The following is a 114228-nucleotide window of genomic DNA, read 5'->3' as shown; positions in this document are numbered from 1 at the left end:
CCCTGCTCTCACTGCCCGAGGCCGCCGAGGCGTACTGGCGGCTCGCCGTCGACCCGAAGGCGCTGGGCGGCGCCGATCCGGCCCGGCTGCGGCAGGCGGTCGCCTCGGTGGAGCGGGGGCCCGCGCAGAGCGCGCTGCGCCGGGCCGTCTCGCCGGAGCTGGAGGTGGAGTCCGGCCTGGACGATCTGCTCCGCCGCCACGAGGACACGCTGTCCGTGATCGGACCGGTGGTGGCGGTGGGCGCGTTCGGCGTCGGATCCGTCGCGGCGGTCGTGCTGGTGATGGCCGGCGGGCTGGCGGCGGCGCGCCGCCGGAGCGAGCTGACCCTGCTGCGGTCGCGCGGCGCCTCGCTGGGCGGCCTGGCCGGGCGGCTGCTGGCGGAGGTCGCCGTCCCGGTGCTCCCCGCCGCTGCGGCCGGCTGCGCCCTCGCCGTCGTCCTGCTGCCCGGCGGCCGGCTGGCGCCCACCCTGCTCGCCTCGGCCGCGGTGGCGGTCGTGGCCTCGGCGACCCTGCCGCTGCGGGCCGTCCTGCTTCACCGCGGACACCGGCCGCACGGCGAGCGGGAGGACGCCGTACGCCCCAGGACCTCGCGCCGCCGCGCGGTCGCCGAACTGACCCTGGCGGCGCTGGCGGTGGCGGCGGCCGTCGCCCTGCGGCGGCGCGGTACGGCGGAGGGCGAGGTGGACTGGCTGGTCAGCGCCGCGCCGGTGCTGGTGGGCGTGGTGGCCGCGCTGGTGCTCGTACGGCTGTATCCGCTGCCGCTGCGGCTGCTGGCGCTGCCCATGGCGCGGCGGCGCGGCGCGATCGGCTTTCTGTCGCTGGCCCGCGCGGGCCGGGCCCCCGCCACCACGGCGCTGCCGCTGCTGGCGCTGCTGGTGGCGCTGACGACGGCCGCGTTCGGCGGTTCGGTGCTCGCCGGGGTGGCCGACGCCCGGGACCGGGCCGCGCTGTTCGCGGTGGGCGCGGACGCCCGGATCGAGGCGGCCGGCGACGAGCTGCCCGAGGGGCTCGCCGCCAGGGTCGGCGAGGTGTCCGGGGTGCGGGAGGTGACCGCCGTACGCCGGGAGTTCGACCTCGACATGCTGGACTCCGAGCATGACATCGTCACCCTGCTCGCGGTCGACCCCGGCTCCTACGCGCGGCTGTCCGCCGCCACCGGGCACGATTCGTTCGGCGCGGGCGAGCTGCGGAAGTCCTCCGGCCCGCTGCCCGCGATCGCGTCGCCCTCGGTCGCCGCGCGGCTCGGGGAGGGGACGGCCACCGTCGCCGTGCCGGACGGGTCGTTCTCGGTCCGGGTGACGGGGGTGCGGCCGACCACGCCCGCCATGGCCGACGGGGACTTCCTGATCGTCGACGCGGCGGGGCTGCCGGTCGACCGGGAGCCCACCACGCTGCTGGTCTCGGGTCCGTCCGTGTCCGGGCCGGATCTCACCGCGGCGGCTCCGCGCTCCGCCGCCGTGCTGCTGCGCGCCGACGAGCGGGCGGGCCTCGCCGACGAGCCGGTGCAGCGCGGCGCGGGCCGGCTCTACGCGGTGGCCGCGGCGGCGGGCGCGGGATACGCGGTGCTCGCGCTGCTGCTGTCGCTGACGCGGGCCGCGCCGGAGCGGGCCGCGCTGCTGGCCCGGCTGCGGACGATGGGGCTGACCCGCCGTCAGGGCAGACGGCTGCTGATTCTGGAGAATCTGCCGCAGACGCTGCTCGCCGGGGCGGGCGGGGCGCTGGTGGGATGGGCGGCGATCGAGCTGCTCTCCCCCGGCATCGATCTGGCCCGGCTGGCGCTGGCCGGTCAGGGGCGGTTCGACGCGCTGGGGCCGGTGCGGCTGCGGGCCGACCCGTGGAGTCTGCTGCTGCCCGCGCTGGCCGTGGTGACGATCGCGGCGGGGGTGGCCGCGGCGCAGGCGTATCTGACCACCCGGCGCAGGACGACGACCGAGCTGAGGGTGGGAGACCCACGATGACCGATTCCCCGGATCTTCGGGAGCTGGAGCGGCGGGCGGCGGCCGGACGGGCCGCTCCCGAGTACGGCCACGACGCGCTGATCAGCTGCGACCGGCTGGTACGCGTCTTCTCGGCGGACGGTGTGGAGGTGCAGGCGCTCCAGGGGCTCGATCTGCTGGTCCGTCAGGGCGAGCTGATGGCGCTGGTGGGGGCCTCGGGGAGCGGCAAGTCGACGCTGATGAACATTCTCGCCGGGCTCGACGAGCCGACGGCGGGGGCGGCGTCGGTCGCGGGGTGCGATCTGCTGGCGATGGGCGCGAAGGAGCGGCTGCGCTATCGGCGCGAGGTGGTCGGGTTCGTCTGGCAGCAGACGGCCCGCAATCTGCTGCCGTTTCTGACGGCGGCGCAGAATGTGGCGCTGCCGATGCAGTTGCGGGGCCGGGCGGCCGGCCGGGGCCGGGCGCGCGCCGAGCGGGCCGAGTCGCTGCTCTCGCTGCTGGACGTCGCCGACTGCCGGGACCGCAGACCGGAGCAGATGTCCGGCGGGCAGCAGCAGCGGGTGGCGATCGCGGTGGCGCTGGCGAACGAGCCGTCGGTGCTGCTGGCGGACGAGCCGACGGGCGAGCTGGACTCGCACACGGCGGAGCAGATCTTCGCGGCCTTCCGCACGGCCAACGAGGAGCTGGGCACCACGATCGTGATCGTCACCCATGACCAGGCGGTGGCCGCCGAGGTCCGCCGTACGGTCGCGATCCGGGACGGCCGCACCTCGACGGAGATCCTGCGGCGTACGGAGGTCGACATGGCGACGGGTCAGGAGTCGCTGGTGGCGCGGGAGTACGCGATGCTCGACCGCGCGGGACGGCTCCAGCTCCCGGCGGAGTACACCGAGGCGCTGGGGATGCGGGACCGGGTGCTGCTGGAGCTGGAGCCGGACCATATCGAGATCCGGCCGGACACTCCGGAGGAGGGGTAGGGGGCGCCCGGGTGCGCGCCGGGGGGCGCGGGGCACGGGGGCGCGGGGTCAGGCTCCGGGCTCCGGCGGACGGGCGCGCGGGCCGGAACGCCTGCTTCCGAGGCCCGGGGGCGTGGGGCACGGGGGCGCGCGCCCTCGCCGAACTCCCCCGGCCCCCGTGCCCCCGGCTCCCGGCTCCCGCCACGCCCCGCCCGGCTACAGCTCCCGGCGCACCGAGAGCAGTTCCTCCAGCTGCTCCTCGCGGGCCTGCGCCGCGACGAAGAGGAGTTCGTCGCCCGCCTCCAGCGTCTCCTCGGTGCTGGGCGCCAGCACCCGCGAACCGCGGATGATCGTCACCAGCGAGGTGTCCTCCGGCCAGTCCACCGCCCCCACCGGCGTACCGGCGAGCGCCGACTCCGGGGGCAGCGTCAGCTCGACGAGATTGGCGTCGCCATGGCTGAAACGGAACAGCCGTACGAGATCGCCGACGCTCACCGCCTCCTCGACCAGCGCCGACATCAGACGCGGGGTGGAGACCGCGACGTCGACGCCCCAGGACTCGTTGAAGAGCCACTCGTTCTTGGGGTTGTTGACCCGGGCCACCACCCGGGGCACCCCGTACTCCGTCTTCGCCAGCAGCGACACGACCAGATTGACCTTGTCGTCACCGGTCGCGGCGATCACCACATGGCAGCGCTGGAGCGCCGCCTCGTCGAGCGAGGTGATCTCGCACGCGTCGGCGAGCAGCCATTCGGCCCTCGGCACCCGCTCCACCGAGATGGCGGTGGGCGCCTTGTCGACGAGCAGAACCTCGTGCCCGTTCTCCAGCAGTTCCCCGGCGATGGAACGGCCCACCGCGCCGGCGCCCGCGATAGCGACCCGCATCAGTTCCCGTCCTCCTCGGGGCCTTCGGCGAAGGCCGCCTCGACCTTCTCGATGTCGTCCGTCCGCATCATCACATGCACCAGGTCGCCCTCCTGGAAGACGGTCTGCGAGGTCGGCAGCACCGCCTCGCCCAGCCGGGTCAGGAACGCGACCCGTACGCCCGTCTCGTCCTGGAGGTCGCTGACCTTGTGCCCGACCCAGCTCGGGGAGGTGTACACCTCGGCGAGCTGGACCGCGCCGCTCGGGTCGCGCCACAGCGGCTCGGCGCCGGAGGGCAGCAGCCGGCGCAGCATCTGGTCCGCCGTCCAGCGGACCGTGGCGACGGTCGGGATGCCGAGGCGCTGATAGACCTCGGCGCGGCGCGGGTCGTAGATCCGGGCCGCGACGTTCTCGATGTTGAACATCTCGCGGGCGACCCGCGCGGCGATGATGTTGGAGTTGTCGCCGCTGCTGACGGCGGCGAAGGCGCCGGCGTCCTCGATGCCGGCCTCGCGCAGGGTGTCCTGGTCGAATCCCACCCCGGTGACCCGGCGGCCCCCGAAGGAGGAGCCCAGCCGGCGGAAGGCCGTGGGGTCCTGGTCGACCACCGCGACCGTGTGCCCCTGCTGCTCCAGGGTCTGCGCGAGAGCGGCTCCCACTCGCCCGCATCCCATGATGACGATGTGCACGACCGTCCTTCCGGCTGCCACTGCCCTCGGCATGCGGCATTTCTTTGCTCAGTATTTAACGGTGCTCTGGCTTAAAGGGTCTCAGACCTTGGCCCAAGCTACACATACGCGGTACGGGCCGGACACCGGGCAGTGAGAGGAGCGGGAGATTCCGCCCGGGCGCGGGGGTGGTGGGTGTGCTCCGACCCATATCGAACCCTTACGATCCTCACCGTGTCCAAACTGACCGACCTGCCCAAACGGATTCTCATCGGCAGGGCTCTGCGCAGTGACCGGCTGGGGGAGACACTCCTCCCGAAGCGCATCGCGCTGCCGGTCTTCGCCTCCGACCCGCTGTCCTCCGTGGCGTACGCGCCGGGCGAGGTCCTCCTGGTGCTCTCGGTCGCCGGAGTGTCGGCGTACCAGTACAGCCCCTGGATCGCGCTCGCCGTCGTCGTCCTGATGTTCACGGTGGTCGCCTCCTACCGGCAGAACGTGCACGCCTATCCGAGCGGCGGCGGGGACTACGAGGTCGCCAACACCAATCTCGGGCCGAAGGCGGGGCTGACGGTCGCGAGCGCTCTGCTGGTGGACTATGTACTGACCGTGGCCGTCTCCATCTCCTCCGGGGTGGAGAATCTCGGTTCGGCGATTCCGTTCGTGGTGGAGAACAAGGTGCTGTGCGCGGTGGCGATCATCGCGCTGCTGACGGTGATGAATCTGCGCGGTGTCAGGGAGTCGGGCAAGCTCTTCGCGATTCCCACTTATGTGTTCGTCACCGGTGTCGTCCTCATGATCTGCTGGGGTGCTTACCAGGGTCTTGTTCTCGGCGAAACGATGAAGGCGCCCACCGCGGATTTCGAAATCAAGGCGGAGCATCAGGGTCTCGCGGGATTCGCACTGGTCTTTCTGCTGCTGCGGGCCTTCTCCTCGGGCTGTGCCGCGCTCACCGGCGTGGAGGCGATCAGCAATGGCGTGCCGGCCTTCCGCAAGCCGAAATCGAAGAACGCGGCGAGCACCCTGGCGCTGATGGGGCTGCTGGCGGTCGTCATGTTCTGCGGAATCATCGGGCTGGCGATGGCCACCGATGTGAAGATGGCCGAACAGCCCGCCAAGGATCTGCTCAGCGACGGGGTCCCGGTCGGCGACGGCTATATCCAGGATCCGGTGATCTCGCAGGTGGCGGCGGCCGTTTTCGGCGACGGCACCTTCTTCTTCGTACTCCTCGCCGCGGCCACCGCACTGGTCCTCTTCCTGGCCGCCAACACCGCGTACAACGGATTCCCACTGCTCGGCTCGATACTGGCTCAGGACCGCTATCTGCCGCGTCAGCTGCACACCCGCGGCGACCGGCTCGCCTTCTCCAATGGGATCGTGCTGCTCGCCGGGGCGGCCGCGCTGCTGGTGTGGGTGTACGGCGCGGATTCGACCAAGCTGATCCAGCTCTACATCGTCGGCGTGTTCGTATCGTTCACTCTCAGCCAGACCGGCATGGTGCGGCACTGGAACCGTCATCTGCGCACGGAGAAGAATCCGGCCAAGCGCCGGCACATGATCCGTTCACGGGCCATCAACGCCTTCGGGGCCCTCTTCACCGGCCTGGTGCTGGTGATCGTGCTGGCCACCAAATTCACCCATGGGGCCTGGGTGGCTCTGCTGGGCATGGTGATCTTCTACGGGACGATGAGCGCGATCCGCCGGCACTACGACCGGGTCGCCGACGAGATCGCGGCGACCGACGAGCCGAGCGACGACAGCGTACGGCCGTCCCGGGTGCACGCCATCGTGCTGGTCTCCCGGATCCACCGGCCGACCCTGCGGGCCCTCGCGTACGCCCGGCTGATGCGCGTCGACAAGCTGGAGGCGCTCAGCATCAACGTGGACCCGGAGGAGACCAGGGCGCTGCGGGCCGAGTGGGAGCGGCGGCGCATCAACGTACCGCTGAAGATCCTGGACTCGCCGTACCGGGAGATCACCCGGCCGGTGATCGAATACGTCCGGGGGCTGCGCCGGGAGAGCCCGCGCGACGTGGTCAGCGTGGTGATCCCCGAGTACGTGGTGGGGCACTGGTACGAGCATCTGCTCCACAACCAGAGCGCGCTGCGGCTCAAGGGCCGGCTGCTCTTCACCCCGGGGGTGATGGTGACCTCGGTGCCGTATCAGCTGGTCTCCTCGGAGGCGGCCCGGAAACGGGCGCGCCGCCGCCAGAACTGGAGCGCGCCCGGGGCGGTGCGCCGGGGTCCGGTCGACCGCGCCCCGGACTCCGTCCATCGGGAGTGACGTCGGCCGGCCGCCTCCGGCCGACGTAGACTGGTGGGCTGCCCCTCCTTCCGGGCCCCGGGCCCGCGCGGTCACCCACGGCGACCGCCCCGTACACCGAAACTCTGGAGTCACCCCGCCATGCAGAACGCCTCCGATTCTTCGCTTGCCTCCCTGGTCGGGGAGGAGTACGAGGTCGAGGTGGGCCCCGTCGCGCACGGCGGGCACTGCATCGCCCGCACCGAGGGCGGCCGGGTGCTCTTCGTCCGGCACACACTGCCCGGCGAGAAGATCGTCGCCCGGGTCACCGAGGGCGACACCGACTCCCGCTTTCTGCGCGCGGACGCGGTACGGATCATCGAGCCGGCCAAGGACCGGATCGAGGCCCCCTGCCCGTTCTCCGGCCCGGGCCGCTGCGGCGGCTGCGACTGGCAGCATGTGAAGCCCGGCGCGCAGCGCCGCTTCAAGGGCGAGGTGATCATCGAGCAGCTCCAGCGGCTCGCCGGTCTCACCCCCGAGGAGGCCGGCTGGGACGGCACGGTCATGCCGGCCCCCGGCGACAAGGCGCCCGCGGGCGAGGTGCCTGCCTGGCGGACTCGGGTGCAGTACGCGATCGACGCGGACGGCAACGCGGGGCTGCGCAAGCACCGCTCCCACGATGTCGAGCCGGTCGACCACTGTCTGATCGCGGCGCCGGGCGTCAGCGAGCTGGGCGTCGAGAAGCGGGAGTGGCCGCAGATGGCGTCGGTGGAGGCGATCGCGGCGACCGGGTCCAGCGACCGGCAGGTCATCCTCACCCCGGCCCCCGGCGGTCGGCTGCCCCTGGTGGAGCTGGACAAGCCGGTCTCGGTGATGCGGGTCGACGAGCGCGACGGCGGCGTGCACCGGGTGCACGGCCGCGCCTTCGTCCGCGAGCGCGCCGACGGCCGGACCTACCGCGTCGGCGCGGGCGGCTTCTGGCAGGTGCATCCGCAGGCGGCGGATGTGCTGGTGAAGGCCGTGATGCAGGGTCTGATGCCGCGCAAGGGCGAGACCGCGCTCGATCTCTACTGCGGCGTCGGCCTGTTCGCGGGCGCGATCGCCGAGCGGGTCGGCGACGAGGGCGCCGTCCTCGGCATCGAGTCCTCCAAGCGCGCGGTGGAGGATGCCCGCCACAACCTGCGCGACCTGGAGCGCGTCCGCGTCGAACAGGGCAAGGTCGACCAGGTCCTCCCCCGTACCAAGATCACCGAGACCGACCTCATCGTCCTCGACCCGCCCCGCGCCGGCGCCGGCAAGCAGACCGTCCGCCACCTCGCCTCCCTCGGCGCCCGCCGCATCGCCTACGTCGCCTGCGACCCGGCGGCCCTCGCGCGCGACCTGGCGTACTTCCGCGAGGCGGGTTACCGCTCGCGGACGCTGCGGGCGTTCGACCTCTTTCCGATGACGCACCACGTGGAGTGCGTGGCGATTCTGGAGCCGGTGAAGAAGGACGACTGACCTGCGGTTTCGTCGATGTGCATTCAGTTTGTCGTGGCGGCCCCCGAATGCTGAGAGCGGAACGGGCAGCGGTTCGGGGTCGTGGGCAGGAGCCCAGGCGTCCAAGAGCGTGAAGTCCTTGCGGAACACCCGGGGCGAACTGGTGCCAGACAGCCTCATTATCGAGGAGCTGCGGCGTGCTGCCGCCGACGTTCCGCAGCCGGCCGCGCAGCTCGTCGTCGGACATCAGGTGAGGGCGTCCGTCGGTGGGCCTCGCCTTGTGCGGTGCCGTAGGCGGACACCCAGCCAGGCCGGGAGCGGGTCCCCATCATGGTGCAGTCGGCGGGTGAGCTGGTAGGCGATGGCGGTGCCCATGCCGTGGCCGAAGAACCCGAAGGGCCGGCCGAACAGCGGCTCGATCGCGGTGTGGAAGTAGTCGACCAGCCGGTCGCAGTCGTCGATCAGCGGCACTGCCTGCAGCTGCCCTCGGCCGGGGGCCTCCAGGAGACAGAGCTCCCAGTCCTGGGGGAAGTGCTCCGCCCAGCCCCGGTAGAGCAGGTGTGAGCCGCCGGCGTGATGTCGGACTGGTACGTACGCCGCCGTCGGAGCCGGGTGAACGCGGTGAAGGACCTGGACATATTGATCGACAGCGCAGTCGGCGAGGATCCGCACATCTCCATTCGGGACATCCCGTTGAGTTTCAATCCGAGGCATCGTTTGTATGGGCTGCGCGGCGTCCGTACCGGCCACGTCACCACCCCACCCCTCCCGGCCTCCCCCACACCCGCGGCACCACCCCACGAACCGACGACCGGTCTCAAGCCCGTGAGGACCGCTCCCCCGAGGACCAGCTGATGTACCTGACACAATTCCGCGTCAACACTGGTCGGTTTGAGGCCCGTCGGCTGCTTGGCTCACCGCACCTCATGCACGGAGCCGTGAACATGGCATTCCCTGAGCTACCGTCCCGAGAGGGCCAGGGACCACGCGTCCTGTGGCGTGTCGATCACGATCCCCAGGACAGGCCGAAGCTCTTCATCGTCAGTCCGGGCCTCCCCGATCTGACCCATCTGGTCGAGCAGGCCGGCTGGCCCGCGCTGGAGACACCGGGCTGGAGCACCTTCCGTTACGGCGAGTTCCTCGATGCCCTCCGCGAGGGAGATACCTGGAATTTCAGGCTCACGGCAAACCCGGTCCACAACATCCGCAGACCAGGAGACAAGGCAGGCGCTCCCACCAAGCGGGCCGCGCACGTCGGACCACGCCACCAGTTGGGGTGGCTGCTCAAGCGGCAGGAGCAAGCGGGCTTCGAAGTCGTCCGGAAGCCGGCTGACCGTCAGCTGACCGAGTACGGCGACGAGCACGAGTTGATCGTTCGGGACCATCACCCACTCCAGTTTCGTCGTAGTCCCGCGAATCAGCCCATGCAGGATGTTCGCTTCACCCGGGTCACCTTCGACGGCCGGCTGAGGATCACCGATCCCGCTCTGCTCCGTCGTACCCTCGCCCAGGGTCTGGGCAAGGCAAAGGCCTACGGCTGCGGCCTGATGACCCTGGCCCCCGTGGGGGGAAAGTGAGCACCGTCAGCCGCCGGGGCGCCCTGTCTCCACGTGAACTCACACGGGTCGGTGACCGCGTGTCATTCGTCTACCTGGAACGGTGCACCGTGCACCGTGAGGACAACGCCATCACCGCGACGGACGCGGACGGAGTGAGGCACATCCCGTCCGCGACCATCGGAACCCTTCTCCTTGGCCCTGGCACACGCGTCACCCATCAGGCGATGCTCGTCCTCGGAGAGTGCGGTGCCGCAGTGGTATGGGTGGGCGAGCACGGAGTACGCTTCTACGTCGGCGACGCCCCCAACCAGGGCATCACAGCTGCCGGGCAGTGCATGTACGGAATCGCCCACATCTCCGCACTGGGCTGCTCACCCGCTCTGGGTTTTGTCCACTCCGGGAACGAGCGCTCCTTCGTCATGGACGTGGCCGACCTGTACAAGACAGACGTCGCGATTCCGGCGGCGTTCGACGCCGCAGCCGAGGGCGAGGAAGACATCGCATCCCGCACCCGCCGGGCTCTGCGAGACCGCATCAACGAGACGGGACTGCTCGACCGGTGCGTGCGTGACATCAAGCACCTTCTTTCTTAAGACGGTACTCGCGAAACGGCAGACGGACAGGACCGGATGACCTTGCAGTCGGACAGCGACACGCACGTCCCAAGCGGCCGCAACTACGGGGACGAGTCGCTCTGGTGACCGTCATCATCCTCGCCAACTGCCCCTCCGGACTGCGTGGCTTTCTCACCCGCTGGCTCCTGGAGATCTCCGCCGGCGTTTTCGTGGGCGCCCCATCGGCTCGCGTACGCGACGCTCTCTGGGCAGAAGTTCGCCAATACGCGGACCAAGGCCGTGCCCTTCTGGTCCACCAGACCAACAACGAGCAAGGCTTCACCTTTTACACACACGACCATGCCTGGCGTCCCATTGACCACGAAGGCCTCACCTTGCTCCGACGCCCAAATCCCGCAACCTCACAAGAAGAAACCCGAACGCCTCAGAACCCGCGTCCGGGGTGGAGTAACGCCGCCAAACGACGGAGATTCGGTGGACGGTAGAGATGAGCCTGCGGCAATCCACACAGAAAGAGGCGAAATAGTTGTTATGTCGAGATCTGTAGAAGTAAGTAAAAGCAGCCCCTGCGCGCCATAAAGCCGCAGGTGGGTAAGGGTGGTCCCCGCGCAGGCGGGGGTGTTCCGTGAAACCCCAGCCGCTCACCGTCTGACCTGTTGTGGTCCCCGCGCAGGCGGGGGTGTTCCCTCGCTCAGGCCGCTGCCGACGTTGCAGGTGTCGTGGTCCCCGCGCAGGCGGGGGTGTTCCCATCTCGCCCGCCTCAGCCTCGCTGACGTGCCCGTGGTCCCCGCGCAGGCGGGGGTGTTCCCGGCTTGCGCTGGCCGGGCGACGGCAAGGGCGAGTGGTCGGGTCATCTTGGGCTTGACGCTCATATGACGCTCGGGACCCCGAATTCGCCACAATCGCGCCCATCAAATAGCTTCTGACCTGCACCTTTCTTCGGCCACGCCCAGGTCGGCACCTTCCCGATGACGCACCATGTGGAGTGCGTGGCGATTCTGGAGCCGGTGAAGAAGGACGACTGATCCGGGGTTTCGCCGCGGACTGCGGACCGGCCCCTTCTTCCCGTCCCCGGACGGGAAGGGGCAGGTTCACGTGCTCGCCAGGGCCAGGGCCAGCGGGCAGGGCCTGGAGCCGCCTCCCCGCTCGGGCGGCGCGGCGCTGCGGGTCCGTGACGTCGGTCAGGACGGCTCGTTGTCCCGGCGAGACTTCCTCGACTCCCACTCCGGCCGCAGGGCCGGGGGCCGGGGCAGGTGAATCCTTCGACTCCCTGAAAGGGAGGACGTCATGACGACCATCACGACCGGCGGTACGCAGTGGGCCGACGCCAGTGGCCCCGGCGCCGGCTTCACGGTCAGCAGTGTCTCGACGGCCCCTGAGCCCCCGGTCCGCGGGGGATCCGTCACCGTGACCGTGAGCGGAACCCTGACCGAGGGCGTCTCCGGAGGCCGGACCCGCACGGCGGTCAGTTACGGAATCATCGCCATGGCCGACCGCACCGCCGCGCTGCCGGCCGCCGAGGCCGGCCCCTACTCGGCGACCGTCGCCTTCGACCTCCCCGCCGACGGTCCCACCGGAAGCTACGTGGCGACCGTGTGGTTCATCGACCAGAACGACGCCGAGATCGCCGCCATCAACATCACTTTCACGATCTGACCGCTCCGCCCCCGCCCTCCGGGCACGGCCGTGGGACCGGGGGAACAAGCCCCGGGTCTTCCTGACCGCGCCCCCGGGACCGCGGTCACGGCGCGGGCAGGGGCGGGAACGGCCGTGCCCCGAGTCGATCCACGAGTAGGCGTACGTCCCGAGTGCTCGCAGCCGGGCCTCGGTGCTCTCGGTCGCACTCGAAGGACGCATGGCGCACACCCACCGGGCCCGGCTCGCCCTGCAGGCGGGCGTGGCGCTCCGGCCCGGGAAAGCCGGCTCCTCGGGTGACCGGTCTCCGGGCGGTCCGTCACGAGGCCCATGACTCCGGGCTGGAGACCTGTGCCTCAGCCGTTCATCCGGGGACGGGCATCACGACTGCCGGCGCTGGTAGTCGCCGCCGTTGCAGCCCAGCGTGTAGGCGCGCCCGGCGCCGTTGCTGTCGAGACACTCGCCCGTGGCCACGTTCTTGATCAGTCCGCCGCCGATGTCGTTGAACTCCACCGTCCAGCGCTGACCTGAACCTCCTGCTCGAAAGCGGATGAGTCGAGGTCTCGCCGTGGCGTGCGGGGCGGAACGTGCGAACCCGTAGGAGAGCGGGCACTCCCGGAAAGCCCGAGCACAGCCGGAATCACGGTGCGATGGACCCGCCGCATCCGTCCCGGGTCGAACGTCCGCTCCGTCACCGCCGCACCACCCGTCACTTCACGGGCGGAGCCGTCCGGTTCGCAGCCCGTTCGCGGTGCCGCCAAGAGCGGCAATCCCGCGGGCAACCGTCGCGAACCGCAGGTTCCGGGACCCGCCATGGCCCCGGCGTACCCCGGGCCCTGCGGCCCGGACCGCGAGCGCCGGCCGACGCTCCTTGGACACAGCGCGGATGGGGACGTTTCCCAGGCCGGCGGTCGGCGGCCGAGGCCGGCGCCTCGCGCACCGCCGTGCGGTGGCCGGCGTGTTCAGGGTTGCGGGCTCGGCTCCAGCCAGGTCGTGTCGGCCAGGAGGGCCTGCACCTCGTTGACCAGGCGCATCGAGTGGAACCCGTCGGCGGTGGCGTGGTGCGCCTGAACCGCCAGTGGGAGCAGTACTCGGCTGTCCCGCTCGGTGTACCGGCCGAGGGTGAAGATGGGCGCGAGGTGGTCCCAGTCGTCACGGATGTTGAGGTTGAACCCGGTGAACGATCCCCACGGCAGGCTCGACACGTCGAACGTGTTGGCCGGCGGTTCGCCCTGCGGGAAGAACTCCGTGGCTCGACCGTGCTCCGCGAGCAGGGGGGCCGCGACGTCGTGGAACGCGCCGAAATCGGGATCGTAGGGCGCCCACACGCACGCGAACGTCTCGCGTTCCGGGTTGAAGACCGTGAAGGCCGGGTGCACGACGGGCCAGACGGCCGGCTCACCCGACGCGGTGAGACACATCATGAACTCGTCATGCCGGTTGACGACCGTCGCGAGTGCCCAGATCTGCGCGATGTAGGTCTTGCGCCGCGACTGGCGCAGCGCTGCGGTGAACGCGGTGACGTCGAGTTCCACCGTCATCGAGTAGGTGCACGGGACCCGTCGGCGGTAGTGCTCGAAGTGCTGTCGGCGCGGCCATGTGTCCAGGTCGATCGGGGTGGGAGCATCCATCCGCCCATCCTTCCAGCCGCCGGGACTCGGCCCTGGAACGGTCGCCGGGTCGCCGGAGCAGGCCAGTCGGCCGGCAATCCGATCAGCGCCCCGGAACGGGAGCGGGGCCACTGCCCGGACCGGAAGGTGCGCTGCTCCGTCCAGTTCGTGGAGCACTTCCAGGAAGGACGTCCTGGAACAGGTCTGTGCGGGTGTACGCCTGACCCGGCGCGGGGTTCCTGGCCGGGGCAGGGCGCCGCTGTCATGCGGCGGGCAAGCCTGTCTCGTAGCTCGGCGGCGATGTGGGCGACGTACACATTGGCGCCGGTGCCGGCCTGGGCGAGAAGGCTGAGGAGAAGCACCACTCGCTCCCCCGGGGCCGGGTGGTTCCGGAGGGTGGAACGGACCTGCGGCCGACGCCGAACTGCCGCCCGCGACCACGAACCGCCGTTCCGGCCCGCTCCGAAGCCATGACCGACCTGACGGTCTCTCGGCTCGCCGCCGAAGCCGCCGTCCCCTGGCGCGACCCGCCATCACGGGATCACCTCCGCATGACGGCACGAAACAGCAGGAGAGAACGACCCTCTAACGGTCGGCCCTGGCGTCGAGACCGCCCAGGATCAGGTCGGTCAACGCGGTGACCGCTTCACCGTCGGTCGCCCGCTCCCGGTTCAGCTCGGCGGCGATCGCCTCGGCCGCGCCCAGCAAGCCGACGCACCGCAGCCGAAGGGCCTGGGGCGCGAGGCTGGAGTACGGCAGCAGCGCGGTGGCCATCAGCTCCGCGTACCCCTCGGTCAACTCGTGCTGGACCGCCTCCATTTCCGGGCTCCCCTTCAGCGCGGCGGAAACGGCGCTCAGCTCCGGCATGTCGGCGGCGCAGGCGAAGTAGGCGGCGCTGATGACCCGGGCGACCGCGCCGGCACTGGGCGCGGCGTCCCGCAACGCCCGCGTGATCCCCGCCCGGTGGCGTTCGTCGAGCCGCCGGTGGAGCGCGAGCAGCAGGCCGGGGCGAGTGGCGAAGTGGTCGTACGCGATCGGCCTGCTCACCCCCGCCTCCTCCGCGAGGGTGACCAGTGTCAGGCCGTCGGCGCCCCGAGTGCGCACGATCGTCCCGGCGGTGTCGAGCAGCTGCTCCCGCCTGGCCTGCCTGGACAGGCGGGTCGGTGTGGTGGCCATGGCCCTCCCTTGCGTTCCTCCTCCAATTTAAGCTACAAAACGTAGGCTACAAAATGTAGCTTCATGGATGTGAGGGGAAACCGTGGCGGAACACCTGGAATCGGTACTCATCTTGGGCGGTACGGGCCAGGCGGGCACGGCCGCCGCCGCCCTCCTGCGCCAATGGCACCCGAAACTGCCGCTGACCATCGCGGGGCGTGACATCGACCGCGCACAGCGCGTGGCCGACGAACTCGGCGCCGCGACGGCCGCGACCATCGATCTGCGGCGCGGCGATCTCGGCCTCCCGCCCGGCCGCCGCCACTCGGCGGTGGTCGCCGCGCTCTGGGACGACCGCCTGCACGGGCTGCGCTACGCACAGCATCACGGGCTGCCGTACCTCAGCATCTCCAGCGGCCTGGTGGACATCGCGCCGGAGGTCGTCGCGGGCGCCCGGCGGGAGAACACCGCGCCGATCCTGGTGGCCAGCCACTACTGCGCCGGCACCGTCGTCCTCGCGGCACTGCACTCGGCCCGGCACTTCGACCGGATCGACACCATCCGGATCAGCGCCATACTGGACGAACTGGACACCGGCGGGCCCGCCGGAGCAGCGGATCTCCAGCGGTGGTCCACCGCCACCACGGCGGGGCTCCTACGCCGGGACGGCGTCCTCACCTGGGTCAACGGCCCTGACGCACAGGTGGATGTACGCAGTATCGACGGCGTCGATCTGCCCGGCCAGAGCATCGCCATCCTCGACGTGCCAAGCCTCGCCCTCGCGACGGACGCGCCCAACGTCCGCTTCGACTTCGCCGTCGGCGAATCCGCGGGCCGCCGCCGCGGCGAACCCGCTTCCTTCGAGGTCCGGATCGACCTCGAAGGAACAGACCGAGGGGGCGCACCGACCAGCACGACCCGCCACCTGGTCCACCCGGCGGGGCAGCGCCCCTTGACCGCGACCGGCATCGCCCTCGGCGTCGAGCGACTGCTCGGGCTGCGCGGCGACGCCGTCACCCCGGGCATCCACACCCCCGAGTCACTGCTCGACCCGGCCTACGCGGTCAAGCGGATGCGAGAGGCCGGCGCCGCCTTCATCGACGCGCCCGGCGACAGCTGAGCCCCCACTGCTGCGGATGAAGCCGACCGCCGGCGGTCAGCACGGCCCGCCGGTCGGGCAGCAGGACGCTCGCGATCCCGCCGGTGTGGGCGGCGAGCACTCGGCGGGATCCGCGCTGGTGGACCTGTCACGCCGGTACGCGCCAGTGGTCGTCGTCACGGCCCATCGCACCCACGAAGGAGACGGCCACCCGGGCCCGCCGGGCCCCACGACCAGGCTCCCCACCACGCCGGGCAGCCGCCCGGTGCGCAACGGCATGCCGTCGGAGGCGGGTGACCACCCACGGCTCCTCGCCCGCAAACGAGATCCTGATCGCTTAGGCCACCTCGGAGCCCGCCTGCGGCTGGAAGGCTGGTCTCTGCTACTCCGTGGCATGAGGCTGAGGCGGGCAGGCTGGGGCCACGGAACTCGGCATTGAGGTATCCCACAGGCGCGGGGACCACATGTCGATCTGCACGACCTCGGAGAACTGCCGGGGACCAACCCCGCAGGCGCGGGGACCACTATGCCCCGCTCGGCGCGCGACCGGGACCGGCGGGACCAACCCCGCAGGCGCGGGGACCACGACGCTGCCGCTGGTGCGCTATCTGCCCGCCGGGGACCAACCCCGCAGGCGCGGGGACCACTGGCACCCTGGCAGCAACAACCGTCAGGAGCGGGGACCAACCCCGCAGGCGCGGGGACCACAGCGAGTTCACCGCCGAGACGCCCTACTCGAAGGGACCAACCCCGCAGGCGCGGGGACCACGCCGTCTGCAGGCCGGCGGCCACGGGCTCGTGGGGATCAACCCCGCAGGCGCGGGGACCACTGGCCCATCTCGGGGAGCAGGGTCCTGAGGTCGGGATCAACCCCGCAGGCGCGGGGACCACCCGCTGATGGCCTACTCGCAGGCGTAGCACCTGGGACCAACCCCGCAGGCGCGGGGACCACCCGCCCCTGTCCTACCGGCAGGCCCTCGCGGAGGGACCAACCCCGCAGGCGCGGGGACCACGTCTCCGAGGTCTGGGGCGGGACGAGGGCGTAGGGACCAACCCCGCAGGCGCGGGGACCACAGGTGGTGGAGCATGAGCAGCGCGGCGACGGCGGGACCAACCCCGCAGGCGCGGGGACCACAGGCCGTGACCTGCGGTGTCATCGCCGCAGGGCGGTGTTTTTACTTACTTCCGCAGATTCCGACATTCCCGTCTTTTCAGTCGCGCGAGGTGGTGAGTTGAGGTTTCACGCTATCGGTTCAGAGCCGGTCGGCCCAGAGCGATGTGCGACCGCCTGCCTCAGCCGCCACCGCATCCCGCGGAATCTCAACAGGTCAAGGCGCGGTGGGCCTCGTTCGCGGAGCTGGATCGCGAGCACCGGCTCGATGTGCTGGGGCCTGTGATCGTGTGGTGGTGCACGGTCAGCGGTTTGCCGTGCGTCGCTCTGTCGGGGACGTGCGGGTCGCGCTGTCCGAGAGGTTGCGCGGCCGCGCGGGCATGGCGGCGGGAAGGGGATGACGGCCTGCGGTATCCGCTGGGTCCCCGACAGCGACTCCGCGCACTGGCGCTCGACCCTGCCGGGTCGCCCGTCCGTCGAACCGCCCACCAGCACGCCAAAGGCAGCTCAGACGGACCTCCCCCGCCAGGACCTGATCACGCGCCGACGCGACCACGAAAACGGGACCCATCGTTCGAGAATGACCGGCGCTCAGAGAATCAGAGGCCCGCTGTCTCCGGCTTCGTCTCCTGGGCGGACGGGGGCTCGGGGGAGGTGCGGTTCCCGGGCGGCGCTTGGTCGGTCTGTTGGGATGGGTGTGCCGGGGAGAAGAGGTGCCGGACTCCGGTGGTGTTCAGGATGCGTTCCAGGAACGGGGGCGGGCCGTCCAGGTGGAGTCGTATGTTCCGGGCGGTGGTCTTGCGGTGGATCATCAGGAGGGCGGAGATGCCCATGGTGTCGCAGAACCGGAGTGCGGTGCAGTCGAGACGCAGGTCGCGCAGGTCGGGGTGCGTGGTGAGGCACTGGTCGGCGAGCTGGACCAGTTCGTCGCTGGCGGCGTAGTCGAGGTCGCCGGCGAGATGGAGGGATGCGGTGCCCGGGCCGGCTTCAACGGTGAGGGTGAAGGGGGAAGAGGGCAGGGCGGTCATACGGTGGCTCCGGGGTGTGTTCCGGCCGGCAGGGGCGCGCCGTCCAGGGCGCGGCGCGCCCGGGCGAGCAGCCGGGTGGACCGGGGGAAGTCCTTGAGTTCGTCGGCCAAAATGTTCAGGGCGGGGTGCAGGGACCGCGCGGCGGGGACGTGGCGTGCGGTGAGGATGCCGGCGGTCCAGGTGATGAACGTGGTGAACAGGTCGTCGTCATCGGTGTAGAGGGCCGCGGCGAGGAAGTCGACGATGTGTCCGATGTCTTCGGCGGTGCGCTCGCGCTGGGCGGTGGTGTAGGCGGCCGTCGCGGGGAACCGCTCTTCGAGCTGGTTGAGGACGCTTTTGACGAGCTGTCCCTGGGAGCGGGCGACGAGCGTGTACTCCTGGTCGGCGAGGTGGGGCAGGTCGTCGATCTGCTGCCGCCCGGCGGCGAGGCTGGGCAGGGGGATGCCGTCGGCGAGCTGCCGGGCGGCGGCGCGCGCGTCGGGGGCCCAGGCGTTGGCTCCGAGCTGCCGGGCGTAGCGGCCGTCGGGTCCGAAGGCCGCTCCGCCGGCGAGGACGGGGATTCCGATGGCCTGGCAGGCGGTGATCGCGGCGTGGGCGGTGGGCAGCCGGGTGGGGATGGAGGAGGAGAGCGCGACGGCGTCCGCGCCGTGGTGGTGGAGGTGGGAGATGAGGTGGGGCGTGGGTACTTGGGCGCCCAGGAAGTCGACCCGCCAGCCGCGCAGGGTGAGGACTTCGGCGAGGAGGCGGGCCGGCAGGACGTGCCATTCCTGGTCCACGCACGCCACGGTGACACGGCCCAGGGCGGGCGGGGTGCGGAGGGCGGGGTGGTGGGCGAGGGCGGCGATGACGCGCTCGGTGATCGCGCTGGCGGCGTGTTCCTGCGCGACGCTCAGGCGGTTGGCCGCCCACTGCGCGCCGATCTTCGCCTGCACCGGGGCGATGAGGTCCAGCAGGATCGTCTCCGCGTCCACGCCGTCGGTGAGGGCGGTGAGGACGATGTCGGCGGCCCGGTGTTCGTCGCGGCCGGTCACCGCCTTCCACAGCCGGTCCCGGAGGGTCTGGACGTCGTCGGCGCGGATGCTGTCGAGCGGGTTCATGCGGTGTACCTGCCCCGAGTGTGGCCGTTCACCGCGCTCAGGTGGGTCGTGAGGGGGGCGCTGATCGCGATGACGGCCATGTCGTCGCGGCGGCCGTCGCGCAGCCACTGCGAGGCGAGCATCTGGATTCGCTCGACGACGGCTTCCCCGGGCATGCCGGCGCACTCCGACAGCGCTTGTTTCAGGCGGTCGTCGCCGAACAGCTCGTCGCCGAGCGGGCCGCCGCGGGCCTCGGTGAATCCGTCGGTGTAGAGCAGGCAGATCTCGCCCGGCTGCAGAACGGTCTCGACCGAGCGGACCTCGATGGACGGGAGGGCTCCGATCAGGGTGCCGCGGGTGGGGACCTCCTCGACGCTGCCGTCCATGCGGATCACCAGGGGGGCGGGGTGGCCGGCCGAGGTGAGGCGCAGCCGTACCTGGTTCTCCGTGCGCCGCGCCGACGCCATGACCAGGGTCGCGAAGCGGGTGTGGTGTGAGGTCAGGAGGGCTCCGTTGAGGAGTTGCAGCATGCGCTCGTGGTCGTCCGCCATCGGCATCAGCGCCTGGAGGGTGTTGCGGATCTTGCCGGTGAGGACGGCAGCGTCCAGGCCCTTGCCGCACACGTCGCCCAGGACCACCAGTGACGCGTCGTCCGGGGTGTTGCCGGGGTGGGCGTCGTAGAAGTCGCCGCCCACCCGTTCGCCGGCCCCGGCGGCTCGGTAGCCGCCGGCGATCTCCACGCCGTTGAGCCGCTGGAGCCGGGGCGGGAGCAGGTCGCGCATGAGGGTCTGGGTGATGGCGCTCTGTTCGCTGTAGAGGCGGGACGCGGACAGGGCGGCGCCGGCCCGGGCGGCGAACAGCCGGGCGAAGATCTCCTCGTTCTCGCTGAACCGCGCGTGGTCGGTGGTGCGCAGCAGGATGAGGGCTCCGGCGGGCACGCCGTGGCCGGGCAGTGGGGTCACGACGACCGACCGGATCGTTTCGGCGAAGTCCTGCGGGACGGTCCAGTCGGGCAGGGTCGCGGGGTCGATCCAGCGCGAGGGCACGGGCGGGAACCCCTGCAGCGCCTCGCTGAGGCCCGGGAGCTGGGACGGATCGGCGGCGACTCTGGTGCGGACGACGTCCTGGCCCGTGATGCCGAGGGCGACGGGCAGCTTCCCGCCGGACGGCGGGGCGACGACGACCGCCACATCCGCGAGGTACTCGGCGGCCAGCTGCGCGGTGGCCGCCATGCACCTGTCAGTGTTCAGCGAGGCCAGCAGGACGTTGGAGGCCTCCGCGAGGAATCTGGTGCGTTCGCGCTCGGTGGCGAGCGCCTCTTCGGCGCTCCGCCGGCCGGTGTCGTCGACCAGCCACCACACCACGCTCCCGTCCCGCCGCGGAGTGGGGTGCGCCTCGAAGCTGTGCGCCCCGATCCGGCCGGAGACCGGGGGGAGAGCCTCGTCGTACGAGGGGTTCCGCGCGAGGGTTCGTCCGTGCGCGACCGCTTCCCGGTGGGCGCGGGCCAGCCAGTCCGGGACCGCGTCCCGCAGGCTCGCCCCGGGCGCCGCGCCCTTCAGGAGAAGGGCGGCCGCGGGGTTCGCCTCCAGGACGGCGCCGGTCTCGTCGGCCATGATCGCGGGACAGGGGGCCAGAGCCCACAGGTCGCTCGAGCGTTGCCCGGATCCGGTGACGGAGACCACCTCGGTAGAGGCCATAGAGAGGGCCCGCCCGAGGCGAACCACACCACCCTTCCCACTGGAGGAAAATACTTAACCGGCGGCAAGCATCACTCAGGCGCGTCCCCGATGGCAACCCACCTCCCGCGCGCCGCCTTTCGGGGAGGCGCGCCTCGTACACCCCGCACGGCGAAGGTCCACAACCTTCACAGAAAGGTCATGTGGCCGGTGTCGGAGGGCCGGCGTCCCGGTCCGGGCCCGGACGTCCGTGCCAGTCCAGGCACATCACCAGGGAGTCGTCCACCGCCGGGCCGGAGCCGCGGTGTCCGAGCAGCTCCCGCAGCACCGCTCGGGGCACCTGCGAGGCGGGCAGCAGACGGGTGGCGCTGATCGAGGCGGCCAGCGCGCGGAGGCTGTACCGCTCGCCGCCGGGCGACAGCGCGTCATAGACCCCGTCGCTGACGAAGAGCAGGCGGTCCCCCGGCTCGACCCGGAAACGCTGGGGAACGTAGGCGGTGTCCTCGAACATGCCCAGGGGCATCTGCGCCTCCAGTTCGATCGCCTCGACCACCCCCCTGCGCAGCCGCCAGATCCGCGGCGAACCGGCGTCGATGATCTCCACCTCCCCGGTCGGGAGGTGGAACCGGAGCAGCAGCGTCGACAGATACAGCCTGCCCTGGTGCTGCCCGTGAACGGCCTGATCGGCCAGATACGCCTGATCGACCAGGCCCAGACCGGCCCGGCGGGCGTTGCGCAGGGCATTGATCGCGAGATTGGTCAGCAGCGCGGCGTCGATGCCTTCGCCCATACCGTTGCTGACGGTCACGTACAGGTCGTCGGCCGACGCCGACCAGTCGAAGCTGTCGCCGAAAATGGCGTACGCGGGCTCCAGCTGGGCGCCGAGGCTGTACTCCGGGCGGGCGCAGGAACGTCCGGGCAGCAACTGCCACTGCATCTCGGCGGCCAGCGTCAGCCGTTCCGCGCGGCGCGCCTGCAGGAAGAGATCGGTGTCCCGCTCCGCGACCACCACCTCGTGCGCCAGCGCGTTCGCGCACTCCTGCAGATCCTCCAGCACTTCCGCCGCCGGCCCGCAATCCCCCTCCCCGGCCTCCAGAGTGACGCTCAGGACCCCCAGCCGGTCCCCCCGGACGCTGACCGGCAGGTGCGCCGTCACCGTGGACCCCGAACCGTCGGACACGCAGTGCGCCTCCTGGGCGCCGAACGCGCGGCCCGGGGCGCTGTCGTGCACCGACAGCGGGGGCCGGGTGTGCGGGAGGACCCCGACCGGCTGCAGCCTGGTCATGGCATAGTCGGCCATCAGCAGTTCCACCGCACGGGCACGGTGACGGCGCTCGATCAGGGAGCGGAGCACGTCGAAGATCTCATGGGGCGCGGCCTCGCGCAGAGAGCGCTCGACCGCGCTGGGTCTGTCCACCGGTACCGGTCTCTCTTTCCTTCACATATCTTCATCTGTGCGACTGTCCACATCGACCAGCCGGAACGGGCGCCAGGCCCACTCGGGAGTGTCACATGCGCGAGACCCCCGCCCCCCCGCACCAGCACGGCCCCTCGGCCGCGCCCGACATCGGCCAGGTCCTGGAGCTGCTCGAAATCGCCTGGGAGCGCGGCCGCGGCACCCTCAGCACCGCGCCGCTCTCCGCCGCCCAGACCCGTGTGATGTACATCATCGAACGCGAACCCGGCATCAACGCGAGCACCCTGGGCCGCCGTCTCTCCGCGGCCGCGCCCTCCGTCACCCGCCTCTGCGACCGCCTCCAGGCCGCCGGTTTCCTGCGCCGGACCCCGCGCCCCGAGGACCGCCGCGAAATGCGGCTGGAACTCACGGACACCGGCGCCGCCCATCTGCACGGCATCAGACACCGCCGGGAACAGGCCCTCCACCAGGCCATGAGCCGTATGACCCCCGGCGCGCAGCACGCTCTCGCCACCGGACTCAGCGCACTGTGCGACGCGGTCAGCGAACCGGCCCAGCCCCTCGGCCACCGGGAAACCGCCTGAGCGGCACGCGTCGTCCACAGGCCCCGGCCGCCCGGGACATCGGCTGTCGAATCCGTCCGGGCGACCGAGACGCGGTCCGCCGGAGGTCTGCGGCAGCGTCCTCACGGCCCCGCGGGTCGGCGATCGAACGACGAAGCCGAAGCGGTACGCGGCGAACTGGCCGGTCAGCGACCCAGGCGGGCCGCGAGTCCGTCGAGTACGCACTCCAGGCCGAAGGCGAACTCGGCGTCGGGGTCGGGTTCCTCCGCTTCGAGGACGCGGCGGGCGAGCGTCGGGTGGTCGCCCGCCGCGAGGATCTCGGTGATGTAGGGGCCGACGCTGCGCTGCCACTGTTCCTCGGTGAGGCCGGTGCGCTGTTCGGCGTGGCGGACGGCCTGCTGGGCGGCGACTGAGCCCAGCACGTACGCGTGCACGGCGCTGAGCGCGTGCGAGGCCAGGGTGATGTCGGGGGTGAGCGCGACGGCGGCGCGCAGGGCGGCTTCGGACCGCCGCAGCGAGTTGGGGCCGAGTGAGGGCCTGCCCGCGAGTTCGCCCGCGAGCCAGGGGTGCCGCAGCAGGGTCGCGCGCAGGGTGTGCGCGACCGAGGTCAGGCCGGAGCGCCAGTCCCGCGCGGGCTCGGGGAGGGGATCCTCGCCCTGTGCCGCGTCGACCATGAGGTCCACGAGCTCGTCGCGGTTGGTGATGTAGCGGTAGAGGGTGGCCGTCCCGGAGCCGAGGTCGCCCGCGACGCGGCGCATCGACACCGCTGCCAGGCCTTCCGCGTCGGCGACGGCCAGCGCGGCGGCCACGTACTGGTCCACCCCCGGCGCGCGTCGGCGCGGTTCGGGGCGCGGTCTGGTCCACACCGACGAGGGAGCGGGGTCGGTCATCGGGCGATTCCTTTCCTCGTTGACCGGCATTCTAGCTTCTGGCTACGGTGTATCCATGACAGAGACGGCGTATCCAGAAGTTCCGGTGCTCGTGGTCGGAGGCGGCAGCGTCGGGCTGCTCACCGCGGCGCTGCTCGCGCACCACAACGTCCCCGCGGTGCTGGTCGAACGCCGGCCCGGGCCGTCGGTCCACCCGCGCGCCACGGGCATCGGGCCGCGCACCGTCGAGATCCTCCGCGAACTCGGGCTCGACACCGCCGTCGACGCCGTCGCGGTCGACCTCCGGGACGGCGCGGGCAAGGCGGTGGCGCGGACCGTCGTGGAGATGGGCGCGGGCGACGTGGTGACCGCGCCCATGCCGGTCCCGTCCCCCGCCGGGCCCGACGCGACGCCGTTCAGGCTGCGCGGCGTCTGCGCGCAGGACCGCCTCGACGCCGTGGTGGCGGCGGACCTGGCGCGCCGGGGAGCGGATGTGCGCTGGTCGACCCGCCTGGTCGGCATCGCGCAGGACGCCGACGGGGTCGACGCCGAACTGGCGGGGCCCGACGGCCGCCAGTCGCTGCGCTGCGCGCGCGTGGTGGCCGCGGACGGCACGCACAGCACCGTGCGGACCGCGCTGGGCGTGACCACCTCCGGGGCGGGCGACCTGGGCGAGCCGATGATCAACATTCTGTTCCGCGCGGACCTCCGACCCCATCTGCGGGGGATGACCTTCGCCACCTGCACGATCACCACGCCGGACGCGCCCGGTCTGCTGGCGACCGTGGACGGCGAGACGGACTGGGTCTTCCACACCGCCTGCGACGTCGACGGGGGGCGAGCGCCCGGAGGACTTCACGCACGAGCGATGCGTCGCGGTCGTCCGCGCGGCGGTCGGCGATCCCGGCCTCGACGTCGAAGTGCGCGGCGTGCTCCCGTGGCGGCCCCGGAGCCGCCTGGCCGACCGCTTCGCCGTCGGCCGCGTGTTCCTCGTCGGCGACGCCGCGCACACCGTGTCCCCCCTGGGCGCGTTCGGCCTCAACACCGGCGTCGCCGACGCCCACAACCTGGCGTGGAAACTGGCCGCCGTCCACCACGGCGAGGCGGGCGCGGCCCTGCTCGACACCTACGCGCAGGAGCGCGAGCCGGTGGCCGCCGCGACGCTGGACCAGGCGATGCTCAGGTTCGCCGACCCGGAGCTGCACTGGGGGCGCGGCCCCGAGGCCGACGCCGCCAGGGCGGTGGCGGGGGTGTGGGCCGCGCCGGTCGTGCACGCCGGCCAGCGGTACGACTCGGCCGCCGTCGTCGACCCGCGGCCGGAACCCCCGTCCAGGGTGGACCTGGCGGCGGCACTGGACGGGTCGCCGGGTTCGCGGGTGCCCCACGCGTGGGTCGCCGGAGTCTCCACGCTCGACCTGGTCGCGTCCCGGTGGACCCTGCTGGCGGGTGCCGCGGGCGACCGGTGGCTCGCCGCCGCGACGGGCGCCGGCCTCAGCGCGCACCGGGTCTCCGCACCATGGCTGCCCGACGACGGCACCCTGCTCGTGCGACCGGACGCGATCGTCGCGATGCGGGCCACGGCACCGGTCCCGGACCCGGCGCGGTTCCTCACCGGCGTCCTGGACCAGCTGCTGGCAAGACCGAACACGGCGCCGGGCGGGTGAACCCAGCCGCTGCCCTCGCGGACACCCGGTGGACACCCCATGGGTCCTCATCGGCGGCCGGCTGCGGCAGACGTCACGTGCGCAGACGGCGGCGGTAGCCCTCGGCAGCCGTGTGATGACGCCGGCGGGACCCTGGGCCGGAGTGTCGTGGATCTCGCCGGCCAATCGCTGCCGCTCGTCCTGCGCCCCGGATTCACGGGCCTGGGCGACCAGTCGCGCGTGGAGCCCGGCGTTCTCGTGCGGTGCGGCCCCCAGTCGCTCGACGGGTTCCTGCCGCTTGCGCTCCTCCGGTTCGCCGCGCGCCGTCAGCGGGATTCCCACGCCGATCGCCGCGCTCTGCACGGCGACGATCAGGATGAACTCCGCGAGCACGTCCGGGGCCGGGTTCGCCCACACCCGCGTCGCCGAGCCGTTGAGGCCACGGAGGTGGCCAGGACTCCGAGCAACCCCCACCGGCCACGGCCTGAGCGAGTACGCGTGAAAGAAGCCCGCGACGGTGAAGACGAGGAAGATGTCGGAGTACGACATGAGGGTGGCGCACAGCGCCAGCAGCCCGACGAGGAAGACGCCCGCCGGCACGGGCCGGAGGCGGCGTCTCGCGGTGCGCCCGATGCCGCGCGGTCCGACCCGCCCCCACGCGGCTGACCTGGGGGAAGTCGAACCGGCAAGCCCGGCCTCCCACGCCGGATCCAGTGCCCGGATCGGCTCGCCTTCGGACAGACCGCGAGCACAGTGCCATCGGGCCGCGCTGGGTGCACGGCGGGCAGTCCGGCGGGATCCTCCCGGCGGCCCCGGCGCCGACGCGGCCGCGCGCCGAGCGCTGGACCTCGGTCCGGTGGCCCGTCAGCCGGGCGGAACAGGCCCCGGTGGATCACCCCGGCAGCCCGCCCGGCGTCCGTGACATGTCCGCCGTCCTCGCCGTCCGCGCGCAGGGCGCGGATCTCCCGGCCGCCCATCAGGAATGGGCCGCCGGGGACGCGGACCGTGTTCTCACCGCTCAGGACTGCCCGCCGCAGCTGCCCTCGGCCTTCTGTCCGGTGCGGAAGAAGGAGATCGCCTTCTCGGCGCAGGGCGATGAGGGCAGGGAGGCGTGGCCGTCGTCCACAATGGTGAGCAGGGCGCCTCCGGTGGCGTCCCTGGCCTGTTCGGCCCAGACGTACGGCGTGACGTACTCGTAGAGGTGGCCGGACAGCTGGAGCGCGCTGCCGCCGTGCGCGGGCCTGGCGGCCGGGGCGTTCAGCGGCCACTTCGCGCACCAGGCGCTGAACTCCGTGCCTCCCGACAGGGGATCGGCCTTGCGGCGGGCCTCGCGGGCCGCCCACAGCTCCCCGAAACCGCGGCCGGCGGGGGCGGTGTTGCAGAACATCGCGTGGTACTGGGGTGTGTTGAAGCCGCTGCGCGGGCCGCCCAGCCCGGCGGAACGTATCGGCGCCGCCGGTTCGGACGCGGCCCCGCCCGCCCGGGGCGGCGTCGCGGACTTCGACGGCTTCGCGGACTTCGACGGCTCCGGGGACTTCGAGGGCGTCGGAGCCGCCGGGGGCGTACCGCCGCCGCGCACCGCGGCCAGGGCCTTCGCCGCGTGGTCCCACTCCTCCTGGGGGCGGTTGATCTGCTCGACCACCCAGTCCCCGTCCAGGCGCACCCCGCCGCCGGTGCGCGGCTTCCTCTCCAGATCACCGCGCAGCTCGCCCAGCCGCCCGCGGACCGTGGACTCGTCGCCCCCCAAGCCGTGTTCGGCGTCGCGCCCGGCCAGCCAGGCGACGAACGGCGGGGTGCTCTCCCCGCCGACCGCCTCCGTCTCGCGGTCCATCGTGGGCCAGTGGCGCGTGGGAGGCATCACCGAGTCCAGCCACATGCGTTCCGTGCGGCGGTCGAACAGGGCGCGGTAGGCCATGCCGATGGCGGTGCCGAAGGAGGCGCCGTAGAAGTTGATCTTCTCCGCCCCGAGCGCGACCCGGAGCCGGTCGATGTCGCGGGCCGCGTTCTCCGGGGTGATCTGCCGTACGAATGCCGGATCGATGGCCGCGCAGCGGTTGTTGAACTCGGCCTGCGTGTCGAAATCGGCCTTCTTGAAGTGCTTCTCCGGCGCCGTCGGCAGCGGTTCGACGCCCGGCCTGTCGTCGCAGACGAGGTGGTCGCTGTAGCCGGATCCCCGCAGGTCCAGCCCGATGAAGTCGTGTTCGGCGTTGAGGGCCGCGAGTCCGCGCCGCGTCATCGACATCGCGTCGCTGATGTTGGAGAACCCCGGCCCGCCCAGCACGGACACGACGGGCGACGCGCGGGTCGTCCCCTGTGCGGCCCTGACGCGGCTCACCGCGATCGTGATCGTCCGGCCCCGGGGCTTCGCGTAGTCCATCGGCACGGTCAGCTCGGCGCACTCGCTGCGGGTGTCGTTCTTGATCGGCCAGTCCGCCGCCGCGGTCGAGCAGAGCCGCCAGTCGAGCGCCGGCGCGGCGGAAGACCCGCCGTCCCGCGCCGTGGAAGGCCCGCCGTCCCGCGCGGCGGCGAGGCCGGTGCTCGCCTGCAGCCCGGCCAGCAGCATCGCGGATACGGTCAGGGCGCGCCGGCGCGCGAGCTTGGCCGGGGCGGACTGCCCAGTGCGGTGATCGGTCATCGGTGACACGAGAAGAAGCCTCCGTGCGAAGGGGGACGGCGGGACGGTCCACGGCGTCCGCGGACTTCCCCACCATGGCCGGGGCGCGCATCCGCCGCGCGCGGATACGGCGGCGTACGCCCATCCGTTGTGTATCGCCGCCGTAGCCGCGGCCGCCGTACGGTCAACCGGACCGCGACCGTCACCGCCTCACCGCCTCACCGCCTCACGGGCCGGAGGGCCCCGTCGCGCCCGGTCCCGCGCCGGGGATCCGGCGGTGGACGTCGTCCACCAGATTGCGCACGCCCCTGCGGAAGATCTCGGCCTGGTGCTCACCGAGAAAGGCGGTGTGTCCGAACACCTCCAGGACGACGAGGCCGTGCAGATGCCCCCAGGCGCTCAGCAGAAGCGTGGTCGCCGGGGGCGGCAGCGCTCCCAGGCCGTGGGCCGGCAGTTGTTCCAGATGCGCCCGCAGCGCGGGTGACAGCTCCGGTGCGTCGGCCGCCTCCAGCTGGGCGCGGGTGAACCCGCCGAACATCTCGCGCTGGAAGACGGCGCTGATCCGGATCATCGCCTGGGTGGTCGGCCCGCCGGCGGGCGCCGCGTACTGCCGCAGCGGTGTGCCGTAGAGGAGTTGGAACCGCTCGGGGTGGGTGACGGCCCATCGGCGGTACTCCTCGGCCGCGACCAGGACCCTCGGCGGGGCCGGTTCCGTCCGCGCCGCCGGGTCAGCCCGCACCGCCGGGTCTGCCCGCGTCAGGTCCGCCCGCGCCGCCGCGTCGACGGCGGCCTCCATGGCGTCGGCCGTGTCGTCGTACGCCTTGGCGATGAGCGCGGTGACGAGATCGGACCAGCTCGGAAAGTAGTGGTAGAGCCCCTGGACGGTCATCCCCAGGTCCCGGGCGACCGCGCGCATGGACAGGGCCGCCGGGCCGTTCTCGACGATGTGGCGCTCGGCGGCGTCCAGGATCTCCTGGGTCGCGGCCGCCCGGCGTCGCTCGCGCAGGGTGGGCCGGGTCTTCACATGTTCTTCCGCAGGCATACGACGACCTCACGACGGCGACCTCCGCCGCATCGGGCGGAAGTTATGGGCATGTCAGGAAAATCTAACACTGCCAAATTCTTCATCAGCCCGCTAGCTTCGGATCCGGCGGCGAGGACGGCGACAGCGGTCCGCCTCCGGCGCGGTGCGGGGCTCCCCCGGAGCCGCCGCCGGAGCAGTCCCCGCGCCCGCCGCCGCCCCGGCCGTTGCCCCCGACCACCGTCCCGCCCTGCTCCGGCCGATGCCCCCGTACCCCCGTACCACCCGTCCCCACCTCCGCCCGATGCCGCTCGCCGGGCTCTCACGACCAGTGCGCACAAGGGAGATCACGCGTGTTTGAACGCATAGCCGAACTGGTGATTCACCGGGCCCGGTCGATACTCGTCATCGCCGTCGTGGCCGTGGCCCTCATGGGCGTCGCGGGCGCCGGCGCGTTCGGCAAGCTGCTGGACGGCGGCTACGAGGACCCGGCCTCGGAGTCCACCCGGACGGGCGAGGTCATCGGCGAGAAGTTCGGCGGGGAGACCGACCTCGTCCTGCTGGTGCGCGCCGCCGGCGGCCGGATCGACGCCCCCGCCGCCGAGCGGGACGGCCGGGCCCTGGTGGCCGAGCTGAGAAAGGAGCGGCGGCTGGAGAACGTGGTCTCGTACTGGGACGCGGACAACCCCGGCCTCCGCTCCGAGGACGGCCGCGAAGCCCTCGTCCTCGCCCATGTGACGGGCGACGAGACGGAGCAGGGCGAGAACGCCAAGGCCGTCATCGAGACCTACACCGGAGCGTACGAGGACGGCCTGACGGTCCTGGCGGGCGGCGGCGCGGCGGTGGGCGACGAGATGGGCACGCAGGTGGGCGACGATCTCATCCTGGCCGAGGCCATCGCGGTGCCCCTGACCCTCGTACTCCTCCTGCTGGTCTTCGGCAGCGTGGTCGCGGCCCTGCTGCCGCTGGTGATCGGGCTGATCGCCGTCATGGGCACATTCGCCGAACTGTTCGTGCTCGGCAGCGTCACCGACGTCTCCGTCTTCGCGATCAATCTGACCACCGCGCTGGGCCTCGGCCTGGGCATCGACTACGCCCTGCTGATGGTCAGCCGGTTCCGCGAGCAGCTCGCGGCCGGGGAGACCGTGGAGGACGCCGTCCGGCGGACGGTGCACACCGCGGGCCGTACGGTCGCCTTCTCCGCCGCGACCGTGGCCGCCGCGCTCGCGGCGCTCCTGGTGTTCCCGCAGTACTTCCTGCGCTCCTTCGGATACGCCGGGATCGGCGTCGTCGCCATCGCCGCCGTCAGCACCCTGTTCGTCATGCCGGCCCTGTTCCTCGTCCTGGGGCACCGGGTCAACAGCGGCCGGCTGCCGTGGGCGAACCGGGGGCGCTCCGAGACCCGGGGGCGCGGGTGGGGGCGGCTGGCCCGCACCGTCATGCGGCGGCCGGCCCTCACCGCGCTGCCCGTGCTCGCGGTGCTGCTCCTCGCGGCGAGCCCGCTGCTGGGCGTCTCCTTCGGCACACCGGACGAACGCGTGCTGCCCGAGAACGCCCAGAGCCGCCAGGTCGCGACGGCGCTGGAGAAGAACTTCGACGGCAGCGACGACGCGGCCCTCCACATCGTCGTCGACACGCCCGTGGGCCCGGCCCCTCTGCGGTCCTACGCGGCCGCGCTGTCCGGGCTCCCCGGCGTCGCCCGCGTCGAGACCAGCGCCGGAACCCACACCGGCGGACGGTCCGCCGCGACCGGGCCCGTCAACGCCGCCCTGGGCCGCCCCGACGCCCAGCGGATCAATGTGGTGAGCGCCCTGCCGCCGAAGTCGGACGACGCCCAGCGCCTGGTCGAGAGGGTGCGGGCGGTCACTCCGCCCGACGGGGCGCGCGCCCTGGTGGGCGGAGTCGACGCCGTACTGGTCGACTCCAAGGACTCCATCGGCGACCGGCTCCCCCTCGCGGCCGGCCTGGTCGCCCTGACCACCTTCGTACTGCTCTTCCTCTTCACCGGAAGCGTCGTCCAGCCGCTGCGCGCGCTGCTGCTCAACCTGATCAGCCTGGGGGCCGCCCTCGGCGTCATGACCTGGATCTTCCAGGACGGGAACCTGTCCTCCCTGCTCGGATTCACCGCGCAGCCGATGAATGTGTCCATGACCGTGCTGTTGTTCTGCGTCGGCTTCGGCCTCTCGATGGACTACGAGGTGTTCGTCACCAGCCGGATCAAGGAACTCCACGATCTGGGCGCGGACGACGAGTCCGCCGTGGCCGACGGCCTCGGGCACACGGGACGCATCGTCAGCGCGGCGGCTCTGCTGCTCGCCGTCTCCTTCTTCGCCTTCGGCACGGCCGAACTCAGCTTCCTGCAGATGTTCGGGCTGGGCAGCGGGCTGGCCGTCCTCATCGACGCCGTCGCCGTACGCGGCGTCCTGGTCCCCGCCGCGATGCGTCTGCTCGGCCGCTCGGCCTGGTACGCGCCCCGGTTCCTGCGCGGGCTCCATGAGCGGTACGGGCTCAGCGAGTCCGGCCCCGCGCCCCGCCCCGCGACCGCGCCGGAGGCCGTCACCGGGGCGCCGTACGCGAAGGACTCGACCAGGGTCTGACCGTACGAGCACCGGTTCGGGCCGTGCCCGGCGCCGCCGAGACCGCCCGTCGCCGCCCGCCTCCGCCCGGGCGGAGGCGGGCTCGCGGCCGTTCCGCGCGCGACACCGCCCCGCCGCGCAACGGCCGCTAGGAGACCGTGAGGGTCCTGCGGGAGTCGTCCGCCGAGGCCGGCGAAGGCACTGCCACCTGGTGGTACGCCTCCCAGATCAGGGGCGGGAAGGCGCTGCCGCGCTCGGAGTCGGGGCCGCCGACGCCCTGCATGGGCAGCAGATGCGGCACATCGGGCTTGGTGCGGAACATCGTGACCGAGGTGCTCAGTTCCTCGGTCGCGCCGATGAACCAGGCCGATTTCATCCGGTCGTTCGGGCCCGTCGTGCCCGCCCAGGCCGGGAGACGGCCGCTCTGGCCCTTCTGCGGTCCGACGGTGCTCCAGCTCACCTGCCGGAGGGCCGCGCCGACGATCGAGGCGGTCTCGGAGCTCATCGCCCGCCGCTTCTCGGGCAGGTCGAAGCCCTCCACCGCGACGCCGTCCCGCTCGACCTTGGTCACCGAATAGGGCTCGGTGGCCCGGCCGTCGTTGACGAAGGTCGTGTAGGCGCTGGCCAGCCGGACGGCGCTGGGGGTGGAGGTGCCGATCGAGAAGGTCGGCTCCAGCTTGGCCATGCTCTCCTCGCGCAGTCCCGACGCGACGGCCAGATCCTTGACCTTCCTCAGCCCGAGCTTCTTGCCGGTCTCCACGAACGGGGTGTGGTCGGAGTCGACGAGGGACGAGTAGAGGTTCAGGGACGGGATCGGGGGCGTCTCGGCCGTCGGACTGGGCCGCAGCGGGTCCGATCCGGCCTCCTCGACGGAGCGTTCCCGGTCCTGGAGCCCCTCCTCCAGGGCGGCGGCGAACACGAAGGGCTTGAACGCCGAGGCCGCGGGCACGCCCGAGGTGTCCGCGTTGTTGCTGAAGTGCTCGATCGCGTCGGAGCCTCCGTAGACCGCGACGATCGCCCCGTCCCCGGGGCGCACCGAGGCGGCGCCGACCTGCACATGGCGGTCGCCCGGCCGCTTCTTCGGGTCCAGTCGGTCCGAGCGCACCTTCTCGACGGCCTTGGTCAGGGCGAGGACCTTGCCCTTCTCGAAGGTGGTGTGGACCCGGTAGCCGCCGCCGGCGAGATCCATGTCGGTCAGCCCGCTGCGGCTCTTGAGGTACTTGTTGGCGATGTCGACGAGATAGCCGATCTGCCCGGCCTGGCTGGTCGGCTTGACGGGGGGCTTGGGCTCGGGGAACTTCGTGTACTTCGCGCGCTCCCCGGTGCTCATCAGCCCCACCTGGACCTGCCGGTCCAGGATCCAGCTCCAGCGCTCCTCGGCCCGCCGGTGATTGGCGGCGCTGAGGGACGGGTCGTAGCTCTCCGCGCCCTTGAGCGTGGCGGCCAGCAGCGCGCCCTGGCTGGGGTCCAGTTCCTGGGCGGGGATGCCGAAGTACGCGTACGAGGCGGCCTGGACGCCGTACGCGTCCCGGCCGAACCACGAGGTGTTGAGATATCCCTCGAGGATCTCCGTCTTGGACTGCTGATTGCTGACCTTGAGCGCGAGGAACAGCTCCTTGACCTTGCGGTGGATGGTCTGGTCCTGGCTCAGATAGGTGTTCTTCACATACTGCTGGGTGATCGTGGAACCGCCCTGGGTCTCCTTGCCCTTGACGATGTTCATGGCCGCGCGGCCGATGCCGGTCAACGAGACGCCCGAGTCGTCGTAGAAGTCCGCGTTCTCCGCCGCGATCACGGCGCGCTGGACGGATTCGGGCACCTGGGCGAGTTTGACGTCCTGGCGGTTCACATCGCCCACGCTCACCATCCGGCTTCCGTCCGCCCAGTAGTAGACGGTGGCCTGGCGGCGTGCGGAGTCATGGGCGTTCGGGATGTCCACGTGGATGTAGACGGCCGTGAAGAGGCCGACGACGGTGGCGACGAAGAGCAGGAACGCACCGGAGACGAGCTTCCAGGAGGGCGTCCAGCGCCGCCAGCCCCGCAGGCCCCTTCTGGGGTAGTCGATACGGAGCCGGCGGATCTTCCGGGCGGCCCTCCTGCGGCTCTTCCTCGCTCTGCCCGGGGGACGGCGCGCGTGCTTCGAGCCCTCCGTCGGCTTCGGGCTTCCAGTGCGGTTCGCGCGGCGATGGCGGGGCAGCCTCATGCGGTATACGGACCTCCTCGATCACGAGCCGTCACTTCGACGCGGTGAAGGGCTCCGGCCGGGATGATGTTCAGACCACATGCACGGTTGGGTCGTTCACGAAATCTCCATATATGACGCGAGGCTCACTCCATCGCGCTCCCGCCCACCGGAAACCGGCCGACTCGCCCCGCCCACCGCGCCGTTCACGACCTCGACGCGCCGCACCGCCGCCCCTTCGGGATCGCCCCGGTCAGGGCTTGCGCGCCGTCAGGGCTTGCCCTCCGTTGGGGCTTTCGCTCCGTCAGGGCTTTCGCTCCGACGCCGGCGCGGGCAGCCCGTCGTACCACCCCTCGGCGATCAGCCAGAACCCGACCAGCGCGGCCACGAGCAGCGTCCCCCGCACCGCGGCGCCCGCCGGGGAGAGCCGCAGACCGCCCAGCCGCGGCGCCAGCCAGACGACGAGCGCGCTGACGGCCCCGGCCAGGACCGTCAGCGGCAGCTCCGTGTGGAGCACACTCCATTCCGGCCCGCTCTCGAACCCGGCCCGCGCCCGCGTCTCCGCGCCCGCCGCCCAGGCGAAGAGGCCGGCGAATCCGCCCGCCAAGGCGACCAGGCATCCGGTCACCGCTTCAGCTGATTGCCTCATGATCCGATTGTGGCACCAGGCGGCCCCGGGGCTCCAGCCGCGTCTCCCCGCCCGGTTCGCGGGGGACGGGGAGAAGGCGTGGCGGGGGCGGCCGGGCAGTCGGAGGTGGTCGCGGCGGCGACGGAGGCCGTGCCGGAGAACCGCTTCCCGTCCGTGCGTTCACTGGCCCGGGCCCGGTACGCGTCGGGGTGAGCGGGAGGACGGCGTACGGGCCGGTGGGGAGCGGCCCGGGCGGCACCGGGTGGTCGTTCGGCGGCGCGGGGGTCAGGCGGGCGCCGGCTCCTCGTCGGGGCGGCCGGGGGCGGGGGCGTCGGCGGGTTCGGGGCGGGTTTCGGGGAGGGCGGCGAAGCAGGCGGTGCTGAGGAGGGCGACGCCGCTGAGCCAGGCGGCCACGCCCCACGGCGGTCCGGTGCTGTCGGAGAGGGCGGTCGCCACGATGGGGGTGAGCGCCCCGCCGACCACACCGGCCAGGTTGTAGCCGACCGCGGCTCCCGTGCAGCGCACCCTGGGCTCGTACAGCTCGGGCAGATAGGCGGCGAGCACCGCGAACATGGCGACGAGCGCGATCAGCGCCACGATCGCGCCCAGGAACATCAGCAGCGGCTCCCCGGTGTCCAGCAGCGCGACGAAGGGGAACATCCACAGGCCCGCGAGGGCGCTGCCCGCCAGACACATCGGTCGGCGGCCGAAGCGGTCGCCGAGGAGCGCGGCGGGCGGGGTCAGTACGCCCATGACCGCCACCGCCGCGATCACCAGCACCAGCATGGTGGTCGGGCCGACGCCCAGCCGCTCCGTCCCGTACACCAGCGACCAGGTGGTCACCGCGTAGAAGACGGCGTAGCTGACCGAGAGGGCGCCCGCGGTCAGCAGCAGCAGACGCCAGTGGTCGCGGAGCACCTCGGTGACGGGGGCGCTCGCGCGGCCGCCGGTCTCGGCCAGTTCGCGGAACTGCGGGGTCTCGGCCAGCGAGGCGCGCAGCAGCAGGCCGCCCACGGTGAGGACGCCCGCGGCCCAGAAGGGCACCCGCCAGCCCCAGCTGAGGAACTGGGCGTCGCTGAGCACGGCGGTCAGCGTCAGCATCGTGCCGTTGGCCATCAGAAAGCCGAGCGGCGGCCCCATCTGGGGAAAGCTGCCCCACAGGGCGCGCCGCCCGGCCGGGGCGTGCTCTGCGGTGAGGAGCACGGCTCCGCCCCACTCGCCGCCGAGTCCGAGGCCCTGGAGGAACCTGAGCAGCAGGAGCAGTACAGGCGCGGCCGTGCCGATGGAGGAGTACACCGGCAGACAGCCCACGGCGGCGGTGGCGAGTCCGGTCGTCAGCAGGGAGGCGACCAGCACCGGACGCCGTCCGTGGCGGTCGCCGATATGGCCGAAGAGCACGGATCCGAGCGGGCGGGCGATGAATCCGATCGCGAAGGTGCCGAAGGCGGCCAGCGTTCCGGTGAGCGGGGAGAGGGTGGGGAAGAACAGCGGCCCCAGGACGAGCGCGGCGGCGGTGCCGTAGACGAAGAAGTCGTAGAACTCGATGGCGGTCCCGGCGAGCGAGGCCGACGCGATCCGCAGCATCGACGGACCGCCGCTTCCGCCGGGCCCGGGTGACGCGGCGCTGTGTGCAGACATACCGGCTCAACCAGCCTTGTGGAGAAGGGGTTACGCCCGCGGCCGCGGCTCCGGGCATATGCGCGGCCGAGCGGCGACCGTCGAGCGCCGACCGTCGGCTGACGGTCCCGACTCCCCCGGCGCCGGCGATCGGCGCTCGCGCGGCTCGGTGCGCGGGAGGCCCGCCGCGCGGCACCGCCTCCCGGCGCCGCCGCGCGCCCGGCGCGATCCGGGAAGCCCTCCGGGCGGCCGGGCCCGATCGGCGTCCCCGGACCCGGCGGCCCGCGTGACGCGGCGACTCGGCGGCGTCCCGGCCCCGGTGTGACGAGGGCGAGGTGTCCGAGACGGCTCGTGGCTGTTTCCATCGTCGGGGTCGGCCCACCGCCGCCCTCCGATCCATCGACCCGACCCGACCTGCCTCGATCCGATCCGACCCGACCCGACCCGACCCGCAAGGAGCAACGCACCGTGGCGACTTCACCCGCCCCCACCGCCTCCGCCGACTCTTCCCCGCCCGGCCGTTCCGTGCTGCGCGACACGGCCTTTCTGCGTCTGTGGGCCGGTACGACGGCCTCCGGACTGGCCACCTGGTCGCTGCCCTTCGTCCTGGGCCTCGCCGTGCTGCACCAGGACCTCTCGGCGAGCGGTCTCGGCCTGGTCCTCGCCGGGCGGACGGTGGGCTTCCTGGCGGCGGTGGCGGTCGGCGGGGTGCTCGCCGACCGCCATTCCCGCAGGACCGTGGTCCTGCTGTCCGCCCTGATCGCGGCGGCCGCCTCCCCGCTGCTGGCCGCCGGCCTCGGCCGCTCGCTCACCCTGATGACCGTCGGCGCGGTGCTCGCGGGGGCCGGCCAGGGCGCCTGCCGGCCCGCCTTCCAGGCGCTCACCGCCGATGTGGTCGCGCCGGAGAACAGACAGCGGGCCAACGCCGCCATGACCCTGGCGGTACGGGTCACGACGCTGGCCGGGCCCGCGCTGACCGCGCTGCTCGCCGCCTTCACCGACGTCCGGACGCTGCTGTGGGGCATCGGTCTGCTCTGGGCGGTCGCCGCGTTCGTGCCCGGGAAGTCGGAACGGGCGGCGGGCGCGGCGTCCGCGAGCGGACAACGGGCCTCGTTCCGGCGCGAGTTCATGGAGGGGATAGCGGAGGCCCGCCGCCACCCCTGGTTCGTCGCCGGACTCGCCGCGCTCACCACGGTCGTCGCCCTCGGATACTCCGCGACCAGCGTCGCCCTGCCCCTGATCAGCCGGGATCGCTACGGTACGGAATGGGTGCTGGCCGCGGCGGTGACCGCGTACACGCTGGGCGCGCTCGGAGGCGCGCTCGTGATCGCCGGGTGGCGGCCCCGGGCGCAGGGGTGGGTCGCGCTCGCCGGGCTCGCCGCGTACGGCTTCGCCCCGCTCAGCCTCATGCTGCCCGTGCATCCCGCCGTGGTGATCGCCGCGTATGTGGTGGCGGGCGTCGGGATCGAGCTGTTCAACGTGCCCTGGTTCACGGCGACCCAGCGCGAGGTCGCGCCGGACCGGCTGGCCCGGGTCTCCTCGCTCGACTTCCTCCTGTCGTACGGCCTCGCGCCCCTCGGGCTCGCGCTCATCGCCCCGGCCATGGACGCTTTCGGCGTCACCGCCGTCCTCGCGACCTGCGCGCTCGCCTGCTTCCTCGCCCCGGCCGCCGCCGCCCTGACGCCCAGCTCACGGCGGTTCGCCCGCGCGCCCTCCGAGACCGGCTGAACCGCGTACCGGGTACCTGGTACGGGTACGGGTACGCGCCGACGGGCTTCGCCGGGCGGGTCGTGCCCGCGCCCGGCCGCCGTACCGGCCACCGCCCCGGCCCGGTGCTCAGCCTCGGCGGAACGCCCCCGCGAGCCCGCACAGCGCACGCGTCGCCGCCGCGAGGTCGTCGGCGGTTGCGGCCAGCGCCTCCCGCAGCGGGCGCGGGCGGCGGCCCACCGCGACGACGGCCGCGGCGTGGTGCGCGTACAGCTCACCGGCCTCGGCGGTGACCGTGCCGCCGAGCAGGGCGCACGGGACGCCGGCCCGCCGGGCGGCGGTCAGCACCGCGTGGGGCGTCTTGCCCTCCGCCGTGCTCCGGTCGATGCGCCCTTCCCCGGAGAGACAGAGATCGGCGTCGGCCAGCCGGGCGGCGAAGCCGGTCAGTTCGAGGATCAGCTCCGCCCCGGAGACCGGCGCCCGGGTCCCGAGCGCGGAGAGCGCGGCCCCGAGACCGCCCGCCGCGCCCGCGCCCCGGACCTGCGCCGCGTCGCCGAGGAACGGTGCGAAACGGCGCAGCCCCTCGTCCAGCCGGGCCGCCGCCGCCGCGTCGGCCCCCTTCTGGGGGCCGTAGAGGAACGCGGCCCCGTCGGGCCCGTACAGCGGGCTGCGGACGTCGGCCGCGACGACCAGTTCGACGCCTCGCAGCGCCCGGCGGGCGGGTTCGAGGTCGGCCCGGACGACGCGCGGGAGGTCCGCGCCGCCGCCCGCGAGCGGGTTCCCGGCCCCGTCGAGGAGTTCCGCGCCGAGCCCGGTGAGCAGTCCGGCGCCCGCGTCCACCGTGGCGGTGCCGCCGAGGAAGACCACGATCCGGCGGGCGCCTCCGGCGACGGCGGCCAGGACGGGCGCGGCGAGTCCCGCGCTGGAGGCACGCAGCGGGTCGCGGTCGGGCTCGGGGAGCGCGGCCAGGCCGATGACGTCGGCGGCCTCGACGAGCGCGGTCCGGTCGGGCAGCCGGCCGATCCGGGTACGCAGCGGGCGGCCCAGCGGATCGATCGCGTCCACCGGTTCCACGGTGCCTCGGCCGTCGGCGACGACCGCGTCCAGGGAGCCTTCGCCGCCGTCGGCGAGGGGGTGTACGAGGGCGTCCCAGCCCGCCTGCCCGGCTCCGGCGGCCATGGCCTCGGCCGCCCGGCGCGCCGTGAGGGCGTCACGGAACTTGTCCGGGGCGCACAGCACGCGGGGCGGGGTGTTCGTGTTCACGGGTCCGATTCTTCCACCGGGCGGGCGGCGGAGGGCGGTCCCGCCGACCCCGGGGGCGGCCCTGCCGACCCAGTTGGCAATGGTTTTCATGTTCGCCTATAGTCCACTGTCACACCCACCACCCCAGGAGCCCCCATGGCCGTCCCCAAACGGAAGATGTCCCGCAGCAACACCCGCCACCGCCGCGCGCGGTGGAAGGCGACCGCGCCCCAGCTCGTCCCCGTCACCGTGGACGGGTCCTCCTATCTGGTCCCGCGCCGGCTGGCCAAGGCGTACGAGCGCGGGCTTCTGCGCCCCGAGTGACCCCGCCCGGCGGCCCTCCTGGCGGGGTCACCCGGTGAAGGGGCGGATCCGGCCGCCGTCCAGCGTCACGATCCGGTCGGCGGCGGCGAGGCCCGCCCGCTCATGGGTGATCAGGAGCGTGGTGCGCCCGCGGGTGGCGTCCAGGACGTCGGCGAGGACGGCCGCCGCGGTGTCCGGATCGAGGCCCTCGGTCGGTTCGTCCAGGACGAGGACCGGCGGGTCGGCGAGCAGCGCGCGGGCCAGGAGGAGCCGTTGCCGCTGACCGCCCGAGATCGCGGAGCCGCCGTCGCCGAGAAGGGTGTCCCAGCGGTGGGGCAGCGACTCGATCCACTCCAGGAGCCGGGCCCGGCCGGCCGCGGCCCGCAGCTCGGCGTCCGTGGCGTCGGGCCGGGCCAGCAGCAGGTTGGCGCGGATCGTGGCGTGGAAGACATGGGCGTCCTCGGTCATCCCGGTGATGGCCCGGCGGACGTCGGCGCCCGCGCAGTCGCGCAGCTCGCGTCCGCCGACGCGGATGCTTCCGGCCTCGTACGGCACGAATCGCATGAGCGCCGCGATCAGGGTCGACTTCCCGGAGCCGCTCGCTCCGAGGAGGGCGACGCGCCCGCCGGGCGGCAGCCGCAGCGTCACCCCGTCGAGTGCCGCGGGGCCGTCGGGACGATGGCGGACCCGCAGGCCGGTGATCTCCACGCCGAGCGGCCCGTCGGTGCGGAGCGGGGCCGGGGCCGCCGGTTCGGCGACCGGGCGCGGTGTGTCGAGGAGGTCGGCGAGCCGCCGGGCGGAGGCGCGCACCTCGGCGAGGCGGCGGGCGGCCGCGGGCAGCGGCGCGAGGGCCTCGAACGAGACCAGCGCCAGGATCGCGAGCACGGTGAGGTGTACGGCGGGGAGCGCGCCGGCGGCGTGCGAGCGCAGCGCGAGCCAGGTGACGCCGACGGTCGCGGCGCACTGGAGCAGCAGCACCGCCGCGGAGGCGAGCGAGGCGGTCAGGGCCGCCCGGCGCTCCAGCGCGGCGATCCGGGCGGAGGCGCGGCGGGCCCGCTCCTCGACGCGGCCCCGGGCTCCGTACGCGGCGAGGTCCGCCGCCCCCTCGGTCATGTCCAGCGCGAGCGCGGCGAGTTCGGCGCGCGCCGTCCGTCCCGCGCGGGCCGTACGGCGGGAGAGCGCGAGCACCAGCGCGGGTACGAGGAGTCCCGCCACGGCGAGGAGCGGCCCGAGCAGCAGACCCGCCTGCGGCAGCAGCGCGGTGGCCGTGCCCACGGCGGCGGCGGAGACCGCGCAGGCGGCCGTCGCCGGGATCAGCACCCGTAGCAGCAGGTCCTGGGCGGCGTCGACGTCGTCGACGAGACGGGTCAGCAGATCGCCGCCGCGAAAGGCCGGGACGCCCGCCGGGGCGAGCGGCACCAGCGCCTCGTACACCTGGCCGCGGAAGCCCGCGACGGCCCGCAGCGCGCTGTCGTGGCCGAGCAGCCGGTCGGTGTAGCGCAGGACTCCGCGCCCGAGGGCGAGGGCGCGTACGGCGACGATCGCGAGGCTCACCGAGGCGAGCGGGGGCTGTTCGGCGGCGCGGGCGATCAGCCAGGCGGCGGTCGTCATCAGCGCGGCGGCGGCCAGTTCGCTCCCCGCCGAGGCGAGCGCGGCGGGCAGGAGCCGCCGCCAGTACGGAAGGAGCCGGCGCAGCAGCCGGAGGGTGGGGCGGGGGCCGGGGGCGCTCATGAGGCCGTCCGCCCCTGGCCGGACGCCGGTTCGAGGAGGGCGAGGCGGCCCGCTCGTACCGTGACGATCCGGTCGGCGTACGGCAGCAGTCCGGTGCGGTGGGCGACCACGACCGAGGTGCGGCCGCGCATGAGACGGACGGTGGCGCGGGTGACGGCGGCCTCGCTCTCGGGGTCGAGGTGGGCGGTCGGTTCGTCGAGCAGCAGCACGGGCGCGTCCAGGAGGAACGCGCGGGCCAGCGCGATCCGCTGGCGCTGGCCGGCGGAGAGCCCCGCGCCGTGCTCGCCGAGCGGGGTGTCGTACGCCCGGGGCAGCGCCCGGACGAAGTCGTCGGCGAAGGCGGCGCGGGCCGCCCGGCGCACCTCGGCCTCGCTCGCGCCGGGGCGGCCGAGGCGGATGTTGTCCGCGACGGACGCGGCGAACAGGTGCGGGCGCTGGGGCACCCACGCGACCTGGGCGCGCCAGGCCTCGGCGTCGACGCCCCCGAGGTCGCACCCGCCGGCCCGGACGCGGCCCGACGTGGGCGCCACCAGGCCGAGAAGCAGCGCCAGCAGGGTGGATTTGCCCGCGCCGCTCGGGCCGACCAGGGCGAGGTGTTCGCCGGGGCGGACGGAGAGCGAGACGTCGCGGAGCGCGGGCACCGCCCGGCCCGGATACCGGACCGTGACGGCGTGCAGCCGCAGATGGGCGGTACGGGCGTCGGGCACGGGGGCGCGTACGGAGGTGGAGGTGGGTACGGAGGTGGAGGTGGATGCGGGGGTGCGGGCGGTGGGGCGGTCGGCGGGCGGGGGCGCGTCGGCGGCGGGGGCGCGGTGACCGGGGCGGTCGGGGCCGACCGCTCGGCCGGGGCGGTCGGCGCTCGCCGGGCCGTCGGCGTCCGTGGCGGGGTCGGGGCGGTCGGCGTCACCGGCCCGGCCGGGACGGACAGGGCGGTCCGCGTCTCCCAGGCGCTCGGGGCGCTCGGGACGGTCGGTGCTCAGGCGCGCGATGCGGTCGCCGCGCTCGGCGGGTGCCGGTCCGTCCGGGCGGTCCAGGATCGCGAAGACCCGTTCGGCCACCGTGATGCCCTCGGCGCTGTCGTGGAAGGCCGCGCCCAGCGCCCGCAGCGGCAGATACGCCTCGGGGGCCAGGAACAGCACGATCAGGGCCGTCCGCAGATCCGTCCCGCCGCCGAGCAGCCGCAGCCCCATGGGGACGGCCACCAGCGCGACGGAGAAGGTGGCGACCGTCTCCAGGACGAGAGAGGAGAGGAACGCCACCCGCAGCGTCCGCACGGTGGCCCGGCGATGGGCCTCGGCCATCTCGCGCACCACGCGGGTCTGGTGCCGCTCGCGGCCGAACGCGCGCAGCGTCGGCAGCCCGGCGACCACGTCCAGGAAGTGGCCGCCCAGCCGCGCCAGCGACCGCCATTGGCGGGCGGTGCGCCGGGCCGTGTGCATGCCCACCAGCGCGCCGAAGACCGGGATCAGCGGGAGGGTGACGACGACGATCAGCGCGGAGGTCCAGTCGGTCCACCACAGCCAGACGACGACCGTGAGGGGCGCCGTCGCGGCGGCGGCCTTCGCGGGCAGATGGCCGACGACATACGGGTCCAGTGCGTCGAGACCCCGGGTGAGCAGCGTGGCCGTCTCGCCGTGGCGGCCGCCCGCGAGGCGCAGCGGGTCGGCGTGCCGCAGCCGGCCGGTGAGCCGGTCGCGCAGCGCGCGCTTGGCGTCGGCTGCGGCGCGCTGGGCGAGCGCGCCCCGCGCCCAGGTGAGCAGCGCGCGCAGGGCCATGACGGCCCCGAGCGCGACCAGGGGCGCGATCGGGAACGTACGCCCCGCGAAGCCGTCCGCGAGGACCGTCGCCAGCAGGCCGGCCTGGATCACGACGAGCACCGCGCCCAGCAACGCCAGCGTGGCGGAGTACGTCATATGCCTTCGCAGCAGGGGCAGTTCGCGGATCAGACGGCGTTCGACCGGTTTCATTCCGGGCCTCTCGTGGCTTCGCCGGCTCAGAAGTAGCCGGGGTGGCGGCGGCCCGTGCGCCCTCGGAAGGTCCACCAGCTCCAGATCTGGTACGCGAGGATCACCGGGATCACCACGACCCCGAACGCGGCCAGGATCTTCAGCGTGACCTCGTCGGCGGCGGCCTGATGGATCGTCATTCCAGCTCCGGCCGAGGTGATCAGGACGTACGGGTAGTGCCCGGCGCCCACCAGGAGGACGGGCAGCGCGGTCGCACAGCAGGTGGCCGCGAACGCGCGGGCGTGGTGCCCCCGGCCGAGGAGGCTCCGGGCCCCGGCGAGCGCAGCCGCGAGCAGGGCGGCGAGGATCGCCGAGGTCAGGGGGTTGGTCATCGAGGCTCCGGCGCCGAAGAGCGTCAGCAGCAGGGCGAGGGAGCCCGTGGCCGCGACCGCGCGCAGCAGGGCCGTACCGGCTCGCCGGGCGCGGGCGGCGGCGCCGGGGGCGGAGCGCAGCGCGACGAAGGCCGCCCCGTGCGCGGCGAAGAGCAGTGCGGTGGTCGCGCCGCAGGCCAGGACGAACGGTGTGAGCAGATCGCCGGCCCCGACGCGGAAGACGCCGTCGGGCCTCCGAGGGACGCCGTGGAGCAGCAGCCCGAGGACGAGCCCCCAGCACAGGGCGGGCAGCGCGCCGCCGAGGACGATCAGGGCGTCCCAGCGCCGGCGGGCGCGGGCGGTGTGGGCGCGGCCGCGCAGCTGGACCGCCGCGCTGCCGAGGACCAGGCCGACGAGGATGGCCACGAAGAGCGGATACAGCCCGGACAGGAGGGAGCCCTCCAGGTAGGGGAAGGCTCCGAACAGCACTCCGGTGAAGGCGACCAGCCAGACCTCGTTGCCGAGGAAGAAGGGCGCGATGGCGTCCAGGGCGGCGTTCCGGCCGGGCTCCCCGGACCCCGCCCCGGAGCCGGGTCCGACCCCGGCTCCGGCCTCGGACCCGGCCTCGGCTCTCTTTCGGCCGCCGAGGACGGGGTGCAGCATCTGTACGCCCAGGTCGTAGCCGCCGAGCACGAAGTACCCGGCGAGCAGCAGACCGAGGACGGCCAGCCAGAAGATCTCCAGGCTCATGTCTCGTTCAACTCTCCATCGTGGTGGGGCGTCCGGGGCGGACGCTCAGGGGGACCTGCCGGTCGGGTCGGGCGGAGTCGGGGCGCGGGCAGCCAACGGAATGACCCAGCAGCCCCGGTGGACCCAAAGGCCCCACAGACCCCACAGACCACGGAGACCACGGAGACCACGGAGACCACGGAGGCTATGGAGACCACGCAGGCCAGAGCAGGCCACAGCAGGCACGCACGCTCAGCCGGTTCAGAGCACCGGGACGACGACCCGCCTCCCGCCGCCCGGACCACCCCCCGGATCGCCCGGACCACCCCCCGGACCACCGCCCGAGCCCTCAGCCGACTCGCCGTCCGCCTCATCGGCGAGCGGCTCCGTCGACCCCAGCTGTGTGGCGGACGGCCCCCGCCGGGCGAACCGGGCGATCAGGGTCCAGTTCGTCACCGCCAGCGCGAGGAAGATCGCGACGAACACGGCGCAGGAGACCGCCAGCGAGGTTCTGCCGACGGGCGAGAGCGCGTCCTCGACGGTCAGCTCGCCGTAGACGATCCAGGGCTGGCGGCCCATCTCGCGGACCACCCAGCCGGCCGCCGAGGCGATGAAGGGGAAGGGGATCATCGCGGTCATCAGCAGGGCGACCGGCCGCCGGCGCACCAGCCAGTCCTTCCGCAGCAGGAAGACGGCGATCAGGGTGACGGTGGAGACGGTGTTGCCGATGATCGTCATGACGTCCATCGAGAGCCGCAGCCAGTCGTGCGCGAACACATAGTCGCCGGGCCCGTGCTCCTGGACGAGCCGCGCCTCCACCCGCTCGACGTCGCCGCCCTCCAGGGCCGCCGTCTTCATGGGCTGGGTCCGCCGCAGCAGCGGCAGTTGCAGATCGCCCGCGATGACGACGAAGAACGAGGCGACCGCGCCCACCACGACGCCGAGCCGCAGGGAGCCCCGGAACTGGTCGGCGTCCTCGGAGCCCCGGGCGAAGTGATAGGCGCTGATCCCGGCGACGAGCACACCGCCCACCGTCAGCGCGGCGAGCGTGATGTGGAGGAGGGCCAGCAGCGCGTTGGGGTTGGCGAGCAGCGCCCCGAAGTCGGTGAGATGGGCGACGCCGTCCCGGATCTCATAGCCGACGGGGTGCTGCATAAAGCCGTTGGCGATCATGATCCAGTACGCCGACGCGTACGCGGTCAGGGCGACCAGCCAGATCAGCGCGATGTGCGCGCCCCGGCTCAGCCGGCCCCAGCCGAAGATCCACATGCCGAGGAAGGTGGACTCGGCGAAGAAGGCGATGAGGGTTTCGAGGGCCAGGGGCGCGCCGAAGACATTGCCCGCGAATTTGCTGAGGCCGCTCCAGCTGAGCCCGAACTGGAACTCCATGACGAGGCCGGTGACGATGCCGACGGCGTAGTTGATGACGTAGAGCTGGCCCCAGAAGCGGGTCATGCGCTCCCGGACGGCTCTTCGGGCGGGATCGCGGGTGTACGCGGCCCTGGTGTGCAGGAACGCCACGATGGGGACGAGCCCCATGGTGAGGATCACGAACAGCCAGTGGATGCCGGTCGTGGCCGCGAACTGGAGTCGGGCCAGATCCGCAGCGCTCATGGTGCGGCCTTCCTGAAGGTGCGGCGGACGGCGGGTTCGTGCGCGGGGGTTGGGTTCGGTGTCGATGTCCGTGCCGGTTCGGTACGGGGCCACCGCATCGCGTGTGCAGACGCCGGGCGTCGCCGCCCGTCACCTGTGCGGTGACCCCGGTGACGACCGTAGGGACAATCGCTTATGCAGTTCCAAGACCGATTTCGCCATGTGATGATGACGCTGAAGGCATGAGTGAAGGTGGACCGTGGATCTGCTCCAGTTGCGCTACTTCCGGACCGTCGCCCGTTACGAGCACATGAGCCGCGCCGCCGAGGAACTGCGCGTCGCCCAGCCCTCGCTGAGCCGGGTCATCGCCCGTCTGGAGGCCGAACTCGGCTGCCCGCTCTTCGACCGGCGCGGCCGCCGTATCCGGCTGAACCAGTACGGCGCGATCTTCCTGCGCCACGCCGAACGCGCGCTGAGCGAGCTGGAGGACGGCCGCAGGGCCCTGCGCGACGCCCGTGACACCGGGCTCGGCCGGGTCAGCGTCGCGTCCGAGACGCTGTTGACGATCACCCATCTGCTCGGCAGCTTCCGGGCCGCCCACCCTCGCGCCGAGGTACGGCTCTTCCAGTCGACGGCGGCCGAGATGGAACGCCAACTGCGTTCCCGGGAGGTCGACTTCTGCGTCGCCTCACAACCGCTGACCGGCCCGAACCTCGACGCGATCGAGCTGACCCGCGAGGAGGTGCTGCTCGCGGTGCCGCGCGGGCACTGGCTCGACGGCCGGGAGAGCGTGACGATCCCCGAGATCGCCGACGAGCCGTTCGTCACCACCCGCGCCGGTCACTGGCAGCGCGCCCTCCTCGACCGGCTGTTCGCGTCCGAGGGGCTCGCCCCGCTGGTGTCCTGCGAGGGCGACGAACCGGGGGCCAGCCAGGACATGATCAGCGCGGGCCTCGGCATCGGTCTCATCCCGGCGATCTCCCGCCGGGTGGGCACGGATGCGCATGTCCCGGTCGCCTGGGTGCATCTGGACGTGCCCGACTGCCACCGGGTGCTCACGCTGGTGTGGAACCGCGACACCTATCTGTCCGAAGCGGCCCACGGCTTCAGGGAGTTCGCCACCAGCCGGCCCTTCATGACCCACCGTCTGACCGCGCCGCGCCGCGAGCGCGCCCCCGACCCGGCCTCCTGACGCCCGGACTCCGAACGCCCGGACTCCGGACGCCCGGCCCCGACCGGGCGTCCGGATCGCGCGCTCCGCTCTGGCGCGCCCGGCGGACCTTTGGTACGGTCCGACGCGCCGCCGTATTCCCGGCCGGGGACGTCGTGTGTCCCACCGGCCGGACGCCATACGCGAGTTGGCAGGGGTGTCGCGTCCCTCACCAGCCGCCGGCGGCGCCTTCCGCACCTTCCGCATCCCCTGTGACCGGCGTCCGCGTCACAGCGCGCCCTCGCGCGCGGCCGGACGCCATCGAGGAGTTCCGCCATGCCCAGAATCACCTACGCGGCCGTCGACGGGACCGCGCGCTCGGTCGAGGTCCCCCTCGGTACGAGCGTCATGCGCGGCGCCGTCTTCAACGACATCGACGGCATCGTCGCCCAGTGCGGCGGCAACGCGCAGTGCGCCACCTGCCACGTCTATGTGGAGGAGTCCTACCTCGGCCGGCTGGAGCCGGTGGGGCCGGACGAGGAGCACATGCTCGACTTCACCGCCGCCGAACGCCGCTCCAACAGCAGGCTGGGGTGCCGGCTTCCCGTCACGGAGGCCCTCGACGGCCTGACGGTCGGCCTCCCCGATCGGCAGTACTGATGACGGCGGACCGCACACGGCCCGAGTCCGTCGTCGTCGTGGGGGCCGGCCAGGGCGGGTTCCAGACGGCGGCGTCCCTGCGCGAGCGCGGCTACCGGGGACGTATCACGCTCATCGGCGCCGAGGACGCCCTCCCGTACGAGCGCCCCCCGCTGTCCAAGGCGTTCCTCACGGGCGACGCGGACGAGTCACAGCTGTGGCTGCGGCCGCTGACGTACTATCCGCGTCACTCGATCGACCTGGTCACCGGCACGGTGACGGGCATCGACCCGGTCGCCCGCACGGTCCGTCTCGACGACGGATCCGGGTACGCGTACGGACATCTCGTCCTCGCCACCGGGGCCCGGCCGCGTCGGCTCGGGGCGCCGGGAGCCGGGCTGCGCGGGGTGCTCACACTGCGCACCGCGCGGGACGCCGCCGCGCTGCGGGCGTCGCTCGGGCCGGGCCGGCGCGCGGTGGTGGTGGGCGCCGGATTCCTCGGGCTCGAATGCGCGGCCGCGGCCCGGAAGGCCGGCTGCGAGGTGACGGTGGTCGAGACGCTCGACCGCCCGCTGGCCCGGTCCGTGTCGGCCCGGACCGCCGAACACCTCTCGCGGCTGCATCGGGGCGAGGGCGTCCGGCTGCTGCTCGGCCGGGGCGTCGCGGCCCTGCACGGCGACCGTCGCGGGGCGGTGCGGTCGGTGGAGCTGACCGACGGCGGCCGGCTGCCGGCCGATCTGGTGCTGATCGCCGTCGGCGTCGTGCCGCGCACGGAGCTGGCCGCCGGGGCCGGACTCCCGGTGGGCGACGGCGTGCTCGTGGACGCCCGGCTACTGACCGGCGATCCGCACATCTCGGCCGTCGGCGACTGCGCCGCCTTCCCGCGGGCTCGCTCCGGGCGGCGGCTGCGGCTCGAATCGGTGCAGAACGCCGTCGGGCACGCCCGGCTGGTCGCCGAACGGCTGACCGGAGCGCCGCGCGCCTACGACGAGCCGCCCTGGTTCTGGAGCCGTCAGTTCTCGACGACGCTGCAGATCGCGGGGGCCGCCGGAGGGCATGACACCGAGGTGGTGCTCGGCGACGGCCCCGGCGCGTTCTCCGTCCTGCTCTTCGGCGGGGCGGCGCTGCGGGCGGTCGAGTCCGTCAACCGGCCCGGTGACCATCTGGCCGCGCGACGGCTGTTCGCCGCCGGGGTCAGGGTGAGCCCGGCGGAGGCCGCCTCGGAGGGCTTCTCCCTCCGGGCCCGTTCCCTGGACCGGGGAGCTGGCGTGCCGGCGGGGCCGTCCGGCGGCTGAGCAGGGTGTACGGGCCTTCTCGGCCGCCCTCCGTGACGACCGCCGGGGTCCGGGGCCGGGTCGGGTCCCGGTCCCGGCGGGTGGTCGGGGGCGGTCCGGGTCAGGTCAGGTCGAGGTCGGCGTGGACCAGATGGTGGTCCGAGTACGCGCTGGGGCGCACGCCGTGTTCGAGCCGGTCGATGCCGCGCAGGAAGATGTAGTCGAACTTGCTGTGCCAGTCGGTGGTCGTCTCGCAGGCGTCGCCTGCGGACGAGGAACGGCACCGGTGGTCGGTGTCCTTGGCCAGCGCCCAGATCCTGTTGAGTTCGGGGGCGTACGGCACGGCGTTGAAGTCGCCGAGCACGACCGCGCGGTCGTGCCGGGCGACCTCCTTGGCGAGCACGCCGACCTGGGCGGCCCGGACCGCCTCCTGGCGACGGTGGGCGAGGTGGGTGTTGAAGACCCGGACGGACTGGCCGCCCACCTCGGTGGTGACCGCCATGTACCCGCGGTCCTCGGATCCCCCGTCGGGGTACTCGACGCGCACGCGGTCGGTCATCGGCGCGGCCGAGAGGACCGCCTGCCCGAAGGCCCCGGGGCTCCACGGCGTTCCCCCGCAGCGGCTCCGGCTCCGGAGGACCATCCCGTACTCGACGTGGTAGACCAGCTTGTGACGGCTCCGCAGCCGGTCCCGGATCCGCTCGACGTCACGTACGCACGCCTCCTGCAATCCGATGACCTGGGGCGCGTACGAGGCGATCTCCGCCGCCTGGTCGACGTCGCTCTCCTTGCACGGGTTGCAGATGTTCCAGGTCATGACCCGGTTCGGCACGGCGTCCCGGCCGGCCTCGACCGGCGACGACCTGACGAACTGGGGATCGCTCGGCGCGTTGGGGCCGATGAGCACCACGCAGGCCACGACCACGGCGCCCGCGAGCAGCCACCACGTACCCCTTCCGAACACCGTCGCCTCCTCGCCGTGGACGCGGACGGCCTCCGCCGCCCGCACGCAGCAGATTATGGGACGGGGGCGGCGGCGACACACGCGGTGTGCCGGATGTCTCGGCGCTCGGACGCGGCGGGGGCCTCGGCCCTCCCGGGCGACCGGGGCGGTCGGTCAGACGGCCCGGGATCCGGCGGTCCCGGCGCCGGCGGGAAGGAAGTCCTCGACCATCTGCCAGATCTCCTTGGGGAGGACCCGGGTGAGCCGCAGCGGGGTGGTGGGACCGGTGGCGTCCTCCATCACCGGCTCCGCCGGGAGGTCGCGGCGCCAGTAGCCGAGGGGGCCGCAGTCCCAGACGGCGAAGCCCCGGGCGGTGACGCCCGGCTGCTCGCCGTCGTGACCGGGCCAGGCGGCCGTCATGCGCCAGCTGCACCGCAGCTGGACGATCAGCTCGGCGAGACGGGACAGCTCCGGCTCCCGCACCCCGCCCGTGTTCGCCAGCGCCGCGCGGACGGCGACGGGCTCGTCGGCGGGCGTGGCCGCGTACCCCATCGCGGCCAGCGCCGCGTCCAGCGCGCCCAGGGTGGCGTCGACCGTGGCGAGCCCGGTGAGCGGGGCCTCGGGGTGCTGGAGATTCACCATCCGGGCGAGTTCCCAGACCACCATATTGCGGTCGACCCGGACGTACTCCGACTCGGTCGCGCCCGGCCAGGACTCGTGCGAGAAGACGTCGTCCGCGCCGATCAGCACTCCGTGCGCCAGCTCGCCCTGGCGGCCGTTCGTCTCCACGCCCACGATGGCCGACGGGCTGAGCAGCGCGTTCATCAACGGCAGCAGCGCCTCGGCCAGCCTCCCGTCCGGCCAGATCAGCCCGGCCTCCCGCAGCGCCGGAAGCGCCCCCGTCAGCTGATCGGGCACCGGCTCCCCCGTCGCCAGCAGCGCGAGGACGGCCAGGTCGTCGTCGCCGAGGCGGAAGCGGTACCGGGAGAGGTCGAAGGAGGGCATGGGGTTCGCTCGTTTCGGTGTGGGGCGGGTGTGGGTGGTGCGGCGGCCGGTCAGAGCCCGGTGCCGATCTCCAGTACTTGGTCGCGGCCCCGGGCGAACATCGCCCGCACGGAACCCCCTGGGGTGAGGTTGGAACGGTCGACCCCGGAGAACATGGCCGCCAGGGCGATGTCGGCGGGCTCGGCGACCCCCTCAATGGCGAAGGCGAGGTGCAGCCGGCCGTCGCGCATGGCCCGGATGCCGAACTTGCCCGAATGCTCGACCCGGACGGTCACCCCGGGCCTCCCCCCGGCCGGCTGCCGGGCCAGGGCGTAGTGCAGCCCGGTGATCGCCCACAGCCGGTACTCGTCCTCTCCACGGGTGAGATGCAGCGCACGACTCTGCTCGGTCACCCCGAGCCGGTTACGGCTCATGGCGACCTCCTCGTCACCCACCCGAAGAGTCCCCCGGTTCAGCGTCGGCATCCCCAGACCGGCCGACACATGGAGACCCTTGGTGTCGTAGCGGACCGTCGGAATCCCCTCGCCCTCGACCAGCGAGTACATCCGCTCCTCGCCGGGCCTGAAGGGATAGGTCACCGAGATCTCCCCCAGCTCCGGGGACGTCCCACGCCAGCCCTCGTAGCCGTCCGTGTACGAGGGGTGCTTGTCCCGGAAGGAGGTCAACCGGAAGGGTGTGGTGGCGGTCTGCATCTTTACTCCTTGCTCGGACGCGGCATCGGCGGCGGGGCGGGACTGATCAGTCGAAGGGGTTGTTGAAGATCTTCTTCGCTCCGCTCGCGATACCGTCGCCGACCTTGTCGAGCCCCTTGGAAACGCCGTCCCCAATCTTGTCAGCGGTCTTCCCGGTCCAGTCCGCCGCGGCGCCGGCTGCATCCATGATCTCCTTGCGGTTCTCCCAGCCCGTGGCACCGAGGTAGGCGATGCCCGTGCCGACGGCAAGGCCGGCGGTGACCGGGTTCGGTGCCACCGCCAACGCCGTCAGAGACGCGTTGAACGCCGTACTGGTGACATCGGTGGCGAACTTGGAAGGGTTGGCCTTGATCATGTCGGTGTTGTACGTGGTCAAATTCGCCACGCCGTAGATCGTGGCCGCGGCACCGCCGACGACGCCCGCGCCGCGTACCCAGCCGGCCGCCTTGGCCGCCTGCCCCAAACCGCCGTTCTTGGCGACCGTAGCCAGATTCGCCTGGTGTGACGGAGGGATGAAGTAGTTGCCCTGCCGCATGTGAGCACCGAACTCGGCCGCAAAGTCGGAGCCGTACATGAACCGTGCCGCGTTCGGCGGGACCTTGCTCAGCAGGCTTCCCGGCTGCGCCGCCGCCAGCCGGGTCTTGACGAACTTCCCGGTCATGGTGCCCGGCGCGTTCATCGGGTTCGGCCGGAAGGCGTACTTGCCGAGCTTGCCGGACCACATCACGACGGTGGAGAGCGCCTTGAGGACCATGCCCACCTTGGCCGTACCCGCCAGGTAGGCCGTGATGGCCTTGCCCACCTGCTCACTGCCGGTGAGCCGGGTGATCCCCTCGCGCTGAAGCCGCTTCAGGTAGTCGTCGAGAGTCTCGTCGCCCTTCATCTCCATGACCGAGGCGAGTTCAGTCCGGACCTTCTTCGCCTGGTCGTCGGCCGCGGCCACCTTCCCCGCGTCGCCGTTGAAGCCGCCCGCCGTGGCGTCCTTCTTGTTGCCGCCGGCGTCCTTGACCACCGCCTCCAGGTCCTTCTTGAGGTCCTTGTCGGCGTCGTCGACGAATTTGACCCGGTCCTTGAGGTGGTCCTGCCAGCTCTGGACGGCGGTCTGGATCTCCTGGGCGTGGCCGGGGTGGTTCATCGCGGTCCCGCGCTCCTGGGCGCTGAGCCGGTCGTAGTCGTAGGTGACGTTGCCCTGTTCGGAGACCTTCATCCCGGCCTTGACGGCCTCGGCCCGGCTGGACTCCAGCTGCTTCTTCAGCTCGGTCAGCTCGCTGTGGGCGTTGCGCAGCAGGGTCGCCGTGGCCTTGGCCTGGGTCTGGGCCGCCTCGTACTCGTAGCGGGTGGCGGCGAAGTTGGCGCGGGCCGCGTTGGCGCTGTCGCCCAGCCAGGCGCGGTCCATGGTGATCTTCTCGACGCTGTCCCGGTAGCGCTTCTCCACCTTGCCGAACTCTTCCGCCGCCTCCTGCCATTTGTCCGCGGCGGCGGTGAGGCCGCCGAAATCGGCCGTCATGACGTCGTGATAGGTCAGCATGGTGTTCCCCCTGGGAGCGTTCGGGCGCCCGGAACGGCCGACGACGGTCCGGGGGCGCGGCGGTTCAGTACTTGTCGAGGTTCGACTGGACGGCGCCGATGCGGGTCTTGCGCTCGACGTCGGTGCCCTGGAGGGTGCCCGCGGTCGCGCGCAGCGCCCCCTTCTCCCCGGCGAGCCGCCCCAGCAGCGTCTTGACCTGCCCGTCCCAGGTCTCCTGAACCGTCTTCATCCCCGCGGCGGTGGCCCAGCCGCTGAGGCCGCTGATGACCTTGCCGTTGGCCTCGTCGGGCCGGTCGCCGGCCTTCTTGGTGCGGGGTTCCAGCTCCGACTCGATGGTGGAGGCGGCGGACCGCTTGGCGGCCGGGGTCGACGCAAGGTCGCCCTGGCCCGGGCCGAATCCGCCGGGTCCGCCCGGGCCTCCCGGCTCCGGCGGCAGTCCGTTCAGCCGCGTCGACTGCTCCCCGGCCGGGCCGGGCCCGACGCCTTCGCTCCACACCATGCGCTCTGTCCCCGTGGTCGTCTTCTTCGCCGCCCGTCCTGCGGGCGGTCCCGGGCGTCGCGTTCCGCCGCACCCGGATGGGCCGTCCTCACGGCCGTACCGGACCGATCATATGAAGTCATTCGGGGGGCATGCCATGGCCATCACGCGGAGGTTGGGTGACGATGCGAGGTCGGGGCGCCGGGCTGCGGCCGGTGCGCCGGGGCGGTACGGCGGGGTTCGATGGCCTATTTTCGGCCAGGCCCCCTCGCGGGTGGCCGGATTCCATGTATCGCGGTAGGTGGCTGGCCCCGTACCTTCCGTTAGGTGCGCAGCTCAGAACTGTCCCCGGACGGGCTTGTGCGGCACTGAATGGGCGCCTCGTGGACACCGGCCTGACGGCAGGACATGCGGCCGACGACTTCGCGCGGCGCGCACTCCCCCCGGGGTGTGCCCGGCGCACCGAGCAGGAGACAGCACATGGCAACTGGCACCGTGAAGTGGTTCAACGCGGAAAAGGGTTTCGGCTTCATCCAGCAGGACGGCGGCGGTCCCGACGTCTTCGCCCACTACAGCAACATCGCCACCCAGGGCTACCGTGAGCTGACGGAGGGCCAGAAGGTCTCCTTCGACGTCACGCAGGGCCAGAAGGGCCCGCAGGCGGAGAACATCGTTCCCGCCTGACCCGGTCGGCACGGCGCGGCGTCCCGCACGGTGTGCGGGACGCCGCGCCGTCGGCTTTCCGACCGGTACGGGCGGGTCACGGGGCACGGGCGAGGCGGGAGGACGGGACTGTGCGGTTCGCGGTCATCGATCAGGGCCGGCTCCGGGGCGGGGAGTTCGGCCTCTGGGAGCACGCCGACGCGATCCTGGTGCGCGACGACTGGGACGACGACGGATACCGGACGGCGTTCACCCTGCGGCTGCGGACGCCCGAGGGCCCCGTGGACATCGGCACGGTGAAGATCGGGCACACCTCGATGAGCCGTGGCGGGGAGAGCGCCACCCCGCTGCCGGCGCGCTTCGCCGAGCTGGACCGGTCGTTCTTCTCGCTGGGTCAGGACGACCACTACTACGCGCGGCTGCGGCGGCTCCCCGGCCATGTCCGGCAGGACGTGCTGCGGGCGCTGCGGGACATCGCCTTCGACGAGGACAGCTGCCGCCTGGCGCTGGGCCACGACGTCGCCCGCACCTCGCTGCTGCGCTTCGTCCAGCTCTCCGCCGTACGGGGCCAGCTGCGGCGCATCGCGCGCGGCGGCGACCGGAGGATCTCCTTCGACATCGCCTACGAGCCGCCGGCGCCGCCCGGGGTCGAGCCCTTGCGGCTGCGGTTCAGGGTCGAGCCGGGCTCGCGCCCCGGCACCAATGTGCACGCGCTGACCGGCCGTAACGGGGTCGGGAAGTCCTATGTGCTGTCGCATCTGGCCCGGGCCGTCGCCGCTGTGGAGCCGATGCCGGAGCTGCTGGGGCGAGTGATCGAGTACGGGCGGGAGGGGCGCTCCTTCACCAATCTCGTGACCGTGTCCTTCAGCGCCTTCGACGACTTCCCCGTGGTCGAGGGCGACGAGATGTTCCTCGCCTCCTATGTGGGTCTGCGGGTCCAGGGGGCGCGCTCGCCGAAGTTCAAGACTCCGTACGGGCTGCGCGGCGACTTCGGCCGGGCTCTGCGGGCGTGTCTGACGCGTGAGCGCGCGCCCCGGTGGATCGCGGCGCTGCGGACGCTGGACCATCCGGGCGGCGGGCTGCTGGAGGAGGGGTGGCTGGAGAACTTCGAGAACACCGTCAGCCTGCGCTCCCGGGAGAAGAAGGCCCGGGCCCTGTTCCGGGGGCTCAGCGCCGGTCATCGGATCGTGCTGCTCACCATGACCCGGCTGATCGAGCATGTCGGCGAACGCACGCTGGTGATCATCGACGAGCCGGAGACCCATCTGCATCCTCCGCTGCTGGCGGCGTTCATGCGGGCGCTCTCCGATCTGCTGGCCGACCGCAACGGCCTCGCGGTGGTCGCCACGCACTCGCCGGTGGTGCTCCAGGAGATCCCGGCGCACTGTGTGTGGAAGCTCTGGCGGTACGGGGACCAGCTGGGCGGCGGCCGGCCCCGGGTGGAGACCTACGGCGAGAACGTCGGTCTGCTCACCCACGAGGTGTTCGGTCTGGAGGTCGCCGAGGCCGGGTTCCTGCGCGATCTGCGGCGGCTGGTGGCGGAGGACCACTCCTACGACTCCGTCGTCGACCACTACGGCGGCCGGCTGGGGAGCGAGGCGCAGCTGGCGCTGAGCGCGCTGCTCGGCGTGCGCGACGATCCGGCCGACGAGACGGAGGGCTGATCCCCGTGCGGCGTCTGGATCCGCCCGACTTCGATGCGCGTGCCACGTACCGGATCTGTGTCAGCACCGCCCGTCCGCTGCTCAGGGCGCGGCTGGAGAAGTTCGAGGACGCCGTCGCCGAGGCGGGGGACGAGTACCGGGAGGCGGCGGAGAAGCAGGCGCTGCACGGGCTGTCCGCGCTGGCGGGCCGGCCGGGCGGCTATCTGGACCGCAAGGCGCTGGCCAAGGTGTACACCGCCCGTATGGCCAGGGAGAACGCTCCGGGGCGGCCGGTCTACGACGCCATCAAGAGGGGTGCGGAGGACCGATGTCCGCTCTGCGGGCAGGGCCGGGTGGAGACGCTGGACCACCATCTGCCCAAGGGGAAGTATCCGCTGCTGGGCGTGGTGCCGGTGAATCTCGTCCCGGCCTGCCGGGACTGCAACATCGGCAAGTCCCAGGCGGCTCCCGCGGCCGCCGGCGATCAGACGCTCCATCCGTACTTCGACGACTTCTCTCACCATCCGTGGCTGTCGTCGCGGGTGAGGAGGCCCCGGGGCAATGAGCGGATGTCGATGGTCTTCTTCGTCAGCGCCCATCCCGACTGGGACGCGACGGTCGTCGCCCGGCTCCGTACGCATCTGCGGGTCTACAACCTGAACGAGCGCTACCGCCTCCAGGTCAGCACGCACCTCGCCGCGACGGGCAATATGCTCCGGGCGCGCCCGGTGAGGGATGTCGCGCGCTTCCTGGCGCGGCGGGCCGCCGAGTGGACCGACGACGCGAATCCGAACACGCTGGAGAGCGCGCTGTACCGGGGGCTGGCGGCCGACGACTGGTACGTCAACGGCGGCTGGCGTACGAAGGCTCCGTTCGGCTGACGCGCCGCCGGGTGAAATACGAGAACCTCCCGGAGAACTCGCCCGAATACTCCGGCCCGGCGCATCGGGGGTTCTCGCGGGCCGTTCCGAATTCCGCGCTCCATGGTAATCGTTCCCTTACCGGGAGCGACGGAGAGCGGTCTTCCTCTCCGCGCCGCGCGGGCCTTCTCCGAGAGAAGGGCGGGGCGATACGGCGGTGTCGGGCGCGGGGGCCCGTACGGCGGGCCTCTGTCGGGGGCCGGTCCGGCCGCGCTTCGATTCGCCGCCGGTCGGCGTGGGCTCGCGGCGCGTCGGGCCCCCGTGTGCGCAGCCGTACCGTCCGGGGCCGTGAAGGGGCCGCTGAGCTGGGGCTCTGCCCGGTGTACGGGGCGGGGGCGGCCGGGCGCGGGAGGGTCGGGGCCGCGAGAGCGGGGCTCCGGGCGGTCCGGCCGGGCCTCGGGGCGTCATCGGCGCGCGGGAGCGGGGCGTGCGGAGGGCGTGTGTCGCGGTCGTTCGGCGGCTTGGGCGGTCGCCATAGAGAATCGGCCACGCCGGATGGGTGGCAGACATTGCACACCATGATTTATGGAGCGAGTTCCGCCATCTCCCGTTCGATCCGGAAAGATCCGGACAAGTAAGCATTGCGCAGCAATCCAGAGTGACTGACGATGCGTCAACCGGAAGACGTACGGCCACAAACCGGAGCGAACCGCTCACATACCCGGGCGACGGGCCGCCGGGCCCGGCGGAATTACCTCAGTCACAATTTCTGATCATGCGCGATTCCCGGAAACAGACTAAGTCAAGTCGGGGACGTGACGCCTATTTCATTCTGTCACGCCCCAGCGGTTACCCGCAGCGAAGTCCACTAAACAAACGCCATTCAATGCCTTTGACCAGGTCTTGAAGGTGTCTCAAATATGCTCATGGAATAGCCACTTATTTTGCTAGGCTCCCTTGCGTACGGGCCAAGATCTCGGCATCAGGAGCACAGTGCCTGCCGGTTGGGGAACGAATTGCACCAACGGCCGATTGGTCGGAGGTCGATCTGGGGGTCTTCGATGCATGTCCTTGTAGTGGAAGACGACATAGACGCGGCCATGCCGCTTGTCGACGGACTTCGGCGCCACGGACACGAGACCACCGCCGTCAGATCCGGCGCGGAGGCCCTGGACGAGTACGACCGGGCCGAGTTGGTACTGCTCGATCTGGGGCTGCCCGATATCGACGGTCTCGAAGTGTGCCGCCGGATGCGCTCACTGAGCGATACGCCGATCATCACATTCACCGAGAGATACGGTGAGGTGGACGTCATTCTGGGACTTCAGGCGGGCTCCGACGACTGTCTGGGAAAGCCTTACGCCTTCCGGGAGCTGATCGCCCGCATGGAGGCCGTGATGAGACGGGCCGGGATGCGCAGGCCCTGCGGGGTCCCGGATCCGACCCTGTTCCGGGGCCCGCTCAGGATCGACATCGCCTCCCGGGAGGTCAAGGTGGCCGACAAGGTGGTGGAGGTGACGCGCAAGGAGTTCGATCTCCTCCACTACCTCGCCAGCCGTCCCGGTGTGGTCGTCTCACGGCAGCGGCTCATGGCCGAGGTCTGGGGCCATCCGGAGTCGCACGCGCTGGGCGTCCAGGCGAGCCGCACGATCGACACCCATGTCAGCGCGCTGCGGGCGAAGCTGGGCGACAGCAGCTCGATCCTCACCGTGCGGGGCATCGGCTTCCGCTGGCACCTCCAGGGCGGCGCCGCGGCCCGCTGACGGCGCCGCCCTGCCGGACGCCGGCCCTCAGCCGGCCGCCCGGGACGCCTGGTCCACGATGCGGACCAGGTCGGCCGGGGTCTGCACCGCCGAGACGGGGTGCCCTCCGCCGATCACCATGGTGGGGACGCCCCGGACATTGAGATGAACGGCGCGGCGCTCGTCGGACCGGACCTCGGCGGCGAAGGCGTCGCCGCCGAGCACGCCCCGTACCTCCGCCGCGTCCAGACCCGCCTCCACGGCCAGGGTCTCCAGCACCTGATGGTCGGCGATGTTGAGCCCCTCGGTGTGGTACCCCTTCAGGAGCCGCTCCAGAAGCGGTTCGCTCAGATCGCGGGTCGCGGCCAGCTGCATCAGCCGGTGGGAGTCGAAGGAGTTGACCGGCCGGGCCTTGTAGAGATTCAGCTCCAGCCCGTCCGCCCGCCCCAGCTCCTGGATCTGGGCGACCCGGGCGGCGCCGGTGTCGCCGCGGTACTGGATGATCACATCGGCGGCGGTGTCGCCCGGCACGGGGCTGCCGTCCGGGTCGAGTTCGAAGCTGCGCCAGACGATCTCCAGATCGTCCCGGTCGGCGAGGGCGGCGGCGAGCCGCCGCTTGCCGATGTAGCTCCAGGGGCAGAGCACGTCGAAGAAGACCTCAACTCGCATGGGCTTTCCTTCAGTCGGAGATGGTGGTGCGGTCCGCGTCCTTGTCGGGGGCGACGGGCTGCGGAGGCGGGGACGAGCGACGCAGCGTCAGGACGGCGAGGGCCACCAGGAGCGGTATGACGATGATCGCGTGGGTGTGGAGACTCTGCGTGAACGCGTCCCGGGCGACTTCGGTGAGCTGGGCGCCGAGGGAGTCCGAGAGCCGCTCCGCCGTGTCGAGCGCGGTGGGCAGGGTCTCGCGGGCGGACTCGGCGACGGCGTCGCGCACCTCGTCCGGCATGTTGTCGGTCATGTACTTGCCGTAGACGGCGGTGGCGATGGAGCCGAGCAGGGCGATGCCCAGCGCACCGCCCAGCTCCGCGCCGGTCTCGGAGATCGCCGAGGCGGCCCCGGCGCGCTCCTTCGGCGCCGCCCCCACCACCAGGCTGGTGCCCAGCGACATGAACGGCGTGAGGCCCGCGAAGAGCAGCACCGATCCGCCGACCAGGACGACCGGATTGCGGTCCGCCTGGGTGAGCAGCAGCGGCCCGAGGATGGCGAAGGCCGCTCCCGCGCTCATCAGGACGGCGGGCCGGAACCGCTCGGTGAGACCGGAGACCCACAGGGCGACGACGGTGCCGCTCACCGCCGTGGGCAGCTGCCAGAGCCCGGCCTTCAGCGGGGAGAACCCCAGGACGAGCTGGAGGTACTGGGTGGTGAGAAGGCTGGTGCCGAAGAGGATGATGCCGACGACGATCATCCCGCCGGCCGAGACCGCGAAGGCCGGGATCCGGAACAGCCCCAGGTCCAGCAGGGGTTCGGCCAGCCGGCGCTGTCTCCGGACGAAGGTCACCCCCGTCGCGACGCCCAGCGCGATGGCCACGAGCGAGATGGGGTCGAACCCGTGCGCGGCGAGGTTCTTGATGCCGTACACGACGGCCAGCGGGGTGATCACCGACATCGCCACACTGGCCGCGTCCAGCCGGCCGGCCTTCTCGGGCCGGAACTCCGGCATCAGGAAGGGGCCGGTGGCGATCAGCAGCACCATGGTGGGAACGGCGACCAGGAAGACCGAGCCCCACCAGAAGTACTGGAGGAGCACGCCGCCGACGAGCGGACCGAGCGCGCCGCCGCCCATGAAGCTCAGCATCCAGATGGTGATGGCGAGCGTGCGCTGCTGCGGGTCGTGGAAGAGATTGCGGACGATGGAGAGCGAGGACGGGGCCAGCGTCGCGGCGGCGACTCCCTGGAGGGCCCGGGCGGTGATGAGCATCTCGGTGCTGGTCGAGTACGCGGCCAGCACCGAGGCGGCGGCGAACGCCGTGGCCCCCAGTAACAGGATGCGCCGGTGGCCGATACGGTCCCCGAGGGTGCCCACGGTGATCAGGAAGCCGGCCACCATGAAGCCGTAGATGTCGGTGATCCACAGCATCTGCGAGCTGCTGGGCCTCAGATCCGCGCTCAGACTCGGCAGCGCCAAGTAGAGCACCGACATGTTCATCATGACCAGAATGGCCGGGAGACCGAGGACCGCCAGGGCGATCCACTCCCGCGCTCCTGCTCTGGCGGGGGGTGTGGGGGGCATGCCGGGTCCCGTCTTCAGTAGCGGGTGGAGGCTTCGGCCACGAGGAGCGTCTTCCCCGTCGTGGTCCGGTTCTCGATCGCGGCGTGCGCGGCGGAGGCCTCGGCGAGCGGGAAGGTCTGGCCGATGACCGGCCGGAGCGTCCCCTCGACGGCGAGGGTGAGCGCGTCGGTGATGAGCGCGCGGGCCTCGTCGGGGCTCGGGGCGCCGCTGAGGCCGATGACGGAGATCGACCGGGCGGCCAGCTCCTCGTCGTCCAGCTCGGCGTCCGCGCCGCTCGCCATGCCGTAGATGCTGACCCGTCCGCCGTCGCGCAGCAGCCGGACCGCGTCGGTGCCGATCCGGCCGCCGACTCCGTCGTAGACGAGGTCGAGTCCGGTACGGCCGGTCGCCTCGTCGGCCTGGTCCGTCCAGTCGGGGAGGGAGTAGTCGACATAGCCGGCCGCGCCGAGCGAGGTGACCAGCTCGGCCTTGCCCAGGCCCCGGCCCGCGCCGATCACCCGGGCGCCCGCGCCTGCCGCGAGCTGGGTGAGCAGACTGCCGACGCCGCCGCCCGCCGCCTCCACGAGCACCTGCTCGCCGGGGCCCGGCTTCGCCTGCCGGTGCAGCATGAGCGCGGTGCGCCCGTCCGCCAGCAGGGCGACCGCGTCCTGGAGCGCGAGGCCGTCGGGGACCCGGATCGCGTCCAGGGCCTGGGCCAGGGCCAGTTCCGCGTAGCCGCCCTGGCCGCCGGTGGTGGTCACCACGACCGAGCCCATCAGCCCGGCGTCCACGCCCGGTCCGACGCGGACGACCCGTCCGCCCACTCCGTTGCCCGGCACGCGGGGCAGCGGCGGCCGGCCGAACGGCCCCCGGCCGGAGCGCATCTGCGTCTCGACGAACGTGACGCTCGCGTACTCCACGGCGACCAGCACCTGACCGGGCCCGGGGACCGGGTCCTCGACCTGCCGTGCCTGGAGCACCTGGGGTCCTCCGAACTCTTGCATCACCACAGCGCGCATGAACACTCCAAACGGATAGATTCGCTTCGTTTAGAAATCTATAACGGAGCGATTCGCTTCGCAAGCGGCTAGAGTGAGGGGCATGGTCCGCAGAGCCCCACGACACGCCGAAGCCGAGCGCAATGACCGCGCCCTGCTCGACGCCGCCAAGCAGGTCCTCGCGCTGGACGGCGCCCATGCCTCCGTGGCGGCGATCGCCGCCCACGCCGGGGTCGGGATCGCCAGCCTGTACCGCAGGTACCGCACGAAGGACGAGCTGTTCCAGCACCTGTGCGCGCTCTCGCTGGACCAGTGGATCGAGGCGGCCGAGCACGGGCTGACCTACGACGACGCCTGGGGCGGGCTCGTCCACTACGTGACGGTCTGCATCGAGTTCAGCGGCGGCTCCCTCGGACCGCTCGCCGGGACGATCGCCGTCACGGACGAGATGGAGGCCAAGTTCAGCCGGTCCGAGGAGCTGATGCGGGCGCTCGTGGCGCGGGCGCACGCCGCCGGAGCGCTCCGGGCGGACGCCGTCGCCACGGACATCTCGCTGCTGATCGAGCAGCTCGGCAAGTCCTCCCTCGTCGAGCAGCTGGGACGCCAGGGCCGCGACGATCTGATCGAGGCGGCCCGCGACGCGCGGACGCGCACCATCGCCATCGCCCTCGACGGGCTGCGCGCCGGGCACCCGAACGCGCTGCCCGGGACCGCGCCCGACCCCGGGCTCCTCTCCGAGCGCTGGACGTACGTCCCTCCGGCGTGACGGCCCGCCCGCCCGCATCGCACCGCACCCCGGCTCGCGGCGCCTCACCGCCCCTTCCCGGACCGTCTGTTCCTGCCGGCCCCGGGCCCGCCCCCGCGTCACCGCGGCCGGGTCCGGGGCCGGCTGGCGTTCCGGCGCCGCCGGTCGACGCCCCGGGGCCGGCCGGGCGTTCCCGGTTCCGGGCGGGCGCTCTCGCGTACCGGCCCGCTCTCTCGCGCGGGGACCGACGCACTCGTACCGGCCCGTATTCACGCGCCGGCCGACGCTCACGCGCCGCCCGCGTTCCCGGTGTCGCAGATCTCGTTTGGGCGTTCTCGGATTCGGGCACCGCGGCCCGTTTTTCCGCGCACATCACGCTGGTTGAGAAGCTCTGACATCCCTGAAGATCACTTGACATAAACTTGTAGAGAAGTTGAAATCCCTGCGTTGACGTGCACCCGGCCCAACAAAGAAGCTGTAACAAGGGATCCGCCAATACCCCCGCCGGGTCACAATCGAGGAAGGGACGCCCGTGTCCTACGATTCCAAGAAATTCTCCGTCGACGATCTCAAGCGCATTCTCCGGGAGGGAGCCGGCGCCGATGAGACCGTCGACCTCGACGGCGATATCCTCGACACCGACTTCGAGGCGCTGGGCTACGAGTCACTGGCCATGATGGAGACGGGCGGGCGCATCGAGCGCGAATACGGCATCACGCTCACGGACGACACCATCACGGAGGCGGCGACACCGCGTTCGCTGATCGACGCCGTGAATACGGAACTTCATTCCGCGCCGACCCGCTGACCCGGAGCCGAGGAATTCCCCCCATGGTCGAGAGGCGCGGTCCCCGGTGAATGACCCGTGGCTGGACGTGTGGTTGATTCGCCGGCAGGAGCCCGCCGCCGGTCATGGCCCCCTGGCCGTGGCGGAACTCGACGAGCGGGAACGGGCGAGAGCGGACCGTTTTCTGAATCCGCGCGGCCGTCTGCTCTATCTCTCCGCCCATATAGGACTCAGACGGATTCTGGCCCGGTACACGGGCGCCCCGCCGGACGCGATCCGCTTCACGCGTGAGCCGTGTCCCGTCTGCGGGGGTCCGCACGGTCGCCCCGAACTCGCGGAGACCCCGCCCCGGATCCGCTTCTCCCTGTCGCACAGCGGCGGACTGGTCCTGGTGGCGGTCGCGGCGTCCGCCGTCGGCGCGGATCTCCAGGCCCGGCCGTCCCCGGCGACGGTCGAGGCGTGTCTGACCGCCCTTCACCCCGTGGAGCGCGCCGAGCTGGAGCGGCTGCCCGAGCCCGGCCGGACGGCGGCCTTCGCCCGGCTGTGGACCCGTAAGGAGGCCTATCTCAAGGGCACCGGCGCCGGACTGTGCCGGGGCGCGGCGAGCGCCTACCTCGGCGAGGGGACCGGCGACGGGACGGAGGACGGATCCGCCGAGCGCCCCCCGGGGTGGACGGTGATCGACATGGGCCCCGTGGGGGACCGCCCGCACGCGGCGGCGGTGGCGGTCCGGGGCGCGCCGGCGGGTCCGGTGGTCCCCCGGCCGCTGCCCCCGTCGTTCCTGTGGGCCGGCGCCGCGCGGCCCGGCGAGGTGAGGAGCGACGAACGCCGGGAGATCCCGGTGCGCGGGCGGGCCGGCGCCGCCGCGCCGGGGACGGGCCGGGTGTTCGCGAACGGACCCGGCCCCCGCTGAGACGAGCCCCGCCCGCCGCGCACCGCCCGTACGCCCCGCTCCTCGCACCGCCCGTACCACCCGTACCGCCTGCACTGTGCGCACCGCCCGTACCGCCCGCCGCGCCGTACCGCCCGCCGCGCACCGCCCCGTAACGCCCGGACACCCGACCGCCCGACCGCCCGGACAGCAGGAGCTGAGCATGCCCGAGCAAGCCCTTCGAGAAGTCGAACACGAGATCACCGTGGCCGCCCCGCCCGAGCGGGTCTACGACCTGATCGCCGATGTGCGGAACTGGCCGTCGGTCTTCCCTCCGACGGTCCATGTGGACCATGTCTCCCGGGGCGAGTCGCAGGAGCGGATCCAGATCTGGGCCACCGTCAACGGAACGCCCCGGCAGTGGACGTCCCGGCGCACGCTCGACCGCGACGCGCTGCGCGTCGAGTTCCGCCAGGAGGTCCCCAGCGCGCCGATCGCGGCCATGGGCGGGGCCTGGATCGTGGAGCCCGCCGCGCACGGCGGCTGCCGGGTGCGGCTGCTGCACGACTACCGCGCCGCGGGCGACGACCCCGAGACGCTGCGGTGGATCGACCGGGCCGTGGACGCCAACAGCGGATCCGAGCTGGCCGCCCTCAAGCACCACGCCGAACTCACCGCGTCCGCCGCGGACCTGTTCCTGGACTTCGAGGACACCGTACGGATCCGGGGCTCGGCGAAGGACGCCTACGCCTTCGTCGCCGAGGCCCAGCACTGGGCCGACCGGCTGCCGCACGTCGCCTCGGTCTCCCTCGCCGAGGACTCCCCCGGGCTCCAGATCCTCGGCATGGAGACCCGTACGCCCGACGGATCGACCCACACGACGGAATCGGTGCGGGTCTGCTTCCCCCACCACACCATCGTCTACAAGCAGACCACGCTGCCGCCGCTGATGAGTCTGCACACCGGCCGCTGGCGCTTCGAGGAGGACGGCTCCGGAACCACCGCCGTGACCTCGCGGCACATCGCCGTCATCGACCCGGGGAACATCGCCCGGGCCCTCGGCGCGGACGCCGGAATCCCGGAGGCGCGCCGCTTCCTCCGCGACGCGCTGGGCGCGAACAGCCGGGCCACGCTCAGCCACGCCGGAGCGCACGCCGAGGCGCGCGCCGCCGCCGCCCGCACCCAGTGATCCGCCGTCATCCACGAGAAGGAGAGCCATGACCACCTATGTCTGGGACTACATCGCGGAGTACGAGGCGGAGCGCGAGGATCTGCTCGACGCGGTCGACACCGTCTTCCGGTCCGGCCAGCTGGTCCTGGGGGCGAGCGTGCGCGGCTTCGAGGAGGAGTTCGCGGCCTACCACGGCGCGGCGCACTGCGTGGGCGTCGACAACGGCACCAACGCCGTCAAGCTCGGCCTGGAGGCGCTGGGGGTGGGCCCCGGCGACGAGGTCATCACCGTGTCGAACACCGCCGCCCCCACCGTCGTGGCGATCCACGGCGCGGGCGCGACCCCGGTCTTCGTCGACATCCGCGCCTCGGACTATCTGATGGACACCGACCAGGTCGCCGCCGCCGTCACCCCCCGTACCAAGGCCCTGCTCCCGGTCCATCTGTACGGCCAGTGCGTCGACATGGCCCCGCTGCGGCGGATCGCCGAAGAGCACGGGCTGAAGATCCTGGAGGACTGCGCCCAGTCCCACGGCGCGCGTCACCACGGCGAGATCGCGGGCGCCATGGGCGACGCCGCCGCCTTCTCCTTCTACCCCACGAAGGTGCTGGGCGCGTACGGGGACGGCGGCGCGGTCGTCACCTCCGACCCGGACGTCGACGCGGCGCTGCGCCGGCTGCGCTACTACGGGATGGAGAAGGTCTACTACGTGGTCCAGACCCCGGGCCACAACTCGCGTCTCGACGAGGTGCAGGCCGAGATCCTGCGCCGCAAGCTCGGCCGGCTCGACGGCTATCTCGACCGGCGGCGCGCGGTGGCCCGGCGGTACGAGGAGGCGCTGGCCGATCTGACCGGGCCCGGCGGGCTCGTGCTCCCGTCCGTGAACGCGGGCAACGACCATGTGTACTACGTCTACGTGGTGCGCCATCCGCAGCGCGAGGCGATCATCGAGCGGCTCAAGTCGTACGGGATCTCGCTGAACATCAGCTATCCCTGGCCGGTGCACACGATGACCGGCTTCGAGCACCTCGGGTACGGAACGGGCTCGCTGCCCGTGACCGAGGAGCTGGCCCGGGAGATCTTCTCCCTGCCCATGTACCCCTCGCTGACGGCGGACACCCAGGACAAGGTGATCTCCGCGCTGCGGGACGTCGTCACCACGCTCTGACGTCCGGCACCCGACTCATGGACTCGGCCTTCGGTCGCCGGTCGGCCGGCGCCGAAGCGAGAGAGGACTCCGTCATGAAGGCTCTGGTTCTGTCCGGCGGGGCGGGAACGCGCCTGCGCCCGTTCAGCCATTCGATGCCCAAACAGCTCGTCCCGGTCGCCAACAGACCCGTGCTGGAACATGTCCTGGAGAACCTGCGGGAGCTGGCGGTCCGGGAGGTCGGCATCGTCGTCGGCGACTGGGCCGCGGAGATCTCCGAGACGATCGGCGACGGCTCGCGCTTCGGGATGCGGATCACCTACATACCCCAGCGGGAGCCGCTCGGGCTCGCGCACTGCGTGCGGATCGCCCAGCCCTTCCTGGGCGAGGACGACTTCGTGATGTATCTCGGGGACAACATCCTGCCCGAGGGCGTCGTCCGGGTCGCCGAGGAGTTCGCCGAGCACCGCCCGGACGCGCAGATCGTGGTGCACAAGGTGCTCGATCCCCGGGCCTTCGGCGTCGCCGAGCTGGCGGGCGACGGCTCGGTCGAGCGGCTGGTCGAGAAGCCCCTCCACCCCAAGAGCGATCTGGCCCTCATCGGGGTCTACTTCTTCACCGCCGCCATCCACCGCGCCGTGGCGGCCATCGAGCCCAGCGCCCGGGGCGAGCTGGAGATCACCACCGCGATCCAGTGGCTGGTCTCCGACGGGGCGCGGGTGCGGGCCACCGAGTACGAGGGCTACTGGCGCGACACCGGGCGCGCCGAGGAGCTGCTGGAGTGCAATCGGCAGCTGCTGACCGGGATGCGGCCCCTGATCGAGGGCCGGGTCGACGCGGCGAGCGAGGTGTCGGGCACGGTGGTGATCGAGAAGGGGGCGTGTGTGATCCGCTCCCGGATCGAGGGCCCGGCCGTGGTCGGCGCCGGCACGGTGATCGAGGAGAGCGTGATCGGCCCGGGCACCTCCGTCGGCCGCGGCTGCACGGTGCGCCGCACCCGGCTCGCCGACTCCATCGTGATGGACGGCGCGTCGATCACCTCGGTGCCCTCGCTGCGCTCCTCGCTCATCGGCCGCAACGCCGTCGTCGGCGCGGGCGCGAGCGGCGAGGACCACCACCGGCTGGTGGTGGGCGACGACAGCCGGATCGAGGTGGCGGCGTGAGGCTCCTCGTCACCGGCGGCGCCGGTTTCATCGGCTCGCACTACGTCCGTACGCTGCTGGACGGCGGCTACCCGGGGTACGAGGACGCCCGGGTGACCGTCGTGGACAGTCTGAGCTACGCGGGGAACCGCGACAATCTGCCCGACCGCCATCCGCGTCTGGAGTTCGTCCGGGGCGACATCTGCGACCTCCCGCTGCTGCTGGAGGTGCTGCCGGGGCACGACGCGGTGGTCCACTTCGCCGCGGAGTCCCATGTGGACCGCTCGGTGGAGTCGGCCTCCGTCTTCATCAGGACCAATGTGGGCGGCACCGAGACGCTGCTCGCCGCCTGTGTGGAGACGGGCGTGGAGCGGGTGGTCCATGTCTCCACCGACGAGGTGTACGGCTCCATCGAGCAGGGCTCCTGGACGGAGGAGTGGCCGCTGCTGCCCAACTCCCCCTACGCGGCCTCGAAGGCGGGCGCGGATCTGGTGGCCCGCTCCTACTGGCGCACCCACCGGCTCCCGGTGTCGATCACCCGCTGTTCGAACAACTACGGTCCGCACCAGCACCCGGAGAAGCTCTTCCCGCTCTTCATCACCAATCTGCTGGAGGGGACGCCGCTGCCGCTCTACGGCGACGGCCGCAACATCCGCGAGTGGCTGCATGTCGACGACCACTGCCGCGCCGTCCAGCTGGTGCTCGAAGGCGGCCGGCCCGGGGAGATCTACAACGTGGGCGGCGGCGAGGAGCTGTCCAATCTCACCGTCACCCGGCGACTGCTGGAGCTGTGCGGCGCCGACTCCTCGATGATCCGCCCGGTCGCCGACCGCAAGGGCCACGATCTGCGCTACTCGCTGGACAGCGGCAAGATCCGCGAGGAGCTGGGCTTCGTGCCCGCGATCGGCTTCGAGCGGGGGATCGCCGAGACCGTCGAGTGGTACCGGGCCAACCCCCAGTGGTGGAAGCCGGTGAAGCACCGCGGCGACGGCGGTCCGGGGGCGGTCTCATGACCACGGTCGCCCGCTCCGCCGCGCTGAGGTCCCGCGAGGACACCGATCTGCCCGGGCGTCTGGCCCGTTCCGCCGCGACGACCGGCGCGGGCGCGGAGCTGGTCACCCGGAATTTCCCGGCCTGGCTGGCCGAGCGCCGCCGGGCGCACCGGTTCCGGGTCGAGCGGATTCCCTTCGCGGATCTGCGGGGGTGGTCGTTCCGGGAGCCCGGCGGGAATCTGGGCCATCACAGCGGCCGTTTCTTCACGGTCGAGGGGCTGCGGGCCACGGTGGGGGAAGGCCCCTTCCGCCAGTGGCAGCAGCCGATCATCCATCAGCCCGAGGTCGGGATCCTGGGCATCCTCACCCGGGAGATCGACGGCGTACTGCACTTCCTGATGCAGGCCAAGATGGAGCCGGGGAACCGGAATCTGCTCCAGCTCTCCCCGACCGTGCAGGCCACCCGGAGCAACTACACCAAGGTGCACCGGGGCGCGGACGTGCGGTATCTGGAGTTCTTCACCGATCCGCGCCGGGGCCGGGTGCTCACCGACGTGCTCCAGTCCGAGCACGGCTCCTGGTTTCTGCGCAAGGCCAATCGGAACATGCTGGTGGAGGCGGTCGGCGAGGTGCCGCCGCACGAGGACTTCCGCTGGCTGACCCTCGGGCAGATCGGTGAGCTGCTGCGGCTGGACTCGGTCGTGAACATGGACGCGCGCACCGTTCTGGCGTGTCTGCCGGCGTTCTCGCCGGGCGGGGAGCGGAGCCGGGCGCTGCACTCGGACTCCGGGCTGCTCTCCTGGATCACCTCGCAGCGGTCCCGGCACGAGGTGCGGATCGAGAGCGTTCCGCTGGGCGAGGTGGAGGGCTGGCGCCGGGGCGAGTCCAGCATCGAGCGGGAGGACGGGCGGTTCTTCCGGGTGGTGGCCGTCGAGGTCGAGGCCGGCAATCGGGAGGTCTCCGGCTGGACGCAGCCGCTGCTGGAGCCGAGCGGGCTGGGCGTCACCGCCTTTCTCACCCGGCGGATCGGCGGCACTCCCCATCTGCTGGCGCACGCGCGGGTGGAGGGCGGTCTGCTCGATGTGCTGGAGCTGGCCCCGACCGTGCAGTGCGTGCCGGAGAACTACGCCCATCTCCCGGCGGACGCGCGCCCGCCGTTCCTGGACCAGGTGCTGGCCGCGGGCCCGGACCGGATCCGCTATTCGGCGGTCCACTCCGAGGAGGGCGGCCGGTTCCTCAACGCGGAGAGCCGCTATCTGGTCGTGGACTGCGGCGAGGACGTCCCCGCGGATCCGCCGCCGGGCCATCTGTGGCTCACCCCGGCGCAGCTCAGCTCGCTGGCCCGGCATGCCCGCTATGTCAATGTGCAGGCCCGCACCCTGCTGGCCTGCGTGAACGCCGGTGCGGTGGAGGGCCTTTAGCGGCCCGGCCGCCGGATCCCACCGCTCGTCGCCCCCATCCTCGCGTCATCCACTGTGAAGGAAGACCATGTACGGGAATGACTCCTCAGAGGTGTACGACCTTCTGCACCGGGCCCGCGGCAAGGACTTCGAGGCGGAGGCCGACGAGGTCGCGCGGCTGATCGCCGCCCGGCTGCCGGCGGCCTCCTCGCTGCTCGACGTGGCCTGCGGGACGGGTGCGCATCTGGTCCGGTTCGCCGAGCGGTATCAGCATGTCGCGGGTCTGGAGCTGTCCGAGCCGATGCTCGCGCTGGCGCGCTCCCGGCTGCCGGAGGTGACGTTCCACCAGGGCGACATGCGCACCTTCCGGCTGGGCCGGCGGTTCGACGCGGCGGTCTGCCTCTTCGGCTCGATCGGCTATGTGGACGGTCCGGAGGGGCTGAGCGCGACGCTGGAGCGGTTCGCGGAGCATCTGACGCCGGGCGGGGTGCTGGTCGTGGAGCCGTGGTGGACGCCCGAGGCCTTCACCCCGGGGCATGTGGCGGCCGATGTGGTGACCGTGGACGGCACCCGGATCGCGCGGGTGTCGCACGCCTCGCTCGACGGGACGGCGTCGCTGATGAACGTGCACTACGTGATCGCGCACGAGGAGACGGGGGTGCGTCACTTCTCGGAGGAGCACCGGTGCCAGCTGTTCACCCGTGAGCAGTACGACGACGCCTTCACCTCGGCGGGGTTCGCGGTGGAGCGGCTGGCGAGCCCGCTGTCCCACCGGGGGCTCCTGGTCGGGGTGCGCAAGTGAGGGGGGAACGGCCGCCGGAGGGCCCCGGGCGGGTCGTGGTGCTGGGCGGCACCGGTTTCGTGGGGCGCGGGCTCTGCGCGGACTTCGCCGCGCGGGGCTGGGACGTCCTGGCGGTGGCGCGGCGGGCGCCCGGGGGCTCCTTCCCGGCCCGGTTCCTCGGCATGGATCTGGCGGAGGTCTCGGGCGGGGAGCTGGCCGAGACGCTGGAGGACGAGCGGCCGGACGCGGTGGTCAACGCCACCGGTTCCATCTGGAGCCGCAACGACGCGGAGATGGACCGGATCTGCACGGTCCCGGCGCTGCGGCTGCTGGAGGCGCTGGGCAAGCTCTCCGGCCGTCCCCGGCTGGTCCATCTCGGCTCGGTGCTGGAGTACGGGCCGATCCGCCCGGGCGACACGGCGGGTCCCCGGCTGCGGCCGCGGCCCTCGTCCGCGTACGGGAGGGCGAAGCTGGCCGCCTCGCGGGCGGTGCTGGACGCCGCCGGGACCGGTTCGGTGGACGCCCTGGTGCTGCGGATCGCCAATGTGGCGGGCGCGGGCGCGCCGGAGGTGAGTCTGCTCGGCGCCGTCGCGCGGCAGCTGCTGGCGGGGGCGGCGGGCGGGGAGCCGGTGACGGTCGCCCTCGCGCCGCTGACCGCGCACCGCGACTACGTGGATGTGCGCGATGTGTGCGACGCGGTCGTGGCCGCGACCCGGTCGCGGGCGACGGGCACGGCGGTGGACATCGGCCGGGGCGAGGCGGTGCCGGTGCGGACCCTGGTCGAGCTGCTGATCGGGGTGAGCGGGGTGCCGGCGCGGATCGTGGAGACGCCGCCGGATCCCGGGCGGCCGCCGGAGGCCGAGTGGCTCCGGGTCGACCCCCGTCCGGCCCGGGAACTGCTCGGCTGGCGGCCCCGCCGGAGTCTGGCGGAGGCGGTCGCCGGTTTCTGGGAGGACGTCCGTGCGCGGACGGCCTGAGGGGCGTCGCGCCGGCGCGGTCGGCGCCGGCGCGGCGGCCGCTCACTCCGCCGGGACGGCGAATCCCCGCCGGTACCAGAGCAGCGGGGATTCGCCGCCGTCGGCGCGGAGTTCGGTGAGCCGTCCGATCAGCAGATCGTGGTCGCCCGCCCGGACCCGGTCGACGGTGCGGCAGCGGAACGCGGCGTGCGCGTCCGCCAGATGCGGGAGGGCCGTGCCGGGCCAGTCGGTGAAGGGCTGTCCGGCGAACCGGTCGATGCCGCTCGTGGCGAACCGGCGGGCCAGCTCCCGGTGGCGGTCGCCGAGGAGATTGATGACGAACCCGGGCGCGCGGGAGAGGGCCTTGAAGCAACTGGAGGTGTGGGAGATGCCGACGAGCACCAGCGGCGGGTCCAGCGAGACGGAGGCGACCGAGCTGGCGGTCAGCCCCCACCGCCGGCCGTTCTCGTCCCGTGTGGTGACGATCGCGAGCGCCGCCGGGAGGAGGGCGAGCGCGTCCTTGAACGCCTCGTCGCCGTCCAGGGGCCTGGCTTTGCGAACCGGTACGGTCATGGTGTACCCCTTCCTCGGGTCACACAGGTCACACGGGTCACACGGGGATCGGGCGCCGGCGGCGCGGGGCGCGGCGCGGGCGCCGGCGGCCCGTCCGGGGGCGGGCGGGCCGGTCCGGCCGGGCTCACCCGGCGGGGTCGGCGGCCCGCACGGCGTCGAGCGCGTCGAGCACGGCGCGCTGCTTGTGGTCCCGGTCCTGGGCGAGCCGGCGGTAGGTCCGGTCGCCGAAGAGCCGCTCGGCCTCCGCGCCGAGCGCCTCGACGGTCTCCTCCGTCATCCGCGGCCGGCCCAGCTCTGCCCAGGCGGTCTCCAGTCCGGGGCCGAGGTGGCTGAGCCAGCCGCGCAGCCCGCCCTCGCCGCCGCCGAGGTGGAACGCCTCGAAGGGGCCGACGGCCGCCCAGCGCAGCCCGATGGACCGGGTGACGACGGTGTCCAGCTCCTCCATGGTCACGACGCCCTCGCGGACGAGGTGGATGGACTCCTGGAGCAGCGCGGCCTGGAGGCGGTTGGCGACGAACCGGGGGACGGCCCGGCGGAGTTCGACCGGCGTCTTGCCGATCGAGCGGTAGAAGTCGGCGGCCTCCTCCAGGGTCTCGGGGGTGGTCTGCCCGCCGCCGACGAGCTCCACCAGCGGGACCAGATGGGGCGAGTTGAAGGGGTGCCCCACGACCAGCCGGGAGGAGTCCTTCATCTCGGCGCCCATCAGGTCCGGGAGCAGGGTGGAGGTGGAGGAGAGCAGGAGCGCGGTGGGCGGGGCCGCCTCGCCGATGATCCGGAACAGCTCCTGCTTCAGCGGGAGGTTCTCGGGGGCGTTCTCCTGGACCACGTCGACGCCGGAGACCGCGCGGGCGACGTCGGGTTCGAACTCCAGCCGCCGGGCCAGCTCCCGGGGGTCCCGGGGGCCGCCGGGGAGGGTGGGCGCGAAGGTGCGCAGCCCTTCGGCGACATGGCTCTCGGCGTCGGGGCGGCGGCTGTTGACCCGCACGGTCAGACCGTGCGCGAGGAACAGGGTGATCCAGCCGACGCCTATGGTCCCGGCTCCGACGACGGCCACGGTGGTCCGGCCAGTTGCGTTCATCGTACGGGTGGCCCCTTCCTGGTTCTCTTCATTTGGGTCCGATGGGCATTAATTCTGCTCGGGGCCGCTCGATTCGCACTCGATCTGTGCTCAAGAAGCACTCGATCCGGCCTGGAGTCAACGTGAAATTCAGATCCCTGGGTCCCTTTGAAATCACCACGGAGGACGGCAGGTCCCATATCCCGCCGACTCCGAAGGTCTGCCAGGTGCTGGCGCTTCTGCTGACCCGGCCGGAAGAGATAGTGCCGGTCGATCTCTTTATGGAGGAACTCTGGTCGGACAATCCGCCGCGCAGTGCGCTGACGACTCTTCAGACGTATATCTATCACTCCCGGAGAATGTTTGTGACCGAGGGTCTCGCCGATCCGGAGGAGACCGTCGTGGTCACCCGGAATCCGGGGTATCTCATCCGTCTCGCCGATCATCAGCTCGACGCCCATGAGTTCGAGAACATGGTGAAGACGGGCCGGCGGGCGGCGGACCAGGGGTTCTTGGAGATCGCCGAGCAGAAGCTGCGCCACGCCCTGGAGATGTGGCACGGCCCGGCGCTGGCGAACATCTCCACGGGCCGGGTGCTCAGCGGTTACGCGACCTATCTGGAGGAGCTGCGGATCCGTGCCGTGGAGCGGCACATCGAGGTCGCCAAGCGGCTGGGCCGGGACCGCGACCTCATTCCGGAACTGCGTTCGCTGATCCAGCAGTACCCGCTGAACGAGTGGTTCCACGCGCAGCTCATCGAGTCGCTGAACGTCTCGGGCCGCCGGGCCGAGGCGCTCCAGGCGTATCAGAGCCTGCGGCAGCTGCTCACGGACGAGCTGGGGCTCGATCCCTCGCCCGACGTCCAGCGGCTGCACCACGACGTGCTCAATCCGAGCCGGCGTCCCGAGCGGGCGGCCTGAGCCGCCGTCCCACGGCGCCCGGGCGCGCGCGCCCGGCCGGCCCGCGTTCCTCCCCGCACCGTAACGCGTTCACGCACCGTGTTCCGTTCCCGCACCGCGATTCGCTCACGCACCGTTTTTCCCGACAGCCGAGGAGAGCCCATGACTTCCACCCGTACCGAGGCGGAACTGTATGCACGGGTGCAGCAGTTCCACGCCGAACAGATGCAGGCGCTGGACGGCCGTGATTTCGAGGGGTACGCCGCCACCTTCACCGAGGACGGCGAGTTCCGGCACTCCCCCGGCCGGGAGCCGGCGCGGACCCGGGCCGGAATAGCGAAGGAGCTGACCGCATTCCATCGGGAGCGTTTCGGCGACGAGCCCGTACAGCGGCGGCACTGGTTCAACATGCTGAATGTGCGGACGCGTCCGGACGGCACGATCCTCGCGACGTACTACGTGCTGGCGCTGCTGACCCGGCCGGGCGAGCGGGTCCCGGAGATCGCGCCGAGCTGTGTCGTCCACGATGTGCTGATCGAACGGGAGGGCCGGCTGCTCACCCGCTCCCGCCGGGTCGAGCACGACCATCAGCCGAGCGCCTGAAAGCCGCCCCGCCCGTCCCCGCCGAGCCGACCGGAGAGAATTCCCATGCGTGCGGTACGAGTTCATGAGTACGGAAGTCCCGAGGTGCTGAAGGTCGAGGAGGTGCCGGTCCCGGAGCCGGGGCCGGGCCAGGTGCTGATCGCCGTGGAGGCGGTGAGCGTCGGCTTCGCCCAGACGCAGATGCGCAGAAACGAGTTCCCCGCGCCGATGTGGCGGCCCTCGTTCCCCATCGTCCTCGGCGGCGACGTCGTCGGCGAGGTGGCCGCCCTGGGCGCCGGGGTGAGCGGGGTCCGGATCGGCGACCGGGTCGGGGCGTTCACCCTGCACGGCGCGTACGCCGAGTACGCGGCGGTCGACGCGGAGACCCTGCTCCCGGTGCCCGCGGCGCTGGACGCGGCCCAGGCCACCGCGCTGCCCGCGCCGGGCCCGATCGCCATGGGGACGATGGGGACGGCGGGGCTGCGGGAGGGCGAGTCGGTCCTCGTCCACGCGGGCTCCGGCGGCATCGGCCATCTCGCCGTCCAGCTGGCCCGGCTCGCGGGCGCCGGCCAGGTGATCGCCACGGCGGGCTCGGCCGCGAAGTGCGCGTACATCGCCTCCCTGGGCGCGGACGCGGTCGTCGACTACAGCCGTGCCGACTGGCCGGACGCGGTGCGCGCGGCCACCGGCGGCCGGGGCGTCGACGTGATCCTCGACAGTGTGGGCGGCTCGGTGCTCCGGCAGGGTCTGGGGCTGCTCGCGCCCTTCGGGCGGCTGGTGTTCTACGGGTCGGCGGGCGGCGGGCGGGACATCCCCGGGATCTCCCCGATGGAGCTGATCGGGATGCGGTTCCTGACCGGCTTCGCACTGTCCGCCTGGCGGTCCGCGCGCCCGGAGCGCTATCGCGCGGACCACGACGACCTGGCCCGGTGGCTGCTGGACGGCACCGTACGGCAGACCGTGCACGCGACGCTGCCGCTGGAGGAGGTCGCCAAGGCCCACGAGATCATCGAGGACCGGGCCCAGATCGGGCGGATCGTGCTGCTCACCGGCCGCGCGCCCCGGGTCCCCGGGGAGCCGGCATGAGGGTGCTGATCGTCCCGGGGCCCAGTCCGGCGACCGTCTTCGGCCTCGCGCCGCTGGCGAACGCCCTGCGGCTGGCGGGCCACTCCGTGCTGCTGGCCACGACCTCGGAGCTGGCCCCGACCGTCACCGGCATCGGCCTGCCGGCCGTCGCGGTCACCGACCGGAGCTGGCAGAGCCTGATCGTCACCGACCGCGCCGGGGCGCCGGTGGAGCGGATGCCCCGCGGCACGGATCCCGAACGGCTGCACCACGGCGGCTGGTTCGGGCGGCTGGCCGCAGCGAGTCTGCCCGGCCTGCGGGAGACGGCGGCGGCCTGGCGGCCCTCCCTGGTCGTCGGCGGGAGCATGTCGTACGCGGCCGGGCTGCTCGCGGCGGAGCTGGGGGTGCCCTGCGTCCGCCAGAGCTGGGACCCGTACGACACCACGGGCGTCGACGCGTACGCCGCCGAGGAGCTGCGTCCCGAGCTGGACGCGCTCGGGCTCCCCGCGCTCCCCGGGCCCGCTCTCGCGGTCGACGTCTGTCCGCCGAGTCTGCGGCCGCCCGCCGCGCCCGCCGCGCTGGCGATGCGGTGGGTCCCGGGGAACGCCCAGCGGCCGCTGGAGCCGTGGATGTTCGCCCGGGGGGACCGGCCGCGGGTCTGTGTGACGTCGGGGAGCCGGGAGACCGAGGCCAATCAGGGCTTTCTGCTGCGGCTGGTGGAGGACCTCACCACGCTCGACGCGGAGATCGTGATCGCTGCCCCGGAGGAGGCCGCGGGCCGGCTCCGGGAGCGCTTCGGCGAGGTGCGCGTCGGCTGGATGCCGCTGGACGTGGTGGCCCCCACCTGCGATCTGGTGATCCACCACGGCGGCGGGGTCACCGGGCTGACCGCGCTGGTCGCGGGCGCGCCGCAGCTGCTGCTGCCGCGCTGGGACATCTTCGCGGAGTCGATGGGCCGGATGTCGGAGTCCGGGGCGGCCCGGGTGCTCTACCCCGAGGACGTCGCGGACGACACGCTCCTGAAGGCGTGCGGGGAGCTGCTCCACGATCCTGCGTACGGGGAGCGCGCCCGCGCCGTCGCCGCGGAGATCGCCTCGCTCCCGGCCCCGGCGGAGACGGCGAGGGCGCTGGAGTCGCTCGCGTCCGGCTGACGTACGGCGACAGGACGAAGGACGGCCGCGGGGCCCCGCGGCCGTCCTTCGTACGTCCGGTCGGAGTGTGCTCCGGATCAGCTCACGGAGGTGGTGCTGAACACGACGGGGCTCGCCGGGTCGGCGTAGCACTGGAAGGGGTCCCACTGGCCGTTGAGCGGGTGCTGCCGGTTCCAGCCGAAGGACCGGTGGGTGAAGCTGGTGCCGGCGGGACCGGCGGTGACGCTGCCCGGGTTGGCCGAGCGCAGGGTCACCACCAGGGTGGGTATGTCGAACTCGACGCCGCCCTGGATGGCGCCGGCGATGGACTTCACCACAAACTCGGAGCCGTTGCGGTCCACGTAGAACACGGCGGTGCCCAGGTTGCTGCCGCCGGTCAGGCTGTAGCTGAGGACCTGGGCGTTCGAGGAGACCTTGTAGGCGACCTCGACGTCCTTCAGCTGCTGGTTGTACTGGCCGGCCGCGGTGAGCGGCGCGGGGTTGAAGGTGATCTGGTAGTTGGTGTTCCGGGCGATCGACGTCGGCGCCGTCGTGCTGAAGCTGCGGGCGTAGTTGGCGATGGGAAACCAGGCGCCGTCGTAGCGGCTCTGGCACACATAGCCGACGCTGGAGGTGGTGGTGTTGGCGGCGGCGGCCCCGCCAGCGGTGGACGCGCCGGCGGTGGGGGCGGCGGCCAGGGTCGCGGCGGCCAGGCTCAGCGCGCCGGCCATGCTCATGGCCGCCCTCTTCTTGACGCTCTTTCGGCTCTTCACGTTGCGCATGTCTGTTCCTCTCCGGTGAGCGGGGCGCCCGAGGCCCTCTTGACCTGAGGGTCGGGTGCTGGTCTCGCCCACAGAGTGGCCGGTTCGACTCGAAGCGCATTCAAGCCACAATCAAACGGAATCCGGCTGCCTTGTTTCGGTGGCCGTCCGGGCCAGGCGGCCCGGGCCGCCGAGGACGTCCGCCCCGCGCGCGGGCGCTCTTTCGAGAATGCCTCGAACCCTGTTCGAGGCCCGGCGGCGATGCTCACAGGAGCCCGATCAGAGATCACACTCCTGGAGGCCCCCATGACTGAGGCGACCGGCCGCGTGGCCGTGGTCACCGGCGCGACGAGCGGCATCGGACTGGAGGTCGCCACCCGGCTCGCGGAGACCGGCCACCGCGTCTACATCTGCTCGCGCTCCTCCGAGCAGGTGGTCGAGACCGTCAAGGCGCTCCAGCACCGGGGTCTGGACGTCGACGGCCGAAGCTGCGACGTCACCGACCCGGATCAGATCGACGCCCTGGTCGCCGCCGCCGTGGAGCGCTACGGCCCGATCGACGTCCTGGTCAACAACGCCGGGCGGAGCGGCGGCGGCATCACCGCCGAGGTCGCCGACGAGCTGTGGCTGGATGTCATCAACACCAATCTGAACAGCGTCTTCCGGATGACCAAGGCGGTCCTGGGAGCCGGCGGAATGCAGGGCAAGGAGCGCGGACGGATCGTCAACATCGCCTCCACCGGCGGCAAGCAGGGCGTGCTGCACGGCGCGCCGTACTCGGCCTCCAAGCACGGCGTCGTCGGTCTGACCAAGGCGTGGGGTCTGGAGCTGGCCGCGACCGGGATCACCGTCAACGCGGTCTGCCCGGGCTTCGTCGAGACCCCGATGGCCGAGAAGGTCCGCGCCCACTACGCCGGCATCTGGGGCACCACCGAGGAGGAGGCCTTCGAGCGGGTCACCGCGCGGGTGCCGATGCGGCGGTACGTCGAGGTGCGCGAGGTCGCCGCGATGGTCGAGTACCTCGTCAGCGACGGGGCGGCGGCGGTCACCGCGCAGGCGCTCAACGTCTGCGGCGGTCTCGGCAACTACTGAACCGGCGCCGGCGGCAGCCGGCCACGTCGCCCGCTCACCAGGATCCCAGGGAGCCATCCATGCCACAGACCCGCCCGACAACGCTGTCCGCCGACGCCGTGCGCGACGTCGCCGTGCTGGCCGCCAAACGGGCGGCCGAGGCCGAGACCGCCCGGCAGCTGACGCCGGACGTCGTCGGCCTGGTCATCGAGGCGGGCTTCGCCCGCCACTTCGTACCCGCCCGCTGGGGCGGCGCGGCGGGCGGCTTCCGCCCGCTGCTCGACGCGGTCGCGGAGCTGGGCGAGAGCTGTACCTCGACCGCCTGGTTCGCCTCGCTGGCCGCGGGGGTGGGCCGGCTCGCCGCCCATCTGCCGCCCGAGGGCCGGCACGATCTGTGGCACGAGGGCCCCGACACGGTCGTGGTGGGAGCGCTCGCCCCCTCCGGCCGGGCCGAGCGCGTGCCCGGCGGCTGGCGGGTGCGCGGCGAGTGGCCGTACGTCAGCGGGGTCGCGTACTCCGAGTGGGCGCTGGTGTGCGCGCTGGCGGTGACGGGCGAGAAGCGCGAGCCGCGCTTCTTCGCGGTCCCCCGCGGCGACTACGGGATCGCGGACACCTGGTTCAACACCGGTATGCGGGCCACCGGGAGCAACACGCTGACCCTGGACGACGTGATCGTGCCCGAGAGCCGCTCGGTGCCGCTGGCCGATCTGCTGGCCGGCCCGGCGGAGGGGGCCGAGGCCCCCTGCCACCGCGTGCCGATGAAGGCCGCCAACGGGCTGACCCTGACCGCCCCGCTGCTCGGGGCGGCCCGGGGGGCGCTGCGCCACTGGGCCGCGCTGACCGCCCGGCGGCTGGCGGGACCGGCCGCGGCCATCACGGGCGCGCCGGAGAGGATCCCGTACGAGCTGGTCCTGGCGCGCTCGGAGGGGGAGACGGACGCGGCGGGGCTGCTGCTGGAGCGGGTGGCCTCGGTGCTCGACGCGGGCGGGGCCGATCCGGTCCTGACGGCCCGCAACGGCCGGGACTGCGCGCTGGCGGCCGAGCTGCTCGCGGGCGCGGTGGACCGGCTGATGCGCTCGTCCGGCAGCCGGGGCCAGTCGGAGTCCGACGAGATGCAGCGGTTCTGGCGCGACGTCGTCTCGGGGTCGGGCCACAGCGGCCTCCAGTTCCCGGCGGTCGCGAGCGCCCATGTACGGCAGTCGGCCGCGCTGGAGGTGTCGTGAAAGCGAATGAGGAAGGAAACGATTCTGATGCTGCTCGTCCACCGTCCGCCGACGGTCCCCGCCGGGGCCGGCCGGGACCGGGGAACGCCCGGGGGCCCGCGATGAACCGCCGAGTGGTGATCACCGGCCTCGGGGTGCGGGCCCCGGGGGGCTCCGGCGCCAAGGAGTTCTGGGACCTGCTGGTGTCCGGCCGCACCGCCACCCGGAACATCACCTTCTTCGACGCCTCCCGCTGCCGCTCCCGGGTGGCCGGGGAGATCGACTTCGATCCGGTGCTGGAGGGTCTGTCGCCTCGGGAGATCCGCCGGATGGACCGGGCGGCGCAGTTCGCCGTGGTGTGCGCCCGGGAGGCCGTGGCCGACAGCGGGCTGGACTTCGCGGGGCTGGCCCCGGAGCGGGTCGGGGTGAGTCTGGGCAGCGCGGTGGCCGCGGCCACCTCCCTGGAGCAGGAGTATCTGGTCCTCTCGGACCGGGGGCGGGACTGGGAGGTCGACCCGGCCTATCTCAGCCCGCACATGTTCGACCACATGGTGCCCAGCGTGCTGGCGGCCGAGGTGGCGTGGACGGTCGGCGCGGGCGGCCCGGTCTCCCTGGTGTCGGACGGCTGCACCTCGGGGCTGGACTCGGTCGGCTACGCCTGCCGGCTGATCCAGGAGGGCACGGTCGACGTCATGGTGACTGGGGCCACCGACACCCCCGTCACCCCGATCGTGGCCGCCTGCTTCGACGCGATCAAGGCGACCACCTCGCTCAACGACGACGCCGCGCACGCCTCGCGCCCGTTCGACATCTCCCGCAACGGATTCGTGCTCGCGGAGGGCGCGGCGATGTTCGTCCTGGAGGAGTACGAGAGCGCGCGCCGCCGGGGAGCGCCGATCTACGCCGAGGTGGCGGGGTACGCGACCCGGCTGAACGCGTACCACATGACCGGGCTCAAGATCGACGGCACCGAGATGGCGGAGGCGATCCGCACCGCCCTGGACGAGTCCCGGCTCGCGCCGCAGGACATCGACTACGTCAACGCGCACGGCTCGGGCACCAAGCAGAACGACCGGCACGAGACGGCCGCCTTCAAGCGCAGCCTCGGCCCGCACGCCTACGAGGTGCCGGTCAGCTCCATCAAGTCGATGGTGGGGCACTCCCTCGGCGCGATCGGCTCCATCGAGATCGCGGCCTCGATCCTGGCCCTGAAGCACGGCGCCGTACCGCCCACGGCCAATCTCCACCAGCCGGACCCGGAGTGCGATCTCGACTATGTGCCGCTCACTGCGCGCGAGGCGGATCTGCGGAACGTGCTCACGGTGGGCAGCGGGTTCGGCGGGTTCCAGAGCGCGATGGTGCTGCGGCGCACAGAGGAGTCAACGGCATGAGCGAGCGGGTGCTGATCACCGGCACAGGAGTGGTGTCGCCCAACGGGCTCGGCGCCAAGGAGTTCTGGAGCGCGACCCTCGAAGGGCGCGGCGGGATCTCCCCGATCACCCGGTTCGACGCCTCCGGGTACCGTTCGGCGCTGGCCGGGCAGATCCTGGACTTCGATCCCGCCGAGCACCTTCCCAACCGGCTGCTGCCGCAGACCGACGTCTCCACCCGGCTCGCGCTGGTCGCCGCCGACTGGGCGCTCTCCGACGGCGGGGTGGAGCCGTCCGAGCTGGACGTCTACGACGTGGGGGTGATCACCTCCAACGCCTCGGGCGGTTTCGAGTTCACCCACCGGGAGTTCGCGAACCTCTGGTCCAAGGGGCCCGAGTTCGTCAGCGTCTACGAGTCGTTCGCCTGGTTCTACGCGGTCAACACCGGCCAGGTCTCCATCCGGCACAAGCTGCGCGGCCCGGGGGCGGCCCTCGTCGCGGAGCAGGCCGGCGGACTGGACGCGCTGGGGCACGCCCGCCGGACGGTCCGGCTCGGCACCCCGGTGGTGGTGACCGGGGGCGTCGACTCGGCGCTCGATCCCTGGGGCTGGGCCTCGCATCTGTCGAGCGGTCTGATCAGCGCGAGCGCGGATCCGGCCGAGGCGTACCGGCCGTTCGCGGCGGCGGCCGACGGCTATGTGCCGGGCGAGGGCGGCGCGTTCCTGGTGATGGAGGACGAGACGGCGTTCCTGCGCCGGGGCGCGGGGCGGGCGTACGGCGAACTCGCGGGCTACGCGGCGACCTTCGACCCGCCGCCGGGCACGGACGGCCCCCCGGCGCTGCGGCGGGCGGCGGAGCTGGCGATCGAGGACGCCGGGCTGGAGCCCTCGGACATCGGGGTCGTGTTCGCGGACGCGGCGGGCAGCCCGCGGCTGGACGCCGCCGAGGCCGAGGCGATCAGCGGGATCTTCGGCGCGCGGGGCGTGCCGGTCGCGGCCCCCAAGGCGATGACCGGGCGGCTGTACGCGGGCGGCGGGCCGCTGGACGTGGTGACGGCGCTCTTCTCGCTGCGGGACGGGGTCGTCCCGGCGGTCGGCTACCCGGGCGGCGTCCCCGAGGAGTACGGCGTCGACCTGGTGCGCGGGACGCCCCGGCCGACGGACGCCCGCGCCGCCCTGGTGCTGGCGCGCGGGCGCTGGGGCTTCAACTCGGCCGTGGTGGTCACGTCGGTGCGCGATGAGTGACGGCCGGGCGGCGGACCTGTCGGGGTCACGGCTGGTGGAGGTGGCCGACGGGGTCCACGCGTATCTCCAGCCGGACGGCGGATGGTGTCTCAACAACGCGGGGGTGATCGTCGCCGGGGACTCCGCGGTGGTCGTGGACACGGCGGCGACCGAGCGCCGGGCGCTGCGGCTGAGGGACGCCGTCGACTCGGTGGCGGCGGGCCCGCGCCGGACGGTCGTCAACACGCACTTCCACGGCGACCACACCTTCGGGAACGGGGTGTTCGGGCCCTCGGCCACGGTGGTGAGCCACGCGGGCGCCCGGGCGGAGATGGCGGAGGCGGGGCTGGGGCTGGCCCGGCTCTGGCCGGACGTGGAGTGGGGCGATGTCGAGGTGGTGCTGCCGGACGTCGCGTACGAGGGCTCCCTCACCCTCCATGTGGAGGGCCGCCGGGTGGAGCTGCTGCACTTCGGGCCCGCGCACACCCGCAGCGACACCGTGGTCTGGCTGCCGGAGGAGCGGGTGCTGTTCACCGGCGACATCGTGATGCCGGGGTGCACCCCGTTCGTGCTGATGGGCACGGTCGCCGGTTCCCTGGCCACGCTGGAGCGGCTGCGCGGGCTCGGCGCGCGGACCGTGGTCGGCGGTCACGGCCCGCTCGCCGGGCCCGAGGCCTTCGACGCGACCGAGGAGTATCTGCGCTGGCTCGCGCGGACCGCGGCGGAGGGCGCCGAGCGCGGGCTGACGCCGATGGAGACCGCCCGGAGCTGTGATCCGGGCGCGTTCGCGGGGCTGCTCGATCCGGAGCGGCTGGTCGGCAATCTGCACCGGGCCTGGCTGGAGCTGGAGCCCGGACAGCTCGCCCGTCCGCTGGACGTCGTCGCCGTCTTCAACGAGATGGTGGAGTTCAACGGGGGGCTGCCGGCGTGCCACGCCTAGCCGATCCGTTCGTACGGAAGGGAGGGAGTCCGTCATGGCCACTGCGTCGTCGTCCCCCGCGTCGTCCCCAGGGGTGCGGGCCCGGGTGGAGGAGCTGCACCGGATCAGGGAGCTGGCCCATGAGGGGCCGGATCCCGGGGCGACCGGCCGGCAGCACGCCAAGGGCAAGCTGACCGCCCGCGAACGGATCGAACTGCTGCTGGACAAGGGCAGTTTCGCCGATGTGGAGCCGCTGCGCAGACATCGCGCGAGCGGTTTCGGACTGGAGGCCAGACGGCCGTACTCGGACGGTGTCGTCACGGGCTGGGGCACGGTGGAGGGCCGTACGGTCTTCGTCTACGCCCATGACTTCCGGGTCTTCGGCGGGGCGCTGGGCGAGGCGCACGCCGAGAAGATCCACAAGATCATGGACATGGCCATCGCGGCGGGCGCGCCGCTGGTGTCGCTGAACGACGGGGCCGGGGCGCGGATCCAGGAGGGCGTCTCAGCGCTCGCCGGATACGGCGGCATCTTCCGGCGCAACACCCGGGCGTCCGGGGTGATTCCGCAGATCAGCGTGATGCTGGGCCCGTGCGCCGGGGGCGCGGCGTACTCCCCGGCGCTCACCGATTTCGTCTTCGCGGTGCGGGGCATCGCCCAGATGTTCATCACCGGTCCGGACGTGGTGCAGGCGGTGACCGGCGAGGAGGTCACCATGGACGGCCTCGGCGGCGCGGATGTGCACGCGGAGCGGTCCGGGGTGGCGCACTTCGTCTACGACGACGAGGAGAGCTGCCTCGCCGAGGTGCGGTATCTGCTGTCGATGCTGCCGTCGAACAACCGTGAGCTGCCGCCCTCGCTGCCCGCCCCGCGCGCGGAGGACCGGCCGGGCGACGCGCTGCTCGATCTGGTCCCGGCGGACGGCAACCGCTCGTACGACATCCGCGCGGTGATCGAGGAACTCGCGGACGACGGCGAGTACATGGAGGTGCACGCGGCCTGGGCGCCCAATCTGGTGTGCGCGCTGGCCCGGCTGGGCGGGCAGGTGGTGGGGCTGGTGGCCAATCAGCCCGCGTCCATGGCCGGGGTGCTCGACATCAGGGCCAGCGAGAAGGGGGCGCGGTTCGTGCAGTTCTGCGACGCGTTCAACATCCCCCTGGTGACGCTGGTCGACGTGCCCGGGTTCCTGCCCGGTGTGGAGCAGGAGCACGAGGGCGTCATCCGGCGCGGGGCGAAGCTGCTCTACGCGTACTGCAACGCGACCGTGCCGAGGATCTCGGTGGTGCTGCGCAAGGCGTACGGCGGGGCGTACATCGTGATGGACTCGCGGTCGATCGGCGCGGACATCGCCTTCGCCTGGCCCACCAACGAGATCGCGGTGATGGGGGCGGAGGGCGCGGCCAATGTGGTGTTCCGGCGGGAGATCGCCGCGTCCGGGGATCCCGACGCGGTGCGCGCCCAGAAGATCGACGAGTACCGGCGGGAGCTGATGCACCCGTACTACGCGGCCGAGCGGGGGCTCGTGGACGATGTCATCGATCCCCGGGAGACCCGCGCCGCCCTGATCGGCGCGCTCTCCATGCTCGCCGCGAAGGACGCGGGGCTGCCGCGCCGCAAGCACGGGAATCCGCCGCAGTGACAGAAGCCCCCGTGAGAGAAGCCGCGGTGACAGAAGGAGGAACGGGCATGCCGGACGCGTCGGTGCTGAGGGTGGACCGGGGCAGTCCCAGCCCCGAGGAGCTGGCCGCGGTCACCGCGGTCCTCATGGCCCGCCTCACGATCGCCGGTCCCCCTCCCCCGCCCCACCGCCGGGCGGCCCCCTGGCGCCGCCCGGAGCGCGCGAACGTCTTCGACGGCCCGCGCACCTGGCACGGGGGGAGTTGAGGGGCCTTCCGGGCCCCTCGGGCCGGGGCGCGAGGGGCCCGGCCGGGGAGCAGCGGGATCGCGGTCACGGTGGGTCGGGGAGCGCTCACACTCGGCGATCCGCCGAGGCATGAACTCGCGGCGGCCGAGGTAGAGATCACGGCGGAGACCGCGGGCCCGGGGGCGGGCGGCACGGCGGCGCGACGAGGGGGGACGGCGGCGATGGCGTCGACGGTCGGGGAGCGGGCCGGCGGATCGGCGGAGGAGGCGCGGTTCCTCGCGCTCTCCGCCGCGCTGACGGGATTCGACGCCGCCGAGCTGGCGGAGACGGGGATGGCGGCGGAGCACCGGGCGCAGACGGTGCGGCGGGCCGATCCGGCCCAGTACGCCGGGCTGCTCGCCTCGGCCGCCGACCCGTACGAGCTGATCGGGCGGGACGAGGGGCTGCGCGAGCTGGCGCGGTCGATCTGCCTGCTCTGGTACGCGGGGGCGTGGCCGGGTCCGGCCGGGCCGGACGGCCCGCCGCCGCCCGTCGCGGCGCGGGCCTACGCGCGGGGGCTGGTGTGGCGGAGCTTCGGCGGGCAGCCGCCGGGGACGGCCCGGCCGGGCCCCGGCTCCTGGGCGTGCCCGCCCGCCGGGCCGACGGCGGGCGAGGGGCGTTGAGCGGGCCGGAGCACGTCGATGTGATCGTGGTCGGCGCGGGCGTCGCGGGCTCGCTGATCGCCCGGCGGCTGGGCGAGCGCGGCTGGCGCGTCCTGGTGCTGGAGGCCGGCGTGGGCGACGCCGACGGCGGGCCGGCCGTGGACGCGGAGCGGTTCCGGGCGGCCGCCGTGAAGGTCCCCGGCGCGGCGATCGCCGCGAACGCGCTGGTCCCCTCCCCCGAGGTGCTGGATCTGCGCGGCCTCCCGGGCGGCGGCTACCGGGCGGACGGCCACCTCCTCCAGAACGGCCCGCTGCCGTACGCGAGCGGCTATGTGCGGGTCAACGGCGGTACGGGCACGGCCTGGACCGGTCTCGCCCCGAGGATGCACCCGGAGGACTTCCGGACCGCCCGCTTCGGCTACGGCCGCGACTGGCCCATCGGCTACGAGGAGCTGGAGCCCCACTACCGGGCCGCCGAGCGCGAACTCGGCGTCGCCGGGGACGCGGCGGAGCAGCGGGATCGGGTGGGGCTGCCGCTGCCGGAGGGCTATGCCTTCCCGCACCGGCCGGTCCCCGCGAGCCATCTCGACCGGCTGCTGGCGGGCCGGCTGGACGGCCGGCACGCCCTGGACCCGGCCCGCCCCGACCCGGTGGAGCTGCGGGTGGTGGGCACGCCCCAGGCGCGTAACACCGAGGCCACCCGGGAGCACGGGCCGGCGTGCCAGGGCAGCGCGAGCTGCATCCCGGTCTGCCCGACGGGGGCGAAGTACACCCCGGCCCGCACCCAGCGGCACTGGGGCCCGAGCGTCGCGCTGCTGACCCGGGCGGTGGCCGCGCGGGTGCGGGCGGACGCCTCGGGCCGGGTCACCGGGGTGGAGTATCTGCGGTACGGCGATCCGGCGCGGCCCGGCTCCGCCGTCCGGCACACCGCGACCGCGGACACGGTGGTGCTCGCGGCGCACGCGATCGAGAACGCGCGGCTGCTGCTCGCCTCCGGCCTGGCGAACTCCAGCGACCAGGTGGGCCGGAATCTGATGGACCATCCGGTGCTGCTCACCTGGGGACTGCTGCCCCGGCCGACCGGACCGTACCGGGGACCGGGCTCGACCTCCGGGCTGGAGGGCTTCCGCTTCGGCCCGGCGCGGGCGGCCCGCGCGCCGTTTCGCGTCGAGATCGGCAACTGGGGCTGGACCTGGGCGGTGGGCCCGCCCGACGCCGAGGTGCACGAGCAGCTCCGCCGGGGGCTGTTCGGCCGGGAGCTGCGCCGGGCCGTCGGGGACCGCGCCGGACGGCAGTTCGCCCTCCAGTTCGAGATGGAGCAGAGCGCCGACCCGGCCAACCGGGTGACGCTCGCCCCCGGCCGCCCCGATCCGCTGGGGCTGCCGCGACCGCTGATCACCTATGACCTGTCCGGTCATGTGAAGGAGGGCATCGTCGCGGCGAAGGCGGTGTCCGACCAGATCTTCGCCCTGCTGGGGGCGGAGGACCACACCCGGTACGAACCGGGGCCGGCCGCGCCCGGCTGGTTCGCCCACGGCGGCCGGGGCTATGTCTACCGGGGCGCGGGCCACGGCGCGGGCACCCACATCATGGGCGACGGTCCGGCCGACTCCGTGGTCGACTCCTGGCAGCGCTGCTGGGACCACCCGAATCTGTACGCGGTGGGCTGCGGCAGCATGCCCTCCCTCGGCACCTCCAACCCGACCCTGACCATGGCCGCGCTCACCCTGCGCAGCGCCGAGCGGATCCACCGCGAGCTGACCGAGCGGCACCGGGCGCTCGCCCTGCCGTCCCTCGGCCGCTCGCGGGTGTCCCCGATCTCCGAGGAGACCGACCTCCCGTGACCGACGAGCCGACCCTGCCGCCCGTGGCCGCTCCGTATCTGCTGCCCTTCCACTACGGGGCCCTGCACAACATCGGGCTCGACTTCCTCGTCGATCCCGCGCCGGTGCGGGCGCTGCTCGCGGAGCGCCATCCCGATCTGCGCGCGGCCGACTTCGGCGGCCGGGCCTGTGTGACGCTCAACCACCAGCTGTACTTCGCCCAGTATCCGAACGGCGGGGCGGTGATCCAGGAGATCGAGTACAGCGTCGTGGCCCGCCCCGCCGCGAGCGGGGGGCGGCTCGCCCGGCTGTCGTACGAGGAGTACGCGCGGGGGTACGACCAGACCAAGCTGCTCGGGATCGCGCGGCTCCATGTGCTGTGCGACAGCGCGCTCGCCATCGCGGCGGGCACCGCGCTCTACGGCGAGCCGAAGTATCCGGCCTGGTTCGAGGTGACGCTCCCCTCGCCCAACGGCCCCGGGGGCGATGTCTGGGAGATCGTCTGCAAGGAGGCCGTGCTGTCGGCGGCCGGGGACGGCATCGAGCGCGGGGAGCGGGTGCTGCTCTCCTTCTCGGCCGATCTGACCGGTCTGCCCCGGATCTCGGTCAACAACACGCCCATCACGGGGTACGGGGTCGACGCGGAGGGCAGGCCGCTGGCCGGCCCGCTCAACGTCTACCAGCCGTACCAGTACCTCCCGCTGACCGGGGACGGCGCGGCCGGCCGGGTGCGGCTGCGGGTGCACGCTCCCTCCTCGCCGGTCGGGGCCGAGGTGACCGCCCTCGTCGGCGACGCGCCCGCCGCCGGCGTGTGGACGTATCAGTCGGCGCCGGTCGCGGCCCACAATCGGCCCTACTACGTCCCCCGGGCGCGGGAACAAGCGACCGCGCCCACACGCTGAGGAAGACATGACTCCAGGACATCGCATCACCGTCGAGCGGGGCGGCGAGCACGTGCGCGTCGTACGGGACGGCCGGCTGCTCGCCGAGAGCCGCCGGCCGCTGGTCCTGCGCGAGACGGGCTGTCCCGTCCGGTACTACCTGCCGGCCGAGGACGTCCGCACCGAGCTGCTGACCCGCTCCGACACCCGTACCCACTGTCCCTTCAAGGGCGACGCGGCCTACTGGTCGGCGCCCGGCGCGGACGATCTGGTCTGGGCGTATCCGGACCCGAAGCCGGAGGTGGCCGCGATCAGGGACCACTTCTGCTTCTACGACACGGAGGTCGTGCCGCCCGGCGCCGGCGCGTGACGGGCGGCGCTCAGGAGAGGACGAAGCCCTCGTAGCCGTCGCGGGCCACGGCGTCGCACCTCTCGCGGTACCGGTCGGCGCCGCCCACGTAGGCGAGGAAGACGCGCGCCTTGCCCGGCACGTTGGCCCCCAGGTACCAGGAGTCGGCGGCCGGGTAGAGCGTCTGGGCCGCCATCTCGGCGACATGGGCGCCCCACTCCTCCTCGGCCTCCGGGGTGGCGTCGATCTCCGTGAACCCGCCCGCGCGCAGATGGGCCACGCAGTCGGTGATCCACTCCACATGCTGCTCGATGGAGACCATCATGTTGGTGAGGACGGACGGGCTGAGCGGCCCGGTCACGGTGAAGAGGTTGGGGAAGCCCGCCGAGACCAGCCCGAGATAGGTCCGGGGGCCGTCCGCCCACTTCTCGCGGAGCGTCGCCCCGCCCTTGCCGACGATCTCCACGGAGGTCAGCGCCCCGGTCAGGGCGTCGAAGCCGGTGGCGAAGACGATCGCGTCGAAGACCCGCTCCTGGTCGGCGGTCCGCACGCCCTTGGGGGTGATCTCCTCGATCGGGGTGCGGTTCAGATCCACCAGCGTCACCCGCGGGTCGTTGTAGGCGGCGTAGTAGCCGGTGTCCAGGCAGGGCCGCTTGGTGCCGAAGGGGAAGGTGCGCGGCATGAGCGCCTCGGCGGTGCTGCTGTCCGTGACGATCGAGGCGATCTTGCCGCGGACGAAGTCGGCGGCGGTCTCGTTGGCGGCCCGGTCCACCAGGAGATCGGTGAAGGACCGCAGCAGACCGCTGAGCACCCCGGACCGCCAGCCCGCCTCATAGGCGGCGGTGCGCTCCTCCTCGGTCGCCTCCAGCGCCGAGCGGGTCGGCATCGTGACGACGCTGCCGCCCTTGGAGCGGCGCTGCGCGGCGCGGAACTCGGGGTAGCCAGCCTTGTGCTCGGCGATCTCGGCCTCGGTCAGCGGGCGGTTGTGGGCGGGGAGCGCGTAGGCCGGGGTGCGCTGGAAGACGGTCAGCTCGGCGACTCGCCCGGCGAGGACCGGGACGAGCTGCACCCCGGAGGAGCCGGTGCCGATCACGGCGACCCGCCGTCCGGTGAGGTCGACGTCCTCCCGGGGCCAGCGGGCGGTGTGGTAGGCCGGTCCGGCGAAGGAGTCGGCGCCGGGGACGCCGGGGTCCTTGGGGGTGGAGTTGCAGCCGGAGGCCATCACCACGTACGGGGCGGTGACCGTCTCGCCGGTGTCCGTGGAGATCTCCCAGACCCGGTCGCCCTCGTCGTACACCGCTCTGGTGACCCGGGTGCGCAGGGTGATGTGCTCGCGCAGCCCGAACCGGTCGGCGACATGGTGGATGTAGCGCAGGATCTCCGGCTGGCCCGCGTACTTCTCGCTCCACACCCACTCCTGGTCCAGCTCCGGGGAGAAGGAGTAGGAGTACGACAGGCTCTCGATGTCGCAGCGGGCGCCGGGATAGCGGTTCCAGTGCCAGGTCCCGCCGATGTCGTCGCCGGCCTCGAAGACCCGGGTGCTCAGTCCCAGTTCGCGCAGCCGGTGGAGCTGGTAGAGGCCGGCGAGTCCGGCGCCGACGACGATGGCGTCGACCCGTCGGGGGGCGGATCCGGGCAGGGTGTCCATAGGGGCTCCTGTGGGGGGAGTGACGGGGCCGGTGGCCGGTAGCGGACGATGCTGCGCCGATCCGGGGTCCGCCGCCACCGGCAGCGGTCAGTTAGGCGGAGAATGCCGCGCGGTTGGCGCGAACGATGCACGAAATGGGCGGATTGATGAGAGTCCGCTCATGAAGCGGAGGGGCCAGGCTCGTGGTTTTCCACGATGCCCTGAGCCTTTTCCCCGGGAGAAGCTGTAGCGGCGGCCCGCCTTCGAGGGGCCGTGCCCGAGGGAGGCCGTGACGCCCCGGGCGGGACCGGAACACGACACGGAAGGGCCATCGATGAGCGGCACCGGAACGCTCCCCCCGCCCAGCTCCGCCCCCCGCTCCCCGGCGGACCGGCGGCGTGCCGGGCGCGGCCGGCGACCACGGGCCGGCTGCGCGCCCTGAGCCCCGCCCGGCCGGGGCGGCCGGACGCACCACCGCACCACCGCGCCTGCGGGCGCGCCGCGCCCGGACGGGCGGGACGGAGACGACCGGGCCAGATCCTTCAGGTGATCACGCGGGGGCACGCTTGCGCTGCGCACGACATGACAGGGAATCGAACTCGGGCGGTCGCGGTCGCGGACCGCTGCCCGAAACCACTGCCGATGCGTCATGAGCCAGGACGTACGGCACCGAGACGAATCGTTACTGCGGGCCGCGTTCATCGTTTCCAGCAGCGGCGACTGGATCTTCCGCTTCGCCCTGCCGATCCTGGTGCTCCAGCTGACCGGATCGGCGATCTCCACGGCGCTGACCTACGCGGTCGAGTTCATTCCGTTCGTGGTGATCGGAATGTTCAGCGGGGTGGTCGCCGACCGGGCGGACCGCCGGCAGCTGATGATCCTCTGCGATGTGGTCTCGGCGGTGATCGTCGCCGGGATCGGGGTGATGTGCCTCTTCGAGCCGTCGGTCGTGCTGATCATGGCGGCCGCCTTTCTGCTGGGCTGCGTACGGCCGTTCTCGTTCCCCGCCTTCCAGGGCTTCCTCGCCGAGCGGGTGGCCAAGGAGCGGCGGCCCGCCATGAACGCCTGGGTGCAGGGCGCGGACGCCACGCTCAGCACCCTCGGCCCGGTCGCGGGCGTCGCGGTGGTCACCCTGCTGGGGCCGACCGCCGCCAGCTTCGCGAACGGGATCTCGTTCGCGGTCTCCGCCGCCCTGATCGCCGCCACCGCCGTGGTGCCGACCGGACGGCGGCTGCTCACCTCGCTCGCCGAGGCGTGCCGGTCCATGAAGCCGGACTCCCTCGCCGGGATGCGGCTGATCGTGTCCGACCGCGGGATGCTGTGGGCCACCGTCCTGCTGACCGCGGGCAATTTCGCCTTCCCCGCCGCCGCCGCCAACCTGATCTTCATCATGGCCGGCCCGGACGGGGAGATACCGGTGTCGCTCGCGGTCGTCACCATGGCCCAGGGGCTGGGCGCGATCCTCGGCGCCGCGACCGCGCCCGCCCTGATGCGCAGAGTCGACGCGAACGGCATCATGTGGACGGCGCGGGCGGTGATGGGCGTGGCGCTGCTGCTGCCGGCGATCTCGACCGAGGTCGGCGTGCTCATCGCCTGCTGGTTCCTGGCCGGCGCCTCCACCTCCGCCTTCATCGTTCCGTGGCGGACCTATCGACAGGGCGCGGTCGACCCGGCCTTCCTGGGCCGGGTGGTGGGGCTCCAGCGCGCCATCCCCTTCGCCGCCATCCCGTTCAGCGCCCTGATCGGCAGCTGGCTGCTCACCGAGTTCGGAGCGACGACGCTCTTCGCGGTGATCGCCGTCATCCAGTGCCTCATCGCGCTCGCCACCCGGTACACACCGCTGAGCGAGCCGACCTCCTCGACCGCCGGCAGGAGTTGATCATCAGATTTACGGCATGTCCCCCGTATGGAACCGCGGATCGGGGGAGCGAGACGACCCGCCGGACGCGGTCTCCCCGAACAGACCGCGCCACCACGGCGTACACGGCATCATCATCACCGGAAAGGGTGTGATCCCCCATGCCACTGTTCTTCGACAGCAACGGGACCGTCCCGGCTCAGCGGGAACAGTTCGCGAAATCGGGCTACCTCGTACTGCCCGGTTTACTGCCCGAGTCGCTGCGCGACCGGCTCAAGCCCGAGGTCGACCACTGGGTGGACGAAGGACTGCGCTCCCGCTCGATAGCCGCCTGCCTCGACCCCTCCCCCGGCGCCCCGCCGCCGCCCGTCATGGAGCTGGAGCTGCCCGCCCACGGCGAACTGCTCACCCATGAGCCGCTGATGCGGGTGCTCTCCGAGCTGATGGACGATCCCTTCGTCTTCCACCATCTGCACAGCGACCGGCACAACCCCGGGATGCCGGGCAAGCCGTGGCACCACGACCACGAGCAGAACGACGCGTCGGACCCCGATCTGCTGATGGTCCACGCGCTGCACTACCTCGGCGGCCTCGACGGCACGGTGGGCAGCCTCGCCCTGCTGCCCGGCTCCCATCTCGAACCCCGCGACAAGTCGGCCCTCGCCCACCTCGGCACCGACGAGCTGCCCGGCGAGATCGTGATCGACCAGCTGCCCCCCGGCACCACTCTGCTGATCAACTCGGCGCTGCTGCACGCGCGCAGGGCCGCCCCGAGCCCCAGCGAGTCCGCCCGCCCCCGCTACTTCGTCGACGCGTCCTACTGCCAGACGGGCGCCCGCTGGCGGCCCGTCAAGCCCTACTGGCGGCAGATGCTCGCCCGGGCCCGGGACCTCGAACTCGACGGCGGCCGTTGGCCGGAGCTGTTCTCGGAGCGTCATTTCACCGAGTACGTCCCATCAGCATGAGGAGGAAGCGTCCAGCATGTATGTCGTCAGTTCGGTCACCTTCGACGAGGTGTGCGCCCAGTTCCGCCGGGATCACCCGGTGGAGCGGGAACACGAGGCGAACACCAACCAGGACGCGGTGAACGCCCTGGAGCTGGCCGACCAGACCTTCGGCAGCTGGTCCAGGGCCCGGCTCTCCGGAGCCGAGGTGCGCGACGTCATGCTGCCCTGGCATCTCAGCGAGGGCGGGGGGTGCGAGCTGGTGCCGCGCTCCGGGCTGACCGTCGGCCGGGCCGTACGGCTGCTGCGGTCGCGCGAGCCGGAGTGGTCCGAGGCGAACCCGGTCTGCCGGGCCAAGCTCGACCGGTTCCGCGACGCGCGGCCCAGCTCGATCTATCTCAGCACCCGTGCGCTGCCCCACGAGGACTACGCGGGACTGCCCACCGACCACGAGGGGCTCTTCCACCTCGACGGGCTGCACCGCATGATCGCGCTGGAACTGGGCGGACGGCTGCCGACCGAGGAGGAGTTGACCGTCTTCATCGCCGGTGACATCGCACCCCAGGCCACGACCGGAGGTCTACGAACATGACGCGCGCGATGCGATCCGCCGCCTCATTGCCCGAGCTGCTGACCCGCAACGCCCTGAACCACCCGGACCGGACCGCGCTCAGCGACGGGGTGCGCAGCTACGACTACCGCGCCCTCGACACCGCGGCCGGCCGGGTCGCGGCCCGGCTGGCCGCGCTCGGGGCCGGCCCCGGCGACCGGGTGGCGGTCTTCGGCGCCCGGGACGCCCGGGTCTGCGCCCTGCTCTTCGGCGTACTGCGCTCGGGGGCCGCCGCCGTGATGATCGACCCCGGGTGGAGCACGGCCGACGTCCGCAGACGGCTGGACGCCGTCGAGGCCCGCTGCGCGCTCAGCACGAGCGAGGAGCTGCGGGCCCCGGAGCCGTACCGGACCGAGGTGATCGACCCCGGGGCGCTCACGGAGGGCCCGGAGGGTCCAGGGGGCGCTGACGGCCCGGACGGGGCCGGGGCGGCGCCGCCCGCCGGCTGCCCGCCGGAGTCGGTGGCGTACCTCTCCTTCACCTCCGGCTCCCTCGGGGAGCCGAAGGCCGTCGCCGTCACCCACGCCAACACCGTCCACTACGCCCACGCGCTCAGCGCCCGGCTCGGTCTCACCGAGGCGGACGCGCCGTGCGTCGCCCATGTCACCACGCTCGCCGCCGACCTGGGGCACACCGCCTGGCTGCTCGCGCTCGCGACCGCCGGATCCGTGCATCTGGTCCCCGACGACCGGGTGCGCGACCCGGACTCCTTCTGGGCCGCGCTGCGCACGGCCGGGGTGTCGGTCCTGAAGACGACCCCGTCGCATCTGACGGCGCTGCTGGCGGGCCGCCCGGCGGACAGCCCGGCGCTCGGCACGGTGATCCTCGGCGGCGAGGCCCTGCCGAGGCCGCTCGCCGCGAGCCTGCTCGAACAGGGCGTCGCGGCACGGGTCGCCAACCACTACGGGCCGACCGAGACCACCGTCGGCGCGACCTGCTTCCTCGCCGCCTCCGTCGGCGAACTGCCCGCGGACGAGGCCACCGTGCCCATCGGCACGGCGATCGGCGAGGTCGACCTCCAGCTCGCGCCCGACGACGCGGTCGGCGAACTCCACATCGGCGGGCGGGGGGTGAGCGCGGGCTACTTCGGCCGCCCGGCCGAGACCGCGCGCCGCTTCATCCGCCTCGGCGGCCGGCGGATGTACCGCACCGGGGACGTCTGCCGCCGCAGACCGGACGGGAATCTCGTCTTCGTCGGCCGCTCCGACCGCCAGGTGAAGGTCCGGGGCTTCAGGGTCGACCCCGTCGAGATAGAGCACGCGATGGAGGAGTTCCCCGGCGTCGGCCAGTCCGCGGTGATCGTCCGCGCCACCCCGGCCGGCAGCCAGCTGCTCGCCGCCGTGACGCTGTCCGGCCCGGACGGCGAGAGCGAGACCCTCGCCGCGCTCCGCGCCCATCTCCGCGACCGGCTGCCGGTCTACTCGGTCCCGCAGCCCATCCTCGCCGTGCCCGGCTTCCCCATCGGCCCGAACGGGAAGCTCGACCGCGACCGCCTCGGCGCCGTGGTGACCGGGCTCATCGAGACCCGGGCGCGCGGCGCGCGCGCCGGACGCGGCGAGGGGACCGGCCCGGACGGGACCTCGCTCGCCCGCGCCGTCGCCGAGCTGTGGGCGGACGGGCTCGGGGTGCCCCTCGTGGACCCGGACGCGGATGTGCTGAGCCTGGGCGGGGACTCCATCCTGGCCATGCGGACGATCGCGTTCCTGCGCCGCCGAGGACACCGGGTCGGGTTCGAGGACTTCTACGAGCACCCGACGCCGACCCGGCTGGCGGCGGCCGCCCTCGCCTCCCGGAACCGGGCGGGGCGGGCGGCCGAGCCCGGCGCGGGCGCCGAACGGACCGCGACCGGTGACCGGCGGCTCGCCCCGGCCCAGCGGTGGCTCTTCCGGCAGCCCGTCGGCGACCCGCGCCACTGGAACCAGTCCGTGGCGCTGCGCTGCGGGGTGCGCGTCGACCCGGCCGCCCTCTCGGCGGCCGTGGTGGCCGTGCTGCGCCGCCATCCGGCGCTGCGCACCCCCGTCGGCCCGGACGGACCCGGGCACCCGCTGCCCGAGGCCGATCCGGACGCGGTGTCCCACTCCTCGCTGCGGGCCTCCGACCCGCTCGCCGAGACGGTCGGCGAGGTCTGCACCGAACTGCACCGCAGTCTCGACCCGGAGGCCGGCCGGCTGCTGCGGGTCCATCTCTTCCGCGGCGACGACGGCGTGGAGGACCGGATCGCGCTCATCGCCCACCATCTGGTGGTCGACGGGCTGTCCTGGCGGATCCTGCTGGACGATCTCGCCTGCGCCTACCGGGCGGCGGGAGCCGGCGAGACGGCCGAACTGCCCCCGACGGCCGACTTCTACGCCTGGGCCTCGGCGACGCCGCCGACCACCGCCGTACAGGACGCGATCGCGCCCCGGCTGCCGGTGGACGACGCGACCGGCGGCACCGAGCCGGCGACGCTGGTCTGGAGCCTCGGCGAGCGGGCGACCGCCCGGCTGACCGAGCGGTACGGGCGCTCCCAGCGGCTGGAGGCGGTCCTCCTGACGGAGTTCGCCCAGGCCGTCGCGGGGTGGAGCGGTCAGCGCCGCCTCGGTGTGGAGGTCGAGACGCACGGCCGGGCGACCGGCGGCGCGGACGGCCGCTATCTGGACACCGTGGGCTGGTTCACCGCCGTGAAGTGGGTGCCCGTCGACGGCGACGGCGCCCAGGGCCGCGCGGCCGAGGCGGAGGACCGGCTGCGGCGCGCGCCCCAGCTGCCGATGGACGTCGAAGGGGGCCGTCCGGAGGCCGGGTTCAACTTCCTCGGCACCTTCCGGCTCTCCGACGAGCCCTCCCTCCAGTGGTCGATCGCGTCCGAGCAGGCCGGGGCGGCCCGCTGCCCCTCCGGGGACTCGCTCTACCGGATCCGGCTCACGGCCCGGATCGTCGGGGACCGGCTGGTGACCGATCTGGTCTACGCCTGGCCCCGGCTGTCCCACGAGAGCGCGGACCGGATCTGCGCCGCGTTCGCCCGCTCGGTGGCGGCCCTCGCCGAGGCCCCGGCGCTGCCCCCCGTACGGGCCGCCGTCTCGACCTCCGGCCAGCTGCTGCACACCGGGGCCGTGCCGCCCCGGGGCGGCTGGCGGGTGGTGCGCGAGCCGGCCCGGGTGCTGCTCACCGGCGCCACCGGCTATCTCGGCGGGCATCTGCTCACCGAACTGTCCGGGCGGGGCGCCCGGGTCACCTGTCTGGTGCGCGGCGAGAGCGACGCCGCGGCCGCCCGGCGGCTCGGCGGCGAGGACGTCATCGCCGGCGACATAGACCGGGAGGGCCTCGGGCTCTCCGCCGCCGGACTGGCCCGGGCCCGGGAGGCCCAGGTCGTGGTCCACGCCGCCGCCGACGTCCGGCTGGTGGCCTCCCCCGTCGAGCTGGAGCGGACCAACAACGCGGCGGTGCGGCGGCTGCTGTCCTGGATCGACGACCAGGCGCCCGGGGCGCGCTTCCACCATGTCTCCACGCTCGCCGTCTCCGGCGGTGTGGACGGGCCCGCGCGCCGCTTCAGCGAGGCCGATCTGCGGATCGGCCAGACCTTCCGCACCCCGTACGAGCGGGCGAAGTTCCGGGCCGAGGAGACCGTGCGCGCCTGGGCCGCCTCGGGGCGGCAGGCGTACATCCACCGCAGCGGCCACATCGCGGCGGACAGCCGGACCGGCGCGTTCCAGCGCAATGTCCAGGACAACCGGATCTACCAGGTCGTCCGGGGCTATGTGCTGGCGGGCGCGGCCCCGAGCCGGCCGTCGACCACCTTCGAGTTCTCGCACGTCGACACGGTCGCGGCGGGGATCGCGGCGATCGCGGCCCATCCGCACGCCGCGCCGGGCGTCTATCACGTGGAGACCCCGCACACCGTCACCCATGACGAGCTGGTGGCCTGGATGATCGACCACGGCTATCCGATCACCCTGACGGACGACGCGGCGTTCGCCGCCGCGCTGGCCCGCGCCGAGCGGAACGATCCGACCACGGCCCGGCTGGCGTCCACCTGGTCCCAGCTCGGCGACCGCAATGTCGCGGTCGACAGCTCCTGGACGGTGTCGGTGCTCGACCGGCTCGGCGTGCGGTTCGCCGCGCCGACGCCGCAGTGGTGGTCCGCCGCCCTGAGCTGGGCGTCCGCCGCCGGCTTCCTCCCGGCCACCGTCGCCTCGCCCCAGCTGACCTGACGCACCGCCGACCCCGTACGCGCCCGTACCCGTCCGCCCGATTCCGTCCCCCGTACCCGCCCGTCCGTCCGTCCCCGCAGTTCGACCGCGCCGCTCCGGCGCGCCCACCGACCACCGAACCACCAGCACGTTCAACAGAAGGTGACAGCCCATGCCCCAGCTCTCCCCGGTGCTCAAGCAAGCCACGCCCGTCGTCGCCACCCGCGGCGAGGGGATGCACCTCTTCGACGCCGACGGACGGCGCTATCTCGACTTCACCGCCGGGGTCGGCGTGACCAGCACCGGACACTGCCACCCCCGGGTGGTCGAGGCCGTGCGGGAGCAGGCCGGACAGCTCATCCACGGTCAGTACACGACCGTGCTGCACGACCGGCTGCTCCATCTCACCGACCGGCTGGGCGAGGTGCTGCCCCCCGGCCTGGACTCGGTCTTCTATCTGAACTCCGGCAGCGAGGCGGTGGAGGCCGCGCTGCGGCTCGCCCGCCACGCCACCGGCCGCCCGAACGCGATCGTGTTCGACGGCTCCTTCCACGGGCGCACCATGGGGGCGGCCGCGCTGACCACCGCGGGCAGCCGTTTCCGGGCCGGCATCGGCCCGCTGATGCCCGGGGTCGCGGTGGCCCCCTTCCCGGCCGCCTTCCGGCTGGGGATGAGCGAGGAGGAGGCGGTCGAGTACGCGCTGCGCGGGCTGGACCATGTGCTGGCCACCGTCAGCGCGCCCGCCGAGACGGCCGCGATGTTCCTGGAGCCGGTGCTCGGGGAGGGCGGCTATGTGCCCGCCCCGCCGGGCTTCCTCGCCGGGCTGCGCGAGCGCGCCGACCGGCATGGGATCCTGCTGGTGCTCGACGAGGTGCAGACCGGTTTCGGCCGGACCGGGAAGTTCTGGGCCCATCAGCACACCGACGGCTTCGTCCCCGATGTGGTGGTCACGGCCAAGGGGCTGGCCAGCGGCTTCCCGCTGTCCGCGATCGCCGCGCCGGCCGAGCTGATGGCCAAGGCCTGGCCCGGTTCGCAGGGCGGGACCTACGGCGGCAACGCGGTGGCCTGCGCCGCCGCCCTGGCCACGCTGGACGTCATCCGCGACGAGCGGCTCGTGGAGAACGCGGCCGAGCAGGGCGAGCGGCTGACGGCGGGGCTGCGGAAGATCGCGGCCGACGCCCCCGTCATCGCCGATGTACGCGGTCTCGGGCTGATGGCGGGCAGCGAGTTCTGCCGCCCGGACGGCTCCCCCGACGCGGCCGCCGCCCAGCGGGCCCAGCGCGCCGCCGCCGAGAGCGGGCTGCTCCTGCTGCCCTGCGGTGTGCACGGCAACGTCATCCGGATGATCCCGGCGCTGGTCGTCACGGCCGCGCAGATCGACGAGGCACTGACCCTGTGGAGCGCGGCCGTCACCGCCGCGACGGAGTAGCGAGCCCGTTCCGCCGTTGAAAGGACTGATCACGACATGACCGAGAAGACACTCGACGACATCGGCTGGACCAGTGAGTACCTCAACTCCCGGCGCGAGGTCTGGTCGACGCCGCTGCCGGACGAGGACCGGCGGCTGCTGTGGACCGACTCCGTGGCCGAGCGCTGGGACGCGGCCGCGCCGGTCCGCGAGAAGCTGCGCACGTCCATCCACGACAGCGTCCAGGCGGTGGGGTTCGCGCATGTCCGCAATCTGATCGACCCGGACGCGCCCGACGAGTCCATCGTCACCGCCCTGTCGTTCGTCCTGCGGGACCTGGGCGAGATCGTCCCGCAGAACGCCCGGGGGGATCTGACGCAGGTGCTGCGCGATCGCGACGGCGACGGCAACACCGAGCTGGGGTTCCACTGCGACACCTGTGATCTGCTCGTGCTGCTCTGTCTGCGGCCGGCGACCCGGGGCGGGGGCAACACCAAGCTGGCGAGCGCCCGTCACGTGCACGACATCATCGAGCAGGAGCGCCCGGACGTGCTCGGCCTGCTCAAGGAGGAGTGGACCTTCGACCGGGCCGGCCGCGCGGGGCCGCAGCAGGTCGTCTCCCCGATCCTGTTCACCCAGGACGACGGGAAGGTCTGCTGCTACTACCAGACCCGCACGGTACGGGCCTCCGCCGAGCTGGACGAGCGGCGGCTGGAGGCCCTCGACTATCTGGACGAGGTGCTCTACCGGCCGGAGATCGCCTTCGGGCTCCAGCTGGAGGCGAGCGATCTGCTGGTCATCCGCAACAGCCGGGTGCTGCACGGGCGTTCGCCGTACGTCGACGAGCCGGCCACGCCCCGCCGGATGCTGCGCGTCTGGATGAACGCCCGATGAGCGCCGAGGGCGGGATCGCGGTCGTCACGGGCGGAGGCAGCGGCATCGGCCGGGCCTGCGCGCTCGCGCTGCTCGACCGGGGCTGGTCGCTCGCGCTGGCCGGCCGCCGCAAGGAGGCGCTGGAGGAGACGATCGCCGCGTCGGGCGCCGGTCCGGACCGGGTGATCGCCGTGCCCACGGACATCAGGGAGCCCGCCGAGGTGGCCGCGCTCTTCCAGGCGGTACGGAGTCAGTTCGGCCGGCTCGACCTGCTGTTCAACAACGCGGGCGCGGCCGTGCCGCGCAAACCGGTGACGGAGGTGGCGTACGGGGACTGGAGCCGGATCATGGACACGACCGTCACCGGCACCTTCCTCTGCGCCCAGGAGGCGTTCCGCATGATGCGGGACCAGTCGCCGCAGGGCGGGCGGATCATCAACAACGGCGCTCCGTCGGCGCATTCGCCCCGGCCGAACGCCATCGCCTACACCACGGCCAAGCACGCGGTGCTGGGGCTGACCCGGGCGCTGTCGCTGGACGGGCGTCCGTACGGGATCTCCTGCGGGCAGATCGACGTCGGCAATGTGACCCCGATGGACGGGAGTCCGCAGCCGCCCGCGATGCAGGCGGACGGCTCGATGGCCGTGGAGGCGACCATTCCGGTGGAGCGCTTCACCGAGTCGCTGCTGCTGATGGCGTCGATGCCGCTCGACACCAATGTGCAGTTCCTGACGGTCATGCCGACGACCATGCCGTACATCGGCAGGGGCTGAATCGGCAGGGGCTGAGGGGACGGGGCCGCCGGCCGCCGTGGGGTGGGTCGGCGGCCCTCGCGCCGGCGGGCCGGGGCTGCCGGGGACGGCGGCCCCGGGCCCGTCGGGTCCGGGGCCTGTCGGGTCCGGGGCCCGACGGATCCCCGTGGCCCGTCGGGCGGGCTCGTCAGGTCCCGGGGGCCTGACGGCTCAGGCTGTCGGGCCGGGGCTGTCGGAGCCGGCCGGATCGCCGTAGAATGGCCGCCGTTGAGAGCCGGAGCACGTCAGGTGCGGCGATTCGCGATCGCGCCGGCTCACCAGGGAAAGATCAGGGTTCGAGCCCCTGGCCGCCGTCTCGGCGTGCTCGTTCAATCGGCAGGACATTCCCGCTCTCGTCGGCTCCGGCCTCCCGTCATCCCCCGTCCGGTCCGGCGGCCGTCCCCCGGACTCGGTCCCATCCGGTGGAGGTGGGGCTGGTCATACGGGTCACGTTCCACGGCTCCCGGGAGCCGTTCCCCAGCTCGGCGACGAGAGACAGCTGCCGGTCGGCGAGGTGCTCGATCACGGCGACGGCCGACCAGCCGGCCCGGTCGGGCGCGTGGACCACGGCGTGCCGGTACCAGTTGCCCAGGAACTCCAGGGTGAGATCCACCAGGGCGCGCCCCGCGTGAACGTCGAGCTGATCGGTGTCGGAGATGAACCGGCCGTCGTGCAGGGCCGTGTTGCGCAGCACGTAGAGCCAGCCGAGGGCCGCCGCGAAGCGCTTCTCCGCGCCGGTGAGCCAGCGGGCGCACCGGGCGGGGTCCGCCAGCCGTGCCCGCCACAGGTCGACGCCGGCCGCGACGCTCCCGCCGGTCAGATCGGCGACGGCGGCCAGCGCGTCGGCGGCCTCGCGCAGGGCCGGTTCCGCGCCGGCGCGCGGGGCCAGCGCGTCGAGCCAGCGGTCCAGGTCCTCCAGGCGTCCGTTCTCCCCGGCCCCGGTCCACGCGTCGAGGACCGCACGGCTGTCCCGGGCCCTGAGCGCGCGGGCGAGCGCGGCCTCGTGCTCCCGTACGGCGGCGTGGGCGGCGGCGGCCTTCGCGGCCAGCTCCGGGGCGGCGCCTCCGGCTCCCCGTACGGCCCGGTCGGACGAGGCGGCGACCCCGGGCTTCGCCCTGCCCGGGTCGGGTGACGCGGCGCTCGCGGTCTTCCCCACGGCCCGGTCGAGCGCGGCGGCCCGGCCCCGGGCGGCCCGCAGGGCGGTACGGGCCGCGGTGACGGCCGCCGGGACGGCCGTGTGCAGCTCCTGGTGGAGGGCGACGATCTGCTGGCGCAGCGCCTGGAGGCTGAGGGCGCGGGCCAGCAGGAGCGGGCCGCCCTCCCTCTCCTTCACCTCAAGGGCTTCGAGGGCGGCCCAGCAGAGACCGGCCGCGGCGAGCGGCGCCTCGGTGGCGCGGGCGATATGGGCGGTGCGCAGGCTCTCGCGCAGGGCCCTGGGCCAGTGGGTGTTGAGCGGCTGGACGACTCCCGATCCCATCGCGGGCACGGACAGCCGCAGGCTGCGGCCGGTCCGCTCGTCGTGGGCGAGGGTCTCGGGCCGCAGCCGGATCCCGGATATGCGCTGCCCGGCGACGTACTGGTCGAGGAGTTCGAGCACATCCCTGCGGCCCCGCAGGGCGGCGGCCCCCAGATCGACCGCCCGCACCCGGAGGGCGAGCAGGGCGTGGCTGTGGCTCCGGTCGCCCGACCAGGCGTGGTGCAGGGCGGCGGCGTCACGGGCGTACGCGGCCAACTGCCGGAGCTGGGCGCTCCCGCGCCCCCAGCCGTCGGCCGGACCGCCGTTCGGACCGCCGGCCAGATCGTCGACGGAGAGCACGACGGGCCGCGCGGCCGGGTCCATGAGGCCGGCCAGGGAGGTCAGCCGGGCGGCGCCCTCCACGACGACCGCCACCCGGAACTCCCGTTCGGCGGGGAGCAGCACTCCGGTCAGCCGCGCGCCGTCCAGCGGTCCCCGGCTGAGCGCCGCCCGGACGTCCTCCTGGAGCCGGTCGTGGTGGCGGCCGCGCAGCAGACAGAGCGTGGCGGCCTCCAGCGCGAGCCGGTCCCGCGTCTCCGCGTCGGGGGAGCCGTCCCAGGCGGCGGCGAACGCGTCCGTGACGGCGGTGTGCACGGCGGACACCTCCCGGCCCAGCCGGGCGGCGAGGCCGGCGCAGTCGTCGGCGTCGGTCAGCCCCGGCCTGCCTCCCGCCACGATCGAGCCCAGCAGCCGGACTGCGCCGTCCACCGCCCCGCGGGGCAGCGTTCCCCGTACGGAGGCGAGGACCGCGTGGGCGTCCCGCTGGGCTTCCAGCGCGAGCTTGGGGTAGGGCTGGAGTTCCTTGCGGCCCTTGAGGGAGCGCGAGGCCAGCGCGGTGCGCGCCTTGGCGAGCGCGGCGATCGCGGTGGGGGCGCTCGCGGCGTGCCGGGTGAGGACCGCGTCCGGGTCGCAGGCCGTCAGCAGCGCGCGGAGCAGGGCCTGTTGGCCGTCGTTCAGACCCGCCGTACCGCAGAGTCGGATCAGATCGGCTTCGGCGCGCACCAGTGACATGGCCCGACTTTAGGGCCTTTCGCGCGGGGTGTGTCCGACGGGGCGGCCCGTGCCGCGGAGTGAGGCGACGACGAGGGTGCGGTCCACGGCGTGCGCCGCCGCCGCGATCCCGGGGCTCGTGGCGAGGACGCGGGGGCGCAGCTGGGCGTGGGCGAGTTCGGTGACCGCGTGGACCTCCGCGCGCCAGCCGTGGGCGGAGAACCACTCCTCGGGTTCGCCCCGGCGGCCCGGCCGGAGGAAGTCCCGGAGGAAGTCCATCGAGGGGGCCCCGGCCATCGCCCGGCTCCAGCCGTCGAGGGCGGCGCTGTTCCAGAACTCGGCGGCGAATCGGCTGCCGGGGGCGGAGAGCCGGGTGACACGGGCCATCAGGCAGTCGTTCTGCTCGGGGGTGAGATGGCCGGTGAGCCCTTCGGCCAGCCAGACGGTGGGCCGGTCGGGGCGGAAGCCCGCCGAGGTGAGGGCGGCGGTCCAGTCGTCGCGGAGATCGGCGCGGACGGTGACGCGGTCGCACCGGGGGCCTCGGGTGTGGCCGGTGAGCACGGGCTCCTTGAAGGCGAACACGTCCGGCAGATCGACCTCGTACACGGCGGTCCGGACCGTGTCCCCGGCGTCGCGGCCGGCCGGGGACCAGGGGAGGCGGAACGCGCGGGTGTCCAGTCCGGCGCCGAGGACGACGACCTGGGAGACGCCCTCCCGTTCGGAGTCGAGCAGGCAGTCGTCGAAGAACCGGGTGCTCAGGGGGATGTAGGCGCTGAGCCACTGCCAGACGGCGTCGTCGTCCCGGCGGGGGAAGGGCCACCAGGAGCGGTACGGACCGGCCGACTCCAGGAGCAGCTGGGCCAGATGGTCCCGGTACAGAAGGTCGAGGCGGGCGTTCTCGGCGACGCGGGCGCCGGCGACGAGCAGTGCCGTCAGGCTGACGCCGGTCGGTAACGGAGGGCCGTTCTGGGACATGGTGATCGCGTCCTCTCTCTCGGTCGGCACCCGGGCGGCGCCGGGCCGGGGGCCGGTGACGGCCGCGCGGGCGGTCCGTCCCGGGGCCGTCAGTTCGCGGGCGGCCGGGCGGGCTCGGAAGTCCCTCGTCCGTTCCGCCGGGTCGCGGGCGGCGCCGAAGCCGTCGAGCTGTTTCTCTCCGGAAAGGACGGTGAATTCGGCCGCGGCGTTCCCCGGGGGCATTTCCCGGTCGCCGGGGCGGGCCGTTCTCGGCGGCGCGGCGCACGCTCCGGCCGGGTCGGCGGCCGCCCACCGCTTCAGGAGTCCCGGCGGTGCCGACACGGTGCGTAATTCTCTGCGGAACGGTTCGCCGCCCGCCGGTTCAGTGAAACCACTCACGGATGATTCTCCCCGAAGAGACCGATGAGCTGAACGTATACGGTGCTGCCGCGCATCACCGTGCGCCCGGGGCCGGATTCGTACGGGGGCGGCCGGGAATGACCTCCCGGCCGTCGAGGCGAACCGGCTCATGGATATCAGCGGGAATGCTATCGACATCGCTTGCCGGAAGAACGGGGTTCCGGCCGAGTAAATTCCCTTGTTCGATCGGGAACAAGTCTGGTGGTGGATGGTGTGCCGAAACGGGGAACTCGTGGATTAAGGCGATGACGCACGCATATCCATACGGCATGTCGGATTGAATCCGCTGTCCGGCTCGGGTAGGCCGCCGCCGCGTCCCGGCGGTTCCGGGCCGCTTCCCGGCCGCCCCGCCCGGCGGGCGGGGCGGCCGGTGACGGCGGCGCGGTTACGGGGACTTATGGGCGCGGGCGGGGCGGCCCGGGCGATCGGGGGCCGGAGCCGGGGGCTCGGGGGCCGGGTGCTCGGGGGCCGGGGGCTCGGGGGCCGGGGGCTCGGGGGCCGGGGGCTCGGGGGCGACCGCCCGCGTGTCCGGTCAGCCCTTGCCGAACGGCGTGGATCCGGCGGGGGGTTCGGCCTCGGCGGGGTCGGCGCCGTCGGAGGTCCCGGAGGCGTCGGAGGCGTTCAGGGCGGGGGGTTCGGCGAGGGCGGCCTCGGCGGCGAGGGGTTGGGCGCCGGGGGTTTCGGCGGGGGCGACTTCGGCGGGAACTGTTCCGGCGGCTTCGGCGAGGACCGCCCCGCCGGTGCGCGCCCGGCGGGACATCCGGTGCCCGATCTCGGAGACCAGCAGGGCGATCGCGGCCAGCCCGGCCGCGATGAGCGGCAGCGAACCGGCCCCGGCCCAGCCGATGCCGACCGCGCCCACGGCCCCGGAGAGGGAGATCGCGAGATAGAGGATGGCCGCGTTCAGCGAGACCAGCACCGAGGCGGACCTCGGTTCGAGCGTGATCAGCCGGTGCTGCTGGGGCGAGGTGATGGCGAAGGCCGCCGCGCCGTAGACGACGATCATCACCAGCGCGGACAGGAACGCGCCGGTGGCCAGCGGGAACAGCGCCAGACTGACGGTCATCCACAGCAGCGCGACGGCGACCACACCGCGTCCGCCGATCCGGTCGGCGAGCCGTCCGGCGGCGAGGTTTCCGAGCGTGCCGACCACTCCGAGGGTGAACATGAGGACGGCCAGGCGGTCGCCGCTGCCGCCGGTGGCGGGTTCGAAGACGACGGCTATGTAGGTGTACGGCATGTAGACGGCGGTGAAGCCGATCAGGGTGGTCGCCAGAATCGCCAGCACCCGGCGGTCCTTGAGCGGAGCGACGCGCTCCTTGAGACTCTCCGCCGCCGGGGCGGAGATCCGGGCGGGCACCAGGAGCCGGAGGCCGATCAGCCCGAGCACGGCAAGCCCGGCGACGAACCACATCGTGGAGCGCCAGCCCAGGGAGCCGCCCAGCGCGGTGCCGATGGGCGCTCCGAGGGCGGTGGCGGCGGTGAATCCCGTGGTGACGGCGGCGATGGCGCGGCCCTGCCGGTCCGGCGGGACCAGCGCGGCGGCGGTGACGGCGGCGGTCGGCACGAAGAGTCCGGCGCCGGCGGCCGCGACCATCTGGGCGAGGAGCACGGTGGCGAAGGTCGGCGCGAGCGCGGTGGCGACATTGCCCGCCAGATAGACGGCGACGGCCAGGAGCAGGATCCCGCGCCGGGGCCGCCGGGCGGTGACGGTCGCCAGGATCGGCGCGAGCACCGCGCAGGTCAGCGCGAACACGGTCACCACCTGACCGGCGGTGGCGACGGAGACGCCGAGGTCCTCGCCGAGTTCGGGGAGGACTCCGGCGAGCACGAACTCGTCCGTGCCGATGGCGAAGGTGGCGAAGCCCAGCACGAGGACGCTGCCACGGGGAGCCCGACGCTCACCTTCACCCCCTGAACTCGCGGATAACGCCGTGGATTCACCAGGGAAATCGCTCGTCATAACCATCCAGTCATGTGTCGCAGGTGCAGGGCGATATGCCGTCAAGGCCGGCGGAGCGGCGAGGGGTCCGGAGGGCCGGCCCGTACGGGAGTCGATCGCTCGGTACCGATCGGTACCATCGAGTTGGACAGTACCGATCGGTTCCGTTTCGCGTCAAGGTCGATTACGGTGACCGCATGGCCACACACGCTCGCGAGCGGCTCATCGAGGCAGCCAAGGAACTCTTCTTCGCGGAAGGCATCCGCGCGGTGGGCGTCGAACGCCTGCTGGCCGCCTCGGGCGTCGGGCGCGCCTCGTTCTACCGCCACTTCGCGAGCAAGGACGAGCTGGTCGTGGCGGTCCTCTCGGAGCGCGGAGAGCATTGGCGACAGTGGCTGGAAAATGAGGTGACGGCCCGGGGCCGCGGCCCGCTGACCGTCTTCGACGCTCTCGAACAGGACTGTGAGCGGGGGAATTTCCGAGGCTGCGCCTTCATCAACGCGATGACGGAGTTCTCGGACGCCGAAGGTCCGGTCCGCCGGCTCGCGTCCGAGCACAAGCAGGCCGTCATCGCCTTCGTCGCCCGGCTGCTGACGGACGCCGGCCATCGCGACGGTATGGCGCTGGCCCGGAAGTTCGTCCTGCTGATGGACGGGGCGACCGTCACGGTCGCGCGCGAGCGCAGCGCGGAGCCGATCCGCTGCGCCAGGTCGATCGCGGCGGGGCTGCTGTCATGACCCGCGCCCGGACGAGGACCCCGCGCCCGCCCTCGAAAGGCCCGGCGCCGCACCGCACGACCCGCACCGCACGACCCGCACCGCACGCACCGCACGCGCCGCACCGCACGACCGGCACGCACCCCACCCACGACCCGCACCGCACGCGCCCCTCGTACCGCGCATCCCGTACGCACTCCTCGTACCGCGGGGTTCGCGTACCGGCGGGCCCTCGGCCGGGCGGCCGGGGGCGCGGGGTCGCGGCGGTCGGGCGGCGGCACGAGAACGCTGACCTCCCACGGCTCTTGGACCTCGAACCCACGCTCGCCAAGGACACGCCATGACCAGATTCGCCCGTATCGCCTACACCGAGTCCGTCCAAGCGGCCCAGCGGGAGAACGGCAGCGCGCTCGCGGCCTCGCGGCAGCTGGCCGCCGGTGACGAGCCGGACCCGCTCGGGCCGAACGAGACGGAGTTCATCTCCTCACGCGACGGCTTCTACATGGCCAGCGTGGGCGACACCGGATGGCCCTATCTCCAGTACCGGGGCGGCCCGCCCGGCTTTCTCCACGTCCTCGACGCCCACACCCTCGCCTTCGCCGACGTACGCGGCAACCGCCAGTACATCAGCGCGGGCAATCTCCGCCGGAACGACCGGGTGGCGCTGTTCCTCATGGACTACGCCCGCCGCACCCGGCTCAAGATCCTCGGCCACGCCGCCGAGACGGCGCTCGACGAGTCCCCCGAGCTGACCGAGCGCCTCTCCGAGCCGCGCACCGACGGCCGGGTGGAGCGGCTGTTCGTCATCAAGGTCGAGGGGCTGAGCTGGAACTGCCCGCAGCACATCACCCCGCGCTTCAGCGAGGACGAGCTGAGCGACGCGCTGGCCCCCGTCCGCGACCGCATCGCCCGGCTGGAGGCGGAGAACGAGGCCCTGCGCGCCGCCCGTTCGGCGGCGCCGGAGGGCTGACGCGCCGGGCGGCGAGCGCGAACTCCCTTACCCGCCGGGGCTGTCGACGGCCTCGGGTCGGTCAGGGGAGGGCGGGTCCGGGCCGGAGCCCCGGGGGCCGCGCTCCGGCGGTCGGCCGGATGCCGAAGGCCTCCTCGAAGCCGGACGAGGCGGTGGCCTCAAGAAGGATCCGGCGGCGGACGGCGGAGGGCGAGCCGTCCAGGCGGCGGGCGAGCGCGATCGCGGAGGCGAGGGCGCGCGCGGTGTCGTCGCTGATCTCGTCGACGAGCCCGGCCTCCAGGGCCCGCGGGCCGCTCACCCAGCCGTCATGGAGCGCCAGCCGTCGTGCGCGCGCCGCGCCGAGCTGGGCGGTCAGCCGGTGGACGACCATGCCGGGCCAGGGTTCGCCGGAGGCCGCGAGGGGCGCGAGCCGGAGATCGGGCGCGGCGACGCGATAGTCGCAGGAGAGCAGCGCCTCCAGCGCCGTGCCGCCGCACCAGCCGCCGGCGACGGCGAAGACACCGGCGCCGGCCCGCTCCAGCCGGCGCAGCGACCGCTCCCACCGGCTGACCAGACCGATGGCGGCGGGGGCGTTCGGCGGTCGGCCCGTCTCACCGGCCGCGCGGGGCATGCCCAGCCGCAGCACGACGACCGGGGATCCGGGCGCGTCCTCCACCCGTGCGCAGACGGACTCCACCGCGTCGATCAACCCGGACGTCAGCCGCTCCGCCCCGGTGACGGTGAGCCGGAACTCGGCGGGTCCGCGTACGGCCGTCAGATGGTGCGCGTGCCGGAGTGTCATCTCCCCCACCCCTTCCCCGGAGCGCCGCCGGATCCGCGCCGCCGCGCACCGGAGACGGTGCTCCGGCCGGGACCCGCACCGGGAGGGAACGAACACCCCTCCCCGGGACGCGGCGCGCGGGGCGACACGAGCACCATGCTCGCGGACCGCACCCGCGATGTCTGCCTCCAAGCAACCGCTTAGGGGCACGACAGGGGGTTCCCACCCCCACCCCCGGGCCACCCCCTACCCACCGCCGCCGCCCCGGGGATCTACTCCGCGCCCTCCCCCGGACCGCCCTGCCCGGCGCCGCGCGGGTCAGGGGCGCGCCGACCAGGGCAGCCAGCGCTCCACCGCCGCGAGGACGTCGGGCGGCGTCGGCGGCCGTGAGGCGTCGGCGGTCCAGTGGGGCCGGGCCGCGGCGATCTTGTCGGCGAGTTCCCGGGCGGTTGCGAGCCGCGCCCGGCCGTCCTCCTCGGACGCGATGCGCCGTCCCCAGCGGACCGTGTCCACGACGGCGGACTTCACGGCCTCGCAGGCGAGGTAGTAGTCGAGATCCGGCCGCCGGCCCCTGCGGCACTCGGCGGGGGCCGCGCGCGCCCACGCATCCTGTACGGCGTTCCGCTCGGCCGACGAGTAGGACATCTTGTGGATATGGTCGGCCAGATCGAACACGGGGTCGCCCCAGAGGGCGAGTTCCCAGTCCAGGAAGACGGTGGGGCCCTGCCGGGTGAGGATCATGTTCTTGCGGTGGAGGTCCGCGTGGAGCAGCCGGAACGGCCGCGCGGTCAGCGCGGTCGCCCGCTCCCTCAGCGGTCCGCAGGGGTCCTCGGGAATCCCGAGTGCGCCGTACAGGCCCTGTACGGCCGTGTCGCCCCGCTGCCGGATGTCGCCGACCAGCCGCAGCAGACGCTCGGCGAAGCCGGTGGTGTCGCCGTCCCGCGGCCAGTCCCCGGGCACGGCCGGCAGAGCGTGAAACGGGACGTTCAGCAGTCGGCCGTAGAGCTGTTCGATGTCGTGCAGCACGGATTCGGGCAGCGGCTTGCCGTCGGGGAAGAGTTCGTCGACGCGACGCCCTTCGACGAAGTCGTGGATCTGGAAGGCGGGGTCGTCGCCGACGTGCCTCAGCCGCGGGGCCGATGGCACATAGGGGCCGATGGCCTCGAGCAGCTCGGCCTCCGGCCAAAGGGTGAGGTCCATCGTCTCGGCGGCGCCGGACCTCATCCGGACGACGACCGGGCCGGTGTCGGTCTCCAGCCTGACGTTGCGGTTGTAATGGCCCGACTGTGCGATCTCTCGGGCGCTCGCCTCTTGGTACAGGCTGGCAGGGTCCACGTCATCACTCCGACCATCGTGAGAGGGCGGCGGCGACCCGCTCCGGGGTCATGTCAGGGGGCAATCCCCACACCGGACGGACAGCGTTCAGCTTCGCCGCCAGGCGTCCGACGAGGGCGGCCCGCTGGGGAGGGCCCGCCGTCGCGAGCTGTTTGGAGTACCGGACCGTGTCGACGATCGCCGATTTGATGCGCTCATGTGTCCCGTAGAGATGGAGATCGTCGTCCGGTCCGGCGGTGAAGCGCCCGGGGAGCCGTTCCCGCCACTGGCGAAGGACCTCTGCCCGCTGCCGCTTCGGGTAGTCCATCTTGTGGAGGTGGATCGCGATCTCGTACATGGGGTCTCCCCACAGAGCCAGTTCCCAGTCCAGGAACCAGGTGACGCCGTCACTCACGATCATGTTCCTGCGGTGGAGGTCCGCGTGCAGAAGTCCGAACGGCCGGGTGGTGAGACCGCTCCAGAGATTCTCGATCACGGCCAGAGGGTCCTTCGGGATGCCGAACTCCGCGAAGACGCCGCAGTACTCCTGGGCGTGCGACCGGTGGACGCTCTGAGTCAGTTCGGCGAGCGAACGGCCGAAGGCTGCGGTGTCGCCCGAGTCCGGCCAGCGACCGGGAAGCACCGGCAGCGTCCCCTCCGGGATACGGGCCAGCTGGTCCATGAGCGTGACGACATCGGTCAGCACATGAACGGGCACATCGCGCCCCCGCGGGGAGAGGTCGTTGAGAACAGACCCTTCGATGAAGTCGTGCACCTGGAATCGCGGGTCCTGCGACACATGGCGCAGTTCGGGGATCCGGCCGACGCGGGAGCGGATACAGCCGAGGACTTCCTCCTCCCGCCAGAGCCGTATGTCCATGATGTCCGCGGCGGCCAGCGGGATGCGCACATTGACCTTGCCGTCCGTCGTGCGCACGCCCACATTGCGGTTGTAGTACCCGGCGGCGGCCGACAGGGAGGCCAGCGCCTCCTCATAGAGCGGGAGCCAGGTCACCGGGCGGTCCCGAGCAGCATGGAGAGAACCTCGTTCGTCCGGCGTTCCAGATCCTCCGGAGCACCGCGCGGGCGCATCAGGGGAAAGGCGCGGCCGGCGGCCGCCGCGAGCTCGGGTGCGGCGAGTCCGGTCCGCTCCGCCATGCGATGCATGGCCACGATCAGCGATGGATAGACCTGGCAGATCTCGAGTTCCCTGGCCGCGTGGAGGAGGAGCTCCCCACTCGCCGTCCGCTCCCCCCGTCGCAGCAGCAGGAGGGCGTGGAACATATGGGCCCGGGCGCGCCCCGAGCGATAGCCGGCCCGGACGAGGGCGGTGTCGGCGCTGCCGAAGGACGCCTCGGCACGGTCCAGCTGTCCCAGCCGGGTCTGTGCGATGGCCATGGCGGTGTACGCCTTTCCGATCTCGTGCTGGGCGCCGAGATCCCGCTGGACGTCGAGCGCCGCGCCCGCTTCGGCGACAGCGGCCTCGGGGTCTGTGAACGCCAGCAGCTCGGCCCTGTTGGTTCGGATGTTGGCGAGGCCCACGACGGATCCCGCGGCGCGGTACTCCTCCTCCGCCTCCGCCAAGAGGGCCGCCGCGCTGGGGAAGTCCATCAGGAATCGGTGGCCCAGATGCATCAGGCGTTTGAGGTCCCCTCGGGCGACGGCCTCGTGCGGGGCGCAGCTGCCGTGGACCTCCTCGGCGAGGGCGAACGCCCCCTCGAAGTCGCCCTGCCACATGCGGATGTCCGCCACCCACAATCCTGCGGAGGTCCGGGCCTCTCCGGAGTGCTCCTGCCACACCCGTACGAAGATGCTCGCCGCGTGGCCGCTCTCGCCGGCGATGCGGCGGGCGTTCGCCCCGGCCAGGGCCAGCCGTGCCGAGACGGTGGAGCGGACGGGGCCGTCGAGGGCGGGGGTGAGGGCGATGGCCGCGCCGGCGTCGCCGAGTTCGAGTTTCGACTCGGCGTCCAGACAGTCGGCGGCCGCGCGGATCCCGCCCGCGCGGTCTGTGGCGCTCTCGGTGTCGCCGGGTGCCGCAAGGTGGTCGCGGATGTCCTTGACCATGCCGTCGACCGCCTGTCTGCCGCTCATCGCAAGGGCTCGGTCGGCGTGTCGGAGGATCTCCTCCGGGGTGATGTCCCGCGCGTGGAGTCCGTGGTAGACGGCCTCCCGCAGGGAGGACGAGCGGGTCACCGCCGAGGTCTCGGCTCCCGATTCCGCCCGTTCCGCCAGTTCGTTCCAGTGCTGTCGCAGCACGGCGTGGACATGGCGCTGGACCGCGGGGGAGAGATGGTGCTGCAGTGTCACCACCATGAGCTGGTGCAGTCGGTACCAGCCCTCGGGCAGCGGGTAGGCGAACGAGTACGCGGTGAGCGACTCCCAGGTCAGCAGGTTCGTGGGGAGGTCGAAGCTCTGGCCGATCGCCCGGAACACCCTGACGTCGAATGTCCGGGCGAGACTGAGCAGTTCAAGGATCCTGACCTCGTCCGGGGCGACATGCTGCAGGAATCTCTGAACGATCTCCTCCGCCGTGCCGGCGTCCTCCTGCCTGGTCGGGCTCTGCGCGTGCGTGTCCACGGCGAGATGGAGATAGAAGGGGACTCCCGCGCTGGCTTCGGCGATGCTCCGCTGTCTGGGCGGCTCGGTGATCCCCGCCTGGGTGAGCAGATCGAGGCGGGCTGCCATCGGGAGGCCGTCGATCCGGCTCGGCCGGATCACCGTGTCCCAGTCCTTGTCGTACACCGCCCACGGGAGAGGTTCCCGGCTCGCCAGCACGGTCAGCCCTCCGTGCAGTTGTCCGAGCAGATCGCGCAGCCAGGCATCGGATCCGTAACTGCGTCCGCCCGGGAGAGGGGTGGGCACCATGGCGTCGTAGGCGTCCACGAACAGCGCGTAGGGCCGGTCCGCGGCCGACTCCCTCAGCTCTTCGGCGAAGAGGTAGGAGACCGCGTGCCCCAGCTCGGCGTTGCTGAGGCTGTCGAGCTCCTGAAGGGTCGGATCGGATTCGATCCGGTGACGGCGCCGGCGATTGGTCATCGCCCGGCCCGTCAGACGTACCAGCCCCGCGGCCGTCCCGAAGACCGGAAGCCCCATGGCGTCGTCGAGAACCTTCGACAGCACGTCGCTGTCCTCGGCGAAGGGGGTGTTCTTCCGGTCCATCGGCAACTGTGGGTGGACGCGCTGCCACAGGACGGCGTAAGCGATATCGAATCGGTCGAACTTGACTCCCTGGGAGCCGAATTCGACCCGGAGCACCGCCAGCGCGTCCTCCTGCTGCCGGAGCACCGGCAACTGGAGATCGAGACGGGCCGTACGGCAGGTCTCCGGTGTCCTGTCGCGCAGCTCCTGGAGCAGCCGGGACTTGCCGATTCCGCCGATCCCGACGAGATTCAGGATTCTCGGCCGTTCGGCGATTCCTGCCAACTCCTCTTCGTAGAGGGCGAGTAAGCCCTCTCGGTTGAAGAACTGCCGCTGTAAGGCGGACACCCGTCGATAGCGCGGCCTGATGGGCATGGCGGCTCCCCCTCGTTCCCCCGACGCCGTGAAGGTTACCCACAGCGAGCACGCCGGTACAGCGGTTAGTCGCGCGCCGGGAGGTTCGCCGTCAGGCCGTCCAGGAGGAAGTGGGCGCCGCGGGTGAAGTGGGCGTCCCAGTCGCCGCCGGAGACGGGGAAGTGGCGGGCGAGGGTGGGGTATTGGCCGGCGTGGCGCTGGAGGTGGTC

General features: G+C 72.9%; 95 protein-coding genes, 3 pseudogenes and 2 CRISPR repeat arrays (2 of these 100 only partly in view). Of the genes and pseudogenes, 57 read left to right on the top strand and 41 right to left on the bottom strand.

What is annotated here, in order from left to right; all coding sequences use genetic code 11:
- Positions 1–1958, top strand: the 3' portion of a protein-coding gene (locus tag ACF089_RS16890; RefSeq protein WP_392026772.1) for an FtsX-like permease family protein. The gene continues 790 nt to the left of window position 1, outside the view; 1958 of the gene's 2748 nt are visible here — the last part of the coding sequence; its start codon lies off the left edge, out of view; its stop codon occupies positions 1956–1958.
- On the top strand, positions 1955–2914 hold the full coding sequence (locus ACF089_RS16885; RefSeq protein ID WP_392026771.1) for an ATP-binding cassette domain-containing protein: 960 nt from the start codon (positions 1955–1957) through the stop codon (positions 2912–2914). Before ACF089_RS16890 ends, ACF089_RS16885 begins: the two co-directional genes overlap by 4 nt.
- Before the next feature lie 195 nt (positions 2915–3109).
- Here the strand turns inward: ACF089_RS16885 and ACF089_RS16880 are convergent, their stop codons facing one another.
- Positions 3110–3778: a potassium channel family protein gene (locus ACF089_RS16880; protein WP_392026770.1), complete on the bottom strand. Its 669-nt coding sequence runs from the start codon at positions 3776–3778 to the stop codon at positions 3110–3112.
- Complete coding sequence (locus ACF089_RS16875; RefSeq protein ID WP_392027199.1) at positions 3778–4446, bottom strand: NAD-binding protein; 669 nt, start codon at positions 4444–4446, stop codon at positions 3778–3780. The genes ACF089_RS16880 and ACF089_RS16875 overlap by 1 nt, the downstream gene beginning before the upstream one ends.
- A 213-nt stretch (positions 4447–4659) precedes the next feature.
- On the opposite strand from ACF089_RS16875, the gene ACF089_RS16870 reads away from it, so the two are divergent.
- Together ACF089_RS16870 and ACF089_RS16865 are read left to right on the top strand one after the other, a co-directional pair.
- On the top strand, positions 4660–6705 hold the full coding sequence (locus ACF089_RS16870) for an APC family permease (protein WP_392026768.1): 2046 nt from the start codon (positions 4660–4662) through the stop codon (positions 6703–6705).
- Between the two features lie 120 nt (positions 6706–6825).
- Complete coding sequence (locus tag ACF089_RS16865; protein WP_392026766.1) at positions 6826–8163, top strand: class I SAM-dependent RNA methyltransferase; 1338 nt, start codon at positions 6826–6828, stop codon at positions 8161–8163.
- Positions 8164–8388: 225 nt separating this feature from the next.
- On the opposite strand, the gene ACF089_RS16860 is transcribed toward ACF089_RS16865, so the two are convergent.
- The gene (locus ACF089_RS16860) at positions 8389–8856 is read right to left on the bottom strand and encodes a thioesterase II family protein (RefSeq protein WP_392026764.1); all 468 of its coding nucleotides are present in this window, start codon (positions 8854–8856) and stop codon (positions 8389–8391) included.
- 140 nt (positions 8857–8996) lie between these two features.
- Here ACF089_RS16860 and cas6e point away from each other — a divergent pair, with 140 nt between their 5' ends.
- The 4 genes and pseudogenes from cas6e to ACF089_RS16840 all read left to right on the top strand — a co-directional run bounded on the left by cas6e (position 8997) and on the right by ACF089_RS16840 (position 11932).
- A complete protein-coding gene (gene cas6e / locus ACF089_RS16855; protein WP_392026763.1) occupies positions 8997–9719 on the top strand; it encodes a type I-E CRISPR-associated protein Cas6/Cse3/CasE in 723 nt (240 codons plus the stop codon).
- Positions 9716–10402 (top strand): annotated as a pseudogene (locus ACF089_RS16850) (hypothetical protein). Before cas6e ends, ACF089_RS16850 begins: the two are co-directional and overlap by 4 nt.
- Complete coding sequence (cas2e, locus tag ACF089_RS16845; protein ID WP_392026761.1) at positions 10399–10761, top strand: type I-E CRISPR-associated endoribonuclease Cas2e; 363 nt, start codon at positions 10399–10401, stop codon at positions 10759–10761. The pseudogene ACF089_RS16850 and the gene cas2e overlap by 4 nt, the downstream one beginning before the upstream one ends.
- A gap of 112 nt (positions 10762–10873) precedes the next feature.
- A CRISPR array of direct repeats spans positions 10874–11085; the repeat unit is 29 nt; unit sequence GTGGTCCCCGCGCAGGCGGGGGTGTTCCC.
- Between the two features lie 478 nt (positions 11086–11563).
- Positions 11564–11932 carry an ML domain-containing protein gene (locus ACF089_RS16840; protein WP_392026759.1) on the top strand — a complete coding sequence of 123 codons (369 nt, stop codon included), beginning with the start codon at positions 11564–11566 and terminating at the stop codon, positions 11930–11932.
- 360 nt (positions 11933–12292) lie between these two features.
- Here ACF089_RS16840 and ACF089_RS16835 read toward each other — a convergent pair whose 3' ends face one another.
- From ACF089_RS16835 to ACF089_RS16825, 3 genes are all read right to left on the bottom strand, one after another.
- A complete protein-coding gene (locus tag ACF089_RS16835) occupies positions 12293–12424 on the bottom strand; it encodes a hypothetical protein (protein ID WP_392026757.1) in 132 nt (43 codons plus the stop codon).
- A gap of 449 nt (positions 12425–12873) precedes the next feature.
- Complete coding sequence (gene catA / locus ACF089_RS16830; protein ID WP_392026755.1) at positions 12874–13542, bottom strand: type A chloramphenicol O-acetyltransferase; 669 nt, start codon at positions 13540–13542, stop codon at positions 12874–12876.
- A 564-nt stretch (positions 13543–14106) separates the two neighbouring features.
- A complete protein-coding gene (locus tag ACF089_RS16825) occupies positions 14107–14697 on the bottom strand; it encodes a TetR/AcrR family transcriptional regulator (RefSeq protein WP_392026754.1) in 591 nt (196 codons plus the stop codon).
- Between the two features lie 82 nt (positions 14698–14779).
- Here ACF089_RS16825 and ACF089_RS16820 point away from each other — a divergent pair, with 82 nt between their 5' ends.
- Entirely contained in the window at positions 14780–15796 is a 1017-nt protein-coding gene (locus tag ACF089_RS16820) for a saccharopine dehydrogenase (protein ID WP_392026753.1), read from the top strand.
- Positions 15797–16210: 414 nt separating this feature from the next.
- Positions 16211–16910: a CRISPR direct-repeat array (repeat unit 29 nt; unit sequence GGGACCAACCCCGCAGGCGCGGGGACCAC).
- 575 nt (positions 16911–17485) lie between these two features.
- Here ACF089_RS16820 and ACF089_RS16815 read toward each other — a convergent pair.
- The 4 genes from ACF089_RS16815 to ACF089_RS16800 form a co-directional block, all read right to left on the bottom strand.
- Positions 17486–17914, bottom strand: a complete 429-nt coding sequence (locus tag ACF089_RS16815) for an STAS domain-containing protein (protein WP_392026752.1) — start codon at positions 17912–17914, stop codon at positions 17486–17488.
- Positions 17911–19011: a B12-binding domain-containing protein gene (locus ACF089_RS16810; protein ID WP_392026751.1), complete on the bottom strand. Its 1101-nt coding sequence runs from the start codon at positions 19009–19011 to the stop codon at positions 17911–17913. The genes ACF089_RS16815 and ACF089_RS16810 overlap by 4 nt, the downstream gene beginning before the upstream one ends.
- Complete coding sequence (locus tag ACF089_RS16805) at positions 19008–20603, bottom strand: PP2C family protein-serine/threonine phosphatase (protein ID WP_392026749.1); 1596 nt, start codon at positions 20601–20603, stop codon at positions 19008–19010. The genes ACF089_RS16810 and ACF089_RS16805 overlap by 4 nt, the downstream gene beginning before the upstream one ends.
- Before the next feature lie 262 nt (positions 20604–20865).
- Complete coding sequence (locus ACF089_RS16800; protein WP_392026747.1) at positions 20866–22083, bottom strand: PP2C family protein-serine/threonine phosphatase; 1218 nt, start codon at positions 22081–22083, stop codon at positions 20866–20868.
- Positions 22084–22178: 95 nt separating this feature from the next.
- Between ACF089_RS16800 and ACF089_RS16795 the strand changes: the two genes are divergently transcribed.
- Complete coding sequence (locus ACF089_RS16795; RefSeq protein ID WP_392026745.1) at positions 22179–22667, top strand: MarR family transcriptional regulator; 489 nt, start codon at positions 22179–22181, stop codon at positions 22665–22667.
- 164 nt (positions 22668–22831) lie between these two features.
- On the opposite strand, the gene ACF089_RS16790 is transcribed toward ACF089_RS16795, so the two are convergent.
- Positions 22832–23536, bottom strand: coding sequence for a TetR/AcrR family transcriptional regulator C-terminal domain-containing protein (locus ACF089_RS16790; RefSeq protein ID WP_392026743.1), 705 nt, complete (start codon positions 23534–23536; stop codon positions 22832–22834).
- A gap of 55 nt (positions 23537–23591) precedes the next feature.
- Here ACF089_RS16790 and ACF089_RS16785 point away from each other — a divergent pair.
- From ACF089_RS16785 to ACF089_RS16775, 3 genes and pseudogenes are all read left to right on the top strand, one after another.
- Positions 23592–24278 (top strand): annotated as a pseudogene (locus tag ACF089_RS16785) (FAD-dependent monooxygenase); the annotation flags it as partial.
- A gap of 121 nt (positions 24279–24399) precedes the next feature.
- Positions 24400–24630, top strand: a pseudogene (locus tag ACF089_RS16780) (FAD-dependent monooxygenase); the annotation flags it as partial.
- Positions 24631–24690: 60 nt separating this feature from the next.
- Positions 24691–25179: a hypothetical protein gene (locus tag ACF089_RS16775; RefSeq protein ID WP_392027196.1), complete on the top strand. Its 489-nt coding sequence runs from the start codon at positions 24691–24693 to the stop codon at positions 25177–25179.
- 997 nt (positions 25180–26176) lie between these two features.
- Here the strand turns inward: ACF089_RS16775 and ACF089_RS16770 are convergent.
- Positions 26177–27793, bottom strand: a complete 1617-nt coding sequence (locus ACF089_RS16770) for an alpha/beta fold hydrolase (protein WP_392026741.1) — start codon at positions 27791–27793, stop codon at positions 26177–26179.
- Between the two features lie 205 nt (positions 27794–27998).
- Positions 27999–28814 (bottom strand): TetR/AcrR family transcriptional regulator, encoded by an 816-nt coding sequence (locus tag ACF089_RS16765; protein ID WP_392026739.1) that lies wholly within the window; start codon positions 28812–28814, stop codon positions 27999–28001.
- A gap of 332 nt (positions 28815–29146) precedes the next feature.
- Here ACF089_RS16765 and ACF089_RS16760 point away from each other — a divergent pair, with 332 nt between their 5' ends.
- Positions 29147–31390, top strand: a complete 2244-nt coding sequence (locus ACF089_RS16760) for an MMPL family transporter (RefSeq protein WP_392026738.1) — start codon at positions 29147–29149, stop codon at positions 31388–31390.
- Between the two features lie 127 nt (positions 31391–31517).
- On the opposite strand, the gene ACF089_RS16755 is transcribed toward ACF089_RS16760, so the two are convergent.
- From ACF089_RS16755 to ACF089_RS16745, 3 genes are all read right to left on the bottom strand, one after another.
- The gene (locus ACF089_RS16755) at positions 31518–33572 is read right to left on the bottom strand and encodes a transglycosylase domain-containing protein (protein WP_392026736.1); all 2055 of its coding nucleotides are present in this window, start codon (positions 33570–33572) and stop codon (positions 31518–31520) included.
- Between the two features lie 283 nt (positions 33573–33855).
- Positions 33856–34200 carry a hypothetical protein gene (locus ACF089_RS16750; RefSeq protein ID WP_392026734.1) on the bottom strand — a complete coding sequence of 115 codons (345 nt, stop codon included), beginning with the start codon at positions 34198–34200 and terminating at the stop codon, positions 33856–33858.
- Positions 34201–34464: 264 nt separating this feature from the next.
- Positions 34465–35763 (bottom strand): MFS transporter, encoded by a 1299-nt coding sequence (locus ACF089_RS16745; protein WP_392027193.1) that lies wholly within the window; start codon positions 35761–35763, stop codon positions 34465–34467.
- Between the two features lie 501 nt (positions 35764–36264).
- On the opposite strand from ACF089_RS16745, the gene ACF089_RS16740 reads away from it, so the two are divergent.
- On the top strand, positions 36265–37524 hold the full coding sequence (locus ACF089_RS16740) for an MFS transporter (protein ID WP_392026732.1): 1260 nt from the start codon (positions 36265–36267) through the stop codon (positions 37522–37524).
- 108 nt (positions 37525–37632) lie between these two features.
- On the opposite strand, the gene ACF089_RS16735 is transcribed toward ACF089_RS16740, so the two are convergent.
- Positions 37633–38766 (bottom strand): glycerate kinase, encoded by a 1134-nt coding sequence (locus ACF089_RS16735; protein WP_392026731.1) that lies wholly within the window; start codon positions 38764–38766, stop codon positions 37633–37635.
- Positions 38767–38901: 135 nt separating this feature from the next.
- Between ACF089_RS16735 and rpmF the strand changes: the two genes are divergently transcribed.
- Positions 38902–39069, top strand: a complete 168-nt coding sequence (rpmF, locus tag ACF089_RS16730; RefSeq protein ID WP_392026729.1) for a 50S ribosomal protein L32 — start codon at positions 38902–38904, stop codon at positions 39067–39069.
- A gap of 27 nt (positions 39070–39096) precedes the next feature.
- Here rpmF and cydC read toward each other — a convergent pair whose 3' ends face one another.
- From cydC to ACF089_RS16710, 4 genes are all read right to left on the bottom strand, one after another.
- On the bottom strand, positions 39097–40779 hold the full coding sequence (cydC, locus tag ACF089_RS16725) for a thiol reductant ABC exporter subunit CydC (RefSeq protein WP_392026727.1): 1683 nt from the start codon (positions 40777–40779) through the stop codon (positions 39097–39099).
- Complete coding sequence (locus ACF089_RS16720; protein WP_392026725.1) at positions 40776–42746, bottom strand: ABC transporter ATP-binding protein/permease; 1971 nt, start codon at positions 42744–42746, stop codon at positions 40776–40778. The genes cydC and ACF089_RS16720 overlap by 4 nt, the downstream gene beginning before the upstream one ends.
- 26 nt (positions 42747–42772) lie before the next feature.
- Entirely contained in the window at positions 42773–43846 is a 1074-nt protein-coding gene (locus ACF089_RS16715) for a cytochrome d ubiquinol oxidase subunit II (RefSeq protein ID WP_392026723.1), read from the bottom strand.
- Positions 43847–44086: 240 nt separating this feature from the next.
- Positions 44087–45439 (bottom strand): cytochrome ubiquinol oxidase subunit I, encoded by a 1353-nt coding sequence (locus tag ACF089_RS16710; protein ID WP_392026722.1) that lies wholly within the window; start codon positions 45437–45439, stop codon positions 44087–44089.
- 238 nt (positions 45440–45677) lie between these two features.
- Between ACF089_RS16710 and ACF089_RS16705 the strand changes: the two genes are divergently transcribed.
- The 3 genes from ACF089_RS16705 (at position 45678) to ACF089_RS16695 (ending at position 48502) form a co-directional block, all read left to right on the top strand.
- Positions 45678–46610, top strand: coding sequence for a LysR family transcriptional regulator (locus ACF089_RS16705; RefSeq protein ID WP_392026720.1), 933 nt, complete (start codon positions 45678–45680; stop codon positions 46608–46610).
- 294 nt (positions 46611–46904) lie between these two features.
- Entirely contained in the window at positions 46905–47228 is a 324-nt protein-coding gene (locus ACF089_RS16700) for a 2Fe-2S iron-sulfur cluster-binding protein (RefSeq protein WP_392026718.1), read from the top strand.
- Complete coding sequence (locus tag ACF089_RS16695; RefSeq protein WP_392026716.1) at positions 47228–48502, top strand: NAD(P)/FAD-dependent oxidoreductase; 1275 nt, start codon at positions 47228–47230, stop codon at positions 48500–48502. Before ACF089_RS16700 ends, ACF089_RS16695 begins: the two co-directional genes overlap by 1 nt.
- A 100-nt stretch (positions 48503–48602) precedes the next feature.
- On the opposite strand, the gene ACF089_RS16690 is transcribed toward ACF089_RS16695, so the two are convergent.
- The 5 genes from ACF089_RS16690 to ACF089_RS16670 all read right to left on the bottom strand — a co-directional run bounded on the left by ACF089_RS16690 (position 48603) and on the right by ACF089_RS16670 (position 53148).
- On the bottom strand, positions 48603–49490 hold the full coding sequence (locus ACF089_RS16690) for an endonuclease/exonuclease/phosphatase family protein (protein ID WP_392026714.1): 888 nt from the start codon (positions 49488–49490) through the stop codon (positions 48603–48605).
- A gap of 108 nt (positions 49491–49598) precedes the next feature.
- Positions 49599–50429 (bottom strand): histidine kinase, encoded by an 831-nt coding sequence (locus ACF089_RS16685; protein ID WP_392026712.1) that lies wholly within the window; start codon positions 50427–50429, stop codon positions 49599–49601.
- A gap of 50 nt (positions 50430–50479) precedes the next feature.
- The gene (locus tag ACF089_RS16680) at positions 50480–51121 is read right to left on the bottom strand and encodes a hypothetical protein (protein ID WP_392026710.1); all 642 of its coding nucleotides are present in this window, start codon (positions 51119–51121) and stop codon (positions 50480–50482) included.
- A 46-nt stretch (positions 51122–51167) separates the two neighbouring features.
- Positions 51168–52649, bottom strand: a complete 1482-nt coding sequence (locus ACF089_RS16675) for a hypothetical protein (protein ID WP_392026709.1) — start codon at positions 52647–52649, stop codon at positions 51168–51170.
- A gap of 64 nt (positions 52650–52713) precedes the next feature.
- On the bottom strand, positions 52714–53148 hold the full coding sequence (locus ACF089_RS16670) for a hypothetical protein (RefSeq protein WP_392026707.1): 435 nt from the start codon (positions 53146–53148) through the stop codon (positions 52714–52716).
- A 459-nt stretch (positions 53149–53607) separates the two neighbouring features.
- Between ACF089_RS16670 and ACF089_RS16665 the strand changes: the two genes are divergently transcribed.
- From ACF089_RS16665 to ACF089_RS16650, 4 genes are all read left to right on the top strand, one after another.
- The gene (locus ACF089_RS16665) at positions 53608–53811 is read left to right on the top strand and encodes a cold-shock protein (RefSeq protein ID WP_392026706.1); all 204 of its coding nucleotides are present in this window, start codon (positions 53608–53610) and stop codon (positions 53809–53811) included.
- Between the two features lie 110 nt (positions 53812–53921).
- Positions 53922–55454 carry an AAA family ATPase gene (locus ACF089_RS16660; protein WP_392026704.1) on the top strand — a complete coding sequence of 511 codons (1533 nt, stop codon included), beginning with the start codon at positions 53922–53924 and terminating at the stop codon, positions 55452–55454.
- 5 nt (positions 55455–55459) lie between these two features.
- Positions 55460–56314, top strand: coding sequence for a hypothetical protein (locus ACF089_RS16655; RefSeq protein WP_392026702.1), 855 nt, complete (start codon positions 55460–55462; stop codon positions 56312–56314).
- Positions 56315–57354: 1040 nt separating this feature from the next.
- A complete protein-coding gene (locus tag ACF089_RS16650; protein WP_392026701.1) occupies positions 57355–58056 on the top strand; it encodes a response regulator transcription factor in 702 nt (233 codons plus the stop codon).
- Positions 58057–58083: 27 nt separating this feature from the next.
- On the opposite strand, the gene ACF089_RS16645 is transcribed toward ACF089_RS16650, so the two are convergent.
- The 3 genes from ACF089_RS16645 to ACF089_RS16635 are packed head-to-tail and all read right to left on the bottom strand — an operon-like array spanning position 58084 to position 61266.
- Positions 58084–58704 (bottom strand): DsbA family oxidoreductase, encoded by a 621-nt coding sequence (locus ACF089_RS16645; RefSeq protein WP_392026700.1) that lies wholly within the window; start codon positions 58702–58704, stop codon positions 58084–58086.
- A gap of 10 nt (positions 58705–58714) precedes the next feature.
- Positions 58715–60268 carry an MFS transporter gene (locus ACF089_RS16640; RefSeq protein ID WP_392026698.1) on the bottom strand — a complete coding sequence of 518 codons (1554 nt, stop codon included), beginning with the start codon at positions 60266–60268 and terminating at the stop codon, positions 58715–58717.
- 14 nt (positions 60269–60282) lie between these two features.
- A complete protein-coding gene (locus ACF089_RS16635) occupies positions 60283–61266 on the bottom strand; it encodes a zinc-binding dehydrogenase (RefSeq protein ID WP_392026697.1) in 984 nt (327 codons plus the stop codon).
- 82 nt (positions 61267–61348) lie between these two features.
- Between ACF089_RS16635 and ACF089_RS16630 the strand changes: the two genes are divergently transcribed.
- The 10 genes from ACF089_RS16630 (at position 61349) to ACF089_RS16585 (ending at position 71258) form a co-directional block, all read left to right on the top strand.
- Entirely contained in the window at positions 61349–62011 is a 663-nt protein-coding gene (locus ACF089_RS16630) for a TetR/AcrR family transcriptional regulator (protein ID WP_392026696.1), read from the top strand.
- 511 nt (positions 62012–62522) lie between these two features.
- Positions 62523–62798: an acyl carrier protein gene (locus tag ACF089_RS16625; RefSeq protein WP_392026695.1), complete on the top strand. Its 276-nt coding sequence runs from the start codon at positions 62523–62525 to the stop codon at positions 62796–62798.
- Positions 62799–62844: 46 nt separating this feature from the next.
- Positions 62845–63690, top strand: coding sequence for a 4'-phosphopantetheinyl transferase family protein (locus ACF089_RS16620; RefSeq protein ID WP_392026694.1), 846 nt, complete (start codon positions 62845–62847; stop codon positions 63688–63690).
- A gap of 181 nt (positions 63691–63871) precedes the next feature.
- Complete coding sequence (locus ACF089_RS16615) at positions 63872–64837, top strand: aromatase/cyclase (protein ID WP_392026693.1); 966 nt, start codon at positions 63872–63874, stop codon at positions 64835–64837.
- A gap of 28 nt (positions 64838–64865) precedes the next feature.
- Positions 64866–65987 (top strand): DegT/DnrJ/EryC1/StrS family aminotransferase, encoded by a 1122-nt coding sequence (locus ACF089_RS16610; RefSeq protein ID WP_392026692.1) that lies wholly within the window; start codon positions 64866–64868, stop codon positions 65985–65987.
- A gap of 74 nt (positions 65988–66061) precedes the next feature.
- Positions 66062–67129: a glucose-1-phosphate thymidylyltransferase gene (locus tag ACF089_RS16605; RefSeq protein ID WP_392026691.1), complete on the top strand. Its 1068-nt coding sequence runs from the start codon at positions 66062–66064 to the stop codon at positions 67127–67129.
- Positions 67126–68121 (top strand): dTDP-glucose 4,6-dehydratase, encoded by a 996-nt coding sequence (gene rfbB / locus ACF089_RS16600; RefSeq protein WP_392026690.1) that lies wholly within the window; start codon positions 67126–67128, stop codon positions 68119–68121. Before ACF089_RS16605 ends, rfbB begins: the two co-directional genes overlap by 4 nt.
- Positions 68118–69521, top strand: a complete 1404-nt coding sequence (locus tag ACF089_RS16595) for an NDP-hexose 2,3-dehydratase family protein (protein WP_392026688.1) — start codon at positions 68118–68120, stop codon at positions 69519–69521. The genes rfbB and ACF089_RS16595 overlap by 4 nt, the downstream gene beginning before the upstream one ends.
- 67 nt (positions 69522–69588) lie before the next feature.
- On the top strand, positions 69589–70302 hold the full coding sequence (locus ACF089_RS16590) for a class I SAM-dependent methyltransferase (RefSeq protein WP_392026687.1): 714 nt from the start codon (positions 69589–69591) through the stop codon (positions 70300–70302).
- A complete protein-coding gene (locus tag ACF089_RS16585) occupies positions 70299–71258 on the top strand; it encodes an NAD-dependent epimerase/dehydratase family protein (protein ID WP_392026685.1) in 960 nt (319 codons plus the stop codon). The genes ACF089_RS16590 and ACF089_RS16585 overlap by 4 nt, the downstream gene beginning before the upstream one ends.
- A 42-nt stretch (positions 71259–71300) precedes the next feature.
- Here the strand turns inward: ACF089_RS16585 and ACF089_RS16580 are convergent, their stop codons facing one another.
- Positions 71301–71810 carry a flavin reductase family protein gene (locus ACF089_RS16580; RefSeq protein WP_392026683.1) on the bottom strand — a complete coding sequence of 170 codons (510 nt, stop codon included), beginning with the start codon at positions 71808–71810 and terminating at the stop codon, positions 71301–71303.
- 124 nt (positions 71811–71934) lie between these two features.
- Positions 71935–72888, bottom strand: coding sequence for a 3-hydroxyacyl-CoA dehydrogenase NAD-binding domain-containing protein (locus ACF089_RS16575; RefSeq protein ID WP_392026681.1), 954 nt, complete (start codon positions 72886–72888; stop codon positions 71935–71937).
- Positions 72889–73010: 122 nt separating this feature from the next.
- On the opposite strand from ACF089_RS16575, the gene ACF089_RS16570 reads away from it, so the two are divergent.
- The 4 genes from ACF089_RS16570 to ACF089_RS16555 all read left to right on the top strand — a co-directional run bounded on the left by ACF089_RS16570 (position 73011) and on the right by ACF089_RS16555 (position 76564).
- The gene (locus ACF089_RS16570) at positions 73011–73787 is read left to right on the top strand and encodes a BTAD domain-containing putative transcriptional regulator (protein ID WP_392026680.1); all 777 of its coding nucleotides are present in this window, start codon (positions 73011–73013) and stop codon (positions 73785–73787) included.
- A 141-nt stretch (positions 73788–73928) separates the two neighbouring features.
- Positions 73929–74369, top strand: a complete 441-nt coding sequence (locus ACF089_RS16565; protein ID WP_392026678.1) for a nuclear transport factor 2 family protein — start codon at positions 73929–73931, stop codon at positions 74367–74369.
- A gap of 45 nt (positions 74370–74414) precedes the next feature.
- On the top strand, positions 74415–75434 hold the full coding sequence (locus ACF089_RS16560; RefSeq protein WP_392026677.1) for a zinc-binding alcohol dehydrogenase family protein: 1020 nt from the start codon (positions 74415–74417) through the stop codon (positions 75432–75434).
- On the top strand, positions 75431–76564 hold the full coding sequence (locus ACF089_RS16555) for a nucleotide disphospho-sugar-binding domain-containing protein (RefSeq protein ID WP_392026676.1): 1134 nt from the start codon (positions 75431–75433) through the stop codon (positions 76562–76564). The genes ACF089_RS16560 and ACF089_RS16555 overlap by 4 nt, the downstream gene beginning before the upstream one ends.
- Before the next feature lie 77 nt (positions 76565–76641).
- Here ACF089_RS16555 and ACF089_RS16550 read toward each other — a convergent pair whose 3' ends face one another.
- Positions 76642–77325 (bottom strand): hypothetical protein, encoded by a 684-nt coding sequence (locus tag ACF089_RS16550; protein ID WP_392026675.1) that lies wholly within the window; start codon positions 77323–77325, stop codon positions 76642–76644.
- A gap of 285 nt (positions 77326–77610) precedes the next feature.
- Between ACF089_RS16550 and ACF089_RS16545 the strand changes: the two genes are divergently transcribed.
- From ACF089_RS16545 to ACF089_RS16495, 11 genes are all read left to right on the top strand, one after another.
- Entirely contained in the window at positions 77611–78396 is a 786-nt protein-coding gene (locus ACF089_RS16545; RefSeq protein ID WP_392026673.1) for an SDR family NAD(P)-dependent oxidoreductase, read from the top strand.
- 59 nt (positions 78397–78455) lie between these two features.
- A complete protein-coding gene (locus ACF089_RS16540; RefSeq protein WP_392026672.1) occupies positions 78456–79598 on the top strand; it encodes a hydrolase in 1143 nt (380 codons plus the stop codon).
- A 101-nt stretch (positions 79599–79699) separates the two neighbouring features.
- Positions 79700–80968 (top strand): beta-ketoacyl-[acyl-carrier-protein] synthase family protein, encoded by a 1269-nt coding sequence (locus tag ACF089_RS16535; protein ID WP_392026671.1) that lies wholly within the window; start codon positions 79700–79702, stop codon positions 80966–80968.
- Positions 80965–82191: a ketosynthase chain-length factor gene (locus tag ACF089_RS16530; protein ID WP_392026670.1), complete on the top strand. Its 1227-nt coding sequence runs from the start codon at positions 80965–80967 to the stop codon at positions 82189–82191. Before ACF089_RS16535 ends, ACF089_RS16530 begins: the two co-directional genes overlap by 4 nt.
- On the top strand, positions 82184–83110 hold the full coding sequence (locus ACF089_RS16525) for an MBL fold metallo-hydrolase (RefSeq protein WP_392026668.1): 927 nt from the start codon (positions 82184–82186) through the stop codon (positions 83108–83110). The genes ACF089_RS16530 and ACF089_RS16525 overlap by 8 nt, the downstream gene beginning before the upstream one ends.
- 34 nt (positions 83111–83144) lie before the next feature.
- Positions 83145–84728, top strand: a complete 1584-nt coding sequence (locus ACF089_RS16520) for an acyl-CoA carboxylase subunit beta (RefSeq protein ID WP_392026666.1) — start codon at positions 83145–83147, stop codon at positions 84726–84728.
- Positions 84729–84775: 47 nt separating this feature from the next.
- Positions 84776–84973, top strand: coding sequence for an acyl-CoA carboxylase subunit epsilon (locus ACF089_RS16515; RefSeq protein ID WP_392026664.1), 198 nt, complete (start codon positions 84776–84778; stop codon positions 84971–84973).
- 201 nt (positions 84974–85174) lie between these two features.
- Positions 85175–85615: a hypothetical protein gene (locus ACF089_RS16510; protein WP_392026663.1), complete on the top strand. Its 441-nt coding sequence runs from the start codon at positions 85175–85177 to the stop codon at positions 85613–85615.
- Positions 85612–87438, top strand: coding sequence for a GMC family oxidoreductase (locus tag ACF089_RS16505; RefSeq protein ID WP_392026661.1), 1827 nt, complete (start codon positions 85612–85614; stop codon positions 87436–87438). Before ACF089_RS16510 ends, ACF089_RS16505 begins: the two co-directional genes overlap by 4 nt.
- Positions 87435–88319: a hypothetical protein gene (locus tag ACF089_RS16500; protein ID WP_392026659.1), complete on the top strand. Its 885-nt coding sequence runs from the start codon at positions 87435–87437 to the stop codon at positions 88317–88319. The genes ACF089_RS16505 and ACF089_RS16500 overlap by 4 nt, the downstream gene beginning before the upstream one ends.
- Before the next feature lie 7 nt (positions 88320–88326).
- Positions 88327–88668, top strand: a complete 342-nt coding sequence (locus tag ACF089_RS16495; protein WP_392026658.1) for a DUF427 domain-containing protein — start codon at positions 88327–88329, stop codon at positions 88666–88668.
- A gap of 10 nt (positions 88669–88678) precedes the next feature.
- Here ACF089_RS16495 and ACF089_RS16490 read toward each other — a convergent pair whose 3' ends face one another.
- Entirely contained in the window at positions 88679–90295 is a 1617-nt protein-coding gene (locus ACF089_RS16490) for a flavin-containing monooxygenase (RefSeq protein ID WP_392026656.1), read from the bottom strand.
- Between the two features lie 628 nt (positions 90296–90923).
- Here ACF089_RS16490 and ACF089_RS16485 point away from each other — a divergent pair.
- The 7 genes from ACF089_RS16485 to ACF089_RS16455 all read left to right on the top strand — a co-directional run bounded on the left by ACF089_RS16485 (position 90924) and on the right by ACF089_RS16455 (position 100906).
- Positions 90924–92153: an MFS transporter gene (locus ACF089_RS16485; RefSeq protein ID WP_392026654.1), complete on the top strand. Its 1230-nt coding sequence runs from the start codon at positions 90924–90926 to the stop codon at positions 92151–92153.
- Positions 92154–92293: 140 nt separating this feature from the next.
- Positions 92294–93097: a phytanoyl-CoA dioxygenase family protein gene (locus ACF089_RS16480; protein WP_392026652.1), complete on the top strand. Its 804-nt coding sequence runs from the start codon at positions 92294–92296 to the stop codon at positions 93095–93097.
- A 16-nt stretch (positions 93098–93113) separates the two neighbouring features.
- The gene (locus ACF089_RS16475; RefSeq protein ID WP_392026651.1) at positions 93114–93668 is read left to right on the top strand and encodes a DUF6309 family protein; all 555 of its coding nucleotides are present in this window, start codon (positions 93114–93116) and stop codon (positions 93666–93668) included.
- On the top strand, positions 93665–97873 hold the full coding sequence (locus ACF089_RS16470; protein ID WP_392026649.1) for an AMP-binding protein: 4209 nt from the start codon (positions 93665–93667) through the stop codon (positions 97871–97873). The genes ACF089_RS16475 and ACF089_RS16470 overlap by 4 nt, the downstream gene beginning before the upstream one ends.
- 151 nt (positions 97874–98024) lie before the next feature.
- A complete protein-coding gene (locus ACF089_RS16465) occupies positions 98025–99281 on the top strand; it encodes an aspartate aminotransferase family protein (RefSeq protein ID WP_392026647.1) in 1257 nt (418 codons plus the stop codon).
- Positions 99282–99317: 36 nt separating this feature from the next.
- Positions 99318–100154: a TauD/TfdA family dioxygenase gene (locus tag ACF089_RS16460; RefSeq protein ID WP_392026645.1), complete on the top strand. Its 837-nt coding sequence runs from the start codon at positions 99318–99320 to the stop codon at positions 100152–100154.
- Entirely contained in the window at positions 100151–100906 is a 756-nt protein-coding gene (locus ACF089_RS16455) for an SDR family oxidoreductase (RefSeq protein ID WP_392026643.1), read from the top strand. Before ACF089_RS16460 ends, ACF089_RS16455 begins: the two co-directional genes overlap by 4 nt.
- A gap of 391 nt (positions 100907–101297) precedes the next feature.
- On the opposite strand, the gene ACF089_RS16450 is transcribed toward ACF089_RS16455, so the two are convergent.
- The 3 genes from ACF089_RS16450 to ACF089_RS16440 form a co-directional block, all read right to left on the bottom strand.
- Complete coding sequence (locus ACF089_RS16450) at positions 101298–103451, bottom strand: hypothetical protein (protein ID WP_392026641.1); 2154 nt, start codon at positions 103449–103451, stop codon at positions 101298–101300.
- 9 nt (positions 103452–103460) lie between these two features.
- A complete protein-coding gene (locus ACF089_RS16445) occupies positions 103461–104726 on the bottom strand; it encodes an SAM-dependent methyltransferase (RefSeq protein WP_392026639.1) in 1266 nt (421 codons plus the stop codon).
- A 610-nt stretch (positions 104727–105336) separates the two neighbouring features.
- On the bottom strand, positions 105337–106677 hold the full coding sequence (locus ACF089_RS16440; protein ID WP_392026637.1) for an MFS transporter: 1341 nt from the start codon (positions 106675–106677) through the stop codon (positions 105337–105339).
- 266 nt (positions 106678–106943) lie between these two features.
- Here ACF089_RS16440 and ACF089_RS16435 point away from each other — a divergent pair, with 266 nt between their 5' ends.
- Both ACF089_RS16435 and ACF089_RS16430 read left to right on the top strand, forming a co-directional pair.
- On the top strand, positions 106944–107483 hold the full coding sequence (locus ACF089_RS16435; protein WP_392026635.1) for a TetR/AcrR family transcriptional regulator: 540 nt from the start codon (positions 106944–106946) through the stop codon (positions 107481–107483).
- A 319-nt stretch (positions 107484–107802) separates the two neighbouring features.
- Positions 107803–108432, top strand: coding sequence for a pyridoxamine 5'-phosphate oxidase family protein (locus ACF089_RS16430; RefSeq protein ID WP_392026633.1), 630 nt, complete (start codon positions 107803–107805; stop codon positions 108430–108432).
- A gap of 61 nt (positions 108433–108493) precedes the next feature.
- Here the strand turns inward: ACF089_RS16430 and dpgB are convergent, their stop codons facing one another.
- The 5 genes from dpgB to ACF089_RS16405 form a co-directional block, all read right to left on the bottom strand.
- Positions 108494–109213 (bottom strand): enoyl-CoA-hydratase DpgB, encoded by a 720-nt coding sequence (gene dpgB / locus ACF089_RS16425; protein WP_392026631.1) that lies wholly within the window; start codon positions 109211–109213, stop codon positions 108494–108496.
- Between the two features lie 297 nt (positions 109214–109510).
- Complete coding sequence (locus ACF089_RS16420; RefSeq protein WP_392026629.1) at positions 109511–110527, bottom strand: phosphotransferase family protein; 1017 nt, start codon at positions 110525–110527, stop codon at positions 109511–109513.
- A gap of 4 nt (positions 110528–110531) precedes the next feature.
- The gene (locus tag ACF089_RS16415; protein WP_392026628.1) at positions 110532–111521 is read right to left on the bottom strand and encodes an aminoglycoside phosphotransferase family protein; all 990 of its coding nucleotides are present in this window, start codon (positions 111519–111521) and stop codon (positions 110532–110534) included.
- Complete coding sequence (locus tag ACF089_RS16410; RefSeq protein ID WP_392026626.1) at positions 111518–114019, bottom strand: hypothetical protein; 2502 nt, start codon at positions 114017–114019, stop codon at positions 111518–111520. The genes ACF089_RS16415 and ACF089_RS16410 overlap by 4 nt, the downstream gene beginning before the upstream one ends.
- A gap of 65 nt (positions 114020–114084) precedes the next feature.
- Positions 114085–114228: the 3' portion of a TetR/AcrR family transcriptional regulator gene (locus ACF089_RS16405; RefSeq protein ID WP_392026625.1), read on the bottom strand. Its footprint extends 564 nt past the window's final position; only the last 144 of its 708 coding nucleotides appear in the window; the start codon falls outside the window, past its right edge; it ends in the stop codon at positions 114085–114087.

Origin of the sequence: Streptomyces sp. NPDC014894 (assembly GCF_043080985.1) — a bacterium.
Classification (GTDB): domain Bacteria; phylum Actinomycetota; class Actinomycetes; order Streptomycetales; family Streptomycetaceae; genus Streptomyces.
This window is presented reverse-complemented; position numbering and strand designations above follow the sequence as displayed.

Bases quoted from the DNA above. Each gene is read 5' to 3' on its own strand.
- ACF089_RS16790 (WP_392026743.1), bottom strand. From the start codon at position 23,536: ATGACCGACCCCGCTCCCTCGTCGGTGTGGACCAGACCGCGCCCCGAA.
- ACF089_RS16555 (WP_392026676.1), top strand. From the start codon at position 75,431: ATGAGGGTGCTGATCGTCCCGGGGCCCAGTCCGGCGACCGTCTTCGGC.
- ACF089_RS16465 (WP_392026647.1), top strand. From the start codon at position 98,025: ATGCCCCAGCTCTCCCCGGTGCTCAAGCAAGCCACGCCCGTCGTCGCC.
- ACF089_RS16455 (WP_392026643.1), top strand. From the start codon at position 100,151: ATGAGCGCCGAGGGCGGGATCGCGGTCGTCACGGGCGGAGGCAGCGGC.
- ACF089_RS16495 (WP_392026658.1), top strand. From the start codon at position 88,327: ATGACTCCAGGACATCGCATCACCGTCGAGCGGGGCGGCGAGCACGTG.
- ACF089_RS16860 (WP_392026764.1), bottom strand. From the start codon at position 8,856: ATGCCTCGGATTGAAACTCAACGGGATGTCCCGAATGGAGATGTGCGG.
- ACF089_RS16640 (WP_392026698.1), bottom strand. From the start codon at position 60,268: ATGCCCCCCACACCCCCCGCCAGAGCAGGAGCGCGGGAGTGGATCGCC.
- ACF089_RS16605 (WP_392026691.1), top strand. From the start codon at position 66,062: ATGAAGGCTCTGGTTCTGTCCGGCGGGGCGGGAACGCGCCTGCGCCCG.
- ACF089_RS16595 (WP_392026688.1), top strand. From the start codon at position 68,118: ATGACCACGGTCGCCCGCTCCGCCGCGCTGAGGTCCCGCGAGGACACC.
- ACF089_RS16680 (WP_392026710.1), bottom strand. From the start codon at position 51,121: ATGCAGACCGCCACCACACCCTTCCGGTTGACCTCCTTCCGGGACAAG.
- ACF089_RS16675 (WP_392026709.1), bottom strand. From the start codon at position 52,649: ATGCTGACCTATCACGACGTCATGACGGCCGATTTCGGCGGCCTCACC.
- ACF089_RS16750 (WP_392026734.1), bottom strand. From the start codon at position 34,200: ATGAGGCAATCAGCTGAAGCGGTGACCGGATGCCTGGTCGCCTTGGCG.
- ACF089_RS16410 (WP_392026626.1), bottom strand. From the start codon at position 114,019: ATGCCCATCAGGCCGCGCTATCGACGGGTGTCCGCCTTACAGCGGCAG.
- ACF089_RS16865 (WP_392026766.1), top strand. From the start codon at position 6,826: ATGCAGAACGCCTCCGATTCTTCGCTTGCCTCCCTGGTCGGGGAGGAG.
- ACF089_RS16755 (WP_392026736.1), bottom strand. From the start codon at position 33,572: ATGAGGCTGCCCCGCCATCGCCGCGCGAACCGCACTGGAAGCCCGAAG.
- ACF089_RS16460 (WP_392026645.1), top strand. From the start codon at position 99,318: ATGACCGAGAAGACACTCGACGACATCGGCTGGACCAGTGAGTACCTC.
- ACF089_RS16510 (WP_392026663.1), top strand. From the start codon at position 85,175: ATGGCGTCGACGGTCGGGGAGCGGGCCGGCGGATCGGCGGAGGAGGCG.
- ACF089_RS16550 (WP_392026675.1), bottom strand. From the start codon at position 77,325: ATGCGCAACGTGAAGAGCCGAAAGAGCGTCAAGAAGAGGGCGGCCATG.
- cas6e (WP_392026763.1), top strand. From the start codon at position 8,997: ATGTACCTGACACAATTCCGCGTCAACACTGGTCGGTTTGAGGCCCGT.
- ACF089_RS16695 (WP_392026716.1), top strand. From the start codon at position 47,228: ATGACGGCGGACCGCACACGGCCCGAGTCCGTCGTCGTCGTGGGGGCC.
- ACF089_RS16615 (WP_392026693.1), top strand. From the start codon at position 63,872: ATGCCCGAGCAAGCCCTTCGAGAAGTCGAACACGAGATCACCGTGGCC.
- ACF089_RS16825 (WP_392026754.1), bottom strand. From the start codon at position 14,697: ATGGCCACCACACCGACCCGCCTGTCCAGGCAGGCCAGGCGGGAGCAG.
- ACF089_RS16435 (WP_392026635.1), top strand. From the start codon at position 106,944: ATGGCCACACACGCTCGCGAGCGGCTCATCGAGGCAGCCAAGGAACTC.
- ACF089_RS16630 (WP_392026696.1), top strand. From the start codon at position 61,349: ATGGTCCGCAGAGCCCCACGACACGCCGAAGCCGAGCGCAATGACCGC.
- ACF089_RS16645 (WP_392026700.1), bottom strand. From the start codon at position 58,704: ATGCGAGTTGAGGTCTTCTTCGACGTGCTCTGCCCCTGGAGCTACATC.
- rpmF (WP_392026729.1), top strand. From the start codon at position 38,902: ATGGCCGTCCCCAAACGGAAGATGTCCCGCAGCAACACCCGCCACCGC.
- ACF089_RS16775 (WP_392027196.1), top strand. From the start codon at position 24,691: ATGCTCAGGTTCGCCGACCCGGAGCTGCACTGGGGGCGCGGCCCCGAG.
- ACF089_RS16880 (WP_392026770.1), bottom strand. From the start codon at position 3,778: ATGCGGGTCGCTATCGCGGGCGCCGGCGCGGTGGGCCGTTCCATCGCC.
- ACF089_RS16745 (WP_392027193.1), bottom strand. From the start codon at position 35,763: ATGCTGCGGATCGCGTCGGCCTCGCTCGCCGGGACCGCCATCGAGTTC.
- ACF089_RS16490 (WP_392026656.1), bottom strand. From the start codon at position 90,295: ATGGACACCCTGCCCGGATCCGCCCCCCGACGGGTCGACGCCATCGTC.
- ACF089_RS16670 (WP_392026707.1), bottom strand. From the start codon at position 53,148: ATGGTGTGGAGCGAAGGCGTCGGGCCCGGCCCGGCCGGGGAGCAGTCG.
- ACF089_RS16610 (WP_392026692.1), top strand. From the start codon at position 64,866: ATGACCACCTATGTCTGGGACTACATCGCGGAGTACGAGGCGGAGCGC.
- ACF089_RS16525 (WP_392026668.1), top strand. From the start codon at position 82,184: ATGAGTGACGGCCGGGCGGCGGACCTGTCGGGGTCACGGCTGGTGGAG.
- ACF089_RS16575 (WP_392026681.1), bottom strand. From the start codon at position 72,888: ATGAACGCAACTGGCCGGACCACCGTGGCCGTCGTCGGAGCCGGGACC.
- ACF089_RS16635 (WP_392026697.1), bottom strand. From the start codon at position 61,266: ATGCGCGCTGTGGTGATGCAAGAGTTCGGAGGACCCCAGGTGCTCCAG.
- ACF089_RS16765 (WP_392026739.1), bottom strand. From the start codon at position 28,814: ATGCCTGCGGAAGAACATGTGAAGACCCGGCCCACCCTGCGCGAGCGA.
- ACF089_RS16840 (WP_392026759.1), top strand. From the start codon at position 11,564: ATGACGACCATCACGACCGGCGGTACGCAGTGGGCCGACGCCAGTGGC.
- ACF089_RS16885 (WP_392026771.1), top strand. From the start codon at position 1,955: ATGACCGATTCCCCGGATCTTCGGGAGCTGGAGCGGCGGGCGGCGGCC.
- ACF089_RS16515 (WP_392026664.1), top strand. From the start codon at position 84,776: ATGCCGGACGCGTCGGTGCTGAGGGTGGACCGGGGCAGTCCCAGCCCC.
- ACF089_RS16560 (WP_392026677.1), top strand. From the start codon at position 74,415: ATGCGTGCGGTACGAGTTCATGAGTACGGAAGTCCCGAGGTGCTGAAG.
- ACF089_RS16795 (WP_392026745.1), top strand. From the start codon at position 22,179: ATGCGCGAGACCCCCGCCCCCCCGCACCAGCACGGCCCCTCGGCCGCG.
- ACF089_RS16475 (WP_392026651.1), top strand. From the start codon at position 93,114: ATGTATGTCGTCAGTTCGGTCACCTTCGACGAGGTGTGCGCCCAGTTC.
- ACF089_RS16650 (WP_392026701.1), top strand. From the start codon at position 57,355: ATGCATGTCCTTGTAGTGGAAGACGACATAGACGCGGCCATGCCGCTT.
- ACF089_RS16770 (WP_392026741.1), bottom strand. From the start codon at position 27,793: ATGACCGATCACCGCACTGGGCAGTCCGCCCCGGCCAAGCTCGCGCGC.
- ACF089_RS16805 (WP_392026749.1), bottom strand. From the start codon at position 20,603: ATGGCCGACGAGACCGGCGCCGTCCTGGAGGCGAACCCCGCGGCCGCC.
- ACF089_RS16485 (WP_392026654.1), top strand. From the start codon at position 90,924: ATGAGCCAGGACGTACGGCACCGAGACGAATCGTTACTGCGGGCCGCG.
- ACF089_RS16565 (WP_392026678.1), top strand. From the start codon at position 73,929: ATGACTTCCACCCGTACCGAGGCGGAACTGTATGCACGGGTGCAGCAG.
- ACF089_RS16715 (WP_392026723.1), bottom strand. From the start codon at position 43,846: ATGAGCCTGGAGATCTTCTGGCTGGCCGTCCTCGGTCTGCTGCTCGCC.
- ACF089_RS16590 (WP_392026687.1), top strand. From the start codon at position 69,589: ATGTACGGGAATGACTCCTCAGAGGTGTACGACCTTCTGCACCGGGCC.
- ACF089_RS16700 (WP_392026718.1), top strand. From the start codon at position 46,905: ATGCCCAGAATCACCTACGCGGCCGTCGACGGGACCGCGCGCTCGGTC.
- cydC (WP_392026727.1), bottom strand. From the start codon at position 40,779: ATGAGCGCCCCCGGCCCCCGCCCCACCCTCCGGCTGCTGCGCCGGCTC.
- ACF089_RS16665 (WP_392026706.1), top strand. From the start codon at position 53,608: ATGGCAACTGGCACCGTGAAGTGGTTCAACGCGGAAAAGGGTTTCGGC.
- ACF089_RS16530 (WP_392026670.1), top strand. From the start codon at position 80,965: ATGAGCGAGCGGGTGCTGATCACCGGCACAGGAGTGGTGTCGCCCAAC.
- catA (WP_392026755.1), bottom strand. From the start codon at position 13,542: ATGGATGCTCCCACCCCGATCGACCTGGACACATGGCCGCGCCGACAG.
- ACF089_RS16535 (WP_392026671.1), top strand. From the start codon at position 79,700: ATGAACCGCCGAGTGGTGATCACCGGCCTCGGGGTGCGGGCCCCGGGG.
- ACF089_RS16450 (WP_392026641.1), bottom strand. From the start codon at position 103,451: ATGTCACTGGTGCGCGCCGAAGCCGATCTGATCCGACTCTGCGGTACG.
- ACF089_RS16720 (WP_392026725.1), bottom strand. From the start codon at position 42,746: ATGAAACCGGTCGAACGCCGTCTGATCCGCGAACTGCCCCTGCTGCGA.
- ACF089_RS16430 (WP_392026633.1), top strand. From the start codon at position 107,803: ATGACCAGATTCGCCCGTATCGCCTACACCGAGTCCGTCCAAGCGGCC.
- ACF089_RS16815 (WP_392026752.1), bottom strand. From the start codon at position 17,914: ATGACCGCCCTGCCCTCTTCCCCCTTCACCCTCACCGTTGAAGCCGGC.
- ACF089_RS16710 (WP_392026722.1), bottom strand. From the start codon at position 45,439: ATGAGCGCTGCGGATCTGGCCCGACTCCAGTTCGCGGCCACGACCGGC.
- ACF089_RS16470 (WP_392026649.1), top strand. From the start codon at position 93,665: ATGACGCGCGCGATGCGATCCGCCGCCTCATTGCCCGAGCTGCTGACC.
- ACF089_RS16540 (WP_392026672.1), top strand. From the start codon at position 78,456: ATGCCACAGACCCGCCCGACAACGCTGTCCGCCGACGCCGTGCGCGAC.
- ACF089_RS16685 (WP_392026712.1), bottom strand. From the start codon at position 50,429: ATGCCCTCCTTCGACCTCTCCCGGTACCGCTTCCGCCTCGGCGACGAC.
- dpgB (WP_392026631.1), bottom strand. From the start codon at position 109,213: ATGACACTCCGGCACGCGCACCATCTGACGGCCGTACGCGGACCCGCC.
- ACF089_RS16520 (WP_392026666.1), top strand. From the start codon at position 83,145: ATGGCCACTGCGTCGTCGTCCCCCGCGTCGTCCCCAGGGGTGCGGGCC.
- ACF089_RS16480 (WP_392026652.1), top strand. From the start codon at position 92,294: ATGCCACTGTTCTTCGACAGCAACGGGACCGTCCCGGCTCAGCGGGAA.
- ACF089_RS16545 (WP_392026673.1), top strand. From the start codon at position 77,611: ATGACTGAGGCGACCGGCCGCGTGGCCGTGGTCACCGGCGCGACGAGC.
- ACF089_RS16810 (WP_392026751.1), bottom strand. From the start codon at position 19,011: ATGAACCCGCTCGACAGCATCCGCGCCGACGACGTCCAGACCCTCCGG.
- ACF089_RS16580 (WP_392026683.1), bottom strand. From the start codon at position 71,810: ATGACCGTACCGGTTCGCAAAGCCAGGCCCCTGGACGGCGACGAGGCG.